The organism is Endozoicomonas sp. PH6C (genome assembly GCF_059322965.1).
Genome location: NZ_CP185342.1, coordinates 115,344 through 230,686, shown reverse-complemented (window position 1 = coordinate 230,686; position 115,343 = coordinate 115,344). Strand labels below are relative to the sequence as shown.

Below are 115,343 nucleotides of genomic sequence, written 5' to 3'. Positions count from 1 at the left end.
GCACAACGGCAATCAAGATCTTTGCAATCAGGATGCCACTTTTGATAATTAATCAATTATTACTCTTCAAAACTGTGACAAGAGTATTAACATGAGAAACAATTTCTCGCCGTTTTCGCTTTCCTAAGAAATCATGAACAGCCTCTCAGAAGATTTTCATAGTACAATCAGCAAACATTTATAGCAGCGCAGTCTGGCAGGAGGATTTGTGGCTCTGGCAATCTTTGATCTTGATAACACCCTGATAGCCGGTGACAGTGACTATCTCTGGGGACAATTCATGTCCCATGAAGGCATGGTGGATGCAGCCAGCTTTCATGATGGCAATGAATATTTCTATCGTCAGTATGAAGCGGGTACGTTGGTACTTAGCGAATACCTCGATTTTTGCCTTGAACCACTGACCCGTTACACTCTGGACGAACTTAAAGTCCGACATGACCAGTTCATGGAACAGACCATTCGCCCCATCATGCTGGAAAAAGCTGCGAACCTCCTGAAAAAACACCGCCAACAGGGTGATCACCTGATGATCATAACCGCCACCAGCCGATTTGTTACCGAGCCCATTGCCAAAGCCTTTGATGTCGATACGCTACTGGCCATTGAGCTTGAGATTACAGATAACCGCTATACAGGCAAAGTGGTCGGCACACCGACTTTTCAGGAGGGAAAGGTGATCCGCCTTAAGCAATGGTTGCAGGAAAATCCGGCATATTCTCTGGAAGGCAGTTACTTCTACAGTGATTCAAAAAATGACCTGCCCTTGCTGGGTCAGGTAGATCACCCGTTCGCGGTTGATCCTGACCCTGAATTGACCACAGTTGCTCATGAGAAAGGATGGCCCGTCATCAGCCTCAGATAAATCTGTTTTACTCTTTAAGAACCGTCCGTTTCTGTGCTTTATTTATGAGGTACCAGCGAATTCTCTATTCATTGCTGGCACCTCCATTGCAGCAGATTGGCCTTACCCGGACCTCTGCTCACAATCATCAAAAAAGCGGAGAAACAATGGACAGATCCCACTTCTACGCATTAATGGAAGGTGAAGGTAAGCTGGACTACGAGGTCTATCTCAATACCTCACAGATTCTGAAAGCCCAGAAGCCCATGGCTGATCTTTGTAATAAAGATGAACTGATGTTTCAGGTCGTTCACCAGATCGAAGAACTCTGGATGAAACTGATCGGTTACTCACTTCTGGACATCGATGATTACATTCAAGAAACCAATACTCACCGAATCATCAGCCTGTTCCAGAGAGTACAGCAAACACTTACCCTGATGACCAGCCAGCTGCGTCTGCTGGAAAGCATGTCGCCAAAAGAATATCAGGAAATCCGGTTGCAACTGGGTAATGGCAGCGGGCAGGAATCCCCCGGATTCAGAACCTTGCTGAAAATGCCCCCCTTCCTCTGGGCGAGTTATCAAAAACATTACCTCGAACAGAAAGGGCTGACGGTAGAAAAAATCTATAACTCACAATACAGTCACTGCGAATCCTATGTTGTGGCAGAAGCCCTCACCGAATTTGATGAACAGTTTCAGGCTTTCCGTATTCATCATCTTAAGCTGATTTACAGAACCATAGGCATAGGTGCGAAATCTTTAAAAGGCCGCTCTGTCGAACTTCTGCAAAAAGGCATTCAACAGCGTTTTTTCCCCGAGCTCTGGGATATCCGTGGCGCAATGACCGATGCCTGGGGCGGAGAATACGGCGTAAAAAGAGACGCCCTGGGCAACAAGAAAAATGCCGCAAATGACAACTGATATTCAAGCGCTTTTCCATCGGCCCGAACAAGGTGTCTATCTTCTGAATCACTCGGTTGGCTGCCTGCCCGGTTCCGCCAGCGATGCCTTTCAGAGTCATTTCCTGGAACCCTGGAAGCAGCAGGGCAGCCACGCATGGAGACAATGGCTCGAAAACCTGACCCGGTTCAATGCTGCGCTGGGCAGTCTGCTGAACGGTAAAACCCAACAGTTCTGCCCGCAGACCAACCTGTCCAGTGCACTGACCAAAATAGTGGGTTCGCTGCCACCGGCTCCTGCTGGCCAGCATATTCTGATGTCAGAACGAGACTTTCCTTCCATGGGGTTTGTGATCCAGACCCTGTGTAAACGTTTTGGACTGAAGCCCCGTTTCATACCCCATGAAACCGACCTTACAGACCTGAACCGCTGGGATGGCATGCTGTCCGACGATGTCTGGCTGGCTTTTATCACTCACGTTCAGTCCAATGACAGTCTGCGCTTGCCTGTAACCGAGATCACAGAACTGAGCAAAAAGAAGTCGATTATTTCTGTCGTGGATATCGCCCAGTCAGCCGGAGTTGTCCCCATTGACCTTAATACCTGGCAAGCCGATTTCGTCATCGGTTCCAGTGTTAAATGGTTGTGTGGCGGTCCTGGCAGCGGCTATCTCTGGGCCAGTGATGACATCATCGAATACTGTCAGCCCATGGATGTCGGCTGGTTCTCTCATCAGAACCCCATGGCGTTTGATATTCATCACTTTGACTATGCGGCTGACGCAGGGCGTTTTATGGGAGGAACCCCTTCCATTATGCCTTTTACTGTCTCCGCAGAGAGTATCCGGACTCTGGATCGTATCGGTACGGAGAATATTTTTCAGCATAACCAGAAGTTGATTAATCATATTATTGCTCAGATTAATCAGGGAGAGATTCGTTCACCAATACAGGAAAACTGTCGAGGAGGCACTCTGGCCATCTCATTCAAGGATAACCAGAAAGCGATGCAAGCCATGGATCATGCTGGCATATTCTGCGATCAAAGATCCGAAGGTCTGCGTTTTTCACCTCATATTTATAATACGGAAGAAGACGCAGACCAACTGGTTCAGGTCATTAACCGGCTCTGATCAGGCCCGGGTCACTCGGACAATAATGGCCTTGATGTATTCTGTCTCCGGTATGGCAGGCAGAACGGGATGATCGGGGCCCTGATGACCCTGCTCGATAATTTGCAAATTACGGTCAATATGGCGGCTGCCCGCTCTCAGGGCATCGAACAGTGAATCTTTCTGAAGATGCATGGAGCAGGAACAGGACACCAGAATGCCATCCTTTTCCAGCAACCTCATGGCCAGCTCATTAATCCGGCGATAGGCCTGTTCACCCGCTTTGGTGTCCTTGCGTTTCTTGATAAAGGCCGGTGGATCAACAATCACAACATCGAACTTTTCACCTTCATTCCTGAGAGCTTTCAGGACTGTGAAAGCATCCCCCCGGATAGACTCAACACGATCCCCAAGGCCGTTAAGCCCGGCATTTTCATGGACCAGCTCCACCGCCTGCTCAGAAGCATCAACACAAGTCACCTGACTCGCACCAAAGGCCGCGCATTGAACGCCCCAGCCACCGACATAACTGAAAACATCCAGTACTTTCTTACCGCTGACGTAGTGACGCAGACGCTCGCGGTTCAGGCGATGATCGTAGAACCAGCCTGTTTTCTGGCCTTTAATGACCGGCGCCCTGAAGGTTACACCGTTCTCTTCCAGCTCCACTTTTTCCGGCACTTCGCCATAAGCGACTTCTACATACTCAGGCAGCTTTTCCAGCTGGCGGCCAGTTCCATCATTTTTCAAAAGAATGCCTGAAGGCCTGATCACCTTGACCAGAGCATCAACAATGTCATCCTTGACCGCTTCCATACCGGCAGTGGACATCTGAGCAACAACAATATCGCCAAAACGATCAACCACCAGTCCCGGCAAACCATCGCTGTCGCCAAAGACCAGACGGTAGAAAGGTTTGTCGAATACTCTCTCCCTGAGACTCAAGGCTACCTGAATACGATGCACCAGCAGTGAACGATCCAGGACATATTTGCTGTCTCGACTGACCAGCCGGGCACAGATCAGACTATTCGGGTTGATATAACCTGTCCCCAGAGGTTTACCTTCAGCACTTTCGATATTGATCAATTCCCCTGTTTTGAAATCTCTCAGGGGAGAAGTCCGGGTATCGACTTCGTTGCTGTAGATCCAGAGGTGGCCAGCTTTCAATCGACGATCAGCTCGATTCTTCAGGCGGAGAGTTTTTAACGTCATGGAGTTACTACCAGAGCGGCAAGGAGGAAACAGGAAAAGAGCCATTATAAGGGTTCAGGGCGCTTCGGTCATGCCGGGATGTTTATCACTCTGTGCTGACCCTTATCAGTGATTGACCTACCAGTGCTTTTCGACACCTGAAAAAAAGAGGCTCTCGTTAAGTGTTTTTCCCTGAAAAAACACTAAAAAGCTAACCAACATTCTGGTAAGTCGCAAAAAATCGACAGACATACGAATTGGTTACAAGATAATCCGTCTTTACTCTGCAAGTTATTAACTTGCCTGGAGCCTGACGGGTCATAAGTCCGGCGGACTCCTTTAGGAGTAATGACTATGAGAGCGCGTCTTCAAGAGAGTCTGGCTGAAATGCTTCTGGGATTTAATGACCTGGAAGATCTTGAGCAGATTATGTCTCTGGTAGAATCTGCCAATAAAGGGTCAGCCTCCGGTGCCAATCACTTTGTCGAGAATGCCGGCCAGGCTATTCAACCACACGATTTGAAAAACTTCCTTCGTCTCTATCCGATGGCGCAGGCCATGGTGGCCATGGTTCGCCATTATGAACTCAACAAAGAAACCGATACCCTCAAGATCGTTCTAGAATCCCTGCTGGAAGGTTTGGAAGAAAGAGAAGCCGACGAAACAATCCACTGAAAAGAGTCTCAAAGGCTGCTTATTCAGCTCAGGGCTGCTTATTCAGCTCAGGGCTGTTTATCTGGCTCAGGGCTGTTTATTCAGTTCAGGACTGTTTATTCTGAAAGAAAAGAATACCTGAACTGAATCAGTGAGGCATAAGCATGTTGACTCTGTCAAAGGAAAACAGGCGGCAACTCAGCGAGAACGGTTATACAGTCATTCCTGATGCCATCCCCCTGGCCCTGTGTGATGACGCAATTGATTTGATCACACAATTTCTTGATATTGACCTAGGCGAACCGGAAAGCTGGTACAAAAAAGACCTGGGTTACAACGGACTTGTTCCCGTTCATCAGCACCAGAGCCTCTGGAATATAAGACAACATCCCAATATTCACACACTCTTCTCGCAGTTCCTCGGCACTGAAAAACTCTGGGTTCGAATGGATAGACTGTCTTTCAAGCCCCCCTCTCTTGAGCCCGAAGCAGATCAGCTAAAACGTCACATCCATCTCGACTTTCCGGCTGAAAAACTGACATCGTTGCGCTTGCAGGGCATTCTCTATCTGACCGACACCAAAAAAGACCAGGGGGCATTCTGCTGTGTGCCCAGCCTTTTCAAAAAAGATGAGGTTCTTAAGCACCGTGAAAGTCTCTGGTTCTCTGAAGAGGAACTGAGTCAATATCCGATAGAACCTATAGAAGGCGAGGCCGGTTCACTGATTATCTGGGACTCAGGACTCCCCCATTCTGGCATGCTGAATGTTTCGGACAGACCCAGACTGGCCGTCTACATCTCTATGTTTCCGGCAGGCCTGGAAGAAACGGCTGAAGAGCGCATACAACTCTGGCAGGAAAAAAGAGCACCAGAAAAGTGGCGGGGCCTAAACTATCAACAAGATCCGGAACCGGGAGAGCCCGCCCGGCTCACTGAGCTGGGTAAAAAACTGTTGGGGCTGGAGGAATATAACTGACACCCTCTGAACGACCCGGCTTTCAGGTGGCTAAGCATAAACGCAAGGTCTAGCAGCCTGTCGGACTTAAGACTGTCCTACTGCGGTTGCAATAAATTGGTCTAAAAATCCCTGTTTCTTCGTCAAATAGCTCGCTATTCTCCTCAGAAACAGAGATTTTTATCCTCAATTTCTTGCAATCCTCGCTACGGACGCTTAAGTCCGACAGGCTGCTAGGCTTCTTATTCACTTTTCTATGGAATCCAGAATGTGAGTAGCCTGCAGCTTTATCTGACCCTGTTTGTCGCCCCGCTATTCTTGTTGCACGCTCTGTGTTTACAGGCTCAGTCGGCGGCTCAACCTGCCCCGGTATCGTGCGACTCCCTCAAAGGACAAACGCTTGGGGTTCAGCGGCGGCTAAAACAATATAGAGAGCTTGTTCGCGGACGACAGTGTCTTGTTCTCAATGCCAACCCGAAAGAATATTTAGATGAATTGATCCCTCAGGTTCCTGAAAATACGGTGATACTGCTCTCTTCCGACTTTGTTCATGCGACAGTTCACTACAAGATAAAAAGCGGAATAGTTTTGAAGAATGGTCAGAGCATTATTGGAGCCGCTGACGAAGGTTTTGAAATCATGATCATAGCCGACTCAGAGTATCGCAGTAGCCGCGAGTATATGGTCGAGGTAGGAACCACTAAGAACTTTCGGTTTAGAGAAATAGAAGACAGTCATATAAGTCACCTTACTTTCCAGCCAATTCTAAACACTGGCCGACCAATTAAAGACATTAACTACCACCCAATTAACGATATTATTCACGCAGCATGTTATAACCGTAGACTGATTGTAAAAGACAACATATTCCATCTTCCCAACCGGTCCGCAATTAATCTTGAGTGCAAAGAATCGCTGGATGCAACGGCCGATAGTAGTCGCCCTGGCCCGGGCCTGCAGTTTGCCAATAACACGGTCAGGGGTCGCATCATCAAGACCTGGTACCTGAACTATATGCCCGAAGATGGGGTATTTATAAATCTTCCTGCTATCAGGAACCAGTCACAGAGAATCACTGTTACTGATAATACATTCCTGAGCAGAATGGCAGAGGCGGGTGAATTTACTCTCGGGTCCGGAACCCATCTGGATATCTTCAGAAATACCGTAGACATTACCAATGATGGCTTTACTAATACACTTCGCGACGCTCGAGCCCAACGATCACCCCGGGTGGGAGGCTTTACTCTTATAGGTCATACCGATGCCAGTGCAGAGCCTCCTCTCTTTAGCCTGGCAGGCAATCACATCCGGGTAACTGCGCCCGCTATAAACGTCAGCCCCCCTCTTAAGCTGGCCCTGGCCTGTAACCAACTGCAAGCCACCAGTCCATGGCAACAACTGCAGCAACACTTCAGCCTGAAAGCTGATGATCCACGACGACTGGGAAGTAAGTGCAAAAAACCAGCAACTCCATCCATTAACATGCCAACGCCAGGTTCAACGGTTGCCATGCCATCGGCTGGCTCAAGCGTTTCCGTGCCAACAACCATTCCCTATACCATCAGCCAGATTCTAAATACCTGGACGGCCATTAACTCGTCTGCCACGGCCTGTGACGGACTGACCAACTTCGAAGGTCGTTTCTTCTTTGAATCAGCAGTCTGCCCGACAGTCGCTACGACCTCTGCTTTTATTACCGATAGGGCTTTTAGAAGCAACACGATATCTAATAACAGCTTGACCTCCACTTCATCTGGCAGCTTGGCCACCACTTCATCAGCGGATTCAAAAAGAATGACTTGGGGTTTAGGTTTTATAACCATTCTGGCCATATTGCTGGCTCTATAATTGGATGAGGCTCTGATATAAAACAAACTTGGCTCGTCCCAAGCTTTTAAAGGCAAGGTGACAGCGCACTTAAAAAAACTGCGTGCGTAGGACAGGGAGTATTTCCATAGAATTCTTCAGCATCTCGAAATGACGTATGCTTTTTAGCAAGTATCTCTTTGGTACACCTTGGTTTTCCCTCAACCATCGAATAAACTCCCGCATCGGCCTTAAATTACTGTATAAAAAGTACTTTACCAACCATGAAAACCCGCGACCTGCTCAAACTCCCAGACCTCAAACTGGCTCAGGCCATCAACACCATGAAAGGCAAAGAGTGCGAGAAGCACGCCAGAAACTACACCAGAATTCTGGGCGTAGAGTTTGATAAAGCGGTTATGCACGCCACTTACGCCGCCATGTTCAGTCAGAGTGACGAGCCAGTCGATCTGCGTACTTATAAAGCCATAGTGGATCTGGTGGACAGTGATACTGAATATGGCGAAAAGGAAGCAACAATTCTTACAGCACTGCTGTTAGCTCATATCAACCAAAAAATGAAACGGGTTCAATCCGTTGTTTCGCAAACACCTCCAACATTTCCCCTGTCTTAAGAAACTATGGGGAAATGGAAACCGAGGATGCTAATGCAGCTATCGGAGTCAACCAGCACCTTAAAAAAGAATACCTCAGCGATACGCTGCTGGATGAAGGCTATAAGTACCTAACCAGTTGGTTTCGCATATTCTGGACGGCGGCTTTTTCCATCCTTCTGCGTTCCAACTCTGGTTGCGTAGCTATGGCTACGCGCCCGTCGTTGCGCCTTGAAGGATGAAAAAATCCACTCGCCAGAATATGCGAAACCAACTGGCCAGGTACTTAAGGAGAAGATGCTCTCCTTTGAGGAACCTACCCGTTTTATCTTCTCCCACTCTGCCCTGCGGGAAGGTTGGGATAACCCCAATGCGTTTGTAATATGGAAGAGAATCGTTTAAGAGCGATTCAGCCTCTGCATTTTGACCGTACTGAGCCAGAAAAAATTATTGAGCACGGAAACCTCTGGATTGGCAAACTGAGCACTTTACAAGAGCTTAATGAGCTGCCGGAAGATATTCTGATTCCTGTAGAAAAGCCCGTGCATAAAGGCTTCCTGTAGAAAAGCCCGTGCATAAAGGCGATGTTCAATAAGCCTGGACAATGGTTCAAAACAGGTTAAAAGATTTTGGTGATATTGCTGATGCCAGCAATGAGACAGCAATAGAAAAATTTGCCAAAGGCTAGTTTTGATCGGCAATCTCACCCGTTTTCATGCCAACACCCGTTCCCTATTCCATCAGTCAGATTCTGAACACCTGAACGGCCATTAACTCCTCTGCCTGGGCCTGTGATGGACTGGCCAACTTAGAAGGTCGTTTCTTCTTTGAATCAGGAGTCTGCCGGACAGTCGCCAAGTCCTCTCCCGGGCTTGTTGAAGGAGGGTTATAGCGCAATTCAAAAAACTGCGTGTGTAGAGCATGGAGTATTTTGACAGAGTTTGTCAGCCTCTCAAAATGACGTATACTTTTTTGAAACAGTACGTCAAACAATCATTATGCATAAACTTACCTTACGAATGGAAGCCGAGCTTGTTGAGCAGGCTAAAGAATATGCTGCCAAGCATGGCAAGTCTTTGTCTCAACTGGTAGCTGATTATTTTAATGCACTACTCGCAGAATCTGATGCCACCAAAAAACTGCCCCCCCTGACACAAAGTCTCAGGGGTGTCATGGCGGATTCTGAAGTATCGAACGTGGAGGATTACAAAAAATACCTTGAGGATAAGTATCTGTGAACATTCTTGTCGACACCAATGTTATCCTGGACGTACTTCTTGAACGCTCTCCCTTTGTAGCCAGCTCTTCAGAAATTATGGGTAGGGTGGAAAGCGGGACTGTCAGCGGTTTGCTGTGTGCAACAACTGTTACGACTATTCATTACCTGGCCTGCAAGTCGATCGGCAAAAAACGGGGCCACGAAGCTATCAACAAATTATTGCAGATATACCAGATCGCTCCTGTCAATCAAAAGATACTTATGTTTGCTTTAGCCAGCTCTTTTAGAGATTACGAAGACAGTGTGCTTCATGCTTCTGCAATTCAGGCTGGCGCAGAAGCTATTATCACTCGTAATGCCAGAGACTTTACTCATTCTGATATACCCGTATTCACTCCCGATGAGCTTCTATTGCGATTGTGAACGAGACCCGGTCTCCTTCTGAATCAGTCTGACCGACGTTTCTGTTAACTCGTTAATACTTTGCCAGAAGAGCACTCGCTGCTCTCTATCGTCAGGTTCCAGTGGCTGAAGTTTTTTAAGCGAAGCCTGAAGCTCCTTCGGGCAAACTGATTCGCGAACGGGTCGGGGTTGGTCAGGATAGCTATCGCTAAAAAAACGATCCCAATCAAAGTAACAACCCGGATCAGCCTTTCCCCTGAAACCGGCTATCTGTTCATGGCCAAGAATCCGTTGTGGATCATTCAAACTCGGGTAGTGCTTCTGCAAGTGTTGAATCACATCTTTCAGAGCAGAATATTGTGCATCGGTGAAAGGGAAAACATTCCCATTGAAGTTAACCAACTCTATTCCAATGGCAAAATCGTTGAATGTTTCTTTTTCCTGCCAGCGGCTGACGCCTGCATGCCAGGCTCTGTGAGCCGTACCATTCAGGCAACTGACCAGCTCGTAGACGGTACCGTCCAGATCAATTACCAGGTGAGCTGAAACCTCACACCCCTTACTCGAGACGATGTCCAGCGTACCCTGGAGATCCACAGCCGTATAATGCAAGACCAGAAACTCTACTGGAATTTCCCGGTCATCAAAGTTAGGGCTGGGATGTGAAGTGAAACTTAGAACCATTAATTTGCCTGTAAAAAACCTGGAGTCCGTTGAATTTATAGACTAACCAGCCCACTGCTCTGAGATCAAGGGCGCATTTTAATTGAGCCATGGCTAGTTTTTCAAATGAATGTTTGAAGGATTCAGAACCGATCAACTTCATCTCTTGTTACTTTTCTGATAGCCCTCAATGGCTTCCTGACGACGTTTGCTGACCGCCAGCTGTTCCTGTACACGATCTCGTTCCAGCTGGCAGGCCAATATCATTTCCCGGTAGAGCGCTTGGAGCTCTTTGAGAAGCGCCTTCACCTCTTCGGAGGGGGCTGAGCCACTTTCCAGAGCTTCTTCAATTACCTGACGGGCTTCAGTATCCAGAGCTTCCAGCGTTGTCCAGTCCCGGTTACGGATAGCCTCCCCGAGATTAAAAATGGACTCCCGGAGTTTCCCTTTGATAATGTCAGGTTTTTTCATCGGTAACCTCTTTACCATCAGCGATGCCAGCCTGAACTTGAGTGTAGACAGTCATGCTAACGCCATCTGTCATGTGGATTATCCAGAACGATGATCACTCCCATTTATATCGTTGAGTTATTACTATTGTTTATCTTCGGCAGATTATTGGTCAACAAGACTTAATACAGTAGACATGACAGCATTACCCTTCAATGATGTGCCTGAACACAAAGCTGTACTGCTTTGGATTAAGCAGGCTCTCTCCTGGAATTTTCGCTTCATGCTTTCCCGTGAATATGATAAGAATGGAATGAAGGTGCGTGGACCATTCAAGCGCGAGCAGGAGGCTGCGTGAAAAAACTGTTTTTTTATCTGAAAAGTCTTTCTTTGCTCTCAGGATTTAAAAAATATCCTTATGGGCTCAATCTGCTTTTACTGTCCGGTTTTTCAGCGATTGCTTTTGCAGAAGTAACAACAGACAAGCCAGCCGACCTGAGTCTCACTCAGGTTATTGCGCCTCTGTTTTTTGTCATTGTGCTGATATTTGCCCTGGCCTGGATCGTAAAGAAATTGAACATAGGCACACCCGCCGTTGGCCAGGGAATAAAAGTAGTCTCAAGCGTTCCGGTTTCCAGCCAGGCCAGGGTCTGTCTGATTCGTATAGGCGAAAAAGATATATTGCTGGGAGTCACCAACCAGCAAGTCAATTTGATTCACAGGTTTGATGAATCCCCCCTGCCGCCTGATAACAGGCAAAACCAGCAGGATTTTGCCGTTCAGTTCAAAAACCTGCTAAAAGGTGGAAACTCAAAGTAAGCCGCTACCTTTTTCCTGCTCATTTTATCTTTCACAGGAACGACCTCTTTCCAATCCTGAAAAAGTATTGAGTAAAGATCTCGAGTGGGCGTCAGGATCATGAGCAGAATAATAGAATTCCCCTGATATCGACTCATAGTGTTTTTTCAGTAAACGCCCTCTGGGAATGACCGTGTAATATTCACCGCGAATGACAATGCGATATAAACCTTCTTTGTCGTACATATCGGGTGTCCACTCGACGGTAGCCACCCCCGCCTGCCATTGGAACCGGGTAGTCCAGTCATCATCTGTGGCAACCGTATCCCATGATCCTGTACAGTCATTCTTCCTCTGCACATAAAAAAAACTATCGAGATCCATGCCTGATCTTGGGTGTGATGCAATATATTGAAGCTTCACTGACTGGCCTGAGTGAATATTATCCTGACTGTCAGTTATTATACTTCCATATTGGCTATGTTCTTTTTCCGGGATGTTATCCATACGAACATCGTCGTACAGATAACTCAAATCCAACGGCATAGGTTCATCCGAAGGAGGCTGCTCCTCTTTACTCAATTGCCTGGAAAGACTTGAAAAAGCCTGAATCATGGCACTGAGCTCCCATGGACCGTATAAGGTGGATGCTCCCTCATAGTGCTGTTTGTAGAACTCCTCTGCTGTGGTCAGATAGCTGGCATAATCGTTGGAATACCCGGCGATGACAATATGCCTGTCAGGAATCCCTGAAAGTTTTGACAATCTTTTTCGAAGCCGTCTTCCAGCCATAACTGTCGGCTCAACAGGCAAGGCAGCAATCTGAAAATTGCCCAGCCGAGCCAGCATCAAGGGCAGGACTTCGGGGACCCAGGGCTGGTTAATGACTTCCCGGTGCATATTGCCTGAGGGAAACACATCATTGAAATAGTGAAAGTTTTTCCGACTTCCCAATGACAGCATGACCGGCTTGGGCTTCTGACATATCAGTTCTTGTTCGGACGGCGAGGTCAGAAAATCGGTCACCATTCTGATCCACCATTGCTCATTCTTGCGGCCTTCATAGGCCCCAAGTAACAACCTCACAAAATAGGGCGGCCGACCATCTTCCGTGCCTGCGGCAAAACTGTATCCCATAGCTGGATTGCAGGTTGTTACTTGCTTCTGCTGCCCTGAATATTCTTGCCAGACTTCGTAGTTGGAAAAGTCCACCCAGTTATGCACCGACTCAATGGGTCCATAAACTCTGTTGCCTCTGGCATTAAAAAGTTCCAGGGCTTTTTTAAACTGTCTTTGACCAATCTCCCTGACATTTTCTTCGGGCGTTTTGCCGGGCCCGGTGCCATCAAGATTCAGGTTAGGTGTCATGTCCCCGGCATTGGTTTGTGGAAAGGCTGCAATGAAAGAATCCACTCCCCAGTTGTACTTTGCATAGCGTTCAAAAGCCCAGCTGGCATAGCCTTTGTTGTCACTGCTCAACAGGAGATTACTGCGGGGATAGGAGACTGCATGGGTTGCAAACCAGGTGATAGCACCTAATGGCCTACCGCCCCGGGCAAACCTGAGTTGCTGAACAAACCGGTCAATAGAACCTCGCCGGCTGGCATCTACATTGTTTTCATAGGCAGACAGGGACCGATTGCGGCTGGCATTGTCCAATAACCCCGTTTTCATCCGGATCTCAGAAGGAGCAAGGTCTTCATGGGCCATCCTGATGGCCTGGATAATGCCCGACACCATCTTTTCAAAAGCCCGGTCATCGAATACGCCATAGGGCATATTGTATAGAAAATGGTGAGACTGACCGGCTGCGGCACTGTGGGTATGAGTCGCTGACAGGATGACGTTGTGGCGGTTATAAAGAGAACCAAACTCTTGTTCCAACCGAGTTAGAACCGCCTGATAAACACTGGCAAAAACCGCTCCCGCATCAATGACCACAATAGCAAGACGATGGCTCTCTCTTCCCTGACTCACTATAAAGGCTCTGGCCCACTGCCGATCATTGATTCCAGCACTTATCTGGCTGCTGTCGGCATATCCCATCATGCCACTGCCTACTGCCGAGCCTGTGATGTCTGCTTTACTGACCCCGACCCAATAGGAAGCATTGACCCAGGTTGCCAAAAAGAGAAGTATCAAAAAAAGACTGCCGGAAGAAAAAGTAAACCGGTTCATAAAATTCCCTATCCGTTCAGAAGAGCGGAGTATAGCTAGCTCTCAGATCAGACAAAGCCCATGGGACAGTCAATTGGGGAAAACTACCATAAAAAACCACAACAAAGACACAGTTATCCAACAAGTTATCCACAGGTTGCAGGTAAAACTCTGGTACCCATCCGCTATCTCAAACTCTAGAGGCCGGTTTTCGGGGGGATGCGTTCCCACGCCTGGCGGGAACGAGTTGCAGGAGCTTTGCGAAACGCTCTTAAAGGTGGGAAAAATATCAATTCCACTGGATCGCTATTGCTTCATCATCATGCCGACCAGTTGCAGCATCTGCATTTCTGTCTGGCAAATTCTCTGAAGATCTTCCTGGGTCTCCCGGCTCATATCACCCAATCGATCATTCATTTCATCCTGTCCATGCCATTTTTCAACGGCCATATCTTCCGGGTAAGCCGCCAGCAGTCTGTTATGGAGTCCCTGCTGCTTTTCCCAGAGGACACTCAGCATAATGATAAGAATGGGAGGAGCCTGCCCCGTCAGGGAACGAAGCTTGATATAGGTCCAATACAACTGAGCAATCCGAAAAGTGCTGTTGCGCAGACACAAAAGGGATAGATAAGCTTCTTCCTGATCAGTCATGGAGTGTCTCCTCAGTCCATATAGAACACCCGGAACTCGTTATCAGAAGACTTACGGCTGTCTTCAGGCTTGAGCAATACTGCGGATGAAGATCACTTCGACAGCGTTCAGAAAGTGATCCGTAAAATCACTGTAACATGGACATCATAAATGCCCATAGAGAAAATCGACCCGTTTTCCAGCATCTGAACAGAAGGCACAGATGACCGGAAAAACCACTGCTTCAAAAAAGTTATCCACTTTTCCACAAAAACCCTGATCAAACCCCTGAATGAACTGTGGATAAGTGAGAAACTGCCTCTGAATCTGGCTTCATTGAAGAACTGATCAAAAAACAACCAGCTCATCAATGAATCACTCCCTGCCAACCAGTGGGTGTCGCAAAACTCTAACAACTCGTTCTCACGCTCTGAGGGTGTCGCGAAACTCTCTTCGCCGTGGGAACGAGCTGTTGAAGTTTTGCAACATAAAACTACTTGAGAACAACGCCAGGCGACTGCCTTAGCACACGTCTGATGCCAAGCCAGCCCGATAGGCCAATCAGCAAGGCACTGACAATGGGAAGCGTAAACCAGAGCCAGATAGCTGGCTGCCAGGATAGCTCAAAGACCTGCACATTCAACCACCCGCTACAGATTTCTGTGCCCACCACAGCCATCATGCCGGAGAATGCCCCCAGAATGAAAAACTCGCCTACCTGCATGATCACAAGTTGCTTTCTGCTGCCACCCAGAGATCGAATCAGAGCCCCTTCACGCAGTCGGGTATCAAGACTGGCTTCTATGGCCGATGCCAGAACCAGTAAACCCGCCAGTAATAGCGCCAGAAGCATGGCTTCCACCGCAAGAATGGATTGCTCAAGCATCACCTGCACCTGACTGATAACAGCGTCCATATCCAGCAGACTGATGGTTGGAAACTGTCGAACCAGTTCATTCAACACCAGCCGATCCTGCTGTGGCAGATAAAAACTGCTCAGCCAGGTCGCTGGCAAACCTTTCAGCGCGGCTTCTGGCAAAATCATGTAAAAGTTGGGTTGGAAAGACTCCCACTGAACTTCCCTGACACTGGTGACTTTGGCAGTCACTTTAGTACCTGCAATCATAAACGTCAGTTCATCACCCAACCCAACCCCCAGATGCTCAACAATAGACCTCTCAATGGAAATCTCACCGGTATCACCCGGTTGCCACCACTCCCCTGCCACTACCTCGACTTCAGATGAGGGCTGGTCTGACCAGGTCATGTTCAGCTCACGATGCAGGGAGTTATGATTCCTCTGCTCTTCTGAAACAGCCTCTTTGGCCGAGAGTCCATTGATTTCAATCAGTCGACCCCGAACCATAGGATAGAGAGTGGTTCCGTTTATATCATTGCTCTGCAAGAAGTTCTGAAAGGATTTCACTTCTGCTGGCTGAATATTGATCGCAAAGTAGTTGGGGGTTTTCTCAGGTAATTGTTGTTGCCAGCGTTCCAGCAAATCCGTTCTTACCAAAAGCACCAGAGCCATAGCCATGAACGTCAGGGTGAAAGCTGTTAACTGGGCAGACGTTTGTCCCTGTTCCTGAAGCAGACGTTTCAGACCAAGCCGCCAGGGCATGGGTACGGGTTGCCCAGACAAGCGACGATGAACGCTTGTTAGTCCGGCTTTGATCGCCAGCGTGATGAGTAATATGACGGCGCTGACTCCAAGAATCATTCCCACTGTCATCAACAACTGGCCTGTGTGATACCAGAGCAGCATCAGCATGGTAATCAGAGACAACCCATACACCGACCAGACGCTTGCGGCGGCTGGTGTCAGCTCACGCCTGAGTACCCTCAGTGGCGTAACGTCCCTCAGTCTCAGTAATGGCGCCAGGCCAAATCCGACCAGTGTAATAATGCCGGTCAAACCACCCACTATCATGGGCACAGGACCGGCCTCAGGGAGCCATGGGGGCAAAACATTCGCCAGCAGTTTGACCACCCCAGCCTGTAGCAGCCAGCCAATGATGACACCGGGTATTGAAACCAGAACAGCCATCCAGAGCAGTTCTCCGACAAAAATCTGCATAAGCTGATTCTGCTGTGCGCCCATGCACCGCATCACTGCGATACCATCAAAGCGTCGTTCAGCAAATCGACGGCTGGACATAGCAACCGCAATACCGGCCAGAAGCATGGCCGCAATACTGCCCAGTCCCAGAAACTGCTTTAACAGGACGACAGAACCGCGCAGGTCTTCACGATCGTCTTCTGCCAGATTCAGTTTTTCGCTGTCGGATAAAAGGGGCTCAACCTTACTTTTAAATATGGCCAGCTGTTCTGCTTCACCTGCAATCAATGTTTTCCAGTGAACCCGACTTCCCGGCTGGATAATTCCAGTCGCATCCAGATCGTTAATGTTAAACATCAGACGGGGTGACAGACTGTAAAAGCCACTGCCACGATCGGTTTCCAGAGTGATCGCTCGCGCGACTTTGAACTCTGCTTCCCCTAGCAGAAGGGTGTCGCCCACTTCCACTTCCAATAGTGGAAACAGTCTGGGTTCCAACCAGACTTCTCCTTCTCCGGGCGTATCCTCAGTCACTTCATCCGCTACAAAAGGCTGATCAGCCGTTCGCATGTGTCCACGCAGAGGATAATTAAGGGTGACTGCTTTTGCTGACACCAGCTGCATCTGGTCTCCAGCCATAACCACCGACGGAAATTCCAGAACAGTGGCTTGTTCAACAGGTTCGTTCTCTATGGCCTGACTGACCTGTTCAGACAGCTTTTTGGAACTGCTGATGACCAGATCCGCACCCATCACTTCGGCTACCTGTCGACCCAATGAAAGCTGAAGCCTGTCACTGAAAATCGCAATAGAGGTGCTGACGCTCACGGCCATCAGAAGGGATAACATCAACAGCCAGAGTTCACCGGATCGCCAGTCCCTCAGCAGAAAACGCCACGAAAGCAAAAGACTTTGACTCATTTCAGTGCTCCGGGATGTTCAACTTGCTTTTCTTCAGCCTTCGCTTTGGCTATCTCTTCTTCCAGATGCCCCCGGGTCAACTTTAAAACTCGTTGACAGCGGTGGGCCAACTGCAAATCGTGAGTCACCAGAACCAGTGTCGTTTTGTTCTCACGGTTCACCTCGAAGAGCAAGTCGATAATGCTTTCCCCGGTTTTCTCATCCAAGTTGCCCGTCGGTTCGTCAGCAAACAATATCTCCGGCTGCCCGGCAAAAGCTCTGGCAATGGCAACCCGCTGCTGCTCTCCGCCGGATAGCTGTTTTGGGTAGTGGCTCAGCCTTTCAGATAAACCCACCCTGTCGAGTAACGTTCTGGCATCTGCCTCTGCGTTCTCTTTTCCTGCCAGTTCCAGGGGTAACATGACGTTTTCCAGAGCCGTCAGATTAGGCAGAAGATGGAAAGACTGAAAAACAAAACCGGTATGATCGGCCCTGACCCGGGCTCTGCCGTCTTCATCGAGATGATCAATCCGGTTACCAGCCAGAGCCACCTCGCCTTCAGTAGGCAGATCAAGACCGGCAAGAATGCCCAACAGAGTGGATTTTCCGGACCCTGAAGTCCCGATGATGGCGACAGACTCTCCGGACTTGATCTTGAGATCGAGTCCGGACAAGATGGTGAGCGAACCACTCTGGGCTGTCACTGTTTTACTCAGGGATTGTGCCGAAACGGCAATGAAGGATTCTGTGCTAATGGTCATACGCAGTTGTTTGCCGATGTTTAAATTAATTGTTATTGGGCGGTTGTGTTCCGTGAAAAATAGTTTTCGTTGCCCGCGTTCATATTCGAAGATGACACAAAATAGTTTTCTTCGCTTATGCTTTTTAATACGTTCATGGTTGCTTATCGGATGTTTCGCACTAGGCTCTGGTGCAGCGGCTGCTGCTGAGAAAACCCTGCTGGTCTACGGCGACAGTCTCAGTGCGGCTTACGGTATTGAAATTAATCAAGGCTGGGTTTATTTATTACAGCAAAAAATGCAACAAACCAACCCCAACTGGAAAGTGGTCAATGTCAGTATCAGTGGTGAGACAACAGCAGGAGGCTTGAGCCGACTAAAAACGACACTGGATAAATATAAGCCTGACCTCATGCTATTGGAATTAGGGGCAAACGACGGACTGCGGGGTACTTCTCTAAAGAGTACGAAACAGAATCTCGAAAAAATGATTGCAATGGCTCAGGCCAACAAAGTCAGAACAGTTCTGTTTGAGATGCAGATCCCTCCCAATTATGGTCCGCTCTACACCCGTAAATTTACAAATATTTTTCAGGAACTGGGCAAAACCTATAATCTGACTGTTGTGCCTTTCTTTCTGGCAGGAGTAGCGGGTAACAGTGACTTGAATCAGCCCGATGGCATTCACCCAACTGCCGAAGCACAGCCAAAACTGCTCGAAAATGTCTGGACTGGTCTCCAGCCACTCCTGGAGTAAAATTGAATCGCCCGATCGTCTGCCAGCAGGCCTGGGAAAAAGCTGACGTCGGCAAACTCCGATCCTGGACGAGCTCTTCATATCATCGGGTTGGGCGGGACTTAACTTTATTTGAACAAATTTCCGGGCTGACAGTTGAAATTTTTAGTCTATGCTCACATTCGTTTTTTTATTAAAGACGGATTCAGACATGTGTCGTTATTTTATTCATCAATCGAGATGGCTTCTTTCATTGGTTTTGTTATTTAGCCTGCAAGTGCTGGCTGCACCCTGTAAAAATTGCGGCAAAGAGAGCGAGCCCGGTAAGGAAGGGCAAATGTTGTGCCAAACCTGTGACTCCGGAAAACTTACTGCTCCTCCTCCCAGTCCGTCATCACCCTTCAGGATTTTGTTGATGAATGATGAAAATGAAGATGTGTTGAATGCCCGGATTCAACTCAGCGACGAGACTTTCGATGCTTTTGATCACAAAGATGACAATGCATATACAACACTTTCCAAATTGCTTGCTCGGTATCTGACAAAGATTGCCGGGAAAATGAATCTGAATGAACTGGAAATGACTTTCCAGGAAGAGCATCACAGTCGTAAGAAAAAGGAGGGGCCGGATTATCAACACCGGCATGATTGTCTGGTATTTTTCATCCGTCACGTTCATAAGCAAATGAGGGGGCGGTTTAAGGAAGAGCAAACGGGGATGATGCAAAAAATGCATCAGGCAGCGCTTGGTGCAGGAGCTGCAGAAACAGAAAAGAGGCCAATCCATGAAAAGGCAAGAGCTTTGACTCGTGAGAGCGCCACGAAAATAGAACCACCTGAATGGCCTGACCTGTCAGGTATGGGAATGACTCTCCTGCTCAGTACTGAATTTCAGAACGAGCAACTGATGATGGATCTTACTTCTGTTTTTCAGGCTATTCAGGAAGGAAATATGATACAGCTGATTATTACTCTAACGGTGGCAGCAGATGGCGGTAATCAGGCTGCCGCAGGCATACCTACCTGGTTGATGCTTGGTGCTATTATTCCCGACCCTGCTATGAACGGTGATACAGAGTCTGCGGACATGCACCTGTTAATCGGAACCCAGCAGCCACTGCATGTTAATCAACAAAATTTAATGAACGTACTCATAGCTACAATAGAGATAGTGGGTCAAAACGAGCACAATGCTGATTTATCTTTACACTTTTTTCAGAGCCCTCAAATGAATATTCAGGATAACGAAGATCCTCTATCATCAATCCCCAATATCGAGAATTCGATTAATCCTAATCTTCCCGTTAGCGGATTTGCCACCAAGCAAGGCCTTTAGAAGAGTCCCTCACATCATCGGGTCGGACGGGACTCAACTTTATTTGAACAAATTTTCGGGCTGGCAGTTCAAAATTTTAGTCTATGCTCACATTCGTTTCTTTATTAAGGAAGGATTTAGATGTGCATCCTTATTTTATTCATCAATTGAGATGGCTTCTTTCATTTATTTTGTTATTTAGCATACAAGTGCTGGCTAACCCCTGTAAAAATTGTGGCGAAGAAAGCGAGCCCGGTAAGGATGGGCAAATGTTTTGCCAAACCTGTGATTCCGGAAAACTTACTTATCCAGCCCTCAGTCGGTCATCCCACACTAATAAACGTTTGAAACGCTCCGCAGCTAAAAAGAGCGCCACCATGACAACGAACGATGAGATACCTGCCCCCTCATGTTTAGATCCGTTACCCTTCAGGATCTTGTTAGCGAAAGATGAAAATGAAGACGTGTTGATGGCTCGAGTTCAAGTCACTGATAAGACTATGGACGCTTTTGAGCGGAAAGATGGCAAAGCATATACTAAGGCTCTTGCCAAGTTGCTCGCTATGATTATGGACAAGATTGCCAGAAACATGAAGGTGGATCAACTGGACATGAGTTTCGAGGATGAGCATCACGGTCATAAGAGAAAGGAGCAGTGGGATCATCGACACTGGCATAAGTCCCTGGCATATTTTATCTATCAATGTGAAAAGCAAATGAAGCGTCGGGGTGAGGAAGAGCAAACAGGGATGATGCAAAAGCTGCATCAGGCAGCGCTTGGTGCAGGAGCTGCAGAGACAGAAAAGAGACCAATCCATGAAAAGGCAAGAGCTTTGACTCGTGAGAGCGTCATGAAAATAGAACCACCTCAATGGCCTGACCTGTCAGCTATGGGATTGACTCTCTTGCTTAGTACTGAGTTTCAGAACGACCAACTGATGATGGATCTCAGTTCTGTTTTTCAGGCTATTCAGGAAGGAAATATGATACAGCTGATTATTACTCAAAACGTGGCAGCAGATGAGGGCAATCAGGCTGCCGCAGTCATACCTACCTGGTTGATGCTTGGCGCTATTATTCCCGACCCTGCTATGAACGTTGATACAGAGTCTGCGGATATGCACCTGTTAATCGGAACCCAGCAGCCACTGCTTGTTAATCAACAAAATTTAATGAACGTACTCGTAGCCACAATAGAGATAGCGGGTCAAAACGAGCAAAATGCTGATTTATCTTTACACTTTTTTCAGAGCCCTCAAATCAATATTCAGGTTAACGAAGATCCTCTATCATCAATCCCCAACATCGAGAATTCGATTAATCCTAATCTTCCCGTTAGCGGATTTACCACCAAGTAAAGCCTTTTGACGTCGGAATAAGACAATAACGGCAATCATCAGACACTTAGAAGTCAAAAGACGTTTGTTCTGCTGACTCTTCTCTACGCTGACAGCGATTAAACCGTCTGCCAGACTGACGCGCAACCTCTGGTCAGTTACAGAGTCTTCAAAGCAATTTTTTTTCGCCGTTCGCCGGTAATGGTTTCTGCGGAAGTTTCCTGCTTTTTCAAATTGGAAACCGGGTTCACCTCCAAGCTCATTTCATATTGGAGGAGACTTTTTGGCTGGCAGTGCAAAATTTTAATCTAAGCTCAAGTTCGGTCTTTCATTAAGAGCGAATTGAGATATGCATTATTATTTTATTCATCAATCGAGATGGCTTTCTTTATTCGTTTTGTTATCCAGCCTGCAAGTGCTGGCTACACCCTGTAAAAATTGCGGCAAAGAAATTGAGCACGGGAAGGACGAACAAATGTTCTGTCGAACCTGTGATTCCGGCAAGTCTGCTTCTCCGCCTCTTGATCCGTCGTCCTCCGCTGATCAAAGTTTGAAAAGCTCTGCAGCTAAAAACGCCACCGGAGCAACGAACTCTGAGAATCCTTTTCCCAAGTTTTATGTGTTCCCTTTCAGGATCTTGTCGTTTGACGCAGATGAAAATGATGATGTGCTTGTTGCTCAAGCTCGATTGAGTGGCTTGGCTATCGATGCTTTTGAGCGTGGAAATGGCGATGCACTGGCTGAGTATATTGCTCAAAGGCTGATAAATCTTGCTGGCCTTATGAAGGTGGATCATCTGAAAATCAAGTTTATGGAGGGGTATCGACTGCAACAGCTATCGGAGATGGTGGAGCAAAAGCAAAAGCAGTTGAAGTTCTCGCAAAAAATTCACCAGGCAGTGCTCAGTGCAGGAGCTGCTGAAGGAACAAAAATAGTAAAGATGCCAATCCATGAAAGGGTAGAAGATCTGACTAGTGAAAGAGCCGCGAAAATAGACCCATCTCAATGGCCGGACCTGTCAGATATGGGAATGGTCCACTTGCTCACTGCTGAGTTTCAGAATTCCCCACTGATGATGGATCTTACTTCTGTTTTTCAAGCTATTCAGCAAGGAAACATGATACAGCTGATCATTACTCGAATGGCGGTAGCAGATGAGGGCAATAAGACTGCCGAAGGCACAGTTACGCCTCTGATATTCGCCGCTATTATTCCAAACCCTTTTATGGCAGGTCAAACAAAGTCTGCAGATATGCATCTGTTATTGGGAAGCCCGCCACTGCATGTTAATCAAGATAATTTAATGAACGCACTCACAGCCGTTATGAATGTAGTCAGTGAACACGAGCACAATGCTGATTTATCTTTACACTTTTTTCTTAGCCCTCAAATCAACATTCAGGATAACGGAGATCCACTGTCATCAATCCCCAATATTGAGAATTCTATTAATCCTAATTTTCCTGTTAGCGGATTTGCCACTAAGTAAGGCCTTTTGACGTCGGAATAAGACAATAACTGCCATCATCACACATTTAGGAGTCAGAAGACGTTTGTTCTGATGACTCTGTCCTATACTGACGGGATGGTTGGGCGGGACTGGCCTTTCTTTAAGCGATTTTCTGGCTGGAAAGGCGAAATTTTAGTCTATGCTCACATTCGTTTCTTATTAAGGACTGATTGGGATATGCATCCTTATTTTATTCATCAATCGAGATGGCTCTTTTTATCTGTTTTATTATTTAGCCTGCAAGTGCTGGCTACCCCCTGCAGGAATTGCGGCAAAGAAAGTGAGCCCGGTAAGGATGGGCAAATGTTCTGCCAAACCTGTGATTCCTGGAAGTCTGCTTTTCCACCACCTGATCCGTCATCCTCCGCTGATGAAGGTCTGAAAAGCTCTGCAGCTCAAAATACCAGCGGAGCAACGAACTCTGAGATACCTGCTCCCGAGTTATATCCGGTAAACTATAATTTCCTGTTCTTAGAGAAGGACGACAATGATGAGTTAATTGCCCGAGTTCAAATCGGTAGCATGCTTGTTTATGCCGCTGAGCGGGAAGATAGCGATTTGCATGCCACATTAGCTGAGCTAATTGCTCTGGATCTCATAAATCTTTACGATCTCATTAAGTTGGATATTCTGAAATTTGAGCGGGAAGATGACGATTACGATGTGTATGCCACATTGGCAGATCTAATTGCTCTGAATCTCACAGATCTTTACGATCTCATTAAGTTGGATGTTCTGAAAGTTGAGCGGGAAGAGGGAGGCTCCCCAACGCTATTGGATAAGCGGGAGGATAGGGACCGCCTGCAAAACCTGTTGGGAATAGTGGAGCAAGTACAAAAGCTATTGGAGGTAGCGGGGCAAGGGCAAAAGCAACTGGGGAGGTTGAAGCTGAGGCAAACGCAGTTGAAGTTCTTGTTAAAACTGCATCAGGCGTTGCTTAGTGAAGATACTGTTTCAGTGAGACTAATAAAGACACCAATCCATGAAAAGGCAGAATCTCTGAGTCGTAAAATAGCTGCGGAAATAGACCCATCTCAATGGCCGGACTTGTCAGATATGGGAATGGCTCACCTGCTCAGTGCTGAGTTTCAGAATTCACCACTGACGATCGATCTTACTTCTGTTTTTAACGCTATTCAGCAAGGAAATATGGTACAGCTGATCGTTACTCAAACGGCGGTAGCAGATGAAGGTAATCAGGCTGAAGCAGGCACAGTGAGGCCTTTGATACATGGCGCTATTATTCCAAACCCTATTATGAACGCTCAAACAGTGCCTATAAATATGCATCTGTTATTGGGAACCCTTCCACTGCATGTTAATCAAGATAATTTAATAAACACACTTACAGCCATTATGAAGATACTCGCTGAAAACGAGCACAATTTATCCTTACACTTTTTTCTGCCCCCCCAAGCGTATATTCAGGATAACGAAGATCTTCTATTATCAATCCCCGATATCGAACATTCGATTAATCGTAATCTTCCCGATAGCGCATTGTCACCGAAGCTGTAACAAGACTATCAGTGCAATCATCACAGACTCAGGAGTCAGAAGACGTTTGTTCTGATGACTCTGTTCTATGCTGACGGGATGGTTGGGCCGGACTGGCCTTTCTTTAAGAAGTTTTCTGGCTGGAAAAACAAAATTTTAAGTACTCAGCTATACGGAATCGAATATTTCTGGCTTATTGGGCAGGTGCTCTGCAAGGCGCAACGACGGGAACATAGCAAGCTATGTGGCCAGAGTTGTAACGCAGTCAGAGTGACTGAACTATAAGTCAGAAAATATGATTTCGTATGGTTGAGTACTTAGTCTATGCTCACATTCGTTTCTTATTAAGGGCTGATTGAGATATGCATCCTTATTTTATTCATCAATCGAGATGGCTCTTTTTATCTGTTTTATTATTTAGCCTGCAAGTGCTGGCTACCCCCTGCAGGAATTGCGGCAAAGAGAGTGAACCCGGTAAGGATGGGCAAATGTTCTGCCGAACCTGTGATTCCGGGAAACTTACTTCTCCACCTCCCAGTCCGTCATCCACTATTGATAAAGGTTTGAAAAGATCCGCAGCCAGAATGAATGCCACTGAGGCGACGGACGATGAGTTATCTGATCACTCAGAGTCAGATTCGTCACCCTTCGGGATCTGGGTAATGAGTGATGAAAATGAAGATCTGTTGAATGTTCAAGTTGAAGTCAGTGACAGGACTGTAGATGCTTTTGAGCGAAAAGATGGCAATGCATATGCCAAGTCACTTGCTAAAGTACTTGCTCAGAATATGGCAAAGATTGCCAGAAACCTGAAGGTGAATCAGCTGGACATCAGTTTCAAGGAGGAGCATCACTGTCATCAGAAAAAGGAGAGGCGAGATCATCAACATCTGCATAAGTCCCTGGCATTTTTTATACGTCACTTTCAAAAGCAGTTAGAGATGCAGGATCATCAAGAACTGCATAACTCCCTGGCATTTTTTATACGTGACTTCAAGCAGATGGAGGTGCGGGATCAGCTGCAAGAGCAGCAGGAGATGATGCAAAAACTGCATCAGGCAGCGCTTGGTTCAGGCGCTGTAGAGAAAGAAAAGATGCCAATCCATGAAAAGGCAATAGCTTTGACTCGCGAGAGAGCCACGAAAATAGCCCCATCTCAATGGCCAGACCTGTCAGATGCGGGAATGACTCTCCTGCTCAGTATTAAGTATCAGAATGACCTGCTGATGATGGATCTTACTTCTGTTTTTCGGGCTATCCAGGAAGGAAATATGATACAGCTTATCGTTACTCAAAGGGTGGCAGCAGATGAGGGTAATCAGGCTGCCGCAGGCACAACCAGGCTGTTCATGCTTGGCGCAATTATGCCAGCTCCTGCTACAGACGATGATACAGTGTCTATGGATATGCACGTGTTAATCGGGACCCAGCAGCCACTGCATGTTAATCAACAAAATTTAATGAACATACTCATAGCCGCTAAGGAGGTGGCTGGTGAATACGAGCACGGTGCCGATTTATCTTTATACTTTTTTCTAAGCCCTCAAATCAATATTCAGATTAACGAAGATCCTCTATCATCAATCCCCGATATCGAACATTCGATTAATCGTAATCTTCCTGATAGCGCATTGTCACCGAAGCTGTGAGAAGACAATAAGTGCAATCATCACAGACTCAGGAATCAGAAGACGTTTGTTCTGATGACGTGATTTGACCACATCATGAATTAACCTCCGCTCCCGGAAGAGCCCCTCAAATCATCGGGCCGGACGGGACGAGCCTTTCTTTAAGAAATTTTCCGGCTGTAAAGGAAAATTTTTAGTCTAAGCTCAGATTCGTTTTTCTATTAAAGGCGGATTGAGATATGCATCATGATTTTATTCATCAATCGCGATGGCTCTTTTTATCTGTTTTGTTATTTAGCCTGCAAGTGTCGGCTACCCACTGTAAGCTTTGCGGCAAAGAGAGCGAGCCCGGTAAAGATGGGCAAATGTTCTGCCAAACCTGTGATTCCGGAAAGTCTGCTTCTCCACCCCATGATCCGCCATCCTTCTCTGATGAAGGTTTGAAAAGCTCTGCCGCCGAAAAGAAGGCCACCGAAGCAACAAACGATGAGATACCTGCTCAGGACAAGACGAACATTTTAGAGTTCAGGGAGCTGTGGAAAGAGTTGATGGACTCGTGGGCTCCGCTGCAAGCACAGCCGGAGATGATGCAAAGGCTGCATCAGGCAGAACTTAGTGCAGGAGCTACAGAGACAGAAAGGATGCCAATCCATGAAAAGGCAAGAGCTTTGATCCGTAAGAGACACTCGAAAGAAAACCGATTTAAATCGTCGAACATGTCATATATGAAAAAGGTTTATCTGCTCAGTGTCGGGTTTCAGAATTCACAACTGGCGATGGATCCTGCTTCTGTTTTTCAGGTTATTCAGAGAGGAGATATGATACAACTGAGCATTTCTGCTCAAATGGTGGAAGCAGATGCGGGCAATCAGGTTGCCGCAGCCGCCACAACCAGGCTGCTGGAGATTCATGGAGCTATTATTCCAGACCCTGCTACGGAGGGTGATGCAGAGTCTACAGATATGCACCTGTTCATCGGAACCCAGCAGCCGCTGCGTGTAAATCAACAAAACCTAATGAGCGTACTCACAGCCACCATGGAGGTAGTTGCTGAAAACTCGCACAATAATGATGCATCTCTACACTTTCATTTGATCCCACAAACGTCTATTCCGCCCGACGAAGATCCTCTACTGCCATCCTCCAATATCGAAGATTGGATCAATCGTAATCTTCCCGATAGCGGATCTGCCACTGATCAGTTGTGACGCTGGAATAAGACAATAACTGCAACCATCACAGACTCAGGAGTCAGAAGATGTTTGTTCTGCTGATTCTGACAGTGCGGTTTGACCGCATCATAAACTGATCTCTGATCCCGGGCGAGCTGTCATATTATCGGTTTGGGCTGAGCTTGCCTTTCTTTAAGACATTCCCTGGCTTGCAGTGCAAAATTTTAGTCTATGCTCAAATTCGTTTTTTTATTAAAGGCGAATTAGTGTATGCATCATTATTTTATTCATCAATCGAGATGGCTTTCTTTATTTGTTTTGTTACTTAGCGCGCAGGTGCTGGCTGCACCTTTTACCTGTGAGAGGTGCGGCAAAGAGTTTTTCTGCCGAACCTGTGATTCCGGGAACTCTACTTCTACACCTTCTGGTCCGTCATCCTGTGCTTATAAAGAGTAAGCGCCAAATAAACCAGCGTACTGGCTGCCGCCCCCAAGATTTCTTATTCTTTGCCTGTCTTAACATTCCAGGGGAGAAGCTGTTCCAGTTTCTCAACGGTATCGGCGTAAGGCAGCTCTTTTAAAATATGGTTCAGGTAATTGAAAGGCTCCAGACCATTCACCTTTGCGCTTTCAATCAGGCTGTATAAAAGGGCACTGGCTTGCGCCCCTTTTGGCGTGTCTGCAAACATCCAGTTCTTGCGGCCAATAGCGAAGGGGCGGATGGTGTTTTCCGCTGCGGCATTACTGATATCCAGGTGGCCGTTGTCACAGTAAACGACCAGTTTTGGCCATTGGTTCAATGCATAGCTCATGGCTTGGTGCGACAGGCTGCCCGGGTCTAGCCTGGTTATGTTTTTCTCCAGCCATACATGAAAGTCGTCCAGTAGTGGCTTACTCTTTTGCTGACGCAGGATGGCTTTTTCTGATGGAGGAAGATCTCCTATTTCTTTCTCAATGGCGTAAAGCTTACCGATTTTGCCTAAAGCGACATTCGCCTTGCTAACGCGGGTGTTTTTCACCTTTTTGCCCGGTTTGGCTTCGCCCTTCCTGGCATCCAGAAATTTCCTGCGAACGTGGTCGAAGCAACCCGCCTGGGTGATGCCTTCTTGTTTGCATACAGCGTCGTAACTGGCATACCCGTCAGTTTGCAGGTAACCGCTGAACCCTTCGAACAGACGCAGGGGAACCTCCTTGCCTCTTGAGGGATCGTATTCAAACACCACCGATGTTTGTCCGGGTGGCCCACCAAGGCTGACCCACATATATTTGTCAGAGTTGATGGACTTGCTGGTTTCCTTGATCACCTGAATTCGGGTTTCGTCAGCATGGATCACCGAACCGGTCTTTTGATGATCTCTCATCAAATTGATGAGTGGCCGCAGTTCTGTAGACAGCCGAATCAAAGAGTTGGCCATCGTCGTCCGGGTGACAGAGCCACCGTATCGCTTGAGGATATTCTCTTGCCTGTACAAAGGCAGTGCGTCGCAGTACTTGGAGACAATGATCCAGGCCAGTGTGCAAACAGAGAGTGAAGATTTGGGCAGTGGGTGTTTTGGCAGCTCTGCAACTTTAATGACCCGCTTCTCCTGTCCATGCTCATCGACTTCTGGAAAGACTGCTTTCTCTTGCAGAATTTCTTTCACCTGAACCTTGGTCGGAACGATATCAAGCTCTTCACGGACTTTGACAAAGAAGGTATCAATGGCTCCGGCTTTTTCTTCTTCACTGAGTTCAGAGCGTTCCTGCACTCTGGGCAGAGACTCTGAAAATGACTTGCGCCCTGTTTTCTTTTTGCGTGGTTTTGGAGGCTCTTGCTCTGGCTGACCTTCAGCTTCGTCTTGCTCTCCGGTGCAGCCTTCCAGCTCCACCTCGTTGAAAATGTCGACCTGGCTGTTGTTTTTTTCAGTGCTTCTTCCGTACAGGCGGGATCGGGAGAGCCTCAGGTACTCTTCCAGTTGCGCAATGCGTTTTTTTTGAGAATCGATGACCTCTGACTTCTTTTGAATAATGTCGTCTTTTTCAAGAAGGGCATTTTCTTTTTCAAGAAGGGCATTTTCTTTTTCAAGAAGGGCATTTTCTTTTTCAAGAATGACACTTTCCTGCGAATGGATCGCCTCAAACAAGGCGACCATTTCAGGGTTAGTCTCAGCCTGATGAAAGGGCAAATCCAGTGCGGATTTCGGCTGAAAAATCAGAGTGTCGGCGGTCGATTTCATGGTCGCTATTTTACCATAAAACCCTGAAAAACAGGACTAAAAACAGCTCTCATAATGCCTTTTTTTATGGGGTTGCATGGCATTGAGATTGTAGCCGTCCAGCAGCCAGTTTAATTGTTTCCCGGTTAATGTAACCAGCTCTTCGTCCGGTTTGGGCCAGTGGAATTTGTCCTCAGACAGGCTCTTGTAATAAAGCACAAAACCATTATCTTCCCAGAACAGGCACTTGATTTTATTACGCTGCCGGTTGGTAAACGCATATAAATAGCCGTCAAAGGGGTTGTGCCCCAGCTCTTGTTCAACCAACACAGCAAGCCCACGAAATGACTTGCGAAAGTCAATCGGCTCCCGGTAGAGAAACACCTTTGGTAATACCTCTGACGGTCGCATAACCGGGGTGTTCATAGCATATCCCTCACCAGTTGCTCACAAAGCGACAGGTTACTTTCATCAATACCGGACACTGTTACACCACTGGGTAGGGTGATGGAGAGTGGTGTTATCCGAGAAGGCGCACCAGGTTCTGGTTGGGGTGTTACCTGGACAAAGCCAGAGTTGTTCGGGGTCGGTTTTACGCTGGGGGTTGTGTCGAGTTTACGCTTCCAGTATCCGAATTTGGATACCCTTATACCATGCTGTTGGCACCACGCACTCTGAGTCAAACCTGAATCCCGCCACGACTGAACACGCTCTAGCCATTCACTGTCTGCGGGTAATTTCTTTGACATATTGGCCTCCTTATATCGGGAGGCTAATCATTTCAAATGGGGTTTTGATTCTGAAGGGCGTGGGTTTATTTGGCGTTTACTATAAAGATATGAAAAGCTCTGCAGCTAAAAACACCAGCGGAGCAACGAACTCTGAGAGACCTGATCTCGAAGAGTTTTATCTGCCAGCCTACAGATTCTCGTCGGTAGAGAAAGGTGAAAATGGTGATTCGTTGATTGTTCAAGTTAAAGTCCGAGAGAGTGTTATTGATGCTATCGAGCGGGCAGCAGTAGAGAAAGAAGGCGATGCATGTACCAAGTCATTGGCTGAGCTAATTGCTTCTAAGCTTGTAGCTATTGGCAATCACAGCAAGATAGATCATGTGAATTTTAAGTTGGATGAGGGGGATCAGGAACGTCTGCCAAAGCTATTTGAGATGGTGGGGCAAAAGCAAAAGCAGATCGAGTTCTCGAAAAAAATGTTTATGGCAGCGCGTGGTTCAGAAGTCGAACGGACAATAATGCGAAGGAGTACAATCCATAAAAGATTAGAGGCTCTGACTCGTGAAAGAGCCGCGAATATAGACCCATCTCAATGGCCAAACCTGTCGTATATGGGAATGACTCACCTGCTCACTGCTGAGTTTCAGAACGCCTCACTGATGTTCGATCTTACTGCTGCTTTTCAAGCTATTCAGGAAGGAAATATGATACAGCTGATCATTACCCGAATGGCGGCTGCAGATGAGGGCAATCAGGCTGCCGCTGGCACAGTCACGCCGGTGATGCTTGCAGCTCTTATTGAAGGCCCCACTCAGCGCCGTGATCAAGCAGAGTCTCCGAATATTCATCTGGTATGGGGAACCCCGCCAATGATTTATAATGATATGAACTTGCCCCCGCCACTGCGTTTTAATCAACATGATTTAATGGATGCACTCACAGCCATTATGAATGTGGTCAGTGAAAACGAGCAAAATGCTGATTTATCTTTACACTTTTTTACGACGCCTCAAACGTATATTCAGAATAACGAAGATCCTCTATTATCAATCCCCAATATCGAACATTCGATTAATCGTAATCTTCCCGATAGCGCATTTTCAACGAAGATCTAACAAGACTATGCAATCATTACAGACTCAGGAGTCAGGAGACGTTTGTTCTGCTGAGTCTGACAGTGCGGTTTGACCGCATACTAACCTCTGATCCTGGGCGAGCTGTCGTATTATCGGTTCGGGCTGAGCTTGCCTTTCTTTATGAAATGCCCTGGCTTGCAGTGCAAAATTTTAGTCTATGCTCATATTCGTTTTTTTTATTAAGGGCGAGTTGGGATATGCATCATTATTTTATTCATCAATCGAGATGGCTTTCTTTATTTGTTTTGTTACTTAGCGCGCAAGTGCTGGCTTCCCCCTGTACCTGTGAGAGGTGCGGCAAAGAGCTTTTCTGCCGAACCTGTGATTCCGGGAACTCTACTTCACCTTCTGGTCCGTCATCCTCTGCTGATGAAGATATGAAAAGCTCTGCAGCTAAAAACACCACCAGAGCAACGAACTCTGAGATACCTGATCCCGAGGCGTTTGATCCGATACCCTATAGATTCTCGGCGGTAGAGAAGGGTGAAAATGGTGATTCGTTGATTGTCCAGGTTAAAGTCCAAAGTAGGGTTATTGATGCTATCCAGCGTGCAGAAACAGAAAAAGATGGCGATGCAATTGCCAAGGCAGTGGCTGAGCAAATTGCTTCTAATCTTGTAGATATGGGCAATCTCAGCGGGTTAGATCATGCAAATTTCAAGTTGGATGAGGGGGATCAGGAACGTCTGCCAAAGCTATTTGAGATGGTGGAGCAAAAGCAAAAGCAGATCGAGTTCTTGAAAAAAATGTTTCTGGCAGCGCGTGGTGCAAAAGTCGAACGGACAATAATGGCAAGGAGTATAATCCATGAAAGAGCAGAGGTTCTGACTCGTGAAAGAGCCGCGAATATAGACCCATCTCAATGGCCAAACCTGTCGTATATGGGAATGACTCACCTGCTCACTGCTGGGTTTCAGAACGCCTCACTGATGTTCGATCTTACTGCTGTTTTTCAGGCTATTCAGGAAGGAAATATGATACAGCTGATCATCACTCAAACGCTTGCAGCAGATGAGGGCAATCAGGCTGCCGCTGGCACAGTCACGCCGGTGATGCTTGCAGCTCTTATTCCAGAAACCCTCTTATGGCGCCGTGAACAAACAGAGTCTTCGAATATTCATCTGGTATGGGGAACCCCGCCAATGATTTATAATGATATGAACCTGCCCCCGCCACTGCGTTTTAATCGTAAACGCCAAATAAACCCACGCCCTTCAGAATCAAAACCCCATTTGAAATGATTAGCCTCCCGATATAAGGAGGCCAATATGTCAAAGAAATTACCCGCAGACAGTGAATGGCTAGAGCGTGTTCAGTCGTGGCGGGATTCAGGTTTGACTCAGAGTGCGTGGTGCCAACAGCATGGTATAAGGGTATCCAAATTCGGATACTGGAAGCGTAAACTCGACACAACCCCCAGCGTAAAACCGACCCCGAACAACTCTGGCTTTGTCCAGGTAACACCCCAACCAGAACCTGGTGCGCCTTCTCGGATAACACCACTCTCCATCACCCTACCCAGTGGTGTAACAGTGTCCGGTATTGATGAAAGTAACCTGTCGCTTTGTGAGCAACTGGTGAGGGATATGCTATGAACACCCCGGTTATGCGACCGTCAGAGGTATTACCAAAGGTGTTTCTCTACCGGGAGCCGATTGACTTTCGCAAGTCATTTCGTGGGCTTGCTGTGTTGGTTGAACAAGAGCTGGGGCACAACCCCTTTGACGGCTATTTATATGCGTTTACCAACCGGCAGCGTAATAAAATCAAGTGCCTGTTCTGGGAAGATAATGGTTTTGTGCTTTATTACAAGAGCCTGTCTGAGGACAAATTCCACTGGCCCAAACCGGACGAAGAGCTGGTTACATTAACCGGGAAACAATTAAACTGGCTGCTGGACGGCTACAATCTCAATGCCATGCAACCCCATAAAAAAAGGCATTATGAGAGCTGTTTTTAGTCCTGTTTTTCAGGGTTTTATGGTAAAATAGCGACCATGAAATCGACCGCCGACACTCTGATTTTTCAGCCGAAATCCGCACTGGATTTGCCCTTTCATCAGGCTGAGACTAACCCTGAAATGGTCGCCTTGTTTGAGGCGATCCATTCGCAGGAAAGTGTCATTCTTGAAAAAGAAAATGCCCTTCTTGAAAAAGAAAATGCCCTTCTTGAAAAAGACGACATTATTCAAAAGAAGTCAGAGGTCATCGATTCTCAAAAAAAACGCATTGCGCAACTGGAAGAGTACCTGAGGCTCTCCCGATCCCGCCTGTACGGAAGAAGCACTGAAAAAAACAACAGCCAGGTCGACATTTTCAACGAGGTGGAGCTGGAAGGCTGCACCGGAGAGCAAGACGAAGCTGAAGGTCAGCCAGAGCAAGAGCCTCCAAAACCACGCAAAAAGAAAACAGGGCGCAAGTCATTTTCAGAGTCTCTGCCCAGAGTGCAGGAACGCTCTGAACTCAGTGAAGAAGAAAAAGCCGGAGCCATTGATACCTTCTTTGTCAAAGTCCGTGAAGAGCTTGATATCGTTCCGACCAAGGTTCAGGTGAAAGAAATTCTGCAAGAGAAAGCAGTCTTTCCAGAAGTCGATGAGCATGGACAGGAGAAGCGGGTCATTAAAGTTGCAGAGCTGCCAAAACACCCACTGCCCAAATCTTCACTCTCTGTTTGCACACTGGCCTGGATCATTGTCTCCAAGTACTGCGACGCACTGCCTTTGTACAGGCAAGAGAATATCCTCAAGCGATACGGTGGCTCTGTCACCCGGACGACGATGGCCAACTCTTTGATTCGGCTGTCTACAGAACTGCGGCCACTCATCAATTTGATGAGAGATCATCAAAAGACCGGTTCGGTGATCCATGCTGACGAAACCCGAATTCAGGTGATCAAGGAAACCAGCAAGTCCATCAACTCTGACAAATATATGTGGGTCAGCCTTGGTGGGCCACCCGGACAAACATCGGTGGTGTTTGAATACGATCCCTCAAGAGGCAAGGAGGTTCCCCTGCGTCTGTTCGAAGGGTTCAGCGGTTACCTGCAAACTGACGGGTATGCCAGTTACGACGCTGTATGCAAACAAGAAGGCATCACCCAGGCGGGTTGCTTCGACCACGTTCGCAGGAAATTTCTGGATGCCAGGAAGGGCGAAGCCAAACCGGGCAAAAAGGTGAAAAACACCCGCGTTAGCAAGGCGAATGTCGCTTTAGGCAAAATCGGTAAGCTTTACGCCATTGAGAAAGAAATAGGAGATCTTCCTCCATCAGAAAAAGCCATCCTGCGTCAGCAAAAGAGTAAGCCACTACTGGACGACTTTCATGTATGGCTGGAGAAAAACATAACCAGGCTAGACCCGGGCAGCCTGTCGCACCAAGCCATGAGCTATGCATTGAACCAATGGCCAAAACTGGTCGTTTACTGTGACAACGGCCACCTGGATATCAGTAATGCCGCAGCGGAAAACACCATCCGCCCCTTCGCTATTGGCCGCAAGAACTGGATGTTTGCAGACACGCCAAAAGGGGCGCAAGCCAGTGCCCTTTTATACAGCCTGATTGAAAGCGCAAAGGTGAATGGTCTGGAGCCTTTCAATTACCTGAACCATATTTTAAAAGAGCTGCCTTACGCCGATACCGTTGAGAAACTGGAACAGCTTCTCCCCTGGAATGTTAAGACAGGCAAAGAATAAGAAATCTTGGGGGCGGCAGCCAGTACGCTGGTTTATTTGGCGCTTACTTTTAATCAAGATGATTTAATGGATGCACTCACAGCCATTATGAATGTGGTCAGTGAAAACGAGCAAAATGCTGATTTATCTTTACACTTTTTTACGACGCCTCAAACGTATATTGAGAATAACGAAGATCCTCTATTATCAATCCCCAATATCGAACATTCGATTAATCGTAATCTTCCCGATAGCGCATTTTCAGCGAAGATGTAACAAGACTATAAGTGCAATCCTCACAGACTCAGCAGTCATGAAACGTTTGTTCTGCTGAGTCTGACAGTGCGGTTTGACCGCATACTAACCTCTGATCCTGGGCGAGCTGTCGTATTATCGGTTCGGGCTGAGCTTGCCTTTCTTTATGAAATGCCCTGGCTTGCAGTGCAAAATTTTAGTCTATGCTCATATTCGTTTTTTTATTAAGGGCGCATTGGTATATGCATCTTTATTTTATTCATCAATCGAGATGGCTTTCTTTATTTGTTTTGTTACTTAGCGTGCAAGTGCTGGCTTCCCCCTGTACCTGTGAGAGGTGCGGCAAAGAGCTTTTCTGCCGAACCTGTGATTCCGGGAACTCTACTTCACCTTCTGGTCCGTCATCCTCTGCTGATGAAGATATGAAAAGCTCTGCAGCTAAGAACACCACCGGAGCAACGAACTCTGAGATACCTGATCCCGAGGCGTTTGATCCGATACCCTATAGATTCTCGGCGGTAGAGAAGGGTGAAAATGGTGATTCGTTGATTGTCCAGGTTAAAGTCCAAAGTAGGGTTATTGATGCTATCCAGCGTGCAGAAACACAAGAAGATGGCGATGCATCTTCCAAGGGATTGGCTGAGCTAATTGCTTCTAATCTTGTAGATATGAGCAATATCAGAGGGATAGATCATGTCAATTTTAAGTTAGATGAGGGGGATCAGGAACGTCTGCCAAAGCTATTTGAGATGGTGGAGCAAAAGCAAAAGCAGATGGAGTTCCTGGAAAAAATGTATCTGGCAGCGTGCAGTGCGGGAGCCGGACAGACACTAATGTTAAAGACGCCAATCCATTTTAGGGTAGAGGCTCTGTCTCGTGAAAGAGCGGCGAAAATAGACCCATCTCAATGGCCAGACCTGTCATATATGGGAATGACTCACCTGCTCACTGCTGAGTTTCAGAACGCCTCACTGACGATCGATCTTACTGCTGTTTTTCAAGCTATTCAGGAAGGAAATATGATACAGCTGATCATTACTCAAACGGTTGCAGCAGATGAGGGCAATCAGGCTGCCGCTGGCACAGTCACGCCGGTGATGCTTGCAGCTATTATTCCAGAAGCCTTCAATCGTTACAGCAGCTGTTCAGAGTCCACGAATATTCATCTGGTATGGGGAACCCCAGCAATGCTTTTTAATGATATACACCTGCCTCTGCCACTGCATTTTAATAATCAACATAGTAATTTAATGAATGCACTCACAGCCATTATGAATGTGGTCAGTGAATACGAGCAAAATGCTGATTTATCTTTACACTTTTTTGTGGCTCCTCAAACGTATATTCAGAATAACGAAGATCCTCTATTAACAATCCTCAATATCGAACATTCGATTAATCGTAATCTTCCCGATAGTGCATTTTCAGCGAAGATGTAACAAGACTATAAATGCAATCATCACAGACTCAGGCGTCAGAAGACGTTTGTTCTGCTGATTCTGACAGTGCGGTTTGACCGCATCATAAACTGACCTCTGATCCTGGGCGAGCTGTCATATTATCGGTTTGGTCTGAGCTTGCCTTTCTTTAAGAAATTCCCTGGCTTGCAGTGCAAAATTTTAGTCTATGCTCATATTCGTTTTTTTATTAAGGGCGAATTGAGATATGCATCATTATTTTATTCATCAATCGAGATGGCTTTATTTATTTGTTTTGTTACTTAGCGTGCAAGTGCTGGCTGCACCCGGTACCTGTAAGAGGTGCGGCAAAGAGGTGTTCTGCCGAACCTGTGATTCCGGGAACTCTACTTCTTCACCTTCTGGTCCGTCATCCTCTGCTGATGAGGACATGAAAAGCTCTGCAGCTAAAACCACCGGAGCAACGAACTCTGAGACACCTAATTCCGTGGAGTTATATCTGAAACCCTATAGATTCTTGTCGGTAAAGAGGGAAAATGATGACACGTTGATAGTTCAATTTAAAATCAGAGACTGGGCTATTGATGATATCGAAAGGGCGGAAACAGAAGAAGATGGCGATGCATGTGCCATGGCATTTGCTGAGCAAATGGCTTCTAATCTTGTAGATATGCGCAATATCATCAAAGGGATAAATTATGTCAATTTTGAGTTGGAGGAGGGGGATCAGGAACGTCTGCCAAAGCTATTTAAGATGGTGGAGCAAAAGCAAAAGCAGATCGAGTTCTTGCAAAAAATGTATCTGGCAGCGCTTGGTGCAGAAGACGAACGAGCAATAACGTTTAGAAGGTGGACAATCCATGAAAGAGTAGATGCTCTGACTCGTGAAAGAGCCGCGAATATAGACCCATCTCAATGGCCGGACCTGTCGTATATGGGAATGACTCACCTGCTCACTGCTGAGTTTCAGAACGCCTCACTGATGTTCGACCTTACTGCTGTTTTTCAGGCTATTCAGGAGGGAAATATGATACAGCTGATCATTACCCGAATGGCGGCTGCAGATGAGGGCAATCAGGCTGCCGCTGGCACAGTCACGCCCGTGATGCTTGCAGCTCTTATTGAAGACCCCACTCAGCGCCGTGATCAAGCAGAGTCTCCGAATGTTCATCTGGTATGGGGAGCCGTGCCAATGATTTATCATGATGAGAACCTGCCCCCGCCACTGCGTTTTAATCAACATGATTTAATGGATGCACTCACAGCGATTATGAATGTGGCCAGTGAATACGAGCAAAATGCTGATTTATCTTTACACTTTTTTGCGGCTCCTCAAACGTATATTCAGAATAACGAAGATCCTCTATCATCAATCCCCGATATCGAACATTCGATTAATCGAAATCTTCCCGATAGTGCATTTTCAGCGAAGATGTAACAAGACTATAAATGCAATCATCACAGACTCAGGCGTCAGAAGACGTTTGTTCTGCTGATTATGCCAGTGCGGTTTGACCGCATCATAAACTGACCTCTGATCCTGGGCGAGCTGTCATATTATCGGTTTGGGCTGAGCTTGCCTTTCTTTAAGAAATTCCCTGGCTTGCAGTGCAAAATTTTAGTCTATGCTCATATTCGTTTTTTTATTAAGGGCGAATTGGGATATGCATCATTATTTTATTCATCAATCGAGATGGCTTTCTTTATTTGTTTTGTTACTTAGCGTGCAAGTGCTGGCTGCACCCGGTACCTGTAAGAGGTGCGGCAAAGAGGTGTTCTGCCGAACCTGTGATTCCGGGAACTCTACTTCTCCACCTTCCGGTCCGTCATCCTCCGCTGATGAAGATATGAAAAGCTCTGCAGCTAAAAACACCACCGGAGCAACGAACTTTGAGATACCTGATCCCGGGGCGTTTGATCCGATACCCTATAAATTCTTGTCGGTAAAGAAGGGTGAAAATGATGATACGTTGATTGTTCAGGTTAAAGTCAAAGACTGGGCTTTTGATGCTATCGCGCGGGCAGAAGCAGAAGAAGATGGCGATGCATATGCCAAGGCATTGGCTGAGCGAATTGCTTATAGTCTTGTAGATATGGGTCATCTCAGCGGGATAGATCATGTAAATTTTAAGTTGGAGGAGGGGGATCAGGAACGTCTGCCAAAGCTATTTGAGATGGTGGAGCAAAAGCAAAAGCAGATGGAGTTCCTGGAAAAAATGTCTCTGGCAGCGCGTAGTGCAGGAGCCGGACAGACAGTACTGTTAACGTTGCCAATCCATTCCAGGGTAGAGGCTCTGTCTCGTGAAAGAGCGGCGAAAATAGACCCATCTCAATGGCCGGACCTGTCATATATGGGAATGACTCACCTGCTCACTGCTGAGTTTCAGAACGCCTCACTGATGATCGATCTTACTGCTGTTTTTCAAGCTATTCAGGAAGGAAATATGTTACAGCTGATCGTTACTCGAATGACGGTGGCCGATGCGGGTAATCAGGCTGCCGCTGGCACAGTCACGCCGGTGATGCTTGCAGCTATTATTCCAGAAGCCTTCAATCCTTGCAGCAGCTGTTCAGAGTCTACAAATGTTCATCTGGTATGGGGAACCCCAGCGATGCTTTTTAATGATCTACACCTGCCTCTGCCACTGCATTTTAATAATCAACATAGTAATTTAATGAATGCACTCACAGCCATTATGAATGTGGTCAGTGAATACGAGCACAATGCAGATTTATCTTTACACTTTTTTATGAGCCCTCAATCGTATATTCAGAATGACGAAGATCGTCCTGTATCGTGTGAAATCTATCACAACCCTTCGCTTTATCTTGGTCTTCCCGTCAGTGAAGTTGCCGTTGACAGTGGAATAAAACAATAAGCGCAATCATCACAGGTTCGAGAGCCAGAAGACGTTTGTTCTGCTGATTCCTTTGAATGCTAAACTATGACTTTCGGTGCCATTCTGACCTCTCTTCTTAAAGAGGTTTTACTTCCTGTCGAATCTTTCCTGTTTCGATAGCTTCCAGAAAAGCGCCTCCCAATCTGTCACTCTCTTTAATGACTTTTTGCCAGTACTTAACCCTTTCATCAAAAGAAAAGGTTTTAAAATCGGTTCTGTCCGGAATTTTGCCATAGGGAAGTTTGCTGACAAAGGATTCAGAAGGGTACACCAAAACCAGCTTGTCACAGTGTTCAATGGCCGGTGTTCGCCACTTCAGGCTTTTATCAAACCAGCCAGGCACGATTCGTTGATAGAAGTGAGGGTAAAGAATCAGGCCCTCTCCCTTCGGAAATGCCATGTCAAAATGGTAGTCTGTGATGCCGCCATCCCGATACACACCTTTCGGGGCACCGGCAATATTCCGCACCCCTTCCATCGCCAGAGGAATTGATCCGGAGGCCATAATGGCATCCAGCATATTCTCTTCGGATAAAGAAACCCTCTCTGTTGGCAGGTTGTCCATTTTGTAGAACGGAGCATTGGCATCAGGATGATGGAAAAGCGTTCTGGTAAAAAAAGCCCCCAGTGTTTTGCGGCTGAATGTATTGCCGATTGCTGCAAGGCTGAGTCCCGAGAGCTGTTTCAGGTTCACATCGCTTTTGATAAGCCCCCGGCTCTTGGCTGCGATCAGGTTAAATCTTATGACCCCATTGGCAAGAATCTCGTTTGCTCCATTCTCACCCAACATGTCCCGGGCCAGAACCCGGCACTTTCGGCTGACCTCCGCAGCATCTGGCTCTATTGAATACTCTGTCAGCAAGTAACCCTGTTCAAGCCGGTGGTGAGCTTCGAGGGCATTTTCCTGAGCATAACAACTGAGGCGCCATGCTCCCGCAGACGTACCTAAGAGGTTCAGGGGCTGCTGTCTGTCTTTAAAATATTCACCGATCAGACACTTGTCCAGACCTGTTAACACGAACCATTTGGGACCGCCTGAAGCCCCCAGCATGATATCAATACCGGACTGGGGAAGACCTTCATCTCGTATTTTTTCCAGAGCTGTGGAACCGGCCCTGATTTCAAGGACATCAGTCATTACTGAACGTGCTCTAACAACGCTTGCCGGATATCTTCAGGAATGGAAGTCGCTTTTCCGGCTGCAAAATCATAATGAATCACCACCGCCTTGCCTCGTGCCGCCAGAACGTTTATTGGAAACCTGGCTTCAAATAGACTGCAATGGCTTCCTGCTGTCAGTATTATTGTTTAAACAGTTTCCTATGATGCCTGCATGAGAAAAAGATGCAAATAATCGTTCTGGAGCTATTCAGGGTAGACGATGGCAGGAGCCCATTTCAGCCATTCAGCTTGCGGTTCATCCGCCAGCTCGAACGAAGTTTCAGGAGCAACCCTGTGTCCCTGCTCCGGCGTCGCAAAGGCAACGCCACCCGCCAGAACCGCTTCGAGGGATTCCGTTCGAAGCCTGGCACCACTGAACAAACCAAAATTGAAATCCACGCCACTGGCATTCCAGAATCGGCTTTTATGGGTTACCAGCGGCGCGTAGCGATCTTCGATGTTGAGAAAAATAATGACTTTGTTGGCAGGGTTACCCAACTTGAATCCGGTAACCACGCCTACCGGAATCTCCCGGTAATAAACGGGATTACCCGGTTTAATGGAACCCAGCTGAGCACTGACCAAGCGAATACGCAGACCACCAGAACGAGGCTGATCATCAGGCGCTCTTGGGTCTGCAACAAAAACATCACGCTTGGCAGCAGCCTGGGAGCGTGCTGGCGACACGTCGATATAAAGACCTGTCAACAAGGTTTCCAGGTGAGCTGTGTTGGTGAGACCCAGTTTAGGTTTAACCAGCCAGAACCTGGAACCTTTGCGAGCCAGCCAATCAGCGCCTCCATTGAGTAAGACGCTGGCTTTTATGGCTTTTTTGGCATCATCCAGATTAAGTTCTGTCACCTTTCCCATCTCCAGACCTTTGTACTTCAGTCGTGTACCTACCTGAAGGCCATCCGCCGATTCAAATTGAATATGTATCACCTTGCCGGTTTCACTTGCCCGGTTAATATCATCATACAAAACAAACCGGGTTTTATTGGCAACTTTGGCTGCATCAGGGTTTGGGGTTTTAAATGCAATGCCTCCTGAAATCATAGAGTTGAGTGTTCCTGTCCTGACTTTGAATCCCTGCAACCCACCTTCCAGAGTTACACCGCTGATATTCCAGAAAAGCGTGCTTTTATTCACGAGATGTTGATATTTGGGCTTGATCAATATTTTGATCACCACTTCCTGTTTTCCCAGCGTGTAGGACTCCACTTCACCAACAGGCATTTTTCTGTAGAGGACAGGGCTACCCTGATTCAGACCTTCAAGGGAGTCAGCCCTGAGCTCAAGGTGTAAGCCCGGAGAAGATGGTGAAGCCGGAGGCTTGGTGGCCAGACCCATAAAATCTGTTTCCGGTTCGGCATTTTTCATATCAACCTGACTGACATCCATAGCGATATAGCGGCCAGCCAATAAGGTCTCCAGGCCGGTGATGCCTTTGAGGTTTATTTGTGGTGCCACCATCCAGAAACGGGCACCTTTTACCAAAATGTTCCTGGCTTCAGGACGAATAACGGCCTCGGCAATAATGGCTGAGTAATCCTCATTAAACGACGTATTCTTGATAACGCCCACTTCCATACCATGAAACAGTATTTTTGATTTTTCCTGGCCAAGAGCGACATCCAGAGGGAACTTAATAGAAATACGAATTCCCGCTTCCGCTGCGTCATAATCGTCGTACAAAGGAAAGCGGGTGCCATCGGATGCTTTCGGTTCTTTTTCCTCCCATTCCGGAGTGTAAAGAGCGACCCCGCCCTGGATAATGGAAATCAACGACTGGGTTCTGACCTTCAGGTGCGTCAGACCTCCGGAAATATCCACCCCTCCCGCATTCCAGAAACGGGTATTTTTTCTTACCAGATGAGTGAACATCGGTTTGATGTAAACATGGACATCGACTCTTTCGTTATCCGATGAGAGAGCGTAGCGAGTCACTTCGCCAATCTTCAGACGGCGATAATAGACCGGGCTTCCCTCCTGCACAGAGGACAACTCTTCAGCCTGAAGTACCAGGCTCAGCCCACCTTCTTCTATGCCCGGCGTGGGTGGTGACTTCAGCGCCAGGAAGGATAGCTGCCTTTCCCCCTTCTCGGAGGGCTTAAAAGCGATGTAGTTGCCAGAGACCAGAGTATCCAGACCGGACACGCCCGCTACAGAAAGTTGGGGCTGAACCAGCCAGAACTGACTGTTATCTCTGAGATACTTCTGCATCTGCCGATCCATTTCCAGCTCGACATCGACACCTTCAAGGTCTTTCGTCATGGTCATTCGAGCGACTTTACCTACCGCCAGACCGTTGTACCTGACTTCTGTTTTGCCTACTTGCATGCCTTTGGCACTGTCAAAATGAACGTGAACTTCGAGCCCGTGTTGATACAGTGTTCTCCAGATAAGAAAGGCAACAATCATCAGAGCAATAAGGGGCAGCAGCCAGATAGCCGGAACACGACGACGCTCTTTCAGATCAGCCTTCACAGCGATCTTTTCATCGCTCATTGTTGATCTCCTTTCAGACTGAACGGCCTTGACCGGTCCCAAAGTAATCTGGGGTCAAAGCTCATTGCCGCGCACATGGTCAACACCACCACCGCGGCAAACGCAAAAGCCGCAGGACCCGCCGTGACAGTGCCCAGATGCCCGAACTGCACCAGTGCGACGAGAAGGGAAATAATAAAAATATCCAGCATGGACCAGCGGCCAATCCAGACAATCAATCGATACAAGGCAGTCTGACGACCCGGGTTGATCCTTCTTGTATGCACACAAACCAGCAGCCATACCATGCCCAAAAGTTTCATCAAAGGGACCAGGATACTCGCTGTAAAAACCAGCAGCGCAATGGGTGCCATACCATGATGTATCAGCTCCATAACCCCAGACATGATCGTATCCGGCCTGCTGCGCCCAAAACGACTTACGATCATTATCGGCAGCATGTTTGCAGGTATGTAGAGCAGCGCGGCGGTGAAGGTTAGAGCCCAACAACGGGACAGGCTGTCTTTTTTTCTGGATCGCACTTTACTGCCACAACGGGGACACCGGACATCTTCTGCCTGACAAACCCTGTGGCAATCCAGACAGAGTTTTATCCCACAATCAGCACCGCTGGACATCGGGCCGGGTTGCTCCGAATCCGATGCAGTCATTCATCCTCTCCCAGCATTGTCCAGATCTCATGCTCGTTCAGGTTCTGGGCAATAATCAGTTCGCAGAGCATCAGTCCGGCAAAGCAATATAACCCTGTACCTATCTGCACGCTGGCCATATCTGCCAGTTTGATGACCGCGACCAGCGCACCCAGAAAATAGATTTCCGTCATGCCCCACTCTTCCAGGCGGGTATAAAGTCTCAGCAAACTTCTGGATATTCTGCGCCCCCGGCTAGTGATGGCAGATACAATGATTTTAAGCAGAATCAAAAGGCGAAAAAGAGGGATCAGTATGGCAGACAGGAGCACCAGCAAAGCTATAGCACCATAATCCCCTTGATAGAGAGCAGCAACACCTCCGCAAATCGTGCTTTGCTGCTCATTTCCCAGAATATCCATGGATAGAACAGGGTAATAATTGGCCGGTATAAACAGAATTAAGCCAGTCACAACCAGAGCCAGACTACTCTGAATGCCTGCAGGGCGATGAGACTCCAGCACACAGCCACATCGGGGGCATACAGCCTGCTGCCGACAGGCCGGGTCATGATTGAAGACCGGTGTATTTATCATCAGATCACAGTCAGGACAAAGCCTGATGCCTGAATCAAAACTCGTCTCTTTTTTAACCATATAGGTATATCTGGGGAAGAAACTGAACAAATTCTGCCATATAATCTGCCAGTGAATTTTAGCTGTTCTGATTGCCTTGTCTCTATATCGGCAGCACGAACCAGTACTACGCCCCAGAGCTCCCTGAGAGGCGTTAATAACAGATACACAATGATTCAAGAGGTCCAGGTATGCTTCCCGTTGAGCGTCGAGAGCACATTTTGTCTTATGTTGAAGAGAAAGGCTGTGCCAACATCGAAGAGATGGCGGAGAAATTCGATGTTTCCCAGATGACTATTCGACGCGACATACGAACTCTGGAGCAGGAAGACAAATTGCGCGTCACCTATGGCGGTGCGGTATCTAAAAGCTTCCTGATGGAAGATATCCCCTACGAAAAGAAGAACGCCGTCAACATTGAAGAGAAAAAGTCCATTGCTCACGAGGCCCTCAATCTGGTCAAGGAAGGGCAGATCATTCTGCTGGATGCTGGCACAAGCACCATGGCCCTGGCCAAGCTGTTGATGCGCATGAAGGTCACTATTATTACGCCCGACCTGAAAATTGCTCTGCAATTGTCAGACTCTTCAACCGCCAAGGTCTACACGACGGGGGGACTGGTCAGTGCCATTACCAAGGCTCACTGTGACACAACTGCCCTGTCCTTCCTGGACAGCATTAATGCTGACGTTGCCTTTCTGGCAACCAACAGCTGGAGTCTGCAACACGGTATGACTACTGCGTCTACCGACCATTACTTTATTCGTCGCAAGATGCTGGAACGTGCAGCCCGCAGTGTACTGCTGGCAGACTCCAGCAAGTTTGGCGCTTCCAGCATGAAAACCATCTGTCAGCTGAATGAGCTGGATACCATTATCACAGACAGCCGTTTCGATGATGAGAGCCTGGCGGCCATCAGCGAGGCAGGTGGTAATATCATCCGCTCCTGACTGTACGGCAATGCAATTATACTTTGAATAGGATGGCATGTTCTTCCTGATTGCATGGACTAAACTCACAGCTATCAATCAGACTGAGTCCAGCCAGACGTTGCTGTGAGTGATGAAACCCCTTATCTGTATTCCAATGGGTGACCCGGCCGGAATTGGCCCGGAAATCCTGATAAAGGCACTTTTAACCAATGACTTCTCCAATACCTGTCGATTGCTGGTCGTCGGCTACGTGGAGATTCTTCAGCAAGCCATTTCGATCAGCGCTTCGCCTCTTACTATCAACTCTGTTGAGGCCTGTTCGGATATTGATCCACGGACAGGTATTCTCAATGTCCTTGAGCCACCTGCCCCTCCTCAAAGTGTCGAGCCGGGCAGAGTTTCCCCAGCCGCAGGAAAGATGGCCTACGACTGTATTCAACTGGCAACACAACTGGCTCTGGAGAGGCAGGCCCAGGCTCTGGTAACGCCCCCTGTTAATAAGATGTCCCTGGACGCGGCTAATATCAGACAGGCAGGACACACCGAGATTCTTGCCGAGCTGACAAACAGCAAGAACCCACTCACTTTATTTGAGGTTGCGGGCTTGAAAGTCTTTTTTCTTTCACGACATCTGTCTCTCAAGCTGGCCTGTGACTACGTCACCCGACATCACCTGATTCAATGTGCTCAAAAAGCGGTTGATGCCATGAAATCTCTGGGTATTGAGACCCCCCATCTGGCTATAGCCGGGTTAAATCCTCATTGTGGAGATAACGGACTGTTTGGACATGAAGAGCAGGAAGAAATCAGGCCTGCTGTTCTTGAACTACAGCAGCTTGGGTTGAACGTGTCCGGCCCCCTGCCTGCTGACTCGGTGTTTTATCAGGCTCTGAATGGAAAGTTTGATGCTGTCATCTCGCTCTATCATGATCAGGGACACATTGCGACCAAAATGGTGGACTTCCATAAAACCATTTCAATCACCTGCGGCTTACCCTTCCTGAGAACTTCAGTAGATCATGGCACTGCCTACGACATTGCCGGGAAAGGCGTTGCTTCTGCCATCAGTATGGCCGAGGCCATCGCAGTGGCAATCCGTTATCTGACAAAGGTTTCACCAGTGGGAACAACCTGAATAGCGGGCGAACTACCAAAATCAACCTGCCCGGTGACCACAACAGGGGTGCTTGTCTCTGCATTTTCAGGTAAAGAAATAATCAAACGTCCATTGCCTGATTGCTGAATATCCACATCCAGCGTCTGTGCAGTGGTGGCATCATTAACAATCTTCAACGGCCCTTCTATGAACAAATCGGGACGCTCGATACTGGAGCCTTGCAGGATATTGCCTTTCAGAACAGGTGCATCATCCACGTCTCTGCCATGATCATAAACAATGATCTGCTCTACTCCCGAGATATCACTGACTGCTCCTCCTCTCAGTCCAATGAGGATTTTCAGAGTCGGGCTCCTGACCCGCGTCAATCAGAATGCCGTCTGACTGTCCTTCCCCTCTTATCTCGCCTTTTGGGCCCAGCCACAGCAAAAGACCGGAACTCGAGCCAATGTATCGAACAGCAGACTGTGCATTGCCATCGGTATCCGGATTCAAAACCAGTCCCTCAATCAGAAGCACGCTTTTGCCAGAAGGATTGCGAATTTCAATAGCGGTTTCATCTTCAGGCAAGGCCTGAATGATCTGGTTAGGCTCAATGGTTTCGCTGCTGGTCACAATCTGTCTGGAATAGGCTATTTCACAGGTCAGAGCCATCACCGCCGATATGGCCGTTGCCAGGCGTTTTTTGCAGACACTTAGCCCCGAAAATACCTCACCCTTCCTGTCTTGATTCATCCGGTCTGATTCCATTCATGGGTAAAGGACCAGAGAAATATCGACCTCCTGACCTGTCAATTGACCAAAGTCCGGTTTTTTTCTCTTCAGCCCTGAAGTATTCCCAGCCGTGTGCCGATAGTGGATTCAGCCGGATTTCAAATTTGAAAAAATCGCAGTCATCTAATGCAAGGAAGAAAGGATGAACAAGAGCCTGTTCAGGAAGAAGACTCTCGCTGCAGTGATTGCTGCAACAATTCCATTTGCCGCCACCCAGTCCAGCGCAGTGACAGAAATCACCAGTGACGGCGATAGTTACGCCGCCAGCGGGCTATTCGGTGCAGTGACACGCAATGTTAATGCTGAAGCAACCGACACCTATGCATTCATTCTGGATGCTGACAACGGTACTTTCTACGTCCAGGGCTCGTTACTTCAGCCAGTCAATATCAATCTCGATAACCCGAATGGCGAAGCCATTCTGCTCTATCGCCAGGCTAATACCAGCTACGCCGTGAATATGCCTTCGCTCAGCGGCCTGTATGGTAAAGGTACAGCCCACGGTATCCTGTTGAGTAACGGCGAAGCCAGCGTCATTCAAATCAATGTTGGAGAAACCAATCTGGGCGGCACTATTCAGGTAGAAGACGGAGATGCTTTCAGAATTGAAGAAGAGCTGTCGGGCATCGTCACCATAACCGGGACACTGCAAGGTAACAGAGCCATCACAGCAGCCGAAGGTGGGAAGCTCGGAACAAATGCTACGATCTTAGTTAATGGCGGTGTACTGAAAACAAACGGAGATACTTCTATTGACTTCAGCGATGCCGGTGGAGCCCTTGTTATGGGAGTCGTTGACGGTACGGTAGAGGGCAAAGTGCTGGGTTATACCGGACCCGGTGATATTCTGACGATAGGTGGTAACTCGACATTTGGTGGCGATATTGAGGATGTTGAAAGCATCACAGTCGTAAGGTCAGATTCATACGTAGCCAGTTTCCGAGGTGATATCAAGAAGAATTCCGGTACAACAGACGTCAAAATCTATGGTATTGCCAGCTTTGACAAACCCGGAGCACAGACCATTGATGGTGATCTGACTGTTTATTCAACAGGGGTCATTACAACAGAGATGGATACCGACTCCGCCACCAATCCAGCTCTGATTGTCACCGGTACTGCCAATATTAACCCAGGTTCAACGCTGAAAATTGTTCCTACCCTGGAAGTCGTAGAATCTGGCAACACCGTAGAAGATGCAAAAATTATTGAAGCCAACACTAACCTGAATGCTTCCGATCTGACAATTGAGCACTCTGTGTTGATTGATACTACCGAGGTCACACAGAACGGCAATGCTCTGACCACAGATCTGACACCAAGAACCCTCGAAGCACTTAAGAATCTGATTGCACAGGAAGGTGCCGGGGCCACCACTGAAGAAGCTCTGGCGGCTACGATGACAGTGATCACCCGGGACCCCATCAACTCCACGAGTTTCAATAACTTTTACAAGACTGTTTCCAACATTACTGATGTAAAGAAACTGGCTGAGTTCGCCAGGGAGAGTAAATTCAACAACTCTGACGCCGTCCAGATGACCAACGTAACGGCAGAAACCAAGGTTAAGACCAACGTTCTGGCCCACGTCAGGGCGGTTCAGGAAGATGACCTGTCTGACACTGGGCTGTCATACGGTGGCAGTTACACCAATCAGGGTTTCTGGTTGCAGGTTCTTGGCTCGGACGTCACTCAGGATGATCGCAGAAACGATGGTGGAGACAGACTTTTCGGTTTCGATGCCGATCTGAGTGGTCTGACACTGGGCGCAGAAACCACCATCAACGATGACTACCTGGTAGGAGCTGCATTCACTGTAGCCAATGCCGAAATAGACAAACACGATTCTAATGACAACTCTACCATCAAGAACTACCAGGTCAGCCTCTACGGCTCCTGGGAGCAAGATAACTGGTTCCTGGATGGCGTCATTAACATCGGTCGCAGTAACAACGAGCGTAGCCGTTATATCGATGGCTTTGTCGATGCGCCGATTACTTCGGACTATATCAGTCATCAGTACGGCCTGACCACCATGCTGGGCATGAACCAGAGCTTTGGTGAGATGAAGATAGTGCCAATGGTCGGTTTCAACTACACCATGGTCAAAAGTAAAGCCTTTAAGGAAGATGACAAGTATGCGACCGGTTTTGCCCTGAATGTGGACAGCCAGAAATATCAAAAGGTCGAGCTGGGTGCTGGCGTTGAAATCAGTCAGGCTTTCAAAGTCGACCAGGGTGAACTCGAACCTTCTCTGAAACTGATGGCCTGGCATGACTTTAAGGGTGATGTCGTAGAAACCACCACACGTTACGTGCTCGGTGGACCCGAGTTCACCTCAAAAGGGGCCGACGCTGTCAAGAACAGCTATCAGGCTTCAGCCAGTGTGACCTACCGTCGCAACGATAACATGAGCTTCGTTGTGGGTTATGAACTGAACCAGAGTTCAGATTACAAAGCTCAGAACTACTACCTGAGAATGAAGTACGACTTCTAACTTTGACGCTTTCGAGAGGACTCTGTTTCAGGGTGTTGTACTCTCGTTTTCCCTCTCTCCCTCCCTCCCGGTATTAAAGCCTTCAACCCACTCATTTATCTGGTACTATTCGCCCGGAAAAGCAGGTACTCTCGTTTTACATACCCTGCAAGATCCCACATTGACCAACACTATTTACCGGAATCGCACCGATATGGCTTCTCTCAGACACCTCCTGGTAACGGCTTTTATCCTTTTCTTGTCACTTTCTGCCCATGCTGCTTCCAGCACTGAACTCAATGCTACCGTCCATGAAGCGTTGAAAAATCTTTATGCACAGAGCAGTGCTGCAAAATCTCTGGGCAGCAGAGCGAAAGGAATCCTGGTCTTCCCCAAGGTTCTGAAAGGCGGGCTGGTTGTGGGTGGTGAATACGGTGAAGGCGCACTTTTAAAGAATGGAGCAATACAGGACTATTACAATACCGTATCGGCCTCTATCGGTTTCCAGCTGGGCGCACAGGCTCGCTCCCAGATTGTCATGTTCATGACCAGCGAGGCTCTGAACAACTTCGTGAACAGCGAAGGTTGGGAAGCGGGTATCGATGGTAGTATTGCTATTGCTGAGTTTGGTGCCGGAGAAGGTATAGACACTAAAACCGCTAGAGCTCCCATCATTGGCTTTATCAGCAATAACAAGGGATTGATGTATAACCTGACTCTGGAAGGTTCCAAAATCACAAAAATTGAAAAGTAAAACCCTCGTCAGGTACTTCGGTGATTTCAACTCTACCCCGCTGATATTCGGTGATGTAAAGTCTTTTGCTACCTTTGCCACCGAAAACAACATCGGTGGGGCATGAGCCTCTGGTCACAATGGTTCGATGAATCTCGCCATCGGGAGTGACAGTGGCCACATGCCCCTGACCAAACATGGCCACATAAAGGTTACCCTCTTTGTCAAAAGAGATTCCATCGGGCCCCACAACCCGGCATGGGCCGGCAGTATCGGTGACCGACACAAACTGTTCACGGCTGCTAACCTCCAGTCTGTCTGTAAACGGATAACGATAGATATTCCCTGTTGCCGACTCACTGAGATAGAGCTTCCCATCAGGAGCAAAGGCAATACCATTGGCGAAACGAAACCCGTCATCAAGGCAATCCACCTGTTTACTGACGGGATCAATGCGAAACAATTTTCCCTGCATTGGCCCCTCCCAGACTTCCGGATCAGGCCCTTCCCGAGTGATCAGGTCAGCGACGCGGATACCAGAATCTGTCAGGTAAATGGCCCCTTCAGGCCCCAGAGTCATATCATTGGGCCAAAGAAAGGGGTTCTCACCGTCTCCGTAAAGTCTCTCCGCCAGCGAGCCATCGGGGTTGAGCCTGAGCAGAGATGGCTCACGGGTTTCGGCAACCCAGATACTGCCATCATGGTTGTCCTGTAAAATACCATTGGGCCTGTCGACCTGCGCAAAAACATGGCGGTGCTTTCCTGAGGCTGAAACCCGGGTCAGACGACCTCTCTCCTGACCGACTTCTGAAACAACTAAACTTCCGTCGTTTAATATCAAAGCGGACACTGGATACTCCAGCCCATCAACAAAAATCATACTGCCCCTCTTGAGTGTGACCGAAAAAACGCTACCTCTGACGGTCTAATGAAAAAATAGCTGCCATCGCAGGTGAATGTTCATTTGGAGAGACAGTTTAGATACAGATGACGACCAACTGTTTAGAACAATAAGAAACAAAATATAGGGAGAATTAGCTATAAAGGGTATTATTTAGTTACTAATAGAATTAATAAAAACACTTAAAGAGCAATAACTTATTAACTGATAGCATCCAGATAACTTTGAAAATGCAGCGCTATCAGACTCTGCTGCCATTTTCAGACTTCAGCCTGAGCTGTATTTTCGGCTCATGGCTGTTTGATTTGACTCGGGGGAAATGCGACTACTATGAGTCGTCCGGCCAGGGCCGTCATTCATCTTGACGCTCTAAAGCATAACTATCGATTGGCTAAATCACTGGCGGGCGGGGGCAATGTTCTGGCCGTTGTAAAAGCCGACGCTTATGGCCATGGTGCCATCAGATGTGCCCACTCCCTGTCAGAGGAAGCCGACGGGTTTGCAGTGGCCTGTATTGAAGAAGCCCTGGAGCTCAGGGCAGCCGGTATCAGAAACCGTCTGCTTATTCTCGAAGGATTCTTTGAACATTCCGAACTCACCAATATTGCCTCAGAAAATATTGACATTGTCGTACAAAGTCCGGAACAGGTAAGACAGCTTGAACAAACCCCACTGGAGAAGCCTGTCAGGGTCTGGCTGAAAATGGACTCCGGCATGCACAGAGTGGGTATTCTTCCCGGCGATTATCGCGATGCCTGGGCAAGGCTTGAGCAACTGCCCTGGATCGACGAGATTCTCATGATGACTCACCTTGCCTGTGCCGACGAAACTGACAATGGCTACACCCTGCAGCAGCTTGAAGTCTTTGAGCAACATACCCTTGGATTGCCGGGTAAAAGAAGCATTGCCAATTCGGCCGGTCTCATTCATTGTGCCGCTGCCAGGGCAGACTGGAGCCGCCCCGGTCTTATGCTTTACGGAGCCTCTCCTTTTGATCAGGCTCATAACATTGAATCCAGGCTCAAGCCTGTCATGGAGCTCCACTCAGCCATTATCAATATCAAGGAAATCCCTGCTGGCAGCCCGGTAGGCTATTCCGGTACCGCAGTGACCAACAAGACGACGCGTTTAGGCGTCATCGCCATGGGTTATGCCGATGGCTATCCCCTGGCTCCCAATGGTACGCCGGTACTCGTCAATGGTCAGCCAGTACCACTGACAGGTCGGGTCTCCATGGATATGTTAACGGTTGATTTGTCAGAAATAGGTGATGTGAACGTGGGAGATCCTGCTTTACTCTGGGGTAAAGACTTGTCGGTGAATGAAGTAGCACGACATGCGGGCACAATTCCCTATCAGCTGTTGTGTAATATAAACCGGTTTCCTATTTCGTACTCTCAGCAAGTTACCTGCAAAGAGAGAGTATGAATCCACCTGAAAAATTGTCCGATTGCCGGGAACGCTTTAATAACCAGCGCATCTGTCAAATCCTTTACATTGCAGAACCGTTTCAGCACTTGTATATTCTCTGCACGTGCCATACTCTTCTCAGTCCGTGACTGAAGCCTTCTTATGACGGTCAGGAGCCACGGGGAAAAAGGCGTCCTGGTGTACATCGACACCTGGAGCAATGCGGTAATTTACACCATGCCCAAAACTACCTGAATCAGACGATTGCTGAAATGAGAAGTCGAAAAGAAGTCGTCCGGCAACTGGACAGGATCGATCGTAATATTCTTCGCACACTCCAGGAAAACGGTCGAATTTCCTATGTGGATCTGGCAGATCGGGTGGGCTTGAGTACCACACCCTGCATGGAAAGGGTCAAACGCCTTGAGCGGGAAGGCATCATTCAGGGCTATAGTGCCCGGTTAAAACCCCAGTACCTTCAAGCAGGCTTGCTGGTGTATGTTGAAATCAGCCTCTATACCAAATCGGCCGATATCTTTGACGAGTTTCGACGGGCAGTTGTCGCTCTTCCAAACGTGCTGGAATGCCACCTGGTTTCCGGTAACTTTGACTACCTGATCAAGGCCCGTATTTCAGAAATGGCTTCTTACCGGGAGTTGCTGGGCGACATATTACTGAAGCTTCCGGGAGTGAGGGAATCCAAAAGCTACATTGTCATGGAAGAACTGAAAGAAACACTGAATCTCCCAATTCCTGACTAATCAGTAATCCCTGATAAAATAATTCAGGGCGACTGCATCCTGCTCTTCAATATCATGAAGCTGGAATCCAGCGGCAAAGTCCATGCTGTGATCGCCCTGTTTATTACCAGACTGACACCAGACGCATTTGGCCACCAGTGTTACGTGGTGCGCTGTGTCATTAAGACCAGGCAGTACCATGGTAACATTCCTGACGTCTTCCAACCGAATGGGTTGATCCGTAGTAATACTGAACCCTCCTCTGGATACATCTTCCAGAACCCCCAGTAGTTGACCACTGTCATTGTCCACGACCTGGGCGGGCTCAGCCAGAACCTTGCGTGGATAGCGCCGCTTCTCAAGTACAGTATCCGTCATAACAACTCCTCTCTTTCATAAAGCGAAATTTCAAGATACCGACTTTTTAGCAAGATGACAAAATTCTGCTGCATTTGGCAACCCAATTCTGTTATAAGTTACCTTTAGTACTCTGCCATACGAAATCGAATATGTCTGGCTTATTGGGCAGGTGCTCTGCAAGGCGAAACGACGGGAACATAGCAAGCTATTTGACCAGAGTTGCAACGCAGTCAGAGTGCCTGAACAATAAGTCAGAAAATACGATTTCGTATGGTTGAGTGCTTATATCCATCTGCCGGGACGCTGTGTATCAGACCGACTCAGATGGACCAGTAGAGTCAATCTATCAATTTTAATAAGCTCCAGATGGGGAATATTGCTGACATCTTATTACCCAGGGAGTCCTATATGGTCCGCCCCGTTTTACAAGAGCCTGTTTCGTTAATTTGCAAACAAAGATAACTGCAATTTTACAAGGCTCGCAGAATTCGGGAATTTGAAAGTTTAAATACGGCTTGATATGTTGCTATCCAATACGCCTGCTCTGACTTTGACCTTAGCGATTGTATTAGAGGTCTTTGCAACGTCCTGGTTGCCCAGAACCCATCAATTTACCGCCCCCATACCGACAACAGCGGTATTGATAGCCTATGGTCTGGCATTTTACCTGTTGTCGATTACGGTTCAAACCATGTCACTGGGTGTGGTTTATGCGATCTGGTGTGGTGCAGGTATTGTCTTGGTCGCAGCTTTGTCATGGCTGATATATGGGCAAAAGCTGGACATTTATGCATTGATTGGTATTGGCTTTATTCTAACCGGAACCGTTATCATTAATCTCTTCTCATCTTCTTTGAGTCATTAATCTGTCATCTGGGTGTCGAAATCTTGTAACCTGCCTGAAGTAGCTTGCTTGAGATCCTCCCCGCCCTGGAGAGGCTGCAGCAAAAGTCTGGTTCCCATGCTCAGCGTGGGAACGAGCTGACGAGACCTCTCAGGTTACTAAAGCAACATACCCTGTCGACGAGCCTCAGCCCATACCAACGGAGAACGCTTCATCAGGAAGCTCTCTGTATACTCCCCCTGACTGTATTCATAATAATGCCGAGCACGCATTTCACGGTTATTCCCGTCATCCAGCTTCAAACGTCTAATGGTCTCGTCAACCTTTTGGAAAATATTCTCTGGCAGTTCCGGAGCTGGAAAAATACGTCCACTCACTAATTCCACATGAAACCAGCCATTCTCTACTTCAAAGGGATCCAACACATCTTCATAATCGTTCTTGCGGCTGTTGACGATAGAACTGGCTAACCTGTAGTTGCTCCATTCATAAGCCAGGTCTGCACGACGGGATTTAGCTGCAAAATGTTCCACCGTCGCACCACCGGTGGTGCGTTCAAAGTGTACTGCCAGGTAGCCGCAAACACCTGAATAAGCCTGATATAACTCATCCATACAATCGCGCCAATAGGGAGAGATTTTCATGCCTTCAGGCAAAGGCTTGTGTAGATTAATGCCTTTTTCCTCAAGATGTCGAACACCCTTCTGGCGTACCTTTACATCAAAATCCACTGGTTCCGGCTGAGGTTTCACCTTAATCACCCAGCCACCCCTTTTTCTCAGCAAAGGAGCGCCAGCGCATCCAGAAAGGATCAGTATCGCTCAAAACAGTTCGCAGTTTTTTATCTATATACCCAACCTGTTCCGATGTCACAGAATCACTACTTAAAACCTTACCGGCCTCTTCCATTATTGCTTCTGCTTCTTGTGAATACGAGCTTTTCAAGTCGAAAGCTTCACTGGAAAGCCAGTTATTTGCGTTACCCTGTCGAACAAAACGTGTCTCTGAAATAACAGCGCAACCCCTCCCTTTTTTATCTATTTCAAAGTTCAGGTCCAGCCAGCCATCTTTCTTAGCATCAAAGAAAGGCTCTACCGACGCCATCACCAGAGGGGAGTGCGTGGCCGTGATGAGTTGCACATTTGTACGCTTTGCCACCAGCAATTTCACTACTTCCAGCAGCGACACGATAATACTGCGCTGCCATTTGGGGTGAAGATGCGCTTCAATTTCATCAATCAGGAATATGATCTGTTGGGTCGGTGTCTGTCCCAGTAACTTGCAGGCTGCCAAATGTTCCCGCCAGGCCCATACCAGCAAATAGGCCAGGGCAATAATCCGCTTCATGCCTGAAGAAGCATGAATCACAGGCACTTCATGCCCATAGGGCATTTTCAGGGTAGGGATATCTCTCGAGTCATTCAGGCTAATCCGCGCCAGTTGACCCGCCTCAATAGGCTCTTCCGGGGAGGGGGACAAAGCAGCGAGTACTTTTTGCAGTAGTGCAAATGTCTCACCCTTTTCTTTCTGCCAGCCCGCCCAGTCCTGTATCAGACCATTGCAGAGGGGCTTGCCGTCTCCACCTTCAAGGCCGTCCCAAACATTTTCTGGAGTAAAAACATAAGCTGCACGTCTCTCGTGGGCTGCTCCGGTTTTGGCATCTGAATAGTTTCTGGCCGGATCCCATACTGCAAACCCACCATTAGGCAAGGCATAAAGAACCAGACCTGCCAGTGCCGGTTTGGATCTCGGAAAGACCCATTGCTGTTCTGTCCGACGAAATGGGACGTTAACCTCAACAAACCGAGACTTCCCCTTTGACTCAAAGCCAATACTGGCTGGTTTTTCCGGATTCACCGGTCGTGCCATATAGCCCGATGTTAAGTTATAGTTCACTTCCTGAGGCCACTTTCTGGTCAGCGCCCACCAAGCAATATCCAGCAGGAAACTTTTACCCAGACCGTTATCGCCGGTAATCAGATTAAGTCGGGGAGCAAAAAGGATGGCTTGGTTTCCTTCTGCTGGCCCGACATTGGTTAAGGTTAACGATTTCAGCATTACCTGATCTCTGATAGCTCGCTCTGATTAAATGGATTTAGTCGGATTGACAACACAAACAAACCCGGCAATTGCTTGAATTTTCCCCTCTTCATCCGGCTTCAAGTACTATAGGCTGATAATCAGGATTCAGTGGTTTCAGAGTGATACGGCTGTGTTGCCAACGGTCATCTTCGGTGTCGGCCTTCTCACTGGAATATACTTTAACCGTTTACTCGTCACCCGTTTTCTCATCGGCCAAACCCGCATGCCGAATGAGCAGCTTATAGTTCTGTCTGCTGCCAAAGGGAATCAACTGGGAAAAAACAGTAACAGATAACGCCAGTGGTTCCTTGCTGAAAAATCGACCACAGACAGGATGATGATACCTCTTTTTGGTTGGAAATTCGTCCTGTCCGAAAACTGCTTTTCATATCTATTAAAAGATTTTCTTGTGTGCACCCATAAAAAAATGAGGTGCTTTTCAACATAATTGTCATATATCCCGTTTAAATTATCGACAATTATTAAAAGTGCCAGGGTTAAGCCATGCGTACCTTCTCTCAACATTTTTCGAACCGGTTAAAGGTGCTGTTTTTTACTGCACCTTTACTGATACCGCTCGTAACGTTCTGGTTGGTGCCATTTGGTTACTCCGTCTATATCAGCTTTACCGATTGGGACTACATTTCGCCAGAATACAATTTCGTTGGTCTGGAGAATTACCAGTATATGGTAGAGGACTTTGAGTTCACTCAAGCTCTACTCAATACCTTTTGGTTCTCGCTCGCAGTGGTCATTCCTACCGTTGTGCTTGGTCTTGTGTTTGCTTTGCTGTTACACAGCAATTTTGCCGGCAGTCAGTTTTATCGAGCGGTGATCTTTTCTCCGTGGATTACCCCGACGGTTGCTGTCTCCATCGTCTGGTCCTGGGTCTTTGAGTCTAAATCGGGTCTTGCGAATCAACTGTTAATGTCTATGGGCTTTGACAAAATCCCGTGGCTGGAACAAGGGGATACCGCTATGGTGGCCGTGGTCATCGTGACTATCTGGCAAGCTATTGGCTGGACAATGCTGTTTTACATCAGCGCCTTAAATAAGATTCCCGAATCTTTATATGAAGCCTCTTTAATTGACGGATGCAGTCGTCTGACCCGTTTTCTGAGGATAACACTACCACTGGTTTCACCGACCACATTTTTTCTGGTGGTGGTCAATATCATCACGGCTGTGCAGGCATTCGATCAGTTTCAGATTCTGACTCAGGGTGGCCCCGGCGGGGAAACACGGACCTTGTTGTATCTTTTCTATCAACAGGCATTTGAGCGGTATGAAATGGGCCCGGCAGCAGCAACCTCGCTGGTCATTTTAGCGATCACAGGTTTGCTTGCCCTGATCAATACCTGCATCGGTAAGCGCTGGGTTTACTACTAAGGACAGGGTTATGACGACACAAGCTATTGATAGTTCAATCACGTTAGGTCAGATAAAAGCCGTTAGCCGTAAGAGAATTGCCATTAAAGAACGTTTAGTGGCAAGACAGGCTTTTCTTGCGCTGGCTAAGCATATTTTTCTGATGGCCTGCGGAACCATGATGGTGTTTCCATTCTTATGGATGATATCGGGCTCTTTGAAGTCGAATGATGAAATTTTTTCCAGCCCACTTAATTTAATCCCGGAGACATTCCGTTGGGAAACATTTGTTGAAACATTCCACAGTGCGCCATTTGGTTTGTACATCTTTAACAGTTTTAGTGTGGCGTTATTGACAACTCTGCTGGTGATCATCAACTCAGCCATGTTTGCCTATGCACTGACTCAACTGAGATTCCGCTCCAAAACTGTGCTCTACTTCGTTGTGATGGGTTGCTACATGTTGCCCGGTGCGGTGACCTATATTCCCTCCTACATCACGCTGGCCAGACTGGGTTTGCTCGACTCTCACACTGGTTTGGTTATCTCTAATGCGGCCTCTGTTTTTGGTGTTTTCTACCTTCGTCAGGTGTTTATAAAAATACACCCTTCACTGATCGAAGCGGCACGCATTGACGGAGCTGGAGAATTCAGGATTTTGTGGGCCATTATGCTTCCCCAGTGTCGGGCTGCGGTTGCCACATTGTTCCTTATTACGTTCATCACTAACTACAACAGTTACATGTGGCCAAGCCTGGTGATTACTTCACAAGAGTTGAACCTGATCGCAACGGGTATTCGCCAATATTTTATCGCTGAAGGTAACTACGGCTTGAATTGGTCGCAGATTATGGCTGCGAGCACAATTGCTGTGTTGCCTTTATTGATTCTATTCGTCGTGTGTCAAAAGACGATTCTTTCAGGCATCGCCGATAACGGCGTAAAAGAGTAAACGGACATGAAACTGAACAGTCTCGCACTTATGCTTACCGGCGCAGTGAGTGCGTCTTTATTCTCAGGCAGCGTACTGGCAAAAACCGAAGTGGACTTCTGGTATTCAGGCGGTACAAAGCCTCAGAAAATGATGACTGAACTTATTACAGAGTTCAACGCGAGTCAGGATGAATATGTGATTAAACCTGCTCTGCAGGGAAATTACACCGAGACTTACCAGAAACTTCAGGCAGGTTTAGCGTCAAAAACTGCGCCAGAGTTAGTACTTTTGGACCCGGTTTACGCTGATGCCATGCGACAGCGTGGTTTAAGCCGTGACTTGAATACTTACATGGATGCACAATTCAACTTTGATGACTTTGTCACTGCCTTTAGAGACCAGGTAACGGCAGAAGATGGGCAAGTATTTGGCTTACCCGCTTACGGCACCACACAGGTTTTCTATTACAACAAACAAGTGTTGGCAGAGAATGGCTTTAAAGAAGAGGATTTAAACACCTGGCAAGGCGTTGCAAAAGTTGCAGAAAAAGTGACTAAGCGTGACGAGAAAGGCAACACAGTGTTTTACGGCTGGGAACCGATGTGGGGCGCTGATAATTTGATCGATGCCGCTTTTTCTAACGGCGCCCGGGTGATCAGTAATGATGGCAAAAAGGTGCTGATCGATTCACAGGAGTGGGTTGAGGTTTGGGATAGTTTCCGCACGTGGATTCATGATGATGAAATCATGCGTATTCACTACGGTGGTCAGGGCTGGGAATACTGGTATAAGACCATTGACGACGTGATGAAAGACCAAGCGCTGGGCTATACCGGTTCTTCAGGTGATCAGGGTGATCTGGATTTCACTAAATTGGCAGCGACCACTCAGCCTGGCTGGGGGTCGCATCCTCCGGCTCCTCAGGCGGGTGCACTTATTTACGTGATGCCTGAAGGAACCGATGAAAAAGCGGCTCAAGGGGCGTTTGAATTTATGGAGTTTTACACAAGTGCCGAAAAAACCGCCGCCTGGTCAATGTTCACAGGCTACATCCCGGTTCGCATGAGTGCAGCGGATGTCGCTGAGTACAAGTTGTTTACAGAGAAGAATCCACAAGCTCTGATTCCGTTGAAGCAAGCCAGCTCAGCAAGCCCTGACTTTCTTGATCCAACCAACGGCAAGATTATGGATGCGCTGAGAGTGGCTGCTGACCAAATTCAAATCCAAAACGTTCCTGCTGAGAAAGCACTTAAACAGGCAGCAAAAAAAGCGCAGCGGGCGTTAGATAGAGTGAACCGCTCTTAATGCCTTTCGAGCCCGTTTCAAACGGGCTCTCATTTCTAAAGAAACGGATTAATCACCGGACGCTATGACTGAATTTCAGGGTGAGCTGACCTTTGGCCGAACTCGTCTGCCATTTAAGGTACCGAACGGAACCTTATCGGTAAATATCACCGGTTCAACGGTTACTAAAAGGTTTTTGTATGCCGCTGTCTACGATGCAAAGGACCAATATCGTGGCAAAATACTGTTTGAGAAACCTGACAAGTCATTGTGTGTCAAACCAGAACGCTCCGGATTTGGTGCGATTGATGGCGATGTTATGGAAGGGGAATGGTATCTCGATTTATACAATCTGGATGCTGAGTTTAAACCCAAGCGTGCCATACAATATTGTATTCGGGTTGACTTCAATCAGGAGCAAAAACATCAAGACCTTCTCACCGACGATGTTGTCGCGACTGACCACGATATCCACTTTGATTACAGCAGACTGATTAAATCTGAATCACGCTGGTATCGTGGTGATCTTCATGCTCACACCAGACTTTCTGATGGTCATAACAGTCTCTCTGCGGCAAAGCAGATTGTGGAGTCACAACAGCTCGATTTCTTTTTCTTTACCGAACACAACATTTGCCAGCCAAGACTGCCTGTCTCAAACTCATGTCTTTTCTTACCCGGCATCGAGGTAACCACCGACCTGGGGCACTTTAATGTTCACGGGCCTCAATCCATATTGGATCTTCGAAGTATCGAGCTTAGCAGCCAAAAGGTAATCGAAGCAGGTTTGCAACTCGCCCGCGAGGGCCAGAGCTCAATCAGCATTAATCACCCGATGATGAAGCCATGGCATTGGCAATATTCGCCGCTTTTACTTGAGAAGATCTCAACCTTTGAAGTCTGTTGCGACCCCACCTGGCCGACATCGCCACAAGCCACAGAGTCTGCACTGAGGGTGATGAATGAAATGTGGAATTGCGGTCATCGGGTGGCTGCCATAGGTGGAAGTGACTCACATTTGGAGCCACATGAGCGCAACCCCAAAGCGACAGAGCCGTCGATATATGGCGACCCTTCTACCTTTGTCTTCAGCCAGGGTTTGAGTGGTGAAGGCATCTTGTCCGGTTTGCACAACGGTCAGGTCTACATAGAGCGACGATGCGGCCTTTCGTTTGATATCAACAACCATCAACTCTTGCCGGGGGCTGACAGCTCGGGCGAGCCTTTGAGCTACCGAATAGCTGTACAAGATACTCAGTTGAGTTATCTCGCTGAGTGCATTGTCGATGGCGAGTTGGTTGCCACTGTCATGCTGGGTACAGAACCAAAAACGATTAAGGTCGATTCCGATTATCACTGGTGTCGAGTTGATATTCGCAGAGCCCGGACCCGGGAATTCGAAGGCTGTATCAACGCTGTTTATAACGGTACCAAACCTACTTTTAAAACCCCGAAAGTGCATAGTTGGGGAGAGCTGATAGAGCGATTAAATAGTGATGAAGTATAAAGCACTACTGTTTGATAAAGATGGCACACTATTGGAATTCCACAATATGTGGCTAAAGGTTTCATGCAGCGCCTGTCATCGAGTAAAAAAATATAGCGACGAGAGACAAGGTCATCAAAATGTCACTGAGACCGGGTTACTCTCGGCGATAGGCGTTGAGGGAGACAAAGTCGACAATCATGGCCTGCTCGCTTCTAACCCTGTTGAAGACACCGCTGCTGCATGGTTTGAAATGCTCAACCCTCAGGTAACACTGACAGAATTCACCAGAGTGACGAAAAGCGCTTTTAACCAGGAGGTTGCAGAAAATCCTGAATGGATCGAAGCCTTACCCGGAGTGGCAGACAGGCTCACTTCTCTCAGGCAACAAGGGATGATTTTAGGCATTGCAACAGCGGACACCAAAGATTCGACGCTCTATACGCTGGAACATTCAGGCCTGAAGGAGTTGTTTGATTATATTGGCTACAGTGACGGGGATATAGAGCCCAAACCAGCTCCCGCACTTCTGAATGCGTTTTGTCAGCAATGTGGAGTTGAACCCCACGAGGTCATCATGTTCGGTGATACGGTGTCAGATATGGAATTCGCTACCAATGCCGGGGCAAAGAAAATTGGTGTCCTGACAGGGACTGCTTCAGCGAGCGAGTTGGAACCTGTGGCGGATCTTGTTATTCCATCGGTGGCTCAGTTTGACCCATACGCATTTAATGAATTGACTTGAGGATGAGAAATGGCTGAAGTCACACTGAAAGGGGTAGAAAAAACCTATCCGAATGGTTTTAAAGCGGTACATGGTGTCGACCTCAACATTCGTGAAGGTGAGTTCATGGTGTTTGTGGGCCCCTCTGGCTGCGCAAAATCAACCACGCTGAGAATGATTGCGGGCCTGGAAGATATCTCTGAGGGCGATGTGTACATTGGTGATAGGCGAGTGAATGATTTGCCTCCAAAAGATCGCGGTATCTCGATGGTTTTCCAAAACTACGCTCTTTATCCTCACATGACCGTGTATGAAAATATGGCCTTTGGGTTGAAGCAGCAAAAGCTGGCAAAAGCCGAAATAGAAAAGCGTATTGCAGAAGCGGCAAAGACACTCGAAATTGAGCATCTACTGCAAAATAAACCCGGTGAAATGTCCGGTGGACAGAGACAGCGCGTTGCATTGGGACGTGCCATGGTTCGCAAACCGGATGTTTTTCTCTTTGATGAACCGCTTTCAAATCTGGATGCCAAACTCAGAGTCTCAACCCGGGTCAGTATTGCTCGGCTGCATAATGATCTTAAAGCGGAAGGGCAAAATGCAACCATGATTTATGTTACCCATGATCAGGTGGAAGCCATGACACTGGGCGACAGAATCTGTGTACTTAACCAGGGCCAGATCATGCAGGTCGATACGCCGATGAACCTCTATCAATACCCTGCTAATAAGTTTGTTGCTGGCTTTATTGGTTCTCCGGCGATGAATATCATTAAGGTGCTTATTGATGAAGTCGATGACGTAATGAGTGTGGTTACAGAGAGTGGACATCGCTGGGAGTTGCCGCAACATAAGCAGAGCCTGGCCAGACAGAGAGCAGGTAAGTGGGTCTGGTTTGGTATTCGCCCTGAGCATATTCAGTTAGCCAACGATGCTACAAACACCTCAGACGTCAACACCCAACGCCACAAAATTGATGTAGTGGAGTCAATGGGTAATGAGCTTTACCTCTATTTTCAGTTGGGAGGTGACAAGATGATATCAAGGATACCCTTCGACGCAGACAAAGTGTTAGCCAGTGGTGACTCTGCGTTGTTGAAATTCACAGTCTCTCAATGCCACTTGTTCGATTCGGATACTGAAGAAGTTTTAGGCTAGTCGCTCATAAGTGCCATCTGAGGATGGCACTTATTTTGCCGCCATGCGGGCAAAGGAACAACCTGTATCGCAATTCTCCGGTTGACAATGCACCTGCTGACGTATTGTAATCGTTGAAGGGCTAAAAGCCCTGATCATCGCTGTTTTGGGCAGTCATCCTGACCCTTGGCTACAAAAAAAATAACTATAAGCAAAACAGAGCATTATCGGCTCTGACACATACGGAGATCCCGTTATGTTCAGACAGATAAAAGAGGCCCGGCTTAATGACATCCATCTGAAATACGATGAAGCCTCAGGTCTCAGAGCAATCATTGCAATCCATAACACCCGAAGAGGACCAGCCCTCGGCGGTTGTCGTATAATTCCCTACACCTCAACTGAAGATGCAGTTACCGATGCTATCCGTCTTGCCAAAGGTATGAGCTATAAGGCGGCGCTTGCCGGACTGGATCTCGGTGGCGGCAAATCCGTCATCATGGAGCCGACAGCCCCCTACGATCGGGAACAACTGTTCAGAGCTTTTGGCCAGTTTATTGAAGAACTGGGAGGCCGCTATATTACTGCAATGGATAGCGGCTCAAGAGTATCTGATATGGATGCCATCGCCTCTCAAACTCAACACGTTTCTTGTACCTCTTCGAGTGGTAATCCCGCACCTTCCACCGCCCTCGGTGTTTACAAGGGCATTCTGGCTACCCTGAAAGCTCATCCGGAATTTGGTTCTTCACTAAAAGGTATCAGAGTCGCTGTTCAGGGACTTGGTAATGTCGGCTTTGCCCTTTGCCAGTTACTGCATCAGGGTGGCGCCAAACTGATTGTCACTGATATCAATGAACAGAAACTTCAGCAGTGCATTGATGAGTTGGGGGCAACCGCCGTCAGTACTGAAGAAATCTATTCGGTTCCCTGTGACATTTTCAGTCCTTGCGGTCTGGGAGGCATTCTCAATAAAGACACCATCAGTCAATTGCAATGCACTGCTGTAGCAGGCTCTGCAAACAATCAACTGCTGGCTCCCGAATGTGGCCAGTTGCTGTTTGACAGAGGCATTCTCTATGCGCCGGACTACCTGATCAATGCCGGTGGACTGATCTTCGTAGCAATGACACACCAGGGTAAACCACAGAGCGAAATAAATGATCGCATCAACGCCATAGAAGAGACTTTGTTGCAGGTCTTTCGCTATGAACAGCAGCGGAAGACTCCCAGCAGTGTGATTGCCGATCATATGGCAGAAGCTCTGCTATTCGAATAGCAATCCTGACAACTGATGGCCTGACTGACTTCTCACAGTCATTACTTGTCACAACCATGGGTATGCGCATTTCTTTTTATCCCGGTGGTCAAACAGAGTCCCGTAGTAAAAAACACAGGAGCGCACCTTATGAAAACCAACGATGCCTGTCAGATTCCGTTCTATCAGTACCTCAGTGAGGAGGGAGAAGTCCTCCAACCTTTGCCAGAATGGACTGAAGATAAAGACACCCTGATTCAATATTACCGCACCATGGTCATAGCCAGAGCAGGTGATGCCAAAGCCGTTGCCCTGCAGAGAACCGGTCAGATGGGGACCTACCCATCCTGTCTGGGACAGGAGGCTATCAGCACTGTTTTTGGTTCACTGATGGAGAAAAAAGACGTCCTGATTCCTTACTATCGAGACCTTCCCGGATTGATGTTACGAGGGGTTCCCCTCTCCGATATCATGCTCTATTGGGGTGGAGATGAGCGAGGCAGTTCCGGTCCGGCCTGGGGTCATGACTTTCCGAACTGCGTTCCTATTGCTACCCAGGCAGATCATGCTGCCGGGGTGGCCACCGCGATCAAAATTCGACACGAACCTCAGGTGGCGGTGGTGTCACTGGGCGATGGCGCTACTTCCAAAGGTGACTTTACTGAAGCCCTGAACCTTGCAGGGGTCTGGCAGTTGCCTTTGGTATTTATCATCAATAACAACCAATGGGCTATTTCTGTTCCTCGTAACATTCAGTCCGGAGCCCCGACACTGGCTCAAAAAGGCGTTGCTGCCGGGCTGCCTTGCGCACAAGTTGATGGTAACGATGTTGTGGCGCTGCACGAAGTCATCAATGAAGCCATGATGCGCGCCAGAGGCGGCAAAGGCGCTACAGTGATTGAAGCCATCAGCTATCGCCTGAGCGATCACACTACGGCAGACGACGCCAGTCGCTATCGTAACAGTGAAGAGCTGCAGGATGCCTGGAACAAAGAGCCGGTAAAACGACTCAGAAACTTCCTGCATCACCGTGGCCTGTGGAATGAGCAGAAAGAGCAGGCGCTGAAACAGGAAGCTGCAGCCCTGGTTGAGAAAGAAGTCAAAACCTATCTGGAAACGCCACTTCCTTCTATCAGCGACCTCTTCGATCACACCTATGCAAATATGCCCCCGCAACTGGAACTGCAAAAACAAGCCGCTATGTTTAAAGCCGACGGAGGAACTCATTGATGAATAGTTCAGTATCTGAAAACCTGATCCGATCGACTGTCAACAGCAGCACAAATAAAATCACCATGGTGGAAGCCATCAATCTGGCTTTGGACCACACCATGAAACAAGACCCTGAGGTGGTACTGCTGGGTGAAGACATTGGTGTTAATGGCGGTGTTTTCCGCGCGACTCAGGGTCTGAGAGAAAAGTATGGCCTGAAAAGGGTCATGGATACACCCCTGGCTGAAGCCCTGATCGCCGGTATCAGTGTTGGTATGGCCACTCAGGGTCTGAAGCCTGTTGCGGAAATCCAGTTCATGGGGTTCATCTTCCCGGCCATGGAACAGTTGATATGTCATGCTGCCCGAATGCGAAACCGTACCCGTGGACGCCTCAGCTGCCCAATGGTTGTCAGAGCGCCTTTCGGGGGTGGTATCCGCGCTCCCGAACATCATTCTGAAAGTACTGAAGCTCTTTTTGCCCATATTCCCGGCATCAGAGTGGTCATTCCGTCATCGCCCGTCAGAGCCTACGGACTGCTGCGCTCTGCGATTAATGATCCTGATCCGGTTCTGTTTCTGGAGCCCAAACGCATCTATCGCGCGGTCAAGCAGGACGTTTCTGAAGAGACTCCACTGCTCCCACTCGACAAGTGCTTTACTCTCAAGCAAGGCTCCGACCTGACTCTGATCAGCTGGGGAGCTTCCATCAGCGAAACCCTTCAGGCCGCCAAAACTCTGGAACAACACGGCGTTTCCGTGGCAGTGATTGATGTCGCCACGATTAAGCCCCTTGATATGGAGACGATCCTGACTTCGGTTCGCAAAACAGGTCGTTGTGTGATTATTCACGAAGCCTGCCGAAGCTTTGGCGTAGGTGCTGAAATAGCTGCCGGGCTGGCCTCGGAAGCGCTCATGGATCTGAAAGCACCGATCGAACGGGTGACAGGATATGACACGACCATGCCCTATTATCGGATGGAAAATCATTACCTTCCCCAACCTGATGACATCATTAGGGCATCCCTGAAAACACTGGCGTATCAATGATATCCGCAGAGCCTTCAGCAAAAGGGCTTTCAGTAACAAGGACAAGAATATGAAATTTTTCAACCTGCCCGACCTGGGTGAAGGCATTCCCGAAGCCGATATTATTGAATGGCATATCAAGGAAGGTGACTCCGTCGCAGAAGACCAGATCATTGTCTCAGTCGAAACCGCCAAGGCTATTGTCGACGTTCCTTCACCTATCAGCGGTGTTGTCGCAAAACTCTGTGGCAAACCCGGCGACACCATTATGACCGGAGCGCCTCTGCTGGAGTTTGTCAGTGATCAGGAAGATGCCGGCACGGTGGTCGGCGAGCTAGCAACAGACTCTGATGATGACAGCACCGATGACCATTTTTTTATCGGTACACCACCTGAGTCCGGAAAAGCCCCTGCTGCTGAAAGCAGAGGTGACGTCACTGCACTGGCCGCCAAACTGGGTGTCTCTATCGATCCGAAAAGTGATGGCAAAAACTCTATTCGTCAGAGCTATCCCCTGGCAAACCCCGAGCCTGTCAAAGGCGTCAGAAAACACATGGCTCGAACCATGGCACAGTCTCATGCCGAAGTGGTACCTGTCACTCTGTTTGATGATGTGGATATTGAGCACTGGCCAAAAGGCACAGACATTAGCGTTCGGCTGATTCAGGCCATTACCGCAGCCTGCAAGGAAGAACCGACACTCAATGCCTGGTTTGATGAAACGGTGATGAGTCGTGAAGTCTTTACTTCCGTTCACCTGGGACTGGCTGTTGACAGTGAAGAAGGTCTGTTTGTGCCTGTTATCAGAGACGCAGAAAAACTGGATGCCACTGCTTTGAGAGACAGCATTAACAATTTTAGAAAAGCGGTTGAGGAACGCAGCCTTCCGCCATCAGAAATGCAGGGTGCCACCATAACTCTCAGCAACTTTGGTGTTTTTGCGGGTCAGTTCGCTACCCCTGTTGTTGTGCCGCCCATGGTGTGCATCATTGGTGTTGGCCGACTGAGAAGTCGTGTAGTAAGCGAAAATGATGAGATTCAGAATCACCGGATTCTTCCTATCTCTCTGACCTTTGATCATCGCGCAGTTACTGGTGGAGAAGCCTCTCGTTTCTTGCATTGCATGCTTCAGAAGTTGTCCGAATAATTTTATATCGGCTTTTACCAGTGGGTAGAAGCCGATTGTCATGAAAGTTGGATCTGTCAGTTAAACAGAGTCGAGAGATAATCCAGAGGCGCATAGAACTTTTTCCACTGAGTCCAGCCGGTCTCTGAAAGACCTTGTTCCAGTGGATAACCATAAACAGCGTAGTTTGAAAGACTATTGATAACAGCGAAAGTCAACGCAGGCACCAAAGTGACACCGGCTTTGATAAACGGATTGTTTGAGGTTATCTTCGAACTGCCAAACATAAGCAAGGCTCCCGCTCCGCCCAGGACTGTGGCTCCAGCTATGGCTCCGGCTCCGACTCCGGTTCCCACTCCGACTCCGACTGTGGCTCCAACTCCGGCTCCGGCTCCAACTAAGGCTCCGGCTACGAGTCCGACACCGGCTCCGGCTAAGACTCCGGATCTGGCTCCGGCTTCCAATCTGACTGTGGCTAAGCCTGAGGCTACGACTCCGGCTCCGACTCCGGCTACAACTCCGGGTCCAGCCTGTGCCTGTAAATCAATTGTTAGCAGTGAAATAATTCCCGAGAGGGTGCCGACAATCGCTGCGCTGACAACAGAAGCAAGAGTCGCTTTTGCTGGACTCAAGCCCTTATGAATCATGGATTCATAGACGACAGCCCCTGCCATAATTCCGTTAGTCATGGACAATATTGTGTATTCCCCTGTCGCATACCATTCGGTTGCAATATCCCTTAAGCTCATTTTTCTAAGAATTAACGCCGTAATAGCACTGGCTCCAGTTCTTGATACCGCTTCGGACGCAAGGTAGGTCAAAACTGCTACAGATATGAGCTCCTTTGTTTTCGTATTGGCGATATAAGCTGCCATTCCTGCACCGGCAAAATACAGGGGTTTCCACCAGCGCTGCTCCAGGGGCCAGGGAGACGCATGCCCGGCCAGCGCTACTTCGGCGGTAGTCACCACGGGCGCCAGTTGCAAACAGAAATCCGTTTTCAACTTCTCCAGCTCCCTTGTATCCAATGCAGCCAGATCATATTCGCCTGAAGTTCCGGAGACTATTTCCGCTGTTTTACAGACACCCCACCATATACCCAGGTTGAGCAGGGTAGACAAAGAGACTCCGGCAATGCTTTGCGTTAACTCGAGTCCATTTTCAACCAATGCGGTGTCATTAAAAGGCTTAAGAAAATCAAAATCATTTTGTGAGGGAGGGCTGGCCTTTGCCATCGAATAAAGCAAACACAAAAGTAACGGAAGCAGGTTGAATGACTTTTTCATGATGATTCTCCAGATACAGTGACTGAACTGGAAATATAGATTCTAAACGGAGCTATGAATGACAATATCCTTAACTACAAGATGCAGTGCAAATAAAGCAGCTATCTAATGCTTCCAATAGGCTGCGCCTTCGGCACAGCAACTGAAGCAGGCGTTAGCTGCCAGAGTTTACCGCTGATTCAGTGGCTGACAGTTGAGTCTGTCAGTTAAACAGAGTCGAGAGATAATCCAGAGGCGCATAAAACTTTTTCCACAGATTCCGGTCGGTCTCTGTAAGGCCTTGTTCCAGTGGATAACCATAAACAGCGTAGTTTGAAAGACTATTGATAACAGCGAAAGTCAACGCAGGCACCAGAGTGACACCGGCTATGATAAACGGGTTGTTTGAGGTTATCTTCGAACTGCCGAACATAAGCAAGGTTCCGACTCCGCCCAGGGCTGAGGCTCCGACTCCAGCTCCGATTCCGGCTCCAGCCCCGACTCCGACTACGGCTCCAACTACAGCTCCTGCCAGGGTTCCGGATAAAGCTCCGGTGGCAGCTCCTACAACTAAGGGTTCAGCTACGGCGATGACTCCGAGTTCGGCTACGCCTATAGCTCCGAGTACGGCTAAGGCTATGGATCTGGTTTCGGCTGCAACTCTTTTTTCGGCTTCGACTCTGGTTTCGGCTTCGGCTCTGGTTTCGGCTGCGGCTCTGGTTTCGGCTTCGGCTGCGGCCTTTGCCAGTCCGTCCACATTCATTACAAACTCTGAAATAATTACAATACCTATGCTGACAAGAGAAGCAAGTAGCGCTGTTTTTGGACTGAAGCCTTTATGAATAATGGCTACACAAACGGCGTACCCTGCCATAACCCCATTAATCAGAGACAATACTGCGTATTCCCCAGCCGCATACCATTCAGTTGTAATATTCCTTACGCTCATTTTTCTTAGCATTAACACCGACACAGCGCTGGCTCCGGTTCTTGATGCCGCTTCTGATGCAAGGTAGGTCAAGACTGCGAAAGGTACGAATTCCCTCCCTTTCGTCATAGAGGCACAAGCTGTCACTCCTGCACCGGCAAAATACTGCGGTTTCCACCAGCGCTGCTCCAGCGGCCAGGGAGACACATGCCCGGCCAGCGCCACTTCGGCAGTCGTTATCACGGGTGCCAGTTGCAAACAAAAATCCGTTTTCAACTTCTCCAGCTCCTCTGTATCCAATGCAGCCAGATCATATTTGCCTGAAGGCCCGGAAACTATTTGCGCTGTTTTACAGACACCCCACCATATACCCAGGTTGAGTAGGGTAGACAAAGAGACTCCGGTAATGCTTTGCTTTAACTCGAGCCCGTTTTCAACCAGTGCGGTGCCATTAAAATGCTTAAGAAAATCAAAATCATTTTTTGCGGGGAGGCTGACGGCCTTTGCCATCGAATAAAGCAAACACAAAAGTAACGGAAACAGGTTGAATGACTTTTTCATGACGATTTCCAGATACAGTGACTGAACTGGAAATATAGATTCTAAATGGAGCTATGAATGACAATATCCTCAACTACAAGGAGCGGAGCAAATAAAGCAGCTATCAAATGCTTCCAATAAGCTGCGCCTTCCTTCGGCACAGTCACTGAAACCTGGCTGCCAGAGTTCACCGCTGATTCAGTGGCTGACAGTTGGGTCTTCATTTAAACAGAGTCGAGAGATAATCCAGAGGCGCATAGAACTTTTTCCACTGAGTCCAGGCGGTCTCTGAAAGGCTTTGTTCCAGTGGATAGCCATATACAGCGTAGTTTGAAAGGCTATTGATAACAGCGAAAGCCAGCGCAGGCGCCAAAGTGGCACCGGCTTTGATACACAGATTGTCTGAGGTTGTCTTCGAACTGGCCAACATAAGCAAGGTTCCTACTCCGATCAGGGCTACGGCTGTAGATCCGACTCCCAGTGTGATTGCGATTCCATTTTCGACTCCGTCTCCGAGTCCGGCTCCGATTCCGGCTCCAGCTCCTGCCAAGGCTCCGGAATGGATTCCGACAAAAGATCCTAATCCTGCTCCTGATCCGACTCCTGATCCGACTCCTGATCCGACTCCTGATCCGATTTCTGCTCCGACCAGGGCTCCGGTTACGCCTCCAAGTCCAAATCCGACTGCGGCTACGACTCCGGCTCCAACTACGGATCCGGATACAACTCCGGCTAAGATTCCAGCCAGAGTTCCGGCTGCGGCTCCAGTCAGGGCTCCAGATGCAGATCCGGCTACGGCTCCAGTCAGTGCTCCAGCCATGATTCCGGCTCCGCCTCCGATTGCGATTCCGGCTCTAACTCCGGCCTTTGTCTGTTCGTCCACATCCGCTATTAACTCTGAACTAATTCCCGAGAGGGCTCCCACAATCGCTGCGCTGACAACAGCAGCAAGATTCGCTTTTGTTGGCCTGATGCCTTTATGGATCAAGGCTTCATAAGTGACAGCACCAACCATAACCCCATTAATCGCAGACAATATTGCGTATTCAGCAGTCACATACCTTTTAGTTGTAATCTCTCTTACGAACCTCGTTTTTCTCAGCATTGACACCGAAATAGCACTGGCTCCGGTTCTAAATAGCGCTTCTGAAGCAAGGTAATACATGACTCCGGCAGGTATGCGCTGCCTCGTTTCCGTCATAGAGGCATAAATGTCCATTCCTGCACCGGCCAAATAAAGGAGTTTCCACCAGTGCTGTTCCAGGGGCCAGGAAGACACATGCCCAGCCAGCGCCACTTCGGCGGTCGTTATCATGGGAGCCAGTTGCCAACAGAAATCCGTTTTCAACTCTTCCAGCTCCTTTGTATCCGATGCCGCCAGATCATAGGTGTCTGAAAGACCGGTGACTATTCCCGCTGTTTCACAGACAGCCCACCATATGCCCAGGTTGAGCAGGGTAGACACAGAGACTCCGGCAATACTTCCCGTTAACTCAAGCCCGTTTGCCACCAGTGCGGTGTCATTAAAAGGCTTAAGAAAATCAAAATCATTTTGTGAAGGAGGGCTGGCCTGTGGCGTCGAACAAAACAAACACAAAAGTAACGGAAACAGGTTGAATGACTTTTTCATGATGATTTCCAGATACAGTGACTGAACTGGAAATATAGATTCTAAACGGAGCTATGAATGAAAAAATCCTTAACTACAAGGCGCGGTGCAAATAAGGCAGCTATCAAATGCTTCCAATAAGCTGCGCCTTCGGCAAAGCCACTGAAACAGCTGGCTGCCAGAGTTCACTGCTGATTCAGTGGCTGACAGTTGGGTCTTCATTTAAACAGAGTCGAGAGATAATCCAGGGGCGCATAGAACTTTTTCCACTGAGTCCAGGCGGTCTCTGAAAGGCTTTGTTCCAGAGGATAGCCATAAACAGCGTAGTTTGAAAGGCTATTGATAACAGCGAAAGTCAACGCAGGTACCAAAGTGACACCGGCTTTGATACACAAGTTGTCTGTCTTCAAACTGGCCAACGAAACCAAGGTTCCTGCTCCGATGAATGCGGCTGTGGATCCGACTACCACTTTGAAGATTCCGACTACGTCTCCGAGTCCGGCTGAGGCTCCGGCCAAGGCTCCGGATAATCCGACAAGAACTCCCAATCCTGCTCCTGATTGGGCTGATCCGACTCCTAATCGGACTATGACTGCGGCTTTGACTCCGGCTATAAATCCGGTCTTTATCGGTTCGTCCACATCCGCTGTTAACCCTGAACTAATTCCCGAGAGGGCTCCCACAATCGCTGCGCTGACAACAGCAGCAAGATTCGCTTTTGCTGGCCTGATGCCTTTATGGATCAAGGCTTCATAAGTAACAGTACCAACCATAACCCCATTAATCGCAGACAATATTGCGTATTCAGCAGTCACATACCTTTTAGTTGTAATCTCTCTTACGAACCTCGTTTTTCTCAGCATTGACACCGAAATAGCACTGGCTCCGGTTCTAAATAGCGCTTCTGAAGCAAGGTAATACAAGACTCCGGCAGGTATGCGCTGCCTCGTTTTCTTATTGGCGGTATAAGCTGCCATTCCTGCACCGGCAAAATACAGGGGTTTCCACCAGCGCTGCTCCAGGGGCCAGGAAGACACATGCCCGGCCAGCACCACTTCGGCGGTAGTTATCACAGGAGCCAGTTGCAAACAGAAACCCGTTTTCAACTCTTCCAGCTCCTTTGTATCCGATGCAGCCAGATCATATGTTTTTGAAAGTCCGGAAACTGTTCCGGCTATTTTACATACCCCCCACCAAATACCCAGGTTGAGCAAGGTAGACAAAGAGAGCCCGGCAATGCTTTCTGTTAACTCAAGCCCGTTTGCCACCAGTGCGGAGTCATTAAAAGGCTGAAGAAAATCAAAATCATTTTTTGAGGGGGGGCTGGCCTTTGCCATCGAATAAAGCAAACACAAAAGTAACGGAAACAGGTTGAATGACTTTTTCATGATGATTTCCAAATACAGTGACTGAACTGGAAATATAGATTCTAAACGGAGCTATGAATGACAATATCCTTAGCTACAAGGTGCAGTGCCTATAAGGCAGCTATCAAATACTTCCAATAGGCTGCGCTTTCGGCACAGCGACTGATGCAGCCGATAGCTGCCAGAGTTCACCGCTGATTCAGTGGCTGACAGTTGGGTCTGTCAGTTAAACAGAGTCGAGAGATAATCCAGGGGCGCATAGAACTTTTTCCACTGAGTCCAGCTGGTCTCTGAAAGGCCTTGTTCCAGTGGATAGCCATAAATAGCGTAGTTTGAAAGACTATTGACAACAGCGAAGGCCAGCGCAGGCGCCAAAGTGACACTGGCTTTGATAAAGGGGTTGTTTGAGGTTATCTTTGAACTGCACAACATAAGCAAGGCTACCGCTCCGCTCAGGGCTGAGGCTCCAGTTGTGGCTCCGGCTCCGACTCCGGCTCCCACTTTGATTCTGGGTCCGGCTCCGGCCCCAACTAAGGCTCCGGCTCCGGCCCCGGTTCCAACTAAGGCTCCAGCTATTACTCCGACAATGGTTCCGGCGTTTCCGACTAAGGCTACGGCTCCGGCTTCCGCTCCAACTGAGGCTAAGCCTAATTCTATGACTCCGGCTCCGGCTCCGACTACGACTCCCATTACGACTCCCATTATGACTTTGGCTACGACTCCAGCCTGTGTCTGTTCACCCAAATCAATTGTTAGCATTGAAATAATTCCCGAGAGGGTACCCGCAATCGCTGCGCTGACAACAGAAGCAAAAGTCGCTTTTGCTGGACTCAAGCCTTTATGAATCATCGATTCATAGACGACAGCCCCTACAATAATCCCGTTAATCAAAGACAACATTGCGTACTCCCCAGCCGCATACCGTTCAGCTGCAATATCCCTTACGCTCATTTTTCTTAGAATTAACGCCGAAATAGCACTGGCTCCAGTTCTTGATACCGCTTCGGACGCCAGGTAGGTCAAAACTGCGACAGGTATGAGCTCCCTCGTTTTCTTATTGGCGGCATAAGCTGCCATTACTGCACCGGCAAAATACAGGGGTTTCCACCAGCGCTGTTCCAGGGGCCAGGGAGACACATGCCCGGCCAGCGCGACTTCGGCGGTAGTTATCACGGGAGCCAGTTGCAAACAGAAATCTGTTTTCAACTCCTCCAGCTCCTTTGTATCCGTTTCAGCCAGATCATATGTTCTTGAAAGCCCGGAGACTCTTCCCACTGTTTTACAGACACCCCACCAGATACCCATGTTGAGCAGGGTAGACAAAGACAGTCCAGCAATGCTTTCTCTTAACTCAAACCCGTTTGCCACCAGTGCGGTGTCATTAAAAGGCTCAAGAAAATCAAAATCATTTTTTGAGGGGGGGCTGGCTTTTGCCATCGAATAAAGCAAACACAAAAGTAACGGAAACAGGTTGAATGACTTTTTCACGATAATTTTCCAGATACAGTGACTGAACTGGAAATATAGATTCTAAACGGAGCTATGAATGACAATATCCTTAACTACAAGGTGCGGTGCAAATAAGGGAGCTATCAAATGCTTCCAATAAGCTGCGCCTTCGGCACAGCCACTGAAACAGCCGATAGCTGCCAGAGTTCACCGCTGATTCAGTGGCTGACAGTTGGGTCTGTCAGTTAAACAGAGTCGAGAGATAATCCAGGGGCGCATTGAACTTTTTCCACTGAGTCCAGACGGTCTCTGAAAGGCTTTGTTCCAGAGGATGGCCATAAACAGCGTAGTTTGAAAGACTATTGATAACAGCGAAAGTCAACACAGGTACCAAAGTGATACCGTTCATGATACACACGTTGTCTGAGGTTGCCTTCGAACTGACCAACATAAGCAAGGTTCCGACTCCGAACAGGGCTGCGGCTGTGGATCCTACTCCCAATGTGATTCCGAATCCGTCTACGATTCCATTTCCGATTCCATTTCCGATTCCGATTCCAGCTCCGGCTAAGGCTCCGGACAGGGCTACGACAAAAGCTCCAAATCCTGCTCCAAATCCTGCTTCTGATCCGACTCCTGATCCGACTCTTGGTCCGATTTCTGCTACGGTCAGGGCTCCGGTTACGCCTCCAAGCCCGACTCCGACTGCGGCTACAACTCCGGCTCCAACTACGGATCCGGATACAACTCCGGCTAAGATTCCAGACAGAACTCCGGGTCCGGCTCCGGCTCCGATTCCGGTTCCGAATCCGGCTCCAGATACAGATCCGGCTGTGGCTCCTGCCAGGCTTCCAGCCAGGGCTCCGGCTACGACCCCGATTCCAACTCCAGCTCCGACTCCGGCCTTTGTCTGTTCTTCCACATCCGCTATTAACTCTGAACCAATTCCCGAGAGGACTCCCACAATCGCTGCGCTGACAACAGCAGCAAGACTTGCTCTTGCTGGCCTGAAGCCTTTATGGATCAGGGCTTCATAAGTGACAGCACCAACCATTACCCCATTAATTGAAGACAATATCGCGTATTCCCCAGCCACATACCTTTTAGTTGTAATATCTCTTACGAACCTCATGTGTCTTAGAATTTGCACCGAAATAGCGCTGACTACGGTTCTTGATAACGCTTCTGAAGCAAGGTAAGTCAAGACTCTGACAGGTATGTGCCGCCTCGTTTTCGTCATAGAGGCATAAATGTTCATTCCTGCACCGGCAAAATAAAGGAGTTTCCACCAATGCTGTTCCAGGGGCCAGGAAGACACATGCCCGGCCAGCGCCACTTCGGCGGTAGTTATCACAGGAGCCAGTTGCAAACAGAAATCCGTTTTCAACTCTTCCAGCTCCTTTGTATCCGATGCAGCCAGATTATAGGTGTCTGAAAGCCCGGTGACTATTCCCGCTGTTTCACAGACACCCCACCATATACCCAGGTTGAGCAGGGTAGACAAAGAGAGCCCGGCAATGCTTCCCGCTAACTCAAGCCCGTTTGCCACCAGTGTGGTGTCATTTAGAGGCTTAATAAAATCAAAATCATTTTGTGAAGGGGGACTGGCCTCTGTCGTCGAATAAAACAAACACAAAAGTAACGGAAACAGGTTGAATAACTTTTTCATGGTGATTTCCCAGATACAGTAACTGAACGGGAAATATAGACCCTGAACAGAGCTATGGATGACAATTCCCTTAACGACAAGGTGCGCTACAAATAATGCAGCTATTAAATGCTACCAATAGGCTACGCCTTGGGCACAGCGACTGAAACAGCCGTTAGCTACCAGAGCTCAACGCTGATTCAGTGGCTGACATTCAGGTCTGTCATTTAAACAGAGTCGAGAAATAATCCAGGGGCGCATAGAACTTTTTCCACTGAGTCCAGCTGGTCTCTGAAATGCCTTGTTCCAGTGGATAGCCATAAACGGCGTAGTTTGAAAGACTGTTGATAACAGCGAAAGCCAACGCGGGCACCAAAGTGACACCGGCCTGGATAACCGGGTTGTTTGAGATTATTTGCGAGCGTCCCAACATAAGCAAGGTTCCGACTACACCCAGGGCTGTGGCTACAACTCCGACTTCCATTCCGGGTTGGGATTCGGCTTTGACTTCGGCTCCGACTCCGACTCCGGCTAAGGATCCGACTAAAGCTCCGACTAAAGCTGCGGATCCGGATAGAGATGGAGCTCCGGTTTCATCTTCAATTATGTTTACGGCTGTGGCTCCGGCTGAGACCACGGCTGTGACTGCGGCTAAATATATGGTTTCGACTGCGACTCGGGCCAGGGCTCTGGTATTTGTCTGTCCGTCCACATCAATTATTGCCCCTGAAATAATTCTCGAGAGAGTACCTAAAATCGCCGCGCTGACAGCAGTAGCAAGAATCCCTTTTGTTGGATTGAAGCCTTTATGGACCATAGCTTCGTAGGCGACACTGCCTGCAATAACCATACTAAGCGCAGATAATACGTATTTCCTAGCCACATACCATTCAGTAGTAATATCCCTTACGCTCATTTTTCTTAGAATTAACACCGCCATAGTGCTGGCTATAGTTCTTGATACCGCTTCTGACGCAAGGTAGGTCAAGACTGAGACAGGCACTAACTCCCTTGTTTGGGCAATAGCGTCATAAGCTGCCAATCCTGCACCGGCATAATATTGAGGTTTCCACCGGCGCTCCATGGGCCAGGGAGAAACATGCCCGGCCAGTGCCACTTCGGCGGTAGTCATCACGGACGCCAGCTGCAGACAGAAATCCGTTTGCGAATTCTCCAGCTCCTTTGTATCCGTTTCAGTCAGATTATGTGTGCTTGAAAGCCCGGTGACCATTCCCGCTGTTTTACAGACACCCCACCAGATACCAAGGTTCATCAGGGTAGACAAAGAGAGCCCGGCAATGCTTTTCGTTAACTCAAGCCCGCTTGCAAACAGTGCGTTGTCATTAAAAGGCTCAAGAAAATCAAAATCATTTTTTGAGGGGAGGCTGGCCTGTGCCGTCGAATAAAACAAACACAAAAGTAACGGAAAAGGGTTGAATAACTTTTTCATGATAATTTCCCGGAAAAACTGACTGAACAGGAAATATAGCCCCTCGGCGAAGCTATGAATGAAATTTCCTCAGCTACAGAGTGCGGTGCAAATAAGGCAGCTATCAGCCCCTGATTCAGAAGTATTTGGCTGCAAATCTTTTACATTAACTTAGTCGTATAATTTTAATTTATGCAAAGATGGCAAAACTGTCACAAACCCCAAAAGCTCAGTGCATTTTTTTTGAGTGCAGAAAAAAAATCGCTATTTTCTGCACTAAACCCGACGACAGCTATTGCAGATTGATTAAAAACTCCACATTATAAAATCTAATGGGTTGGACTTTTCCTGCCATTGTGTTTGAGTCAACGAACAGGAGACTGACCGGGAATAAAAAAATTCTTGATCAGGCTTCCAGGTTTTAGTTGAGCTTTCCATGATGTCAGCCAATGGACGGCTGCCAGCCCGGGCCACTTTCTATACTGACTCTCTTCAATCATAAGAGTGGCCAATGTACTGATCTTGAGATAGTCGTGAATAAAGGGGGCGCCCCCCCGATACGGCTGTCGAATCCGAACATCAGACAGGGCAGGGCACAATATGGATATATTTAACCACTACCAGGAGCGATTCCAGTCCACGCAGCAGGAAGAGCTTACCATTCAGGAATATCTCGACCTCTGTAAAGATGATCCCGGGGTCTATGCCAATGCAGCAGAAAGAATGCTGATGGCCATTGGCGAACCGGAGATGACAGACACCTCCCGGGATTCTCGCCTGAGTCGTATTTTTTCCAACAAACTGATCAAACGTTACCCCGCCTTTGAAGAGTTCTATGGTATGGAAGAAGCCATTGAACAGATTGTTTCTTACTTCAAGCACGCTGCCCAGGGACTGGAAGAAAAGAAACAGATCCTTTATTTGCTGGGTCCGGTGGGTGGCGGTAAATCTTCTCTGGCGGAAAAACTGAAAGCCCTGATGCAAAAGCAACCTTTCTACGCCATTAAGGGGTCGCCGGTTTTTGAATCACCACTGAATCTGTTCAATGCCGATGAAGATGGTGACATTCTGACTCAGGAATACGGCATTCCCAGACGTTATCTGGGCGGCATCATGTCACCCTGGGCAGTGAAGCGTCTTAACGAGTTTGGTGGTGACATCACCAAGTTCAAGATTGTAAAACTCTGCCCCAGCATTCTTAACCAGGTGGCCATCGCCAAGACCGAACCCGGCGATGAAAACAACCAGGACATTTCCAGTCTGGTGGGTAAAGTGGATATCCGTCAGCTGGAAGAATACTCTCAGGATGATCCGGATGCTTACAGCTTCTCCGGAGCACTCTGCCGCGCCAACCAGGGTCTGATGGAATTTGTGGAGATGTTCAAGGCTCCTATCAAAGTTCTCCACCCATTATTGACTGCCACTCAGGAGGGGAATTACAACAGTACCGAAGGGATGGGCGCGATTCCTTTCAACGGTGTGATCCTGGCTCACTCCAACGAATCAGAATGGCAAACCTTCAAGAACAATAAAACCAACGAAGCCTTTATTGACCGGGTTAATATTGTCAAAGTGCCCTACTGCACAAGGGTGAAAGAAGAGATTCTGATTTATGAGAAACTGCTCTCCAGCAGCTCTCTGAGAGAAGCGCCCTGCGCACCCGATACCCTGAAGATGCTGGCCCAGTTCTCGGTTCTGTCTCGAGTTAAAGAACCTGAAAACTCCAACGTTTACTCGAAGATGCGAGTCTACGACGGTGAAAACCTTAAAGACACCGACCCTAATGCCAAGCCGCTGCAGGAGTACAAAGATGCTGCAGGAGTGGATGAAGGTATGGAAGGGCTTTCAACCCGTTTTGCTTTCAAGATTCTTTCCAAGGTCTTCAACTTCGATCCCACCGAAGTGGCGGCAAACCCGGTTCATATGCTGTACGTATTGGAGCAGCAAATAGAACAGCAGCAATTCCCGAAAGAAATCCATGAACGCTACCTGCGTTATGTGAAGGAATTTCTGGCGCCGAAGTACATTGAGTTTCTGGGCAAGGAAATTCAGACTGCTTACCTCGAATCATACTCTGAGTACGGACAGAATATCTTCGACCGTTACATCACCTACGCTGACTTCTGGATTCAGGATCAGGAATACCGTGATCCGGAAACCGGAGACATACTCGACCGGGCTTCAATCAATGAAGAGCTGGAGAAGATTGAGAAGGCCGCCAGTATCGCCAATCCGAAAGACTTCCGTAATGAAGTGGTGAACTTTGTACTCAGAGCCAGGGCCAACAATCAGGGTAAAAACCCAAGCTGGTCCAGCTACGAGAAAATGCGCACCGTGATTGAGAAGAAAATGTTCTCCAATACTGAAGACCTTCTGCCGGTCATTTCATTCAATGCCAAAAGCAGCAATGAAGACCAGCGCAAACACAACGAGTTTGTGAAGCGCATGGTCGAGAGAGGCTATACCGAGAAACAGGTGAGACTGCTGGCTGAATGGTACATCAGGGTGAGAAAGTCACAGTAAGAGCTGAGGCCTGCGACAGCGTCGCAGGCCCTTTTTAAGTACCTAACCAGGTACTTAATGGAATTATTCTTTGATCATTTACAGGTCCGACCAACGACCATGGGCAGGTGAAAAAGTGATCAAAAAATAATTTCGAGACCGCTTCGAAAGTGACTGACGAACGTCAGAAAATAGCTTTCGGAGCCAAAATACACAAAAACGGTGGAAAGATGTCACCCTATTCCGATAACTACTAAAACCATGAGCAAAAAAAGCGGTAAGCGAAAAAAATCATGGCAAGCAGGGATTGGAATAACAAGGTTTTGAACAGGCAGTTCAAAACTGGCGACATGGAAATCATGAAATGTTCTGTGTCATAACAGACAGGGAGCGTGCTGATGAGCATTATTATTGATCGACGTCTGAACGGGAAAAACAAGAGTACTGTCAATCGGCAGCGTTTTCTGGACAGATACCGAAAGCACATTAAAAAAGCGGTTTCTGAAGCGGTTAACAAACGCTCCATTACGGATGTGGAATCTGGCAGTCAGGTTACCATTCCCACTAAAGATCTCTCTGAACCCCACTTTCAGCATGGTCAGGGTGGCCGCTACAAACAGGTTCATCCTGGTAATAAAGAGTTTGTTTCCGGCGACAGAATTAAACGACCATCCGGTGGTTCCGGGCAGGGTTCAGGCCGGGGCAAAGCCGGTAACTCCGGCGAAGGCATGGACGAGTTCAGCTTCCAGATCAACCATGAAGAATTTCTGAATCACATGTTTGATGACCTTGAGCTGCCAAACCTGGTTCGAAAGCAGCTTCAGGATGCCACTGAATTCAAAATGAAGCACGCCGGTTACACCAGCGAAGGCTCTCCTGATCGATTGAACATTGTTCGCTCCCTGAGATCAGCCCACGCTCGAAGAATTGCCCTCGGTGGCGGTGCCCGAAAGGAAGTAAGGGCATTAAGACGGCAGCTTCGTGAGCTGGAAGTCAGTCCGGAGGAAACCGATTCTCAACTTGTAGAAGAACTTCGCGAGAAGATTAAAGAGCTCAATGGCAAGTTGAAAAAGCTGCCCTTTATTGATGACTTTGATCTCAAGTACAACAACCTGATTAAAGTTCCCAGCCCCAGTAACAAGGCCGTAATGTTTTGTGTCATGGATGTCTCCGGTTCCATGACACAGGAAATCAAAGACATGGCCAAGCGCTTTTTCATCCTGCTTTATTTGTTCCTGCAACGTAATTACAAACAGATCGAAGTGGTCTTCATTCGGCACCACACTGCCGCAAAAGAAGTTGATGAGGATGATTTCTTTTATTCCAGAGAAACCGGCGGAACCATTGTCTCCAGTGCTCTGGAAATGACCAGTGACATCATCAACAAACGCTACAGCCCGGTGGACTGGAACATTTACGTCGCCCAGGCTTCCGATGGTGATAACTGGGAAGGAGATTCCAGCGTCTGTTCGAAAATTCTGACCGAGCAGATCATGTCTAAGGTTCAATACTTTTCCTACGTCGAAATCACCGACCGGGCTCACCAGAACCTGTGGCGTGAATACGAAAGCATAGCTGAACAGTTCGCCGATCAGTTTGCCATGCAACAGATCAAAACACCGAATGACATTTATCCGGTGTTCCGTCGTCTGTTTGAGAAAAAAGAAACCGTATAAGTGAGGCATCCGCCATGAGTGAGGTTACAGATATTAAAGAGAGAGAACCCATCTCCACGGGTTCAGAATGGACCTTTGATCTCATTCAGGAATACGACCGTGAGTTGGCGCGGCTGGCAGACAAGTTCCGGCTCGACACTTACCCGAACCAGATTGAGGTCATCAGTGCCGAACAGATGATGGATGCCTACTCTTCTACAGGCATGCCATTAATGTACAGTCACTGGAGCTTTGGCAAACAGTTTCTCCATACCCAACAGAATTATCAGCGCGGCCGCATGGGGCTGGCTTATGAAATTGTGATCAACTCCAACCCCTGCATTGCTTATCTCATGGAAGAAAACACCATGACCATGCAGGCTCTGGTACTGGCCCATGCCAGTTATGGTCATAACTCATTCTTTAAAGGTAACTATCTGTTCCAGACCTGGACCGATGCCGAATCCATTATTGACTACCTGATGTTTGCCAAGCGTTATGTTGCTGAGTGCGAAGAAAAATATGGCGTTGAAGCGGTTGAAGAGGTTCTGGACGCTGCCCATGCCCTGATGAACCAGGGTGTTAATCGTTACAAGCGCCCGAGACCACTTTCAGCAGAACAGGAAAAAGAGCGCCAGCAGGAAAGAGCAGAGTATATTCAGAGAACCCTGAACGACATCTGGAGCACTATTCCAAAGACGGAAGACAAAGAAGAGAAAAAAGTTGAACGCTTTCCTAAAGACCCGGAAGAGAATATTCTCTACTTTCTGGAAAAGAATGCGCCACTGCTGGAAACCTGGCAGCGTGAACTGCTGCGAATAGTCAGGAAAGTATCCCAATACTATTACCCTCAACGTCAAACCCAGGTGATGAACGAAGGCTGGGCCTGCTTCTGGCACTACCATCTTCTCCATGAGCTTTATGATGAAGGAAAAGTCACCGATGGCTTTATGCTGGAATTTCTGCACTCTCACTCAAGTGTCGTATACCAGCCTCCCTTTGACAGCCCGCACTACAGCGGCATCAACCCCTACACACTGGGCTTCAGCATGTTTCAGGATATTCGCAGAATCTGTGAAAATCCTACCGATGAAGACAGACACTGGTTCCCGGACATTGCCGACAGTGACTGGCTGGAAACCGTGCATTTTGCGATGAAAAACTTCAAGGATGAAAGCTTTATTCTGCAATTCCTGTCTCCCAAGGTGATGAGAGAACTCAGACTCTTCTCGGTTCTGGATGACGAAAGCAAGTCCTACCTGGAAGTCGATGCGATTCATAACAGCACCGGATACAAAGAAGTAAGGGAGTCGCTGGCTGCTCAATACAATCTTGGCAACCGGGAGCCCAATATCCAGGTCTTTGATGTGGATGTGCGTGGCGATCGAACCCTGACTCTCAGACATTACCAGCACCAGGGACGTCCACTGGATAAAAGTACAGAGGAATTACTCAGGCACGTACACCGGCTCTGGCAATTTGATGTCAAACTGGAGTCGGTGACCATTGATAACAAGGTAAGCAAAAGCTATCAGTGCCCGGATAAAAAAGATTCCGGGAAGTCTCACTAAAAAGATCTGATTGAAAGACGAGGGTCTTTTTATATTGAAAACTAATAAGAATTAAAAAGCCATCCGAGAATCTCCCGGACTTAAGCCTCCGTCCGGGTCACCCCGCAGCAAGGGTTGCTATTGCAACCTCACGACTGCATGGATGCAGGAGCAGTAGCTGCTTGGGACGGCCTTAAGTCCGGCAGGCTTCTGGCCCCACATATCCTATCCACTTAAAACCGAATCCCCGCTGCCACGACAGAAAGAACCAGCCCTTTCGTTCAATGCAAAAAATACTGACTACGGTGATAACCAGAAGCTTGATGCCTATTAACGATATTTTCAAAGAGTCAGATGCACGGCTGAATGGCTGTTTTTTTAAAAACAAGCAATACCCACTCAAAGCAATTCAATTCATATGCATGTCTTGATGACTCATAACCGTTTATGTATTGCACAAAATTATTCCTACCATCACATAAAGCGTTATTAAATCTATTTAAATAGTCCATAAAAGCACATTAAATGCTTCCATCAATTTAAAGCTTCCTGTATAAATAGTTACCTCCGTCATTGATAACCATTAATACCCGGTCGAATTAGTCTGAATTGGGAGTTCCTGAATGAACGTTTTTGAAGAAATTCATCACCGCCTGAGCAGTAAAACTCGTATCCGCTCTTTGTTTAAAGATGTTCATGTCGAAGATCTTGAGCGTATCATCTCCAGAATGCAGGACGTAATGCAGGAGAAAGTTGAAGCCCGCAATAAGATTGACGAAGAGCGTCAAGCCAAACTCGAAAACATTGAAGCCGTTAAGCAGATCATGGCCGAACGCGGCATTTCAATGGAAGACTTGGACCATCTGGAAATAGCGACTCAAAAACGTCGTCGTAATGTCCAAAGGTTTACTTTTGAGTACCAGACAGAAGCCGGCGACACTGTCCAATGGGATGGTTCTACCACAGGGCGCTTGCCGCGTGACTTCCAAAGCTACCTGGACCGCACCGGCAAAAAACGTCTGGAATGCGTCGTTGGCGAAGAGTAAGTCTACCTTCGTCAGTATTTCGGGTTCATGCCCGGTCTGCAACTTCTTGAATAAAGACACCAATGGATCAAAGTATCATTCTTTGAAAAACCTCCCCCTCTGACTCGAAGTAATCAGTTGGGGATCCCATTACAGAGTGCTCAGGTGGGACCACTCTCATCAACACTCTGACCAACAGCCCGCAGTGCACCCCACAGCAGGTGTTCAAGAGACAGTTACAAACTAGTAAAGAAAATACAAATACGCAAGCCCGGTCTTTGCAGGATGGTTAAAATCCACCACCCTGCCAGCTCCCGGGGATTAGCGTTTCAGAGTAAAGATAGTCAGGATCAGTCTGTACAACAGACTGTTCGCGAATGATGAAACCATGAAAAGATTATTCATTTTTTGATGGTAGTCCTAAAAGCAGAAAAGGTGCCACCGGCCCTTTTCTGCTTTCATGAGTGTTCCAACTCAAGGCATTTTTCCGGAAAGTAGCAAATAAAGCGGCTGCCTTTTCCAGGGTGACTGCTGATCGTGAGTTTGCCTCCGTGTCTCAGCATGACGTGCTTGACGATAGCCAGGCCAAGCCCCGTTCCCCCGGTATTCTGGCTACGACTTTTATCAATCCGGTAAAAGCGCTCAGTCAACCTCGGAATATGCATTGGATCAATACCGACACCATTGTCTTCTACCATCATATGTCCGCCTTCCCCGTCCTGCCACCAGCGCACAAGTATTTTCCCACCCTGGGGTGTATAGCGCACGGCATTAAAGACCAGATTCGAGAAGGCACTGCGCAACTCATTACTGCTGCCTGCCAAAAAGACATCTTCAGGACAATCCAGAGAAATCTGATGCTGGCTTTCACCACTGAGTGCACATCCGTCTTCAACGATACTGCTGAGCAGGGTTTTAACATGAACCCCATTCTCGTCTGCCTGAGCTTCAGCCGACTCCAGTTTGGACAGCAACAGCAGGTCTGCCACCAGATTCTGCATTCTCAGCGACTGCTCCTGCATCCTGTTCAGTGCTTTTTCCCAAACAGGGGGCAGACCTGAATCCGGGCCCAGACTGTCCAGCATGGTTTCGATGTATCCAGACACAACCGTCAGTGGTGTTCTCAGTTCATGGGAGACATTGGCAACAAAGTCTTTTCTCATGACTTCCAGCTGATTCAAGCGCGTGACATCTCTAACGGTCATGAGACGATTGCCTTTGCCATAAACCGTTATATTAAATTGCAGTTGATGATCCGGGTTGATTGGCGAGGGGATCTCAAGAGCTTTTTGATAACCACCCTGCTCAAAGTAGTCGGCAAACCTTGGATCACGTAGCAGATTGGTAATCAACTGCCCCTGATCGTCAGGCGTCTTAAGCCCTATCAAAGTTCCAGCGGCGGGATTCCACCATTCCAGGTTGCCCTGATTATCTATCATTACAACACCGTCGTTCAGCGCAGCAGTTGATTCCTGAACACGTTCAATCACTCCGGCCAGCTTTTGCCGGGAACGACTGTGCTGTTTTTGCAATCGATAGATACCATCAAAAATTTGCCCCCAGAACCCTTTACTCTCAGGAGGCTCTTTGCTCCTGGCCTTGGGGTCATTCAGCCAGTCCAGCAGCTTGAAAAGCTGACGGAAGCTCCAGACAAAATAACCTCCCATGACCACACAGAGTCCTAAAAAAGGCTCTCCAAACAACCAGCCCAGGGAAAACCCGACAATCACGTAGGCGATCATGCGGCTCAGCAAATGGGTTTTTGAAATTGTTGTCATATTACTCCCGGCCAGATAACTGCTGAGCACTGAGCATAAAAGGTTTACACCCTCGTTGAGAAACGATATCCAGTACCACGAACCGTTTGCACAAAGGCTTCGTAGTTATCACCTAAGGCCTTACGCAAGCGTCGAATGTGTACATCAACGGTTCGCTCTTCCACATAAACGTTGCCACCCCAGACCTGATCCAGTAACTGCCCACGGGTATAGGCACGCTCCTGGTGCGTCAGGAAAAACTGCAGCAAACGGTACTCGGTAGGTCCTATTTCAGCAGGTGAGCCATCAATAGAGACTCTGTGGCTGACAGGGTCCAGCTCCAATCCCTTGATGACAATGGGAGACTGGTTATCAAATCCGCCTGTACGACGGAGAACCGCTTTTAAACGAGCAGCCAGCTCGCGGGGAGAAAAAGGCTTGGTGATGTAGTCATCGGCACCGGTTTCAAGTCCCTGGATTTTGTGGTCTTCTTCACCTTTGGCCGTCAACATAACAATGGGTATTTCAGAGGTCAGCTCATTGCGCTTCAGACGACGGGCCAGTTCAATTCCAGAGACATCTGGTAACATCCAGTCCAACAAGATCAGATCGGGTTTGTTATCCACAATCAGAGAGTGCGCTTCTCTGGCATCTGCTGCCTCAAGACAGTCATACCCTGCCATTTCCAGAGCAACGGTCACCATTTCGCGAATCGGTGCTTCGTCATCTACGATCAGAATGGTCTTTCCTGGCATTAATCTCTACCTGTTATCTGTCGATTCGATTTCGGCGGTGACGTTCTGGCATCTATCAGCTGAAGCTCATTGGGGCTATACCAGGATGGTAGTGTCTCAGGACAGCACCTTTCCTATCGCTCAGGCTGTTTCTCACTACTTTGATCAACCGCACTATACACCGGACATTACACCTTTGAAATGTTACAGGCAGATGACACACTAAAGGCTGATATTGCAGCTTAAAAATAAAAAGATCCCTCAGGGTTTACAGGGTAAGGCTTTTCGCCATTTATCCCTACAGCCACCATAAGTAGCAATACTTACCAGGCTCTAAGCCGGATTGAAGATCAAAGATAACTCAACACGAAACCTGCAAATACAATGGCTCCGGCCCAGTGGTTACTGAGAAACGCCTTGAAGCAGGCTTCACGCTCACGACGACGGGTTAACCATTGCTGGTAAACGAAAAGGGCTGCGACAGCCAACAATGAGAGATAATAGAGAGCACCTAACTCCAGTTGATGGCCTGCCATGGCCAGTGTCATCAGGGTAAGTACCTGCAGGCAACCAACAATCAGGTTATCCATCTCGCCAAATAGAATGGCTGTGGACTTGATACCTACTTTCAGATCATCGTCACGATCCACCATGGCGTATTGAGTATCGTAAGCTACTGTCCAGAAGAGATTGGCCAGAAACATCAGCCAGACGATGTTTCCCAACGAGCCACTCTGAGCCGCAAAAGCCATGGGTATCGACCAGCCAAAAGCAGCCCCCAAAACCACCTGAGGCAGATGAGTGTGTCTTTTGGCAAAAGGGTAAGCCGAGGCCAGCAATAATCCGGCAAAAGAGAGCTGGACGGTAAGAGTATTGGTAAAGAGTACAAGAATGAAAGACAAAAGCACCATACCGGAGAAATAGATCAGCGCTTCTTTTTCCTGAATTTTACCCGTTACCAGCGGTCGATGCTGTGTTCTCCTAACATGGCCGTCCACTTTCCTGTCAGCAAAGTCATTAATAACGCAGCCTGCACTGCGCATCAAAACCACGCCGACCGAAAAAATCACCAGATTCTTCAGACTCGGTACACCTTCTGCCGCCACCCAGAGTGCCCACATAGTAGGCCAGAACAACAGATAAATACCAATAGGCCGGTCCAGCCGGGCCAGCCGTAAGAAATCTTTTAAACGGGGAAATCGTTGCAGAACTACTTCAGTGCCTGCCAATACCGCCATTGGTTTTCTGAATTGCATCATAATATTTAGCTGCTTATCTGCATCTTTATTATCATCGCTGAGATTCTTATTGCTCATCGCCCTGAATCATGACCCGCATCGCCAGTTTATCAGGTCAGGCCAGGTTCTCAATCAGGCCATGACCAGACCGACTGCGGAAATCTCTATATTTCACGAGGTAAGTGCTTCGACAAACAATCATTCTTGTAGAGCTTCAGGGTTCAGGATGCTTCGACATGACTCTGGAGTGCTTCTCTGTCTGTTCAGACAGGTCCGGCAAAAAGATTTCACAAACAGATATAGACTTTTCGTGCAAATAAAATAACGACCGCCTTCCCCAGGCTGTTTCATCAGAGTATTTTTCAACCAGATGAGGATTAAACTGACGAGCCGGCAGTTCCGCTACCTCAAATGGTCCCCGACGCATACCGGGATGATTAAATAAAAACTCCCCCAGGGGCTTAGTGCCCAGTTGCAGCAGCTCTCTGTTCGTGCCAATAAGACTGCTGTGAGGCAATACACTTCGTGCAAACACTCTGGGTCGGCCACCACAGATCAGCAGAACCTCCCTGATAGAAGCCATTTTGCTGCAATGTCTGTTTTCGAATGATCCTGCCAACTCACCAGACGTGGACGTAGCCTTTGACTGTTCATAGTTATTGAGAAACTTTAGCTCCGAACAGGTCGGCATAAAGGTCCCGTGACGAATAACCTGAACCCTGAAGTCGCCGTCAAACTCATGTTTCAAACGCTGAGTCAGGGAACCTCTGTCCAGCAGCCAGTCTCTCCAGGGCTCTGGAATCTGCTGTTTCAAATAATGTCTCGGCTTCCAGGATAAGCCTGAAAAATCAATAAAAGGCACCATCACTCCTGCTGCACAAATCCAATTTTCCAGAACTGCCCCGGGAGGAAACAAGGCAGCTCACCTTGACACTCCCCGCCTTGTCAGGCGAGGCTTCTGACTTCATAAGCTACAGCCAGCCTATAACGACCGGACTTACGCAGAAGCCTCCATCAGCAGCAACCGGGTGCCCCTCGGTTATTTATTGGTCTTTTGTTTGATTTGCCGCTGCCTTAACGGGTCACTCAGGTATGGGTTCATCTGGTTCTTCAAGGGCGGTTGGGCAGTTGGCTCTGCCTTAATTTTTTGTTAACAGTGCTTGGTTTTCATCATCGTGAGTTTCTGCATAGAGACAGACCGACAGTGAATTTAGCCAACTATGCACAAACACGCAAGCATAAGGCTCTTCACCTGCGCGGCCCGACCTACGCGGCCCGACCTTCCCGACTTATATCTCCCTCCGCCCGATTGAGGGTGTCGCAAAACTCCAACAACTCGTTCCCACGCTGGGACCCACAGGGCCTAAAAGCATGGCAACCAGAGTTTTTGCGACACCCTCCAAGGCGGGGAGTGTCACGGTTTCCTCAATTTCTTTCTGCCTGACTTTAATGGACACGACCGAATTCTTTTCTATGCTTCCTGCCAATGGTATAAATCATCCCCAAGGGATGATCGAAAACTATAAATCAGGATCCGCGCATGGCTGTCGTAAAACGTACGCCCCAAAAGACCGGTCGTATAAGAACCGAGAGGGTTCGGCTGATTTTGAAAGCTGCCGAACAGGAGTTTGCCCGGCATGGATTCGGGGGAGCCACAATCCAGCGTATAGCTGACCTGGCCGATTTACCAAAACCGACTGTCTTGTATTACTTCAGTAACAAGCAGGAAATTTATGACGAAGTTCTTAACAATATTTTGTATCTCTGGAATGACAAACTGAACAGCTTTCATCCGAAAGATGACCCTGCAGAGTCACTTGAACGGTATATCCGCTCAAAAATAGAAGTCTCCAGAAGATACCCCACAGCCAGCCGAATTTTTGCCAGTGAAATCATTCATGGCTGCCAGCAGCTGTCTCCGTCCATGAAGGACTCTACCCAGCAGTGGTTTAAAAACAAAACAGAGATTTTTCAGCACTGGATGGATGAGGGTAAAATGGCCCGGGTAGAGCCCATGCACCTGATTTTTATGATCTGGGGATCGACTCAGCATTACGCTGATTATGAAAAACAGATCTGCCTTATCATGAACAAAAAGAAACTGCCTGCCTCAACCTACGATCAAGCCGCTGACACTATCTGCGACATTGTTCTTCGTGGTTGCGGTCTGAAGGTTTGAGTAACGATAAAAATCTTGTAGAGTCACAAGGTAAAAATGAACCGGGCAGATTAACACGCAAGTCACTGCCATAAACTGCTGTATTGGCGGTCTATGGTATACGGCAGCTTGTTGCACTATCCAGACCGTCCTGCTCATAACAAGAGGCAGATGATGAGAGTCTGGATAAAACATCCCCTGGCTATTTTCACCGCAAACAGTCAGGACGCCGGTAACGGCGTGGTGATTGATGAAAGCTCCGGCAAGATCACAGAGCTGGTTCCCTCGGGACAGTCTCCGAAAGTCTCCTGTGATCAAAGCTATGACGCTTCCGGACAGGTTCTCCTTCCCGGTCTGATCAATACTCATCACCATCTTTATCAGACCCTGACCCGCGCCTTCCCTCCGGCACTGAATAAAAAACTCTTTCCCTGGCTGCAAACGCTTTATCCTGTCTGGGCCAGACTGAAGCCAGAGATGCTGTTTAACGCCACTCAGCTGGGACTGACAGAACTGCAGCAGTCCGGTTGTACAACAGTGGCAGATCATCACTACCTATTCCCGGAAGCACTCACAGAAGCCATTGATATTCAGGTGAAAGCCGCTGACAGTATTGGCAGCAGGGTTATACTGACTCGGGGTTCCATGAGCCTTGGAGAGAAGGATGGAGGCCTTCCTCCCCAGTCTACCGTGCAAACAGAAGCTGAGATACTCGACGACTCCGAACGTCTGATTCATCGTTATCATGAGTCAGACGAGGGGGCAAAGGTTCAGATTGCCCTGGCACCCTGCTCACCTTTTTCAGTCAGCACAGAGTTGATGAAAGAGACCGCTGGGCTGGCCCGTAAACACAATGTTCGATTACATACCCATCTGGCTGAAACCGATGATGAAGACAACTTCTGCATCGAGCGGTTCGGTTTACGGCCACTGGATTACCTGGAATCTGTGGATTGGCTGGCTGACGATGTCTGGCTGGCCCATGGTATTCATTTCAATGACGATGAAATCAAAAGAATGGGACAGGCGGGCATGGGCGTCTGTCACTGCCCTACCTCGAATATGCTGCTGGCATCGGGCATCTGCCGCACCAAAGAACTGGCGTCTGCAGGCGTGCACGTCGGACTGGGTGTGGATGGCTCCGCTTCAAACGACGGCTCCAATATGATGCAGGAAGTCCGTCAGGCTTTGCTGATCAATCGTCTGCGTTACGCCGCAGATGAAGTCACTCATCTCGATGCTCTGTACTGGGCAACAAAAGGCTCAGCCAAAGTGCTTGGCAGGGGCGATATTGGAGAACTGGCAGAAGGAAAGCAAGCCGACCTTGCTCTTTTCAGCCTGGATGAGTTGCGTTTCAGTGGCAGCCATGACCCACTGGCAGCACTGGTTCTTTGTGGAGGCCATAAAGCAGCTGCCGTTATGTGTGCAGGAAAGTGGCTGATTAAAGATGAAACACTACTTCATCTTGATCAAGAGGCCATCATGGCTGCACACCAGCTTTCTGCCAGAAAGCTGGTGTCTTGAGAGGCCGTCGTAAATCTCTGGTTCCTATGCTCCAGAGATTTATGACGGGGAACGAGTTGTAGGGTATGACGGAAATAATCAGGAAGTGGTTTCTTCTTTGATGGCTCCCGAAGATGCATTAATATTTTTCACCACTTTTCTCTGATCGCTGGATTCAGGCCCGGAATCTTCAGGCAAAACCAGTGTCAGCAAAATAGCGGTCAGACCTCCGGTGGTAATCGCCGAGCTGAAAATGTTTTTGACCAGTTCCGGCATCTGGCTCAGCACCCCGGGCACAATAGTGACGCCCAGCCCCATACCCATGGACACAGCAATGATCATTACCTGTCGACGATCAAGTGATCCTGAAGCCAGGATGCGAATACCTGAAGCGGCCACCGTGCCAAACATAACCAATGTAGCCCCACCCAGCACAGGCTTGGGAACCAGCATCAGGATGGCCCCGAGTATCGGGAAAAGTCCCATCACTAAAAACAAACCGGCAATGATATAGCCAACAAACCGGCTGGCGACACCGGTCATTTGAATCACACCATTGTTCTGGCTAAACGTCGTCGTTGGAAAGCTGTTCAGGCAAGCTGCGGTCAGAGAGTTCACGCCATCAGCCAAAATACCGCCACGAATACGCTCAACGTATCCATCACCCTCAATAGGTTCACCCGAAAGTTTTGCTGTCGCAGTCAGGTCACCGGTAGATTCAATGGTCGTTATGACATAAATGAGAGCAATCGGAATGAATAGCTCCCAATCGAAGGTCATTCCATATTTAAAAGGCACCGGAGCAGTAAATAAAACCGAGTCCGACAATCCCTGCAGAGTCATTTTACCGGTATAAAGTGTTATCAGGCTGCCCACCAGCAAGCCAAGGAAGATCGCCGAGAGACGCACCATGGGACGAGAACTGCGATTAAAAAAGATCACAGTCGCTAACACGGTGATGCTCACTGCAAGGTTGCTCAGCGCACCAAAATCAGGCGCATTGAAGCCACCGGCCATATCGGTCACAGCTACCTTAATCAGGCTGAGACCAATCAGTGAAATAACAATTCCGGTAATGGTTGGCGTAATAATCTTGCGCAGCTTATGGAAAAAGCGGCTCAGGACAATCTCGATAAATGCCCCGAAAAAACAAAGACCCGTCATCAGTGCAATAATCTCTTCACTGCTGCCTCCCCGACTCTTAACCACAAAACCGGCAGCAATAAGGGAGCTCAAAAACGCAAAACTGGTTCCCTGAATACTCAACAAACCAGACCCCAGGGGACCAAACCGTCTGGCCTGGATAAAGGTACCTATCCCTGAGGCGATCAGCGCCATACTGATCAGGTAAGGAATATGCTCTCCCAAACCCAACACCCCACCGATGACCAGGGTCGGTGTCACAACCCCCACAAAGCTGGCTATCATATGCTGCAGGGCACTGAAAAAAGCTCGAAATAATGGTGGTTTGTCGTTTAATTGGTGGATGAGGTCGGGATTATGAGTCTGGCTATTCATGCATACTCCTGCCGTCTATTTTTTTTATACAGAGTGAGTACTGCAATTCCTTGACCAATTATTCAATTTTTTTTGGGGTACTATACCAGCGCAACCAGCCTGCCAGGTGCTAGCCTTTCCCACCTGGGCCTGTGACAAGCAGAAATCAATCACTTGACTTTGCATCATCAAGCTTTCGTTTCCGGTGTTGTCTTTTGTGATTCGACAGAGCTTGAGGGTTTGGCAGGAGCTTCTGGCACTCAGGGCAAGTTTGCACTCTGGTGTGATCTTTTCTTTTGTGAACCGACAAGACTTTCGCGTTTGGCAGGATCTTCTGGCACTCAGGGCAGGTTTGTTCTCCGCTGTGATATAGACTTTTGTGAACCGACAGGGCTTGGGCGTTTGCCAGGGTCTTCTGGCACCCAGGGCAGGTTTGCTTTCCGGTGTGATCTTTTCTTTTGTGAACCCACAGGGCTTGAGCGTTTGGCAGAGTCTCCAGGCACTCAGGGCAGGTTTGCTCTCCAGTGTGATCTTTTTTTTTGTGAAACGCCAGGGCTTGAGCGTTTGGCAGGGGCTTCTTGCATTCAGGGCAGGTTTTCTCTCCAGTGTGATATTGACTTTTGTGAGCCGACAGGGCCTTACCGTTTGCAAAAGTCTTCTGGCACTCAGGGCAGGTTTGCTTTCCCGTGTGATATTGACTTTTGTGAGCCGCCAGGGCATAAGCGTTTGGAAGGGGCTTCTGGCACTCAGGGCAGGTTTGCTTTCCCGTGTGATGTTTTCTTTTGTGAACCGCCAGGGCATAAGCGTTTGGAAGGGGCTTCTGGCACTCAGGGCAGGTTTTCTCTCCGGTGTGATCTCTTCTTCTGTGAGACGACAGGGCTTGAGCGTTTGCCAGGATCTTCTGGCACTCAGGGCAGGTTTGTTCTCCGGTGTGATATTTTCTTTTGTGATGCGACAGGGCTTGAGCATTTGGCAAGGACTTCTGGCACTCAAGGCAGCTTCGCTCTCCGGTGTGATATTGACTTTTGTGAGTGCGCAATGAGGCTTGAGAGCTAAATGATTTCTCACAGCCAGGGTGATCACATCGGTATTTTTTGGAGCCTGCCTTCCTTTGTATTTCCGCAGGTGGTGGATTTAATTTTAATGATGAACCAGTTCTGCTGTCAGCTTCTGAGACAACTGTCGATGCTTCAGCAGGATGGCTAACCGGGCCAGATTCCTGATCGCCTGTTTGCAAATAGACATCGCAAGCGAAAGAGTCATCTGAGATTGAACGACACCGGGTACTTGTAGAAGGAGCAAAGATACAGACTCCCTGTTGATTACAACAGGGCTGTTCATGGCAATTTTCGTCAAGGCTATGTCGGGAGTCTGTGGGCTGCCCCGAATTTTCATCATTATGGTCGTTGTCGTATAGATAATGCGGTTTTTCTGAATGTCTATTGAATGACTGAGCATGATCCTCTGACCCCATTGCCCGGGAATTGTTACCGCCGCCCGCCCCGTCCATCAAAGTGATAATCTGAAGTTTGTTTCGCCGACAGGGTTTGTCATCGGGCAGCATGCCTGACCCCGAATATCCGTTTGTGCTGAGCATATGTGATGGCTGTTTTTGCATCAGCCTCCAACCAGTCATTGGCATTGCAGTTGATATGCCCGGCTCAGTTTTTATAGAAAAACTCTGGCTTGTCGAAGCCCCATTCTGATCAACCTCAACGATAAAACCATAAGTCTGTGGCTCAACCGGGGAGACGAAAGGCAAAAAGACCAATACGTGCGAGAGTAGACTTTTAATGGTTCTATCCTTTTTTCCGGGGATAGGAGCAGTGAGGATAGACGATAGGAACTTTGGGAGCTTTTCAATGTTGGCAAGCTCTATTGCCTCCCATGTCTTTTTGTCATCGGTTAACCGCCGCTGGTGATAGACAGATAGACGTGATCATTGCACTTCAGATCATACCCAAACGTGTGCAGTGCCCTTCCCTCCTGAGCCTGTGACAAGCAGAAATCAATCACTTGACTTTGCATCTTCAAGCTTTCGTTTCCGGTGTAGCCTTCTGTGATTCGACAGAGCCTGATTGTTTGGCAGTAGCGCCTGGCATTCAGGGCAGGCTTGTTCTCCGGTGTGATATTTTCTTTTGTGTGCCAACAGGGCTTGGGCGTGTGGCAGGGTCTTCTCGCACTCAGGGCAGTTTTGCTCTCCGGTGTGTTCTTTTCTTTTGTGAACCGCCAAGGCTTGAGCGTTTGGCAGGGTCTTCTGGCATTCAGGGCAGGTTTGCCCTCCGCTGTGATATCGGCTTTTGTGATTCGACAGGGCTAGAGCGTTTGGCAGGGGCTTCTGGCATTCAGGGCAGGTTTGCTCTCCGCTGTGATATCGGCTTTTGTGATTCGACAGGGCTAGAGCGTTTGGCAGGGTCTTCTGGCACTCAGGGCAGGTTTTCTCTCCGGTGTGATATTGACTTTTGTGAACCGACAGGGCTTGAGCGTGTGGCAAGGTCGTCTGGCACTCAGGGCAGGTTCGTTCTCCGGTGTGATCTTTTCTTTTGTGAACCCACAGAGCTTGAGTGTTTGGCAGGGTCTTCTGGCATTCAGGGCAAGTTTTCTCTCCGCTGTGATATTGACTTTTGTGAACCGACAAGGCTAGAGCATTTGACAGGGTCTTCTGGCACTCAGGGCAGGTTTTCTCTCCGGTGTGATCTTTTCTTTTGTGAACCGTCAGGGCTTGAGCGTTTGGCAGGGGCTTATGGCAATCAGGGCAGGTTCGTTCTCCGGTGTGATATTGGCTTTTGTGATTGTACAACGAGGTTTGAGAGCTAAGTGATTTTTCACAGCCGGGGTGATCACATCGGTATTTTTTGGAGCCTGCCTTCCTTTGTTTTTTCGCAGGTGGTGGTTTTAATTTTAATGAGGCACCGGTTGTGCTGTCAGCTCCTGAGACAACTGTCGGTGCTTCAGCAGGATGGCTTACCGGGCCAGATTCCTGATCGCCTGCTTGCAAATAGACATCGCAAGCGAAAGAGTCATCTGTGGTTGAACGACACCGGGTACTTGTGGAAGAAGCGTAGATACAGACTCTCTGTTGATTACAACAGGGCTGTTCATGGCAATTCTTGTCAAAGCTATGTCGGGAGTCAGTGGGCCGACCCGAATTTCCATCATTATTGTCGTTGTCGTATAAATAATGTGATTTTTCTCTATGTCTATTGAATGACTGACCATGATCCTCTGACTCTGTTATCCGGGAATAGTTATCGCCGCCCGTTCCGTACATCAAAGTGATGATCATGTGTGATGGTTCGTTTTGCATCAGCCTCCTATCAGTCATTGGCATTGCAGTTAATAGGCCCGGCTCAGTTTTTATAGAAAAACTCTGGCTTGTCGAAGCCTCATTCTGATCAACCTCAACGATAAAACCATAAGTCTGTGGCTCAACCGGGCAGACGAAAGGCAAAAAGGCAAATACGTGCGAGAGTAGACTTTTAATGGTTCTATCCTTTTTTTCCGGGGATAGGAGCACTGAGGATAGACGATAGGAACTTTGGGAGTTTTTCAATGTTGGCAGGCTCTATTGCCTTCCATGTCTTTTTGTCATCGGTTAACCGCCGCTGGTGATAGACAGATAGACCTGCGCATTGCACTTCAGATCATACCCAAACGTGTGCAGTGCCCTTCGCTCCTGACCCTGAGACAAGCAGAAATCAATCACTTGACTTTGCATCTTCAAGCTTTCGTTTCCGGTGTTGCCTTCTGTGATTCGACAGAGCCTGAATGTTTGGCAGTAGCGCCTGGCACTCAGGGCAGGTTTGCTCTCCGCTGTGATATCGAGTTTTGTGATCCGACAAAGCTTTTGCGTTTGGCAGGGTCTTCTGGCACTCAAGACAGGTTTGCTCTCCGCTGTGTTCTTTTCTTCTATGATTCGACAGGGCTTGGGCGTGTGGCAGGGTCGTCTGGCACTCAGGGCAGGTTTGCTCTCCGCTGTGATATTTTCTTTTGTGATCCGACAGGGCTTGAGCGTTTGGCAGGGTCTTCTGGCATTCAGGGCAGGTTTGCCCTCCGCTGTGATATCGGCTTTTGTGATTCGACAGGGCTAGAGCGTTTGGCAGGGGCTTCTGGCATTCAGGGCAGGTTTGCTCTCCGCTGTGATATCGGCTTTTGTGAGTCGACAGGGCTAGAGCGTTTGGCAGGGTCTTCTGGCACTCAGGGCAGGTTTTCTCTCCGGTGTGATATTGACTTTTGTGAACCGACAGGGCTTGAGCGTGTGGCAAGGTCGTCTGGCACTCAGGGCAGGTTCGTTCTCCGGTGTGATCTTTTCTTTTGTGAACCCACAGAGCTTGAGTGTTTGGCAGGGTCTTCTGGCATTCAGGGCAAGTTTTCTCTCCGCTGTGATATTGACTTTTGTGAACCGACAAGGCTAGAGCATTTGACAGGGTCTTCTGGCACTCAGGGCAGGTTTTCTCTCCGGTGTGATCTTTTCTTTTGTGAACCGTCAGGGCATAAGCGTTTGGCAGGGTCTTCTGGCAATCAGTGCAGGTTCGTTCTCCGGTGTGATATTGACTTTTGTGATTGCACAACGAGTTTTGAGAGCTAAGTGATTTTTCACAGCCGGGGTGATCACATCGGTATTTTTTGGAGCCTGCGTTCCTTTGTTTTTTCGCAGGTGGTGGTTTTAATTTTAATGACGCACCGGTTGTGCTGTCAGCTTCTGAGACAACTGTCGGTGCTTCAGCAGGATGGCTTACCGGGCCAGATTCCTGATCGCCTGCTTGCAAATAGACATCGCAAGCGAAAGAGTCATCTGTGGTTGAACGACACCGGGTACTTTTGGAAGGAGCGTAGATACAGACTCTCTGTTGATTACAACAGGGCTGTTCATGGCAATTCTTGTCAAAGCTATGTCGGGAGTCAGTGGGCCGACCCGAATTTCCATCATTATTGTCGTTGTCGTATAAATAATGTGATTTTTCTCTATGTCTATTGAATGACTGACCATGATCCTCTGACTCTGTTATCCGGGAATAGTTATCGCCGCCCGTTCCGTACATCAAAGTGATGATCATGTGTGATGGTTCGTTTTGCATCAGCCTCCTATCAGTCATTGGCATTGCAGTTAATAGGCCCGGCTCAGTTTTTATAGAAAAACTCTGGCTTGTCGAAGCCTCATTCTGATCAACCTCAACGATAAAACCATAAGTCTGTGGCTCAACCGGGCAGACGAAAGGCAAAAAGGCAAATACGTGCGAGAGTAGACTTTTAATGGTTCTATCCTTTTTTTCCGGGGATAGGAGCACTGAGGATAGACGATAGGAACTTTGGGAGTTTTTCAATGTTGGCAGGCTCTATTGCCTTCCATGTCTTTTTGTCATCGGTTAACCGCCGCTGGTGATAGACAGATAGACCTGCGCATTGCACTTCAGATCATACCCAAACGTGTGCAGTGCCCTTCGCTCCTGACCCTGAGACAAGCAGAAATCAATCACTTGACTTTGCATCTTCAAGCTTTCGTTTCCGGTGTTGCCTTCTGTGATTCGACAGAGCCTGAATGTTTGGCAGTAGCGCCTGGCACTCAGGGCAGGTTTGCTCTCCGCTGTGATATCGAGTTTTGTGATCCGACAAAGCTTTTGCGTTTGGCAGGGTCTTCTGGCACTCAAGACAGGTTTGCTCTCCGCTGTGCTTTTTTCTTTTGTGAACCGACAGGGCTTGAGCGTGTGGCAGGGTCTTCTGGCACTCAGGGCAGGTTTTCTCTCCGGTGTGATATTGACTTTTGTGAACCGACAGGGCTTGAGCGTGTGGCAGGGTCTTCTGGCACTCAGAGCAGGTTTGTTCTCCGGTGTGATATTTTCTTTTGTGATCCGACAGGGCTTGAGTGTGTGGCAGGGGCTTCTTGCAATCAGGGCAGACTTGCTCTCCGGTGTGTTCTTTTCTTTTGTGAGTCGACAGGGCTTGAGTGTTTGGTAAGGTCTTCTGGCATTCAGGGCAGGTTTTCTCTCCACTGTGCTCTTTGCTTTTGTGAACCGACAGGACCTGAATGTTTGCGAAGGTCGTCTGGCACTCAGAGCAGGTTTGTTCTCCGCTGTGATACCGACTTTTGTGAACCGACAGGGCTTGAGCATGTGGCAGGGTCCTCTGGCACTCAGGGCAGGTTTGCTCCCCGCTGTGATCTTTTCTTTTGTGATTCGACAGGGCTAGAGTATTTGGCAAGGTCTCCTGACATTCAGGGCAGGTTCGCTCTCCGGTGTGTTCTTTTCTTTTGTGATCCCACAGGGCTTGAGTGTTTGGCAGGGTCTTCTGGCATTCAGGGCAGGTTTTCTCTCCGGTGTGATATTGACTTTTGTGAGCCGAAAGGGCCTGACTGTTTGCCAAGGTCTTCTGGCACTCAGGGCAGTTTTGCTCTCCGGTGTGTTCTTTTCTTTTGTGAACCGCCAGGGCTTGAGCGTTTGGCAGGGGCTTCTGGCACTCAGGGCAGGTTTGCTCTCCGGTGTGATCTTTTCTTTTGTGAACCAACAGGGCTTGAGCGTTTGACAGGGTTTTCTGGCACTCAGGGCAGGTTCGCTCTCCGGTGTGAACTTTTCTTTTGTGATCCCTCAGGGCTTGAGCGTTTGCCAGGGTCTTCTGGCAATCAGTGCAGGTTTTCTCTCCGGTGTGATCTTTTCTTTTGTGAACCGTCAGGGCATAAGCGTTTGGCAGGGGCTTCTGGCAATCAGGGCAGGTTTTCTCTCCGGTGTGATCTTTTCTTTTGTGAACCGTCAGGGCATAAGCGTTTGGCAGGGGCTTCTGGCAACCAGGGCAGGTTCGTTCTCCGGTGTGATATTGGCTTTTGTGATTGTTCAACGAGGCTTGAGAGCTAAGTGATTTTTCACAGCCGGGGTGATCACATCGGTATTTTTTGGAGCCTGCCTTCCTTTGTTTTTTCGCAGGTGATGGTTTTAATTTTAATGACGCACCGGTTGCGCTGTCAGCTCCTGAAACAACTGTCGGGCCTTCAGCAGGATGGCTTACCGGGCCAGATTCCTGATCGCCTGCTTGCAAATAGACATCGCAAGCGAAAGAATCATCTGTGGTTGAACGACACCGGGTACTTTTGGAAGGAGCGTAGATACAGACTCTCTGTTGATTACAACAGGGCTGTTCATGGCAATTCTTGTCAAAGCTATGTCGGGAGTCAGTGGGCCGACCCGAATTTTCATCATTATTGTTGTTGTCGTATAAATAATGTGATTTTTCTCTATGTCTATTGAATGACTGACCATGATCCTCTGACTCTGTTATCCGGGAATAGTTACCGCCGCCCGTTCCGTACATCAAAGTGATGATCATGTGTGATGGTTCGTTTTGCATCAGCCTCCCATCAGTCATTGGCATTGCAGTTAATAAGCCCGGCTCAGTTTTTATAGAAAAACTCTGGCTTGTTGAAGCCTCATTCTGATCAACCTCAACGATAAAACCATAAGTCTGTGGCTCAACCGGGCAGACGAAAGGCAAAAAGACCAATACGTGCGAGAGTAGACTTTTAATGGTTCTATCCTTTTTTCCGGTGATAGGAGCAGTGAGGATAGACGATAGGAACTTTGGGAGTTTTACAATGTTGGCAAGCTCTATGGCCTTCCATGTCTTTTTGTCATCGGTTAACCGCCGCTGGTGGTAGACAGATAGACGTGAGCATTGCACTTCAGATCATACCCAAACGTGTACAGTGCCTTTCCCTCTTAACCCTGAGACAAGCAGAAATCAATCACTTGACTTTGCATCTTCAAGCTTTCGTTTCCGGTGTAGCCTTCTGTGATTCGACAGAGCCTGATTGTTTGGCAGTAGCGCCTGGCAATCAGGGCAGGTTTGTTCTCCGGTGCGATATTTTCTTCTGTGAGCCGAAAGGGCTTTCGCGTTTGGCAGAGTCTTCTGGCACTCAAGGCAAGTTTGTTCTCCGGTGTGATATTGACTTTTGTGAACCGACAGGGCTTGAGCGTTTGGCAGGGTCTTCTGGCACTCAGGGCAGGTTTGCTTTCCGGTGTGATCTTTTCTTTTGTGATTCGACAGGGCTAGAGTATTTGGCAAGGTCTCCTGACATTCAGGGCAGGTTCGCTCTCCGGTGTGTTCTTTTCTTTTGTGATTCGACAGGGCTTGGACATTTGGCAGGGGCTTCTGGCACTCAGGGCAGGTTTGCTCTCCGGTGTGTTCTTTCCTTTTGTGAACCGACAGCGCTTTCGCATTTCGCAGGATCTTCTGGCACTCAGGGCAGGTTTGCTCTCCGGTGTGATATTGACTTTTGTGAGCCGACAGGGCTTGAGCGTTTGGCAGGGGCTTCTGGCACTCAGAGCAGGTTTGCTCTCCGGTGTGATCTTTTCTTTTGTGAACTGACAGGGCCTGAAGGTTTGCAAAGGTCTTCTGGCACTCAGGACAGGTTTGCTCTCCCGTGTGATATCGACTTTTGTGAACTGACAGGGCTTTCGCGTTTGGCAAGGTCTTCTGGCACTCAGGGCATGTTTTCTCTCCGCTGTGATCTTTTCTTTTGTGAGCCGCCAGGGCTTGAGCGTTTGGCAGGGTCTTCTGGCACCCAGGGCAGGTTTGCTTTCCGGTGTGATCTTTTCTTTTGTGATCCCACAGGGCTTGAGCGTTTGGCAGGGTCTTCTGGCATTCAGGGCAGGTTTTCTCTCCGCTGTGATATTGACTTTTGTGAGCCGACAGGGCATGACTGTTTGCCAAGGTCTTCTGGCACTCAGGGCAGTTTTGCTCTCCGGTGTGTTCTTTTCTTTTGTGAACCGCCAGGGCTTGAGCGTTTGGCAGGGTCTTCTGGCACCCAGGGCAGGTTTGCTTTCCGGTGTGATCTTTTCTTTTGTGAACCCACAGGGCTTGAGTGTTTGGCAGGGTCTTCTGGCATTCAGGGCAGGTTTTCTCTCCGCTGTGATATCGACTTTTGTGATACGACAGGGCTTGAGCGTTTGGCAGGGTCTTCTGGCACTCAGGGCAGTTTTGCTCTCCGGTGTGTTCTTTTCTTTTGTGAACCGCCAGGGCTTGAGCGTTTGGCAGGGGCTTCTGGCACTCAGGGCAGGTTTTCTCTCCGGTGTGATCTTTTCTTTTGTGAACCAACAAGGCTTGAGCGTTTGACAGGGTTTTCTGGCACTCAGGGCAGGTTCGCTCTCCGGTGTGAACTTTTCTTTTGTGATCCCACAGGGCTTGAGTATTTGCCAGGGTCTTCTGGCACTCAGGGCAGGTTTTCTCTCGGGTGTGATCTTTTCTTTTGTGAACCGTCAGGGCATAAGCGTTTGGCAGGGACTTCTGGCAATCAGTGCAGGTTCGTTCTCCGGTGTGATATTGACTTTTGTGATTGCACAACGAGTTTTGAGAGCTAAGTGATTTTTCACAGCCGGGGTGATCACATCGGTATTTTTTGGAGCCTGCCTTCCTTTGTTTTTTCGCAGGTGGTGGTTTTAATTTTAATGACGCACCGGTTGTGCTGTCAGCTCCTGAAACAACTGTCGGGCCTTCAGCAGGATGGCTTACCGGGCCAGATTCCTGATCGCCTGTTTGCAAATAGACATCGCAAGCGAAAGAGTCATCTGAGGCTGAACGACACTGGGTACTTTTAGAAGGAGCGTAGATACAGACTCTCTGTTGATTACAACAGGGCTGTTCATGGCAATTCTTGTCAAAGCTATGTCGGGAGTCAGTGGGCCGACCCGAATTTTCATCATTATGGTCGTTGTCGTATAAATAATGTGATTTTTCTGAATGTCTATTGAATGACTGACCATGATCCTCTGACTCTGTTACCCGGGAATAGTTATTGCCGCCCGTTCCGTACATCAAAGTGATGATCATGTGTGATGGTTCGTTTTGCATCAGCGTTCCATCAGTCATTGGCAATGCAGATAATAGGCCCGGCTCAGTTTTTATAGAAAAACTCTGGCTTGTTGAAGCCTCATTCTGATCAACCTCAACGATAAAACCATAAGTCTGTGGCTCAACCGGGCAGACGAAAGGCAAAAAGACCAATACGTGCGAGAGTAGACTTTTAATGGTTCTATCCTTTTTTCCGGGGATAGGAGCAGTGAGGATAGACGATAGGAACTTTGGGAGTTTTACAATGTTGGCAAGCTCTATGGCCTTCCATGTCTTTTTGTCATCGGTTAACCGCCGCTGGTGATAGACAGATAGACGTGAGCATTGCACTTCAGATCATACCCAAACGTGTACAGTGCCTTTCCCTCTTAACCCTGAGACAAGCAGAAATCAATCACTTGACTTTGCATCCTCAAGCTTTCGTTTCCGGTGTTGCCTTCTGTGATTCGACAGAGCCTGATTGTTTGGCAGTAGCGCCTGGCACTCAGGGCAGGTTTGCTCTCCGGTGTGATATTTTCTTTTGTGATCCGACAGGGCTTGAGCGTTTGGCAGGGTCTTCTGGCATTCAGGGCAGGTTTGCTCTCCTCTGTGATATCGACTTTTGTGCTCCGACAGAGCTTGAACGTTTGGCAGGGTCTTCTGGCATCCAAGACAGGTTTGCTCTCCGCTGTGTTCTTTTCTTCTATGATTCGACAGGGCTTGGGCGTGTGGCAGGGTCGTCTGGCACTCAGGGCAGGTTTGCTCTCCGGTGTGTTCTTTTCTTTTGTGAACCGAAAGGGCTTGATTGTTTGGCAGAGTCTTCTGACACTCATGGCAGGTTTGCTCTCCACTGTGATATCGACTTTTGTGCTCCGACAGAGCTTGATGGTTTGGCAGGAGCTTCTGGCACTTAGAGCAAGTTTGCCCTACGGTGTGATATTTTCTTTTGTGAGTCGACAGGGCTTGAGCGTGTGGCAGTCTCGTCTGGCATTCAGGGCAGGTTTGCTCTCCGGTGTGTTCTTTTCTTTTGTGACTCGAGAGGGCTAGAGTGTTTGCCAGAGTCTTCTGGCACTCAGGGCAAGTTCGCTCTCCGCTGTGATCTTTTCTTCTGTGAATCAACAGAGCTTGAGCGTTTGGCAGGGGCTTCTGGCACTCACGGCAGGTTTGTTCTCCTGTGTGGTATTTTCTTTTATGATCCCACAGGGCTTGAGTGTTTGGCAGGGCCTTCTGGCATTCAGGGCAGGTTTTCTCTCCAGTGTGATACTGACTTTTGTGAGTCGAAAGAGCCTGACTGTTTGCCAAGATCTTCTGGCACTCAGGGCAGGTTTGTTTTCCGGTGTGGTACTTTCTTTTATGATCCCACAGGGCTTGAGTGTTTGGTAGGGTCTTCTGGCATTCAGGGCAGGTTTTCTCTCCGCTGTGATATTGACTTTTGTGAGCCGACAGGGCCTGACTGTTTGCCAAGGTCTTCTGGCACTCAGGGCAGTTTTGCTCTCCGGTGTGTTCTCTTCTTTTGTGAACCGCCAGGGCTTGAGCGTTTGGCAGGGTCTTCTGGCACCCAGGGCAGGTTTGCTTTCCGGTGTGTTCTTTTCTTTTGTGAACCCACAGGGCTTGAGTGTTTGGCAGGGTCTTCTGGCATTCAGGGCAGGTTTTCTCTCCGGTGTGATATTGACTTTTGTGAGCCGACAGGGCAAGACTGTTTGCCAAGGTCTTCTGGCACTCAGGGCAGTTTTGCTCTCCGGTGTGTTCTTTTCTTTTATGAACCGCCAGGGCTTGAGCGTTTGGCAGAGTCTTCTGGCACTCAGGGCAGGTTTTCTCTCCGGTGTGATCTTTTCTTTTGTGAACCATCAGGGCTTGAGCGTTTGGCAGGGGCTTTTGGCAATCAGGGCAGGTTCGTTCTCCGGTGTGATATTGGCTTTTGTGATTGCACAACGAATTTTGAGAGCTAAGTGATTTTTCACAGCCGGGGTGATCACATCGGTATTTTTTGGAGCCTGCCTTCCTTTGTTTTTTCGCAGGTGGTGGTTTTAATTTTAATTTTAATGACGCACAGGTTGTGCTGTCAGCTCCTGAGACGACTGTCAAACTTTCAGCAGAATGGCTTTCCGAGCCAGATTCCTGATCGCCTGTTTGCAAATAGACATCGCAAGCGAAAGAGTCATCTGAGGTTGAACGACACCGGGTACTTTTGGAAGGAGCGTAGATACAGACTCTCTGTTGATTACAACAGGGCTGTTCATGGCAATTCTTGTCAAAGCTATGTCGTGAGTCAGTGGGCCGACCCGAATTTTCATCATTATGGTCGTTGTCGTATAAATAATGTGATTTTTCTGAATGTCTATTGAACGACTGACCATGATCCTCTGACTCTGTTATCCGTGAATAGTTACCGCCGCCCGTTCCGTACATCAAAGTGATGATCATGTGTGATGGTTCGTTTTGCATCAGCCTCCCATCAGTCATTGGCATTGCAGTTAATAAGCCCGGCTCAGTTTTTATAGAAAAACTCTGGCTTGTCGAAGCCTCATTCTGATCAACCTCAACGATAAAACCGTAAGTCTGTGGCTCAACCGGGCAGACGAAAGGCAAAAAGACCAATACGTGCGAGAGTAGACTTTTAATGGTTCTATCCTTTTTTTCCGGGGATAGGAGCACTGAGGATAGACGATAGGAAGTTTGGGAGTTTTTCAATGTTGGCAAGTTCTATTGCCTTTCATGTCTTTTTGTCATCGGTTAACCGCCGCTGGTGGTAGACAGATAGACGTGATCATTGCACTTCAGATCATACCCAAACGTGTGCAGTGCCTTTCTCCCTTAACCCTGAGACAAGCAGAAATCAATCACTTGACTTTGCATCTTCAAGTTTTCGTTTCCGGTGTTGTCTTTTGTGATTTACCAGAGCTTGAACGTTTGGCAGGATCTTCTGGCAATCAGAGCAGGTTTGCTCCCCAGTGTGTTCTTTTCTTTTGTGATTCGACAGGGCCTGAGGGTTTTTCAGAGTCTTCTGGCACTCAGGGCAGGTTTTCTCTCCGGTGTGATCTTTTCTTTTGTGAACCCACAGGGCTTGAGCGCTTGCCAGGGTCTTCTGGCACTCAGGGCAGGTTTGCTCTCTGGTGTGATATTTTCTTCTGTGAGCCGAAAGGGCTTTCGCGTTTGGCAGAGTCTTCTGGCACTCAAGGCAGGTTTGTTCTCCGGTGTGATATTGACTTTTGTGAACCGTCAGGGCTCGAGCATGTGCCAAGTTCTTCTGGCACTCAGGGCAGGTTTGCTCTCCGCTGTGATATCGGCTTTTGTGATACGACAGGGCTTGAGCGCTTGGAAGGGTCTTCTGGCACTCAGGGCAGGTTTGTTCCCCGGTGTGATATTTTCTTCTATGATCCGAAAGGGTTTGAGCGTTTGGCAGGGTCGTCTGGCACTTGAGGCAGGTTCGTTCTCCGGTGTGATATTGGCTTTTGTGATTGCACAACGAGTTTTGTGAGCTAAGTGATTTTTCACAGCCGGGGTGATCACATCGGTATTTTTTGAAGCCTGCCTTCTTTTGTTTTTTCGCAGGTGGTGGATTTAATTTTAATGATGAATCGGTTGTGCTGTCAGCTCCTGAGACAACTGTCGGTGCTTCAGCAGGATGGCTTACCGGGCCAGATTCCTGATCGCCTGTTTGCAAATAGACATCGCAAGCGAAAGAGTCATCTGAGGTTGAACGACACCGGGTACTTTTAGAAGGAGCGTAGATACAGACTCTCTGTTGATTACAACAGGGCTGTTGATGGCAATTCTTGTCAAAGCTATGTCGGGAGTCAGTGGGCCGACCCGAATTTTCATTATTATGGTCGTTGTCGTATAAATAATGTGATTTTTCTCTATGTCTATTGAATGACTGGCCATGATCCTCTGACTCTGTTACCCGGGAATAGTTACCGCCGCCCGTTCCGTACATCAAAGTGATGATCATGTGTGAAGGTTCGTTTTGCATCAGCCTCCCATCAGTCATTGGCATTGCAGATAATAGGCCCGGCTCAGTTTTTACAGAAAAACTCTGGCTTGTCGAAGCCTGATTCTGATCAACCTCAACGATATAACGATAAGTCTGTGGCACAACCGGGCAGACGAAAGGCAAAAAGACCAATACGTACGAGAGTAGACTGTTAATGGTTCTATCCTTTGTTCTCTGGGGATAGGAGCAGTGAGGATAGACGATAGAAGTTTGAGGGCTTTACAATGTTGGCAAGCTCTATTGCCCTCCATGTCTTTTTTTCATCAGTTAACCGCCGCTGGTGGTAGACAGATAGACGTGAGCATTGCACTTCAGATCATACCCAAACGTGTACAGTGCCTTTCCCTCCTGAGCCTGTGACAAGCAGAAATCAATCACTTGACTTTGCATCTTCAAGCTTTCGTTTCCGGTGTTGTCTTCTGTGATTCGACAGAGCCTGATTGTTTGGCAGTAGCGCCTGGCACTCAGGGCAGGTTTGCTCTCCGGTGTGATATCGACTTTTGTGATTCGACAGGGCTTGAGCGCTTGCCAGGGTCTTCTTGCACTCAGGGCAGGTTTGCTCTCCGCTGTGTTCTTTTCTTTTGTGAGTCGACAGGGCTTGAGCGTGTGGCAGGGTCTTCCGGCACTCAGGGCAGGTTTGCTCGCCACTGTGATATTGACTTTTGTGATTTACCAGAGCTTGAGAGTTTGGCAGTAGCTTCTGGCACTCAGGGCAAGTTTGCTCTCCTGTGTGTTCTTTTCTTTTGTGAGCCGAAAGGACTTGAGGGTTTGGCAGAGTCTTCTGACACTCATGGCAGGTTTGCTCTCCTCTGTGATATCGACTTTTGTGCTCCGACAGAGCTTGAACGTTTGGCAGGGTCTTCTGGCACTCAAGGCAGGTTTGCTCTCCGGTGTGATCTTTTCTTTTGTGAGCCAACAGGACTCTTGCGTTTGGCAGGGTCTTCTGGCACTCAGGGCAGGTTTGCTTTCCGGTGTGATATCGAGTTTTGTGATCCGACAGGGCTTTTGCGTTTGGCAGGGTCTTCTGGCACTCAGGGCAGGTTTTCTCTCCGGTGTGATCTTTTCTTTTGTGAACCGTCAGGGCATAAGCGTTTGGCAGGGACTTCTGGCAATCAGTGCAGGTTCGTTCTCCGGTGTGATATTGACTTTTGTGATTGCACAACGAGTTTTGAGAGCTAAGTGATTTTTCACAGCCGGGGTGATCACATCGGTATTTTTTGGAGCCTGCGTTCCTTTGTTTTTTCGCAGGTGGTGGTTTTAATTTTAATGACGCACCGGTTGTGCTGTAAGCTTCTGAGACAACTGTCGGTGCTTCAGCAGGATGGCTTACCGGGCCAGATTCCTGATCGCCTGCTTGCAAATAGACATCGCAAGCGAAAGAGTCATCTGTGGTTGAACGACACCGGGTACTTTTTGAAGGAGCGTAGATACAGACTCTCTGTTGATTACAACAGGGCTGTTCATGGCAATTCTTGTCAAAGCTATGTCGGGAGTCAGTGGGCCGACCCGAATTTTCATCATTATGGTCGTTGTCGTATAAATAATGTGATTTTTCTGAATGTCTATTGAATGACTGACCATGATCCTCTGACTCTGTTATCCGGGAATAGTTATCGCCGCCCGTTCCGTACATCAAAGTGATGATCATGTGTGATGGTTCGTTTTGCATCAGCCTCCCATCAGTCATTGGCATTGCAGTTAATAGGCCCGGCTCAGTTTTTATAGAAAAACTCTGGCTTGTTGAAGCCTCATTCTGATCAACCTCAATGATAAAACCATAAGTCTGTGGCTCAACCGGGCAGACGAAAGGCAAAAAGACCAATACGTGCGAGAGTAGACTTTTAATGGTTCTATCCTTTTTTTCAGGGGATAGGAGCAGTGAGGATAGACGATAGGAAGTTTGGGAGTTTTTCAATGTTGGCAAGCTCTATTGCCTTCCATGTCTTTTTGTCATCGGTTAACCGCCTCTGGTGATAGACAGATAGACCTGCGCATTGCACTTCAGATCATACCCAAACGTGTGCAGTGCCCTTCCCTCCTGAGCCTGTGACAAGCAGAAATCAATCACTTGACTTTGCATCTTCAAGCTTTCGTTTCCGGTGTTGTCTTTTGTGATTTACCAGAGCTTGAACGTTTGGCAGGATCTTCTGGCAATCAAAGCAGGTTTGCTCTGCGCTGTGCTTTTTTCTTTTGTGAACCGACAGGGCTTGAGGGTGTGGCAGGGTCTTCTGACACTCATGGCAGGTTTGCTCTCCTCTGTGATATCGACTTTTGTGCTCCGACAGAGCTTGAACGTTTGGCAGGGTCTTCTGGCACTCAAGGCAGGTTTGCTCTCCGCTGTGATCTTTTCTTTTGTGAGCCAACAGGACTTTCACGTTTGGCAGGGGCTTCTGGCAATCAGGGCAGGTTTGCTCTCCGGTGTGATCTTTTCTTCTGTGAGCCGAAAGGGCTTTCGCGTTTGGCAGAGTCTTCTGGCACTCAGGGCAAGTTTGTTCTCCGGTGTGATATTGACTTTTGTGAACCGACAGGGCTTGAGCGTTTGGCAGGGTCTTCTGGCACTCAGGGCAGGTTTGCTTTCCGGTGTGATCTTTTCTTTTGTGATTCGACAGGGCTAGACTACTTGGCAAGGTCTCCTGGCATTCAGGGCAGGTTTGCTCTCCAGTGTGTGCTTTTCTTTTGTGATTCGACAGGGCTTTCGCGTTTGGCAGAGTCTTCTGGCACTCAGGGCAGGTTTGCTTTCCTGTGTGCTCTTTTCTTTTGTGATTCGACAGGGCTTGAGGGTTTGGCAAGTGCTTCTGGCACTCAGGGCAGGCTTTCTCTCCGGTGTGATCTTTTCTTCTGTGAGCCGAAAGGGCTTTCGCGTTTGGCAGAGTCTTCTGGCACTCAAGGCAGGTTTGTTCTCCTGTGTGATATTGACTTTTGTGAACCGACAGGGCTCGAGCATGTGCCAAGGTCATCTGGCACTCAGGGCAGGTTTGCTCTCCGCTGTGATATCGGCTTTTGTGATTTGACAGGGCTTGAGCGCTTGCCAGGGTCTTCTGGCACTCAGGGCAGGTTTGCTCTCCGGTGTGTTCTTTTCTTTTGTGATTTGACAGGGCTTGAGCGTGTGGCAGGGTCTTCTGGCACTCAGGGCAGGTTTTCTCTCCGGTGTGATCTTTTCTTTTGTGAACCGTCAGGGCATAAGCGTTTGGCAGGGACTTCTGGCAATCAGTGCAGGTTCGTTCTCCGGTGTGATATTGACTTTTGTGATTGCACAACGAGTTTTGAGAGCTAAGTGATTTTTCACAGCCGGGGTGATCACATCGGTATTTTTTGGAGCCTGCGTTCCTTTGTTTTTTCGCAGGTGGTGGTTTTAATTTTAATGACGCACCGGTTGTGCTGTAAGCTTCTGAGACAACTGTCGGTGCTTCAGCAGGATGGCTTACCGGGCCAGATTCCTGATCGCCTGCTTGCAAATAGACATCGCAAGCGAAAGAGTCATCTGTGGTTGAACGACACCGGGTACTTTTTGAAGGAGCGTAGATACAGACTCTCTGTTGATTACAACAGGGCTGTTCATGGCAATTCTTGTCAAAGCTATGTCGGGAGTCAGTGGGCCGACCCGAATTTTCATCATTATGGTCGTTGTCGTATAAATAATGTGATTTTTCTGAATGTCTATTGAATGACTGACCATGATCCTCTGACTCTGTTACCCGGGAATAGTTATTGCCGCCCGTTCCGTACATCAAAGTGATGATCATGTGTGATGGTTCGTTTTGCATCAGCGTTCCATCAGTCATTGGCAATGCAGATAATAGGCCCGGCTCAGTTTTTATAGAAAAACTCTGGCTTGTTGAAGCCTCATTCTGATCAACCTCAACGATAAAACCATAAGTCTGTGGCTCAACCGGGCAGACGAAAGGCAAAAAGACCAATACGTGCGAGAGTAGACTTTTAATGGTTCTATCCTTTTTTTCAGGGGATAGGAGCAGTGAGGATAGACGATAGGAAGTTTGGGAGTTTTTCAATGTTGGCAAGCTCTATTGCCTTCCATGTCTTTTTGTCATCGGTTAACCGCCTCTGGTGATAGACAGATAGACCTGCGCATTGCACTTCAGATCATACCCAAACGTGTGCAGTGCCCTTCCCTCCTGAGCCTGTGACAAGCAGAAATCAATCACTTGACTTTGCATCTTCAAGCTTTCGTTTCCGGTGTTGTCTTTTGTGATTTACCAGAGCTTGAACGTTTGGCAGGATCTTCTGGCAATCAGAGCAGGTTTGCTCCCTGGTGTGTTCTTTTCTTTTGTGAGTCGACAGGAGTTGAGCGTTCGGCAGAGTCTTCTGGCACTCAGGGCAGGTTTGCTCTCCGCTGTGATATTGACTTTTGTGAACCGACAGGGCTCGAGCGTGTGGCAGGGGCTTCTGGCACTCAGGGCAGGTTTGCTCTCCGCTGTGATATTGACTTTTGTGAACCGACAGGGCTTGGGCGTGTGGCAGGGGCTTCTGGCACTCAGGGCAGGTTTTCTCTCCACTGTGATATCGACTTTTGTGCTCCGACAGAGCTTGATGGTTTCGCAGGAGCTTCTGGCACTCAAAGCAAGTTTGCCCTCTGGTGTGATCTTTTCTTTTGTGTACCAACAGGGCCTGAGCGTTTGGCAGGGTCTTCTGGCACTCAGGGCAGGTTTGCTCTCCGCTGTGATATCGGCTTTTGTGAGTCGACAGGGCATAGGCGTGCGGCAGGGTCGTCTGGCATTCAGGGCAGGTTTGCTCTCCGCTGTGATATCGGCTTTTGTGAGTCGACAGGGCTTGAGCGCTTGCCAGGGTTTTCTGGCACTCAGGGCAGGTTTGCTCTCCGGTGTGTTCTTTTCTTTTGTGATTCGACAGGGCTAGAGTGTTTGGCAGGGTTTCCTGGCACTCAGGGCAAGTTTGCTCTCCGCTGTGATCTTTTCTTCTGTGAATCAACAGAGCTTGAGCGTTTGGCAGGGGCTTCTGGCACTCAGAGCAGGTTTGTTCTCCGGTGTGGTATTTTCTTTTATGATCCCACAGGGCTTGAGTGTTTGGCAGGGTCTTCTGGCATTCAGGGCAGGTTTTCTCTCCGGTGTGATATCGACTTTTGTGAGCCGACAGGGCCTGACTGTTTGCCAAGGTCTTCTGGCACTCAGGACAGGTTTGCTCTGCGCTGTGTTCTTTTCTTTTGTGAACCATCAGGGCTTTCACGTTTGGCAAGGGCTTCTGGCACTCAGGGCAGGTTTGCTCTGCGCTGTGATATCGACTTTTGTGATCCGACAGGGCTTGAGCGTTTGGCAGGAGCTTCTGGCACTCAGGGCAGGTTTGCTCTCCGCTGTGATATCGACTTTTGTGAGTCGACAGGGCTGTCAAGTTTGACAGGGTCTTCTGGCATTCAGGGCAGGTTTGCCTTCCGGTGTGTTCCTTTCTTTTGTGAAACGACAGGACCTGAGCGTTTGGCAGGGTCTTCTGGCACTCAGGACAGGTTTTCTCTCCGGTGTGATCTTTTCTTTTGTGAACCGACAGGGCCTGAGCGTTTGGCAGGGTCTTCTGGCACTCAGGACAGGTTTGCTCTCCGGTGTGATCTTTTCTTTTGTGAACCGACAGGGCTTGAGCGTTTGGCAGGGTCTTCTGGCACTCAGGACAGGTTCGTTCTCCGGTGTGATATTGACTTTTGTGATTGTGGAACGAGGTTTTAGAGCCAAGTGATTTTTCACAGCCTGGGTAATCACATCGGTATTTTTTGGGGCCTGCTTTCCTTTGTTTTTTCGCAGGTGGTGGATTTAATTTTAATGACGCACCGGTTGTGCTGTTAGCTCCTGAGACGACTGTCAAACTTTCAGCAGAATGGCTTTCCGAGCCAGATTCCTGATCGCCTGTTTGCAAATAGACATTGCAAGTGAAAGAGTCATCTGAGGCTGAACGACACCGGGTACTTGTGGAAGGAGCGAAGATACAGACTCTTTGTTGATTACAACAGGGCTGTTCATGGCAATTTTTGTCAAGGCTATGTCGGGATTCGTTGGGCCAACCTGAATTTTCATCATTATGGTCATTGTCGTATAAATAATTTGATTTTTCTGAATGTCTATTGAATGACCGATCATGATCCTCTGACTCTGTTGTTCGGGTATAGTCAGTGCCGCCCGTTCCGTACATCAAAGTGATGATCTGAAGTTTGTTTCGCCGACAAGGTTTGACATCGGGTAGCATACCTGACCCAGAATATCCGTTTGTGCTGACCATGTGTGATGGTTCGTTTTGTATCAGCCTCCCATCAGTCATTGGCATTGCAGTTAATAGGCCCGGCTCAGTTTTTATAGAAAAACTCTGGTTTGTCAAAGCCTGATTCTGATCAACCTCAATGATAAAACGATAAGTCTGTGACACAACCGGGCAGACGAAAGGCAAAAAGACCAACACGTATGAGAGTAGACTGTTAATGGTTCTATCCTTTGTTTTCCGGGGATAGGAGCAGTGAGGATAGACGATAGAAGTTTGGGAGCTTTTCAATCTTGGCAAGCTCTATTGCCCTCCATGTCTTTTTGTCATCGTTTAAGCCCCGCAGGTGATAGACAGATAGACGTGAGCATTGCACTTCAGATCATACTCAAACGTGTGCAGTTCCTTTCCCTCCTGGCCCTGAGACAAGCAGAAATCAATCACTTGACTTTGCATCTTCAAGCTTTCGCTTCCGGTGTTGTCTTTTGTGATTTGACAGAGCGCCGGGGTTTGGCAGGATTTTTTGGCACTCAAGGCAGGTTTGCTCTCCTCTGTGAAATTGACTTTTGTGGCCCGACAGGGCTTGAGCGCTTGGCAGAGACTTCTGGCACTCGGGACAAGTTTGCACCCCGGTGTGATATTGATTTTTGTGAACCCACAGGGCTTGAGCGCTTGCCAGGGTCTTCTGGCACTCAGGGCAGGTTTGCTCTCCGGTATGTTCTTTTCTTTTGTGATTCGACAGGGCTTGAGCGCTTGCCAGGGTTTTCTGGCACTCAGGGCAAGTTTGCTCTCCGGTGTGATATTGACTCTTGTGAGACGACAGAGCCTGAGCGTTTGGCAGGGTCTTCTGGCACCTAGGGCAGGTTTGCTCCCCGGTGTGATCTTTTCTTCTATGATTCGACAGGGCTTGAGCGCTTGCCAGGGTCTTCTGGCACTCAGGGCAGGTTTTCTCTCCGGTGTGTTCTTTTCTTTTGTGATTCGACAGGGCTAGAGTGTTTGGCAGGGTCTC

At 48.2% G+C, this 115,343-nt stretch carries 95 protein-coding genes and 1 pseudogene (1 of these 96 only partly in view); 52 read left to right on the top strand and 44 right to left on the bottom strand.

Going from position 1 to position 115,343, the window contains the following annotated elements:
- Positions 1-208 precede the first annotated feature (208 nt).
- The 3 genes from ACOMG9_RS00925 (at position 209) to ACOMG9_RS00915 (ending at position 2,881) form a co-directional block, all read left to right on the top strand.
- Complete coding sequence (locus ACOMG9_RS00925; RefSeq protein WP_448215411.1) at positions 209-865, top strand: histidinol-phosphatase; 657 nt, start codon at positions 209-211, stop codon at positions 863-865.
- A 146-nt stretch (positions 866-1,011) separates the two neighbouring features.
- A complete protein-coding gene (locus ACOMG9_RS00920) occupies positions 1,012-1,770 on the top strand; it encodes a tryptophan 2,3-dioxygenase family protein (protein WP_448215410.1) in 759 nt (252 codons plus the stop codon).
- Entirely contained in the window at positions 1,760-2,881 is a 1,122-nt protein-coding gene (locus ACOMG9_RS00915) for an aminotransferase class V-fold PLP-dependent enzyme (protein WP_448215409.1), read from the top strand. The genes ACOMG9_RS00920 and ACOMG9_RS00915 overlap by 11 nt, the downstream gene beginning before the upstream one ends.
- On the opposite strand, the gene ACOMG9_RS00910 is transcribed toward ACOMG9_RS00915, so the two are convergent.
- Complete coding sequence (locus ACOMG9_RS00910) at positions 2,882-4,075, bottom strand: class I SAM-dependent rRNA methyltransferase (RefSeq protein WP_448215408.1); 1,194 nt, start codon at positions 4,073-4,075, stop codon at positions 2,882-2,884. It abuts the gene before it with no gap.
- 333 nt (positions 4,076-4,408) lie between these two features.
- On the opposite strand from ACOMG9_RS00910, the gene ACOMG9_RS00905 reads away from it, so the two are divergent.
- From ACOMG9_RS00905 to ACOMG9_RS00870, 8 genes are all read left to right on the top strand, one after another.
- On the top strand, positions 4,409-4,729 hold the full coding sequence (locus ACOMG9_RS00905; RefSeq protein WP_422136470.1) for a hypothetical protein: 321 nt from the start codon (positions 4,409-4,411) through the stop codon (positions 4,727-4,729).
- 143 nt (positions 4,730-4,872) lie between these two features.
- On the top strand, positions 4,873-5,685 hold the full coding sequence (locus ACOMG9_RS00900; RefSeq protein ID WP_448215407.1) for a phytanoyl-CoA dioxygenase family protein: 813 nt from the start codon (positions 4,873-4,875) through the stop codon (positions 5,683-5,685).
- 249 nt (positions 5,686-5,934) lie between these two features.
- Positions 5,935-7,515, top strand: coding sequence for a hypothetical protein (locus tag ACOMG9_RS00895; protein ID WP_448215406.1), 1,581 nt, complete (start codon positions 5,935-5,937; stop codon positions 7,513-7,515).
- A 242-nt stretch (positions 7,516-7,757) separates the two neighbouring features.
- The gene (locus ACOMG9_RS00890) at positions 7,758-8,108 is read left to right on the top strand and encodes a hypothetical protein (protein ID WP_448215405.1); all 351 of its coding nucleotides are present in this window, start codon (positions 7,758-7,760) and stop codon (positions 8,106-8,108) included.
- Positions 8,109-8,122: 14 nt separating this feature from the next.
- Complete coding sequence (locus ACOMG9_RS00885; RefSeq protein WP_448215404.1) at positions 8,123-8,329, top strand: hypothetical protein; 207 nt, start codon at positions 8,123-8,125, stop codon at positions 8,327-8,329.
- Between the two features lie 141 nt (positions 8,330-8,470).
- Positions 8,471-8,650 carry a hypothetical protein gene (locus ACOMG9_RS00880; RefSeq protein ID WP_494529651.1) on the top strand — a complete coding sequence of 60 codons (180 nt, stop codon included), beginning with the start codon at positions 8,471-8,473 and terminating at the stop codon, positions 8,648-8,650.
- 435 nt (positions 8,651-9,085) lie between these two features.
- Positions 9,086-9,325 (top strand): DUF6364 family protein, encoded by a 240-nt coding sequence (locus tag ACOMG9_RS00875; protein WP_448215402.1) that lies wholly within the window; start codon positions 9,086-9,088, stop codon positions 9,323-9,325.
- Complete coding sequence (locus tag ACOMG9_RS00870) at positions 9,322-9,729, top strand: PIN domain-containing protein (protein ID WP_448215401.1); 408 nt, start codon at positions 9,322-9,324, stop codon at positions 9,727-9,729. Before ACOMG9_RS00875 ends, ACOMG9_RS00870 begins: the two co-directional genes overlap by 4 nt.
- Here ACOMG9_RS00870 and ACOMG9_RS00865 read toward each other — a convergent pair.
- Together ACOMG9_RS00865 and fliT are read right to left on the bottom strand one after the other, a co-directional pair.
- Entirely contained in the window at positions 9,715-10,392 is a 678-nt protein-coding gene (locus ACOMG9_RS00865) for an N-acetylmuramoyl-L-alanine amidase (RefSeq protein ID WP_448215400.1), read from the bottom strand. The two genes, ACOMG9_RS00870 and ACOMG9_RS00865, sit on opposite strands and share 15 nt — an antisense overlap.
- 138 nt (positions 10,393-10,530) lie before the next feature.
- The gene (fliT, locus tag ACOMG9_RS00860; RefSeq protein ID WP_448215399.1) at positions 10,531-10,842 is read right to left on the bottom strand and encodes a flagellar protein FliT; all 312 of its coding nucleotides are present in this window, start codon (positions 10,840-10,842) and stop codon (positions 10,531-10,533) included.
- 175 nt (positions 10,843-11,017) lie between these two features.
- Between fliT and ACOMG9_RS00855 the strand changes: the two genes are divergently transcribed.
- On the top strand, positions 11,018-11,179 hold the full coding sequence (locus ACOMG9_RS00855; RefSeq protein WP_448215398.1) for a hypothetical protein: 162 nt from the start codon (positions 11,018-11,020) through the stop codon (positions 11,177-11,179).
- Entirely contained in the window at positions 11,176-11,640 is a 465-nt protein-coding gene (gene fliO / locus ACOMG9_RS00850) for a flagellar biosynthetic protein FliO (protein ID WP_422136460.1), read from the top strand. Before ACOMG9_RS00855 ends, fliO begins: the two co-directional genes overlap by 4 nt.
- A 24-nt stretch (positions 11,641-11,664) precedes the next feature.
- On the opposite strand, the gene ACOMG9_RS00845 is transcribed toward fliO, so the two are convergent.
- From ACOMG9_RS00845 to ACOMG9_RS00830, 4 genes are all read right to left on the bottom strand, one after another.
- The gene (locus ACOMG9_RS00845; RefSeq protein WP_448215397.1) at positions 11,665-13,761 is read right to left on the bottom strand and encodes a neutral/alkaline non-lysosomal ceramidase N-terminal domain-containing protein; all 2,097 of its coding nucleotides are present in this window, start codon (positions 13,759-13,761) and stop codon (positions 11,665-11,667) included.
- A 321-nt stretch (positions 13,762-14,082) separates the two neighbouring features.
- The gene (locus tag ACOMG9_RS00840) at positions 14,083-14,427 is read right to left on the bottom strand and encodes a hypothetical protein (protein WP_422136458.1); all 345 of its coding nucleotides are present in this window, start codon (positions 14,425-14,427) and stop codon (positions 14,083-14,085) included.
- 472 nt (positions 14,428-14,899) lie between these two features.
- Positions 14,900-17,386, bottom strand: coding sequence for an ABC transporter permease (locus ACOMG9_RS00835; protein ID WP_448215396.1), 2,487 nt, complete (start codon positions 17,384-17,386; stop codon positions 14,900-14,902).
- The gene (locus ACOMG9_RS00830) at positions 17,383-18,126 is read right to left on the bottom strand and encodes an ABC transporter ATP-binding protein (RefSeq protein WP_448215395.1); all 744 of its coding nucleotides are present in this window, start codon (positions 18,124-18,126) and stop codon (positions 17,383-17,385) included. Before ACOMG9_RS00830 ends, ACOMG9_RS00835 begins: the two co-directional genes overlap by 4 nt.
- On the opposite strand from ACOMG9_RS00830, the gene ACOMG9_RS00825 reads away from it, so the two are divergent.
- The 7 genes from ACOMG9_RS00825 (at position 18,101) to ACOMG9_RS00795 (ending at position 27,336) form a co-directional block, all read left to right on the top strand.
- Positions 18,101-18,862 (top strand): arylesterase, encoded by a 762-nt coding sequence (locus ACOMG9_RS00825; RefSeq protein ID WP_494529650.1) that lies wholly within the window; start codon positions 18,101-18,103, stop codon positions 18,860-18,862. The two genes, ACOMG9_RS00830 and ACOMG9_RS00825, sit on opposite strands and share 26 nt — an antisense overlap.
- A gap of 190 nt (positions 18,863-19,052) precedes the next feature.
- Complete coding sequence (locus ACOMG9_RS00820) at positions 19,053-20,177, top strand: hypothetical protein (RefSeq protein WP_448215393.1); 1,125 nt, start codon at positions 19,053-19,055, stop codon at positions 20,175-20,177.
- Positions 20,178-20,299: 122 nt separating this feature from the next.
- Complete coding sequence (locus ACOMG9_RS00815; RefSeq protein WP_448215392.1) at positions 20,300-21,514, top strand: hypothetical protein; 1,215 nt, start codon at positions 20,300-20,302, stop codon at positions 21,512-21,514.
- Positions 21,515-22,043: 529 nt separating this feature from the next.
- A complete protein-coding gene (locus ACOMG9_RS00810) occupies positions 22,044-22,982 on the top strand; it encodes a hypothetical protein (protein ID WP_494529649.1) in 939 nt (312 codons plus the stop codon).
- 72 nt (positions 22,983-23,054) lie between these two features.
- Entirely contained in the window at positions 23,055-24,521 is a 1,467-nt protein-coding gene (locus ACOMG9_RS00805; RefSeq protein WP_448215390.1) for a hypothetical protein, read from the top strand.
- Between the two features lie 467 nt (positions 24,522-24,988).
- Positions 24,989-26,149, top strand: coding sequence for a hypothetical protein (locus ACOMG9_RS00800; RefSeq protein ID WP_494529648.1), 1,161 nt, complete (start codon positions 24,989-24,991; stop codon positions 26,147-26,149).
- A gap of 419 nt (positions 26,150-26,568) precedes the next feature.
- Positions 26,569-27,336, top strand: a complete 768-nt coding sequence (locus ACOMG9_RS00795; RefSeq protein WP_448215388.1) for a hypothetical protein — start codon at positions 26,569-26,571, stop codon at positions 27,334-27,336.
- 463 nt (positions 27,337-27,799) lie between these two features.
- Here ACOMG9_RS00795 and tnpC (ACOMG9_RS00790) read toward each other — a convergent pair whose 3' ends face one another.
- The 3 genes from tnpC (ACOMG9_RS00790) to tnpA (ACOMG9_RS00780) are packed head-to-tail and all read right to left on the bottom strand — an operon-like array spanning position 27,800 to position 30,243.
- Positions 27,800-29,515 (bottom strand): IS66 family transposase, encoded by a 1,716-nt coding sequence (gene tnpC / locus ACOMG9_RS00790; RefSeq protein WP_448215655.1) that lies wholly within the window; start codon positions 29,513-29,515, stop codon positions 27,800-27,802.
- A 36-nt stretch (positions 29,516-29,551) separates the two neighbouring features.
- Positions 29,552-29,920: an IS66 family insertion sequence element accessory protein TnpB gene (gene tnpB, locus ACOMG9_RS00785; protein ID WP_448215654.1), complete on the bottom strand. Its 369-nt coding sequence runs from the start codon at positions 29,918-29,920 to the stop codon at positions 29,552-29,554.
- A complete protein-coding gene (tnpA, locus tag ACOMG9_RS00780; protein ID WP_448215653.1) occupies positions 29,917-30,243 on the bottom strand; it encodes an IS66 family insertion sequence element accessory protein TnpA in 327 nt (108 codons plus the stop codon). Before tnpA (ACOMG9_RS00780) ends, tnpB (ACOMG9_RS00785) begins: the two co-directional genes overlap by 4 nt.
- Between tnpA (ACOMG9_RS00780) and ACOMG9_RS00775 the strand changes: the two genes are divergently transcribed.
- From ACOMG9_RS00775 to ACOMG9_RS00735, 9 genes are all read left to right on the top strand, one after another.
- Entirely contained in the window at positions 30,237-31,340 is a 1,104-nt protein-coding gene (locus ACOMG9_RS00775) for a hypothetical protein (protein WP_494529647.1), read from the top strand. The genes tnpA (ACOMG9_RS00780) and ACOMG9_RS00775 overlap by 7 nt on opposite strands.
- A gap of 218 nt (positions 31,341-31,558) precedes the next feature.
- Positions 31,559-32,602 carry a hypothetical protein gene (locus ACOMG9_RS00770; RefSeq protein WP_494529646.1) on the top strand — a complete coding sequence of 348 codons (1,044 nt, stop codon included), beginning with the start codon at positions 31,559-31,561 and terminating at the stop codon, positions 32,600-32,602.
- A gap of 27 nt (positions 32,603-32,629) precedes the next feature.
- The gene (tnpA, locus tag ACOMG9_RS00765; RefSeq protein WP_448215653.1) at positions 32,630-32,956 is read left to right on the top strand and encodes an IS66 family insertion sequence element accessory protein TnpA; all 327 of its coding nucleotides are present in this window, start codon (positions 32,630-32,632) and stop codon (positions 32,954-32,956) included.
- Positions 32,953-33,321 (top strand): IS66 family insertion sequence element accessory protein TnpB, encoded by a 369-nt coding sequence (gene tnpB, locus ACOMG9_RS00760; protein WP_448215654.1) that lies wholly within the window; start codon positions 32,953-32,955, stop codon positions 33,319-33,321. Before tnpA (ACOMG9_RS00765) ends, tnpB (ACOMG9_RS00760) begins: the two co-directional genes overlap by 4 nt.
- Positions 33,322-33,357: 36 nt before the next feature.
- The gene (gene tnpC, locus ACOMG9_RS00755; RefSeq protein ID WP_494529122.1) at positions 33,358-35,052 is read left to right on the top strand and encodes an IS66 family transposase; all 1,695 of its coding nucleotides are present in this window, start codon (positions 33,358-33,360) and stop codon (positions 35,050-35,052) included.
- Between the two features lie 6 nt (positions 35,053-35,058).
- Complete coding sequence (locus tag ACOMG9_RS00750) at positions 35,059-35,307, top strand: hypothetical protein (protein ID WP_494529645.1); 249 nt, start codon at positions 35,059-35,061, stop codon at positions 35,305-35,307.
- A 221-nt stretch (positions 35,308-35,528) separates the two neighbouring features.
- Positions 35,529-36,725 carry a hypothetical protein gene (locus tag ACOMG9_RS00745; RefSeq protein WP_494529644.1) on the top strand — a complete coding sequence of 399 codons (1,197 nt, stop codon included), beginning with the start codon at positions 35,529-35,531 and terminating at the stop codon, positions 36,723-36,725.
- A gap of 226 nt (positions 36,726-36,951) precedes the next feature.
- Complete coding sequence (locus ACOMG9_RS00740) at positions 36,952-38,142, top strand: hypothetical protein (protein WP_448215384.1); 1,191 nt, start codon at positions 36,952-36,954, stop codon at positions 38,140-38,142.
- 226 nt (positions 38,143-38,368) lie between these two features.
- The gene (locus ACOMG9_RS00735) at positions 38,369-39,583 is read left to right on the top strand and encodes a hypothetical protein (protein WP_448215383.1); all 1,215 of its coding nucleotides are present in this window, start codon (positions 38,369-38,371) and stop codon (positions 39,581-39,583) included.
- 97 nt (positions 39,584-39,680) lie between these two features.
- Here the strand turns inward: ACOMG9_RS00735 and ACOMG9_RS00730 are convergent, their stop codons facing one another.
- From ACOMG9_RS00730 to ACOMG9_RS00715, 4 genes are all read right to left on the bottom strand, one after another.
- Positions 39,681-40,742: a patatin-like phospholipase family protein gene (locus ACOMG9_RS00730; protein WP_448215382.1), complete on the bottom strand. Its 1,062-nt coding sequence runs from the start codon at positions 40,740-40,742 to the stop codon at positions 39,681-39,683.
- A gap of 227 nt (positions 40,743-40,969) precedes the next feature.
- Positions 40,970-43,273: a PqiB family protein gene (locus tag ACOMG9_RS00725; RefSeq protein WP_494529643.1), complete on the bottom strand. Its 2,304-nt coding sequence runs from the start codon at positions 43,271-43,273 to the stop codon at positions 40,970-40,972.
- Positions 43,270-43,923 (bottom strand): paraquat-inducible protein A, encoded by a 654-nt coding sequence (locus ACOMG9_RS00720; RefSeq protein WP_448215380.1) that lies wholly within the window; start codon positions 43,921-43,923, stop codon positions 43,270-43,272. The genes ACOMG9_RS00725 and ACOMG9_RS00720 overlap by 4 nt, the downstream gene beginning before the upstream one ends.
- Positions 43,920-44,558 carry a paraquat-inducible protein A gene (locus tag ACOMG9_RS00715; RefSeq protein WP_448215379.1) on the bottom strand — a complete coding sequence of 213 codons (639 nt, stop codon included), beginning with the start codon at positions 44,556-44,558 and terminating at the stop codon, positions 43,920-43,922. The genes ACOMG9_RS00720 and ACOMG9_RS00715 overlap by 4 nt, the downstream gene beginning before the upstream one ends.
- Before the next feature lie 170 nt (positions 44,559-44,728).
- Here ACOMG9_RS00715 and ACOMG9_RS00710 point away from each other — a divergent pair, with 170 nt between their 5' ends.
- Both ACOMG9_RS00710 and pdxA read left to right on the top strand, forming a co-directional pair.
- The gene (locus ACOMG9_RS00710; protein ID WP_422136438.1) at positions 44,729-45,487 is read left to right on the top strand and encodes a DeoR/GlpR family DNA-binding transcription regulator; all 759 of its coding nucleotides are present in this window, start codon (positions 44,729-44,731) and stop codon (positions 45,485-45,487) included.
- A gap of 112 nt (positions 45,488-45,599) precedes the next feature.
- Positions 45,600-46,604, top strand: coding sequence for a 4-hydroxythreonine-4-phosphate dehydrogenase PdxA (gene pdxA / locus ACOMG9_RS00705; protein ID WP_422136437.1), 1,005 nt, complete (start codon positions 45,600-45,602; stop codon positions 46,602-46,604).
- Here pdxA and ACOMG9_RS00700 read toward each other — a convergent pair.
- Together ACOMG9_RS00700 and ACOMG9_RS00695 are read right to left on the bottom strand one after the other, a co-directional pair.
- Complete coding sequence (locus tag ACOMG9_RS00700; RefSeq protein ID WP_448215378.1) at positions 46,568-46,843, bottom strand: hypothetical protein; 276 nt, start codon at positions 46,841-46,843, stop codon at positions 46,568-46,570. The two genes, pdxA and ACOMG9_RS00700, sit on opposite strands and share 37 nt — an antisense overlap.
- Before the next feature lie 46 nt (positions 46,844-46,889).
- Complete coding sequence (locus tag ACOMG9_RS00695; protein WP_448215377.1) at positions 46,890-47,321, bottom strand: hypothetical protein; 432 nt, start codon at positions 47,319-47,321, stop codon at positions 46,890-46,892.
- A gap of 181 nt (positions 47,322-47,502) precedes the next feature.
- Between ACOMG9_RS00695 and ACOMG9_RS00690 the strand changes: the two genes are divergently transcribed.
- On the top strand, positions 47,503-49,857 hold the full coding sequence (locus ACOMG9_RS00690) for an autotransporter family protein (protein ID WP_494529642.1): 2,355 nt from the start codon (positions 47,503-47,505) through the stop codon (positions 49,855-49,857).
- 160 nt (positions 49,858-50,017) lie between these two features.
- A complete protein-coding gene (locus ACOMG9_RS00685) occupies positions 50,018-50,590 on the top strand; it encodes a BPSL1445 family SYLF domain-containing lipoprotein (RefSeq protein WP_422136433.1) in 573 nt (190 codons plus the stop codon).
- On the opposite strand, the gene ACOMG9_RS00680 is transcribed toward ACOMG9_RS00685, so the two are convergent.
- Positions 50,571-51,449 carry an SMP-30/gluconolactonase/LRE family protein gene (locus tag ACOMG9_RS00680; RefSeq protein WP_448215374.1) on the bottom strand — a complete coding sequence of 293 codons (879 nt, stop codon included), beginning with the start codon at positions 51,447-51,449 and terminating at the stop codon, positions 50,571-50,573. The two genes, ACOMG9_RS00685 and ACOMG9_RS00680, sit on opposite strands and share 20 nt — an antisense overlap.
- Before the next feature lie 351 nt (positions 51,450-51,800).
- Here ACOMG9_RS00680 and alr point away from each other — a divergent pair, with 351 nt between their 5' ends.
- Together alr and ACOMG9_RS00670 are read left to right on the top strand one after the other, a co-directional pair.
- Positions 51,801-52,898 carry an alanine racemase gene (alr, locus tag ACOMG9_RS00675; protein ID WP_448215373.1) on the top strand — a complete coding sequence of 366 codons (1,098 nt, stop codon included), beginning with the start codon at positions 51,801-51,803 and terminating at the stop codon, positions 52,896-52,898.
- 254 nt (positions 52,899-53,152) lie between these two features.
- Complete coding sequence (locus ACOMG9_RS00670) at positions 53,153-53,641, top strand: Lrp/AsnC ligand binding domain-containing protein (RefSeq protein WP_422136430.1); 489 nt, start codon at positions 53,153-53,155, stop codon at positions 53,639-53,641.
- Here the strand turns inward: ACOMG9_RS00670 and ACOMG9_RS00665 are convergent, their stop codons facing one another.
- On the bottom strand, positions 53,642-53,998 hold the full coding sequence (locus tag ACOMG9_RS00665; protein WP_448215372.1) for a PilZ domain-containing protein: 357 nt from the start codon (positions 53,996-53,998) through the stop codon (positions 53,642-53,644). It lies immediately after the preceding gene.
- Between the two features lie 502 nt (positions 53,999-54,500).
- Between ACOMG9_RS00665 and ACOMG9_RS00660 the strand changes: the two genes are divergently transcribed.
- Entirely contained in the window at positions 54,501-54,845 is a 345-nt protein-coding gene (locus tag ACOMG9_RS00660; RefSeq protein WP_422136428.1) for a DMT family transporter, read from the top strand.
- 137 nt (positions 54,846-54,982) lie between these two features.
- On the opposite strand, the gene ACOMG9_RS00655 is transcribed toward ACOMG9_RS00660, so the two are convergent.
- Positions 54,983-55,585: an HNH endonuclease family protein gene (locus ACOMG9_RS00655; protein ID WP_448215371.1), complete on the bottom strand. Its 603-nt coding sequence runs from the start codon at positions 55,583-55,585 to the stop codon at positions 54,983-54,985.
- Positions 55,578-56,882 carry an AAA family ATPase gene (locus ACOMG9_RS00650; RefSeq protein WP_448215370.1) on the bottom strand — a complete coding sequence of 435 codons (1,305 nt, stop codon included), beginning with the start codon at positions 56,880-56,882 and terminating at the stop codon, positions 55,578-55,580. The genes ACOMG9_RS00655 and ACOMG9_RS00650 overlap by 8 nt, the downstream gene beginning before the upstream one ends.
- Positions 56,883-57,410: 528 nt before the next feature.
- On the opposite strand from ACOMG9_RS00650, the gene ACOMG9_RS00645 reads away from it, so the two are divergent.
- From ACOMG9_RS00645 to ACOMG9_RS00600, 10 genes are all read left to right on the top strand, one after another.
- Complete coding sequence (locus ACOMG9_RS00645; RefSeq protein WP_448215369.1) at positions 57,411-58,295, top strand: carbohydrate ABC transporter permease; 885 nt, start codon at positions 57,411-57,413, stop codon at positions 58,293-58,295.
- 10 nt (positions 58,296-58,305) lie between these two features.
- On the top strand, positions 58,306-59,226 hold the full coding sequence (locus tag ACOMG9_RS00640; RefSeq protein ID WP_422139605.1) for a carbohydrate ABC transporter permease: 921 nt from the start codon (positions 58,306-58,308) through the stop codon (positions 59,224-59,226).
- Positions 59,227-59,232: 6 nt separating this feature from the next.
- On the top strand, positions 59,233-60,513 hold the full coding sequence (locus tag ACOMG9_RS00635; RefSeq protein WP_422411592.1) for an extracellular solute-binding protein: 1,281 nt from the start codon (positions 59,233-59,235) through the stop codon (positions 60,511-60,513).
- 64 nt (positions 60,514-60,577) lie between these two features.
- A complete protein-coding gene (locus ACOMG9_RS00630) occupies positions 60,578-61,999 on the top strand; it encodes a CehA/McbA family metallohydrolase (protein ID WP_494529641.1) in 1,422 nt (473 codons plus the stop codon).
- Positions 61,989-62,723, top strand: coding sequence for an HAD family hydrolase (locus tag ACOMG9_RS00625; RefSeq protein ID WP_448218594.1), 735 nt, complete (start codon positions 61,989-61,991; stop codon positions 62,721-62,723). The genes ACOMG9_RS00630 and ACOMG9_RS00625 overlap by 11 nt, the downstream gene beginning before the upstream one ends.
- A 9-nt stretch (positions 62,724-62,732) precedes the next feature.
- Positions 62,733-63,860 (top strand): ABC transporter ATP-binding protein, encoded by a 1,128-nt coding sequence (locus ACOMG9_RS00620; protein ID WP_448215367.1) that lies wholly within the window; start codon positions 62,733-62,735, stop codon positions 63,858-63,860.
- 235 nt (positions 63,861-64,095) lie between these two features.
- Positions 64,096-65,118, top strand: a complete 1,023-nt coding sequence (locus ACOMG9_RS00615) for a Leu/Phe/Val dehydrogenase (protein WP_448215366.1) — start codon at positions 64,096-64,098, stop codon at positions 65,116-65,118.
- 129 nt (positions 65,119-65,247) lie between these two features.
- Positions 65,248-66,327, top strand: coding sequence for a pyruvate dehydrogenase (acetyl-transferring) E1 component subunit alpha (pdhA, locus tag ACOMG9_RS00610; RefSeq protein ID WP_494529640.1), 1,080 nt, complete (start codon positions 65,248-65,250; stop codon positions 66,325-66,327).
- Entirely contained in the window at positions 66,327-67,358 is a 1,032-nt protein-coding gene (locus tag ACOMG9_RS00605) for an alpha-ketoacid dehydrogenase subunit beta (protein WP_494529639.1), read from the top strand. Before pdhA ends, ACOMG9_RS00605 begins: the two co-directional genes overlap by 1 nt.
- Positions 67,359-67,407: 49 nt before the next feature.
- Positions 67,408-68,484, top strand: a complete 1,077-nt coding sequence (locus ACOMG9_RS00600; RefSeq protein WP_448215363.1) for a dihydrolipoamide acetyltransferase family protein — start codon at positions 67,408-67,410, stop codon at positions 68,482-68,484.
- A 56-nt stretch (positions 68,485-68,540) separates the two neighbouring features.
- Here ACOMG9_RS00600 and ACOMG9_RS00595 read toward each other — a convergent pair whose 3' ends face one another.
- From ACOMG9_RS00595 to ACOMG9_RS00565, 7 genes are all read right to left on the bottom strand, one after another.
- On the bottom strand, positions 68,541-69,749 hold the full coding sequence (locus ACOMG9_RS00595; protein WP_448215362.1) for a hypothetical protein: 1,209 nt from the start codon (positions 69,747-69,749) through the stop codon (positions 68,541-68,543).
- 202 nt (positions 69,750-69,951) lie between these two features.
- A complete protein-coding gene (locus tag ACOMG9_RS00590; RefSeq protein ID WP_494529638.1) occupies positions 69,952-71,217 on the bottom strand; it encodes a hypothetical protein in 1,266 nt (421 codons plus the stop codon).
- Between the two features lie 199 nt (positions 71,218-71,416).
- Positions 71,417-72,826 carry a hypothetical protein gene (locus tag ACOMG9_RS00585; RefSeq protein ID WP_448215360.1) on the bottom strand — a complete coding sequence of 470 codons (1,410 nt, stop codon included), beginning with the start codon at positions 72,824-72,826 and terminating at the stop codon, positions 71,417-71,419.
- Between the two features lie 197 nt (positions 72,827-73,023).
- On the bottom strand, positions 73,024-74,193 hold the full coding sequence (locus ACOMG9_RS00580) for a hypothetical protein (RefSeq protein WP_448215359.1): 1,170 nt from the start codon (positions 74,191-74,193) through the stop codon (positions 73,024-73,026).
- A gap of 201 nt (positions 74,194-74,394) precedes the next feature.
- Positions 74,395-75,660, bottom strand: a complete 1,266-nt coding sequence (locus ACOMG9_RS00575; protein ID WP_494529637.1) for a hypothetical protein — start codon at positions 75,658-75,660, stop codon at positions 74,395-74,397.
- 202 nt (positions 75,661-75,862) lie between these two features.
- The gene (locus tag ACOMG9_RS00570) at positions 75,863-77,290 is read right to left on the bottom strand and encodes a hypothetical protein (protein ID WP_494529636.1); all 1,428 of its coding nucleotides are present in this window, start codon (positions 77,288-77,290) and stop codon (positions 75,863-75,865) included.
- A 202-nt stretch (positions 77,291-77,492) separates the two neighbouring features.
- Entirely contained in the window at positions 77,493-78,719 is a 1,227-nt protein-coding gene (locus ACOMG9_RS00565; protein ID WP_494529635.1) for a hypothetical protein, read from the bottom strand.
- Between the two features lie 579 nt (positions 78,720-79,298).
- On the opposite strand from ACOMG9_RS00565, the gene ACOMG9_RS00560 reads away from it, so the two are divergent.
- The 4 genes from ACOMG9_RS00560 (at position 79,299) to ACOMG9_RS00545 (ending at position 85,451) form a co-directional block, all read left to right on the top strand.
- Positions 79,299-81,221: a PrkA family serine protein kinase gene (locus ACOMG9_RS00560; protein ID WP_422136402.1), complete on the top strand. Its 1,923-nt coding sequence runs from the start codon at positions 79,299-79,301 to the stop codon at positions 81,219-81,221.
- 377 nt (positions 81,222-81,598) lie between these two features.
- Positions 81,599-82,876 carry a YeaH/YhbH family protein gene (locus ACOMG9_RS00555; protein ID WP_422139582.1) on the top strand — a complete coding sequence of 426 codons (1,278 nt, stop codon included), beginning with the start codon at positions 81,599-81,601 and terminating at the stop codon, positions 82,874-82,876.
- Positions 82,877-82,890: 14 nt separating this feature from the next.
- The gene (locus ACOMG9_RS00550) at positions 82,891-84,426 is read left to right on the top strand and encodes a SpoVR family protein (RefSeq protein WP_448215353.1); all 1,536 of its coding nucleotides are present in this window, start codon (positions 82,891-82,893) and stop codon (positions 84,424-84,426) included.
- A gap of 602 nt (positions 84,427-85,028) precedes the next feature.
- The gene (locus ACOMG9_RS00545; RefSeq protein WP_422136399.1) at positions 85,029-85,451 is read left to right on the top strand and encodes an H-NS family histone-like protein; all 423 of its coding nucleotides are present in this window, start codon (positions 85,029-85,031) and stop codon (positions 85,449-85,451) included.
- A 437-nt stretch (positions 85,452-85,888) separates the two neighbouring features.
- Here ACOMG9_RS00545 and phoR read toward each other — a convergent pair whose 3' ends face one another.
- The 4 genes from phoR to ACOMG9_RS00525 all read right to left on the bottom strand — a co-directional run bounded on the left by phoR (position 85,889) and on the right by ACOMG9_RS00525 (position 90,024).
- Positions 85,889-87,208, bottom strand: coding sequence for a phosphate regulon sensor histidine kinase PhoR (gene phoR, locus ACOMG9_RS00540; RefSeq protein WP_494529634.1), 1,320 nt, complete (start codon positions 87,206-87,208; stop codon positions 85,889-85,891).
- A 44-nt stretch (positions 87,209-87,252) separates the two neighbouring features.
- On the bottom strand, positions 87,253-87,942 hold the full coding sequence (gene phoB / locus ACOMG9_RS00535) for a phosphate regulon transcriptional regulator PhoB (RefSeq protein WP_422136397.1): 690 nt from the start codon (positions 87,940-87,942) through the stop codon (positions 87,253-87,255).
- A 329-nt stretch (positions 87,943-88,271) separates the two neighbouring features.
- Entirely contained in the window at positions 88,272-89,159 is an 888-nt protein-coding gene (gene ubiA / locus ACOMG9_RS00530) for a 4-hydroxybenzoate octaprenyltransferase (protein ID WP_494530385.1), read from the bottom strand.
- A gap of 214 nt (positions 89,160-89,373) precedes the next feature.
- Complete coding sequence (locus ACOMG9_RS00525) at positions 89,374-90,024, bottom strand: chorismate--pyruvate lyase family protein (protein WP_422136396.1); 651 nt, start codon at positions 90,022-90,024, stop codon at positions 89,374-89,376.
- 675 nt (positions 90,025-90,699) lie between these two features.
- On the opposite strand from ACOMG9_RS00525, the gene ACOMG9_RS00520 reads away from it, so the two are divergent.
- Both ACOMG9_RS00520 and ACOMG9_RS00515 read left to right on the top strand, forming a co-directional pair.
- A complete protein-coding gene (locus tag ACOMG9_RS00520; protein WP_422136395.1) occupies positions 90,700-91,338 on the top strand; it encodes a TetR/AcrR family transcriptional regulator in 639 nt (212 codons plus the stop codon).
- Positions 91,339-91,488: 150 nt separating this feature from the next.
- Positions 91,489-92,841: an 8-oxoguanine deaminase gene (locus ACOMG9_RS00515; protein WP_494530384.1), complete on the top strand. Its 1,353-nt coding sequence runs from the start codon at positions 91,489-91,491 to the stop codon at positions 92,839-92,841.
- A 78-nt stretch (positions 92,842-92,919) separates the two neighbouring features.
- On the opposite strand, the gene ACOMG9_RS00510 is transcribed toward ACOMG9_RS00515, so the two are convergent.
- The 13 genes and pseudogenes from ACOMG9_RS00510 to ACOMG9_RS00450 all read right to left on the bottom strand — a co-directional run.
- Positions 92,920-94,338: a uracil-xanthine permease family protein gene (locus tag ACOMG9_RS00510; protein WP_422136394.1), complete on the bottom strand. Its 1,419-nt coding sequence runs from the start codon at positions 94,336-94,338 to the stop codon at positions 92,920-92,922.
- Between the two features lie 145 nt (positions 94,339-94,483).
- A complete protein-coding gene (locus tag ACOMG9_RS00505; protein WP_494530383.1) occupies positions 94,484-95,935 on the bottom strand; it encodes a C2H2-type zinc finger protein in 1,452 nt (483 codons plus the stop codon).
- Positions 95,936-96,192: 257 nt separating this feature from the next.
- Positions 96,193-96,294 (bottom strand): annotated as a pseudogene (locus ACOMG9_RS00500) (transposase); the annotation flags it as partial.
- A gap of 31 nt (positions 96,295-96,325) precedes the next feature.
- Positions 96,326-97,624, bottom strand: coding sequence for a C2H2-type zinc finger protein (locus ACOMG9_RS00495; protein WP_494529633.1), 1,299 nt, complete (start codon positions 97,622-97,624; stop codon positions 96,326-96,328).
- A gap of 391 nt (positions 97,625-98,015) precedes the next feature.
- Complete coding sequence (locus tag ACOMG9_RS00490) at positions 98,016-99,395, bottom strand: C2H2-type zinc finger protein (RefSeq protein WP_494529632.1); 1,380 nt, start codon at positions 99,393-99,395, stop codon at positions 98,016-98,018.
- A 391-nt stretch (positions 99,396-99,786) separates the two neighbouring features.
- On the bottom strand, positions 99,787-101,982 hold the full coding sequence (locus ACOMG9_RS00485) for a C2H2-type zinc finger protein (protein ID WP_494529631.1): 2,196 nt from the start codon (positions 101,980-101,982) through the stop codon (positions 99,787-99,789).
- 60 nt (positions 101,983-102,042) lie between these two features.
- Entirely contained in the window at positions 102,043-104,481 is a 2,439-nt protein-coding gene (locus tag ACOMG9_RS00480; protein ID WP_494529630.1) for a C2H2-type zinc finger protein, read from the bottom strand.
- A 60-nt stretch (positions 104,482-104,541) separates the two neighbouring features.
- Entirely contained in the window at positions 104,542-106,575 is a 2,034-nt protein-coding gene (locus ACOMG9_RS00475; protein ID WP_494529629.1) for a C2H2-type zinc finger protein, read from the bottom strand.
- Positions 106,576-106,966: 391 nt separating this feature from the next.
- Complete coding sequence (locus ACOMG9_RS00470) at positions 106,967-108,103, bottom strand: C2H2-type zinc finger protein (protein WP_494529628.1); 1,137 nt, start codon at positions 108,101-108,103, stop codon at positions 106,967-106,969.
- Between the two features lie 391 nt (positions 108,104-108,494).
- Positions 108,495-109,793 carry a C2H2-type zinc finger protein gene (locus ACOMG9_RS00465; RefSeq protein WP_448215346.1) on the bottom strand — a complete coding sequence of 433 codons (1,299 nt, stop codon included), beginning with the start codon at positions 109,791-109,793 and terminating at the stop codon, positions 108,495-108,497.
- Between the two features lie 391 nt (positions 109,794-110,184).
- Positions 110,185-111,888, bottom strand: a complete 1,704-nt coding sequence (locus ACOMG9_RS00460) for a C2H2-type zinc finger protein (protein WP_448215345.1) — start codon at positions 111,886-111,888, stop codon at positions 110,185-110,187.
- A 391-nt stretch (positions 111,889-112,279) separates the two neighbouring features.
- Positions 112,280-114,397, bottom strand: coding sequence for a C2H2-type zinc finger protein (locus ACOMG9_RS00455; RefSeq protein ID WP_494529627.1), 2,118 nt, complete (start codon positions 114,395-114,397; stop codon positions 112,280-112,282).
- Positions 114,398-114,770: 373 nt separating this feature from the next.
- A protein-coding gene (locus tag ACOMG9_RS00450) for a C2H2-type zinc finger protein (RefSeq protein ID WP_448215343.1) crosses the window boundary here: on the bottom strand, positions 114,771-115,343 show its final stretch. The gene runs 807 nt beyond the window's last position; only the last 573 of its 1,380 coding nucleotides appear in the window; its start codon lies beyond the right edge, outside the window — the gene reads right to left on this strand; its stop codon occupies positions 114,771-114,773.

What these genes read in the sequence shown, in the direction of transcription:
- ACOMG9_RS00920 (WP_448215410.1), top strand. Translation starts at nt 1,012, where the DNA reads ATGGACAGATCCCACTTCTACGCATTAATGGAAGGTGAAGGTAAGCTG.
- ACOMG9_RS00915 (WP_448215409.1), top strand. Translation starts at nt 1,760, where the DNA reads ATGACAACTGATATTCAAGCGCTTTTCCATCGGCCCGAACAAGGTGTC.
- ACOMG9_RS00910 (WP_448215408.1), bottom strand. Translation starts at nt 4,075, where the DNA reads ATGACGTTAAAAACTCTCCGCCTGAAGAATCGAGCTGATCGTCGATTG.
- ACOMG9_RS00905 (WP_422136470.1), top strand. Translation starts at nt 4,409, where the DNA reads ATGAGAGCGCGTCTTCAAGAGAGTCTGGCTGAAATGCTTCTGGGATTT.
- ACOMG9_RS00900 (WP_448215407.1), top strand. Translation starts at nt 4,873, where the DNA reads ATGTTGACTCTGTCAAAGGAAAACAGGCGGCAACTCAGCGAGAACGGT.
- ACOMG9_RS00890 (WP_448215405.1), top strand. Translation starts at nt 7,758, where the DNA reads ATGAAAACCCGCGACCTGCTCAAACTCCCAGACCTCAAACTGGCTCAG.
- ACOMG9_RS00885 (WP_448215404.1), top strand. Translation starts at nt 8,123, where the DNA reads ATGGAAACCGAGGATGCTAATGCAGCTATCGGAGTCAACCAGCACCTT.
- ACOMG9_RS00880 (WP_494529651.1), top strand. Translation starts at nt 8,471, where the DNA reads ATGGAAGAGAATCGTTTAAGAGCGATTCAGCCTCTGCATTTTGACCGT.
- ACOMG9_RS00875 (WP_448215402.1), top strand. Translation starts at nt 9,086, where the DNA reads ATGCATAAACTTACCTTACGAATGGAAGCCGAGCTTGTTGAGCAGGCT.
- ACOMG9_RS00865 (WP_448215400.1), bottom strand. Translation starts at nt 10,392, where the DNA reads ATGGTTCTAAGTTTCACTTCACATCCCAGCCCTAACTTTGATGACCGG.
- fliT (WP_448215399.1), bottom strand. Translation starts at nt 10,842, where the DNA reads ATGAAAAAACCTGACATTATCAAAGGGAAACTCCGGGAGTCCATTTTT.
- ACOMG9_RS00855 (WP_448215398.1), top strand. Translation starts at nt 11,018, where the DNA reads ATGACAGCATTACCCTTCAATGATGTGCCTGAACACAAAGCTGTACTG.
- ACOMG9_RS00840 (WP_422136458.1), bottom strand. Translation starts at nt 14,427, where the DNA reads ATGACTGATCAGGAAGAAGCTTATCTATCCCTTTTGTGTCTGCGCAAC.
- ACOMG9_RS00835 (WP_448215396.1), bottom strand. Translation starts at nt 17,386, where the DNA reads ATGAGTCAAAGTCTTTTGCTTTCGTGGCGTTTTCTGCTGAGGGACTGG.
- ACOMG9_RS00825 (WP_494529650.1), top strand. Translation starts at nt 18,101, where the DNA reads ATGAAGGATTCTGTGCTAATGGTCATACGCAGTTGTTTGCCGATGTTT.
- ACOMG9_RS00830 (WP_448215395.1), bottom strand. Translation starts at nt 18,126, where the DNA reads ATGACCATTAGCACAGAATCCTTCATTGCCGTTTCGGCACAATCCCTG.
- ACOMG9_RS00820 (WP_448215393.1), top strand. Translation starts at nt 19,053, where the DNA reads ATGTGTCGTTATTTTATTCATCAATCGAGATGGCTTCTTTCATTGGTT.
- ACOMG9_RS00805 (WP_448215390.1), top strand. Translation starts at nt 23,055, where the DNA reads ATGACTCTGTCCTATACTGACGGGATGGTTGGGCGGGACTGGCCTTTC.
- ACOMG9_RS00800 (WP_494529648.1), top strand. Translation starts at nt 24,989, where the DNA reads ATGTTCTGCCGAACCTGTGATTCCGGGAAACTTACTTCTCCACCTCCC.
- tnpC (WP_448215655.1), bottom strand. Translation starts at nt 29,515, where the DNA reads ATGAAATCGACCGCCGACACTCTGATTTTTCAGCCGAAATCCGCACTG.
- tnpB (WP_448215654.1), bottom strand. Translation starts at nt 29,920, where the DNA reads ATGAACACCCCGGTTATGCGACCGTCAGAGGTATTACCAAAGGTGTTT.
- tnpA (WP_448215653.1), bottom strand. Translation starts at nt 30,243, where the DNA reads ATGTCAAAGAAATTACCCGCAGACAGTGAATGGCTAGAGCGTGTTCAG.
- ACOMG9_RS00770 (WP_494529646.1), top strand. Translation starts at nt 31,559, where the DNA reads ATGCATCATTATTTTATTCATCAATCGAGATGGCTTTCTTTATTTGTT.
- tnpA (WP_448215653.1), top strand. Translation starts at nt 32,630, where the DNA reads ATGTCAAAGAAATTACCCGCAGACAGTGAATGGCTAGAGCGTGTTCAG.
- tnpB (WP_448215654.1), top strand. Translation starts at nt 32,953, where the DNA reads ATGAACACCCCGGTTATGCGACCGTCAGAGGTATTACCAAAGGTGTTT.
- tnpC (WP_494529122.1), top strand. Translation starts at nt 33,358, where the DNA reads ATGAAATCGACCGCCGACACTCTGATTTTTCAGCCGAAATCCGCACTG.
- ACOMG9_RS00745 (WP_494529644.1), top strand. Translation starts at nt 35,529, where the DNA reads ATGCATCTTTATTTTATTCATCAATCGAGATGGCTTTCTTTATTTGTT.
- ACOMG9_RS00740 (WP_448215384.1), top strand. Translation starts at nt 36,952, where the DNA reads ATGCATCATTATTTTATTCATCAATCGAGATGGCTTTATTTATTTGTT.
- ACOMG9_RS00735 (WP_448215383.1), top strand. Translation starts at nt 38,369, where the DNA reads ATGCATCATTATTTTATTCATCAATCGAGATGGCTTTCTTTATTTGTT.
- ACOMG9_RS00730 (WP_448215382.1), bottom strand. Translation starts at nt 40,742, where the DNA reads ATGACTGATGTCCTTGAAATCAGGGCCGGTTCCACAGCTCTGGAAAAA.
- ACOMG9_RS00725 (WP_494529643.1), bottom strand. Translation starts at nt 43,273, where the DNA reads ATGAGCGATGAAAAGATCGCTGTGAAGGCTGATCTGAAAGAGCGTCGT.
- ACOMG9_RS00720 (WP_448215380.1), bottom strand. Translation starts at nt 43,923, where the DNA reads ATGACTGCATCGGATTCGGAGCAACCCGGCCCGATGTCCAGCGGTGCT.
- ACOMG9_RS00715 (WP_448215379.1), bottom strand. Translation starts at nt 44,558, where the DNA reads ATGGTTAAAAAAGAGACGAGTTTTGATTCAGGCATCAGGCTTTGTCCT.
- ACOMG9_RS00710 (WP_422136438.1), top strand. Translation starts at nt 44,729, where the DNA reads ATGCTTCCCGTTGAGCGTCGAGAGCACATTTTGTCTTATGTTGAAGAG.
- pdxA (WP_422136437.1), top strand. Translation starts at nt 45,600, where the DNA reads ATGAAACCCCTTATCTGTATTCCAATGGGTGACCCGGCCGGAATTGGC.
- ACOMG9_RS00695 (WP_448215377.1), bottom strand. Translation starts at nt 47,321, where the DNA reads ATGAATCAAGACAGGAAGGGTGAGGTATTTTCGGGGCTAAGTGTCTGC.
- ACOMG9_RS00690 (WP_494529642.1), top strand. Translation starts at nt 47,503, where the DNA reads ATGAACAAGAGCCTGTTCAGGAAGAAGACTCTCGCTGCAGTGATTGCT.
- ACOMG9_RS00680 (WP_448215374.1), bottom strand. Translation starts at nt 51,449, where the DNA reads ATGATTTTTGTTGATGGGCTGGAGTATCCAGTGTCCGCTTTGATATTA.
- alr (WP_448215373.1), top strand. Translation starts at nt 51,801, where the DNA reads ATGAGTCGTCCGGCCAGGGCCGTCATTCATCTTGACGCTCTAAAGCAT.
- ACOMG9_RS00670 (WP_422136430.1), top strand. Translation starts at nt 53,153, where the DNA reads ATGAGAAGTCGAAAAGAAGTCGTCCGGCAACTGGACAGGATCGATCGT.
- ACOMG9_RS00665 (WP_448215372.1), bottom strand. Translation starts at nt 53,998, where the DNA reads ATGACGGATACTGTACTTGAGAAGCGGCGCTATCCACGCAAGGTTCTG.
- ACOMG9_RS00660 (WP_422136428.1), top strand. Translation starts at nt 54,501, where the DNA reads ATGTTGCTATCCAATACGCCTGCTCTGACTTTGACCTTAGCGATTGTA.
- ACOMG9_RS00650 (WP_448215370.1), bottom strand. Translation starts at nt 56,882, where the DNA reads ATGCTGAAATCGTTAACCTTAACCAATGTCGGGCCAGCAGAAGGAAAC.
- ACOMG9_RS00645 (WP_448215369.1), top strand. Translation starts at nt 57,411, where the DNA reads ATGCGTACCTTCTCTCAACATTTTTCGAACCGGTTAAAGGTGCTGTTT.
- ACOMG9_RS00640 (WP_422139605.1), top strand. Translation starts at nt 58,306, where the DNA reads ATGACGACACAAGCTATTGATAGTTCAATCACGTTAGGTCAGATAAAA.
- ACOMG9_RS00635 (WP_422411592.1), top strand. Translation starts at nt 59,233, where the DNA reads ATGAAACTGAACAGTCTCGCACTTATGCTTACCGGCGCAGTGAGTGCG.
- ACOMG9_RS00630 (WP_494529641.1), top strand. Translation starts at nt 60,578, where the DNA reads ATGACTGAATTTCAGGGTGAGCTGACCTTTGGCCGAACTCGTCTGCCA.
- ACOMG9_RS00625 (WP_448218594.1), top strand. Translation starts at nt 61,989, where the DNA reads ATGAAGTATAAAGCACTACTGTTTGATAAAGATGGCACACTATTGGAA.
- ACOMG9_RS00620 (WP_448215367.1), top strand. Translation starts at nt 62,733, where the DNA reads ATGGCTGAAGTCACACTGAAAGGGGTAGAAAAAACCTATCCGAATGGT.
- ACOMG9_RS00615 (WP_448215366.1), top strand. Translation starts at nt 64,096, where the DNA reads ATGTTCAGACAGATAAAAGAGGCCCGGCTTAATGACATCCATCTGAAA.
- pdhA (WP_494529640.1), top strand. Translation starts at nt 65,248, where the DNA reads ATGAAAACCAACGATGCCTGTCAGATTCCGTTCTATCAGTACCTCAGT.
- ACOMG9_RS00605 (WP_494529639.1), top strand. Translation starts at nt 66,327, where the DNA reads ATGAATAGTTCAGTATCTGAAAACCTGATCCGATCGACTGTCAACAGC.
- ACOMG9_RS00600 (WP_448215363.1), top strand. Translation starts at nt 67,408, where the DNA reads ATGAAATTTTTCAACCTGCCCGACCTGGGTGAAGGCATTCCCGAAGCC.
- ACOMG9_RS00595 (WP_448215362.1), bottom strand. Translation starts at nt 69,749, where the DNA reads ATGAAAAAGTCATTCAACCTGCTTCCGTTACTTTTGTGTTTGCTTTAT.
- ACOMG9_RS00590 (WP_494529638.1), bottom strand. Translation starts at nt 71,217, where the DNA reads ATGAAAAAGTCATTCAACCTGTTTCCGTTACTTTTGTGTTTGCTTTAT.
- ACOMG9_RS00585 (WP_448215360.1), bottom strand. Translation starts at nt 72,826, where the DNA reads ATGAAAAAGTCATTCAACCTGTTTCCGTTACTTTTGTGTTTGTTTTGT.
- ACOMG9_RS00580 (WP_448215359.1), bottom strand. Translation starts at nt 74,193, where the DNA reads ATGAAAAAGTCATTCAACCTGTTTCCGTTACTTTTGTGTTTGCTTTAT.
- ACOMG9_RS00570 (WP_494529636.1), bottom strand. Translation starts at nt 77,290, where the DNA reads ATGAAAAAGTTATTCAACCTGTTTCCGTTACTTTTGTGTTTGTTTTAT.
- ACOMG9_RS00565 (WP_494529635.1), bottom strand. Translation starts at nt 78,719, where the DNA reads ATGAAAAAGTTATTCAACCCTTTTCCGTTACTTTTGTGTTTGTTTTAT.
- ACOMG9_RS00560 (WP_422136402.1), top strand. Translation starts at nt 79,299, where the DNA reads ATGGATATATTTAACCACTACCAGGAGCGATTCCAGTCCACGCAGCAG.
- ACOMG9_RS00555 (WP_422139582.1), top strand. Translation starts at nt 81,599, where the DNA reads ATGAGCATTATTATTGATCGACGTCTGAACGGGAAAAACAAGAGTACT.
- ACOMG9_RS00550 (WP_448215353.1), top strand. Translation starts at nt 82,891, where the DNA reads ATGAGTGAGGTTACAGATATTAAAGAGAGAGAACCCATCTCCACGGGT.
- ACOMG9_RS00545 (WP_422136399.1), top strand. Translation starts at nt 85,029, where the DNA reads ATGAACGTTTTTGAAGAAATTCATCACCGCCTGAGCAGTAAAACTCGT.
- phoR (WP_494529634.1), bottom strand. Translation starts at nt 87,208, where the DNA reads ATGACAACAATTTCAAAAACCCATTTGCTGAGCCGCATGATCGCCTAC.
- phoB (WP_422136397.1), bottom strand. Translation starts at nt 87,942, where the DNA reads ATGCCAGGAAAGACCATTCTGATCGTAGATGACGAAGCACCGATTCGC.
- ubiA (WP_494530385.1), bottom strand. Translation starts at nt 89,159, where the DNA reads ATGGCGGTATTGGCAGGCACTGAAGTAGTTCTGCAACGATTTCCCCGT.
- ACOMG9_RS00525 (WP_422136396.1), bottom strand. Translation starts at nt 90,024, where the DNA reads ATGGTGCCTTTTATTGATTTTTCAGGCTTATCCTGGAAGCCGAGACAT.
- ACOMG9_RS00520 (WP_422136395.1), top strand. Translation starts at nt 90,700, where the DNA reads ATGGCTGTCGTAAAACGTACGCCCCAAAAGACCGGTCGTATAAGAACC.
- ACOMG9_RS00515 (WP_494530384.1), top strand. Translation starts at nt 91,489, where the DNA reads ATGATGAGAGTCTGGATAAAACATCCCCTGGCTATTTTCACCGCAAAC.
- ACOMG9_RS00510 (WP_422136394.1), bottom strand. Translation starts at nt 94,338, where the DNA reads ATGAATAGCCAGACTCATAATCCCGACCTCATCCACCAATTAAACGAC.
- ACOMG9_RS00505 (WP_494530383.1), bottom strand. Translation starts at nt 95,935, where the DNA reads ATGCAAAAACAGCCATCACATATGCTCAGCACAAACGGATATTCGGGG.
- ACOMG9_RS00495 (WP_494529633.1), bottom strand. Translation starts at nt 97,624, where the DNA reads ATGCAAAACGAACCATCACACATGATCATCACTTTGATGTACGGAACG.
- ACOMG9_RS00490 (WP_494529632.1), bottom strand. Translation starts at nt 99,395, where the DNA reads ATGCAAAACGAACCATCACACATGATCATCACTTTGATGTACGGAACG.
- ACOMG9_RS00475 (WP_494529629.1), bottom strand. Translation starts at nt 106,575, where the DNA reads ATGCAAAACGAACCATCACACATGATCATCACTTTGATGTACGGAACG.
- ACOMG9_RS00470 (WP_494529628.1), bottom strand. Translation starts at nt 108,103, where the DNA reads ATGCAAAACGAACCTTCACACATGATCATCACTTTGATGTACGGAACG.
- ACOMG9_RS00465 (WP_448215346.1), bottom strand. Translation starts at nt 109,793, where the DNA reads ATGCAAAACGAACCATCACACATGATCATCACTTTGATGTACGGAACG.
- ACOMG9_RS00460 (WP_448215345.1), bottom strand. Translation starts at nt 111,888, where the DNA reads ATGCAAAACGAACCATCACACATGATCATCACTTTGATGTACGGAACG.
- ACOMG9_RS00455 (WP_494529627.1), bottom strand. Translation starts at nt 114,397, where the DNA reads ATGACTGATGGGAGGCTGATACAAAACGAACCATCACACATGGTCAGC.